The sequence below is a fragment of the Massilia oculi genome, from assembly GCF_003143515.1.
GTDB lineage: Bacteria > Pseudomonadota > Gammaproteobacteria > Burkholderiales > Burkholderiaceae_D > Telluria > Telluria oculi.
Genome location: NZ_CP029343.1, coordinates 4,440,232 through 4,553,238, shown reverse-complemented (window position 1 = coordinate 4,553,238; position 113,007 = coordinate 4,440,232). Strand labels below are relative to the sequence as shown.

Below are 113,007 nucleotides of genomic sequence, written 5' to 3'. Positions count from 1 at the left end.
CTCGCCGAAATGAACGACTACCACCAGGAGCTGGCGCGCGCCGGCGTCCTCCTCGACGGCAATGGCCTCAAGCCGACCAGCCAGGGCTGGCGCATCCGCTACGAAGGCGGCGAGCGGCGCGTCGTCGATGGCCCATTCGCAGAGACCAAGGAACTGATTGCCGGCTATACCCTGATCCAGGTCCGCTCGCGCGAGGAGGCGCTCGAATGGACGCGCCGTTTCCCCAATCCCCAGGGTCCGGGCCTGGAAGCCGAGATCGAGGTGCGCCAGGTGTTCGAACTGGACGACTTTCCGCCGAGCGAGACCATCGAACGCATGCGCGCGCAATAAGCCCGAGACCGGAGAACCTTCATGAGCAAGCAGCAAATCTACGTCAACCTGCCCGTCAAGAACCTCGAGGCAAGCCGCGCCTTCTTCGGCGCCCTCGGCTTCGGCTTCCATCCCCAGTTCAGCGACGACAACGCTGCCTGCATGATCGTCAGCAACGACCACATCTACGTGATGCTGCTGGCCGAGCCCTTCTTCCAGACCTTCATCAGCAAGAAGATCGCCGACGCCCGCACCAGCACCGAAGTGCTGCTGTGCCTGTCGCGCGACAGCCGCGCCGCGGTCGACGACATGGTGGCCAAAGCGGTGGCGGCCGGCGGCAGCATTGCGCGCGAGGCGCAGGACCATGGCTTCATGTACCAGCACGCCTTCGAGGACCTCGATGGCCACATCTGGGAGCTGGCCTTCATGGAAGAAATGCAGGAAAGCATGCCGCCGAGCGAAGGGCAATGACGGGCAAGGTCGAGGACACCCTCGCGGCGCTGTGGCGGATCGAATCCGGCCGCATCGTCGGCAGCGTCGCGCGCATCGTGCGCGATGTCGGGCTGGCCGAGGAGCTGGCCCAGGACGCCCTGGTGACGGCGCTGGAACGCTGGCCGCAAGACGGCATCCCTGACCGCCCCGGCGCCTGGCTGCTCACGACGGCGCGCAACGGCGCCTTCGACCTGCTGCGGCGCGACCGCAACCTGCGCCAGAAACTGGAACAGATCGGCCTCGACCTGCTGGCCCAGGAGGCAGGAAGAAAGGAACTGAGCGTGCCGGATTTCGTGGACGACCTCGACGCCAGGCGCAACGACGTACTCAGGGACGACCTGCTGCGCCTGATGTTCACCGCCTGCCACCCGGTGCTGTCGCTCGATGCGCGCCTGGCGCTGACGCTCAAGCTGCTCGGCGGATTGTCTACCGGTGAAGTCGCGCGCGCCTTCCTGGTCCCCGAGAGCACCATGGCCCAGCGCATCGTGCGCGCCAAGCGCACCCTGGGCGAGGCCAGGGTGCCGTTCGAGCTGCCGCCACCGGCCGAGCTGGGCGAACGCCTGGGGGCCGTGCTGGAGGCGGTCTACCTGATTTTCAACGAAGGCTACGCCGCAACGGCCGGCGCCGACTGGATGCGCCCGGCCCTGGTCGACGAGGCGTTGCGCCTGGGCCGCATCCTGGCCGAGCTGGCGCCGAACGAGCCCGAAGTCCATGGCCTGGCGGCGCTGATGGAGCTGCAGGCGTCGCGCATGGCGGCGCGCCTGGACGCGGCAAGGCGGCCGGTACTGCTGCTCGACCAGGACCGTGCGCGCTGGGACGGCGTGCTGGTCCGGCGCGGCCTGGCCGCCCTCGAGCGCGCCGCGCGCATCGCCGGCCCACGCGGTCCCTACCTGCTGCAAGCCGAGATCGCCGCCTGCCACGCGCGCGCCCACCGCGCCGAACTGACCGACTGGCGCCGCATTGCCGACCTCTACGGCGAACTGGCCGCGGTCCAACCCTCTCCGGTCGTCGAGCTCAACCGCGCGGTGGCGGTGGGCATGGCCGACGGCCCCGAGGCCGGCCTGGCGCTGGCCGACCGGCTGCTCGCCGACGGCCGGCTGGACGGCTATCACTGGCTGCCGAGCGTGCGCGGCGACCTGCTGTTCAAGCTCGGCCGCCGGCCCGAAGCCCGCGCCGAATTCGCGCGCGCCGCCACGCTCACCGCCAACGCCGCCGAGCGCGAATTGCTGCTGGCGCGGACGCGCGACGCGGCGGACGCATGAGCCTGCGCAAATACCTGGCGTTAATTGATGACTATGCCGGATGGATACATACCGCTATGATCGAGGCTGTATAGAATAATAAGCAAACGATTCGTGACGGGAGGCGTGCAATGAAATTCCGGTTCTGGGGAGTACGAGGATCGATCCCTTCGCCGGGTCCGCGCACCGCGCGCTACGGCGGCAACACCACCTGCATCGAGGTGCGCACCGACGCCGGCGCCCTCCTGGTCCTGGACGGCGGCACCGGGCTGTTTCCGCTGGCCCAGCACTTGGTCCAGCAGGGGCCGGTGGCGGCCAATATCTTCATCACGCACAGCCACTGGGACCACATCCACGGCCTGCCCTTCTTCGCGCCGCTGTTCGTCAAGGGCAACCGGGTGCGCCTGCACGGCGCCCTCGACCAAACCACGGGCCACGGCATCGAGCACGTGATGAACGTGCAGCTGCAGAACAGTTATTTCCCGGTCGGCGAGGCCGAGATGAGCGCCACCCTCGACTACCGCACGCTCGACATCGAAACGCCGATCGCGGTGGAAGACGCGGTGGTGTCGAACGTGGCCATGAACCACCCGGTGCTCAACCTCGGCTACCGCATCGACTGCAACGGCAAGTCGCTGTTCTTCACCGGCGACCACGAGCCATGGCCCAACCCGCACCCGGACGCAAGCGACGAACATGCCGCCTGCGAGGAACATCTGCGCGAGCGCGAGCGCCGCATGGACGCCGTCATGCGCGGCGTGGACGCCCTGATCGTCGACTGCTCGTATACGCGCGAGGAATACCCGTCCAAGCGGGGCTGGGGCCACGGCACCTTCGACGGCGCGCTCGAGATGGCGCTGCGCGTGGGCGCGAAGACACTGTATTGCACCCACCACGAACCGACGCGCGGGGACGATGAACTGGAAGCGGTATTCGCCGGAGTGATGGCGCGCTATGCAGAGCGGCTGGCGAATTTGCGGGTATTCCTGGCCTGGGAAGGGCTGGAAGTCGATCTCGGGTAGGCAGCACAAGGCACAAAGCAAAAGCGGAGCCACCGGCTCCGCTTTTGCTTTGTGCGATCCCGCGCTGCTTACAGGATCAGGGTCCCAACCCACCATGCCACCGCCGCGATGAACGCCGACGCCGGGATGGTGAAGACCCACGCCCACACGATGTTGCCGGCCACGCCCCAGCGCACGGCCGAGGCCTTTTGCGCGGCGCCCACGCCGACGATGGCGCCGGTGATGGTGTGGGTGGTCGACACCGGGATGCCGAACGCGCTCGACATCAGCAGGGTCATGGCGCCGCCGGTCTCGGCGCAGAAGCCGCCCACGGGCTTGAGCTTGGTGATCTTCTGGCCCATGGTCTTGACGATGCGCCAGCCGCCGAACAGCGTACCGAAGGCGATCGCGGCGTAGCACGAGATGATGACCCACGCCGGTGGATGCGCGTCGTTGGCGCTGACGTAGCCTGCCGCGATCAGGAGCATCCAGATGATGCCCATGGTTTTCTGCGCATCGTTGCCGCCGTGGCCCAGCGAATAGGCTGCGGCCGACAGCAGCTGCAGCTTGCGGAACAGCCCGTCGACCTTGCGCGGCGTCGCCTTGACGAACACCCAGGCCACGATCAGCATGATGATCGACCCCAGCGCGAAGCCCAGCAGCGGCGCCACCACGATGAAGGCGACGGTCTTGAGCAAGCCGCCGGAGATCAGGGAGCCGGTGCCGGCCTTGGCCACCGCCGCGCCCACCAGGCCGCCGATCAGGGCGTGCGAGGACGAGGACGGGATGCCGTAGTACCAGGTGATCAGGTTCCAGGAGATCGCCCCCACCAGCGCGCCGAAGATGACGTAGTGGTCGACGATCTGCGGGTCGATGGTCCCCTTGCCGATGGTCTGGGCCACCTTCATGTTGACCACGAAGATCGCGATGAAGTTGAAGAAGGCGGCCATCGCCACCGCGTGCTGCGGCTTCAGGACGCCGGTCGACACGACGGTGGCGATCGAGTTCGCCGAGTCGTGGAAGCCGTTCATGAAGTCGAAGATCAGCGCGAGGACGACCAGCATGCCCAGCACGTAAATGCTGATATGTAGAGTTTCCATAATCGTTACCGGTTCGAAGGCGCTTACGCGTTCTCGACGATGATGCCTTCGATGATGTTGGCCACGTCTTCGCAGCGGTCGGTAACGGTTTCCAGGATCTCGTAGATCGCCTTCATCTTGATCAGGTTGCGCACGTCCGGTTCGTCGCGGAACAGCTTGGACATGGCGGCGCGCATCACGTGGTCGGCATCCGATTCGAAGCGGTCGATTTCTTCGCAGATGGCGACGATCTTCGGCGCGTTGTCCATATCGTGCAGCATCGAGACCGCTTCCTGCACCTTCAGGCAGCACGACAGGCACAGCTCGGCCAGGCGTTTCGCCTCCGGCGTGACCGCATGCAGGTCATACAGCGACACGGTCTGGGCCGCGTCTTCCATCATGTCCAGGATGTCGTCCATGCGCGTGATCAGCTTGTGGATGTCGTCGCGGTCGAGCGGAGTGATGAAGGTCTTGTGCAGCAGGTCGACCGTGGCGTAGGTGATCTTGTCGGCCTGCTTTTCGATCGTTTCGACCGCATGGGTGCGGGTTTCCAGATCGTCGAAATTGGTCATCAGGCCGACCATTTCATGGGCACCCTTCACGCACAAGGCGGCGTGCTGGTTGAACAGTTCAAAGAAATTGCCTTCTTTAGGCAAAAAGCGTCCAAACATTGTTTCTTCTCCGTTTTTCTCTCGGGATTGCCGCCGCTCCGGGAAAAGCGACGGCATGGTGTGCGGCGTGAGGCGGGCCGCGGTATGCGGCTTAGTCGCCCTGATAGACGGCGAGGTTACCGCTGTAGTTGCCAAACTTGGTGTACTGGCCGATCCAGGTGAGGCGAATCGCGCCGATCGGACCGTTACGCTGCTTGCCGATGATGATCTCGGCGGTGCCCTTGTCGGGCGAATCCGGGTTGTAGACTTCGTCGCGGTACAGGAAGATGATCACGTCCGCATCCTGTTCGATAGCGCCGGATTCGCGCAAGTCGGACATCACGGGACGCTTGTTGGGGCGTTGTTCCAGCGAGCGGTTCAGCTGCGACAGCGCGATCACGGGGCACTGCAGCTCTTTCGCCAGGCCTTTCAGCGAGCGCGAGATCTCGGAGATCTCGGACGCGCGGTTGTCGCCCGGCTTGGAACCCTGCATCAGCTGCAGGTAGTCGACGATGATCAGCCCGAGCTTGCCGCACTGGCGCGCCAGGCGTCGTGCCCGCGCGCGCATCTCGATCGGGTTCAGGGCGGGCGTTTCGTCGATGTACAGCTGGGCGTCGTTCATCTTCTGGATGGCGTGCGTCAGGCGCGGCCAGTCCTCGTCGTTCAGGCGGCCGGTACGCAGGCGGTGCTGGTCGAGCTGGCCGACCGAGCCGAGCATACGCATGGCCAGCTGGGCGCCGCCCATCTCCATCGAGAACACGGCGACCGGCAGGCCGGCCTCGATCGCGACGTTCTCGCCGATATTCACCGAGAACGCGGTCTTGCCCATCGACGGACGGCCGGCGACGATGACGAGGTCGCCCGGCTGCAGGCCGGACGTCATGCGGTCGAGGTCGATGAAGCCGGTCGGCACGCCGGTGATCTCGCCCTGGTTCTCGCGCGAGTACAGTTCGTCGATGCGCTCGACCACCTGGGTCAGCAGCGGCTGCACCGCCAGCCAGCCCTGGGCGCCGCGGGCGCCCTGCTCGGCGATGGCGAAGATCCGCGACTCGGCCTCGTCGAGCATCTGCTTGACTTCCTTGCCCTGCGGATTGAAGGCATTGCCGGAAATCTCGTCGGCGACGGTGATCAGCTGGCGCAGGATGCCGCGGTCGCGCACGATCTCGGCGTAGCGGCGGATGTTGGCCGCCGACGGCGTGTTCTGCGCCATGGCGTTCAGGTATTGCAGGCCACCCACTTCCTCGGCCTTGCCGAGCTGGTTGCAGGCTTCATAGACCGTGATCACGTCGGCCGGCTTGCCGGCATTGATCAGGCGGACCATCTGTTCGAAGATGATGCGGTGATCGTAACGGTAGAAGTCTTCCGCGTGCATGAAGTCGGCGATGCGGTCCCAGGCGGCGTTATCGCGCAGCAGGCCGCCGATGACGGACTGCTCTGCTTCGATGGAATGCGGGGGGATGCGCAGGGCTTCGATCTGCGGGTCTGAGGGTGCTGCGTTCATGGGCGGCATTATACCTTCTCCTGTCACACGGCTGTCATAATTGGTGAGTTTCAAAAGCAAAAAAGCCGGGAGAACCCGGCTTTTTTGTGCACTGCTTTTACTTCAGTTCAGCATTCGCTCAGGCAGCTTCGCCCACGACAGCGATGGTGATTTCCGACACGACGTCGGTGTGCAGGGCGACTGCAACCGGGAATTCGCCGGTGGTCTTCAGCGGGCCGGTCGGCAGGCGAACGGCAGCTTTTTCGACCGGGAAGCCTTGCTTGGTCAGCGCTTCAGCGATGTCGGCGTTGGTGACCGAACCGAACAGACGGCCGTCGACGCCGGCCTTCTGGCCGATGGTGACGGTCAGGCCGCTCAGCTTGTCGCCTTGGGCTTGGGCGGCTGCCAGTTTCTCGGCGGCTGCTTTTTCCAGTTCGGCGCGCTTGGCTTCGAACTCGGCGACGGCGCCGGCGGTAGCGCGGCGGGCCATCTTTTGTGGGATCAGGAAGTTACGTGCGTAACCGTCCTTGACTTTGACGACGTCGCCCAGGTTGCCGACGTTGATGACTTTTTCCAACAGAATGATTTGCATGTTTTATCTCCAGGATAGCTGACGTAACCGATTAACCGTGGTGCAGGTCGGTGTACGGCAGCAGCGCCAGGTAGCGGGCGCGCTTGATGGCGGTGTCGACCTGACGCTGGTAGTGCGCCTTGGTGCCGGTCAGACGTGCTGGCATGATCTTGCCGTTTTCCTGGACGAAGTCCTTCAGGGTGTCGACGTCTTTGTAGTCAACCTGCTCAACGCCAGCGGCGGTGAAGCGGCAGAACTTCTTGCGCTTGAACAGCGGGTTCTGCTGTTTGCGCTTGAGTTTTTCTTTAGCTTTGTTTTTGTCGAACTTTTTACCGAATGCCATTTGAGGCTCCTGTATATCTAAATTGCCGAACTAGGCGGCACTGAAATCAATGATGTGAAACACCAGGGCTTTGCTGTTGCGATTTTTTCGTGCAAGGAATCCGTTGAAGCGGTAGCTGGCGCCGAGCTCGGCACTGCCGAACCTGCCCGAAATCTCGCCCGCGGCGAACGCGGGGACTTCGAACTCGACCAGGCGATCGATCCCCGCCTCCCGCTGATGCGAACTGTGCATCAGGACGGCTGAAACGATCGGCACGCCGGCCGGGGTGTAGCGCAGTACGTCACGCTCGGCGATGGTCGCCACGAGCTGGAGCTGATTTTCGCCCAACTTCTACCCGGTTCTTCTGCTACGGTGTCTACGAATTCCTGGAAAAAATCTTAGGCAGCGGCGGCCGGGGCAGCTGCAGGAGCGGCTGCTTCTGCACGGTGGCTCTTGGCTGCATCTTCGCGCTGCACCGATTTCATCATCGGCGACGGTGCGGTTTCTGCTTTCTTCATCTTGACGGTCAGATGACGCAGAACGGCATCATTGAACTTGAATGCGGTTTCCAGCTCGACCAGGGTCTCGTTGTCGCATTCGATGTTCAGGCAGATGTAGTGCGCTTTTGGCAGCTTCTGGATCTGGTAAGCCATCTGGCGGCGGCCCCAGTCTTCCACGCGATGGATGTTACCGCCGCGGCTGGTCACCGTGGTCTTGTAACGCTCGATCATCGCCGGGACTTGCTCGCTCTGGTCCGGATGGACGATAAAAACGATTTCATAATGACGCATGCATTACTCCTTGAGGACGTTTTACATAAATGCCCACCTCGGCGTCAAGACGAGTGTGGGAAGGGAACAGCCAGCTAGTATAGCGTGAAATGGGTAAAAAGGGAACTTGGCTGTCAAGAGGCTCACCCAGGCGCCTGGCTCACTCGACATTTACGCTTGCGAAAAGCGTATTTTTTGCGATACGCGCGCTTTTTTCGCGCTTTTTCGTGTATAGCCCTTGCGTATAGCAGAATACTGTACAAAAATACAGTCTATCTCTACCAACCCGTTTCGCAAGACATTTATGCTCAAGCTCACTGCAAGGCAAGAACAGATCCTCAACCTGATCAAGGAAGCGATCGAGAACACGGGTTTCCCTCCGACCCGGGCCGAAATCGCGGCCGAACTGGGCTTCCGCTCGGCCAATGCGGCCGAAGAACACCTGCAAGCCCTGGCGCGCAAGGGCGCGATCGAGATTTCGCCGGGCACCTCGCGCGGCATCCGCCTGGTCGGCGCCAGCGTCGAGCAGATTCCGCCGCAGTTGCCGATGATGCCACCGTCGATGATGTCGCTGCCGCTGGTCGGCCGCGTCGCCGCCGGCAATCCGATCCTGGCCCAGGAACACGTCGAAGCCACCTATAACGTCGACACCGCGATGTTCGCGGCGCGGCCCGACTTTTTGCTCAAGGTAAAAGGCTGGTCGATGCGCGACGCCGGCATCATGGATGGCGACTTTTTGGCGGTCAAGAAGATCGACAGCGCCAAGAACGGCCAGATCGTCGTCGCCCGCCTGGGCGAGGAAGTCACCGTCAAGCGCTACCGCAAGACGGGCGACCTGGTCGAACTGCTGCCCGAGAACCCCGACTTCAAGGTCATCGAAGTCACGCCCGACGAAGAGTTCGCGCTCGAGGGCCTGGCGGTCGGGCTGATGCGCAGCTGGAATTGATCCTCTGTAGAACTTAGCACCACTACCATGTCATCCCCGCGAAGGCGGGGACCCAAGTCCTCAGCGCTGCCAAGACGATCTGACGCAGCGTTAACGCGAGCAACTCAGGTTCCCGCCTGCGCGGGAACGACGTATCTTCCAGCAGATGTCGCCTTACTGCTTGGCCTTGTTGACCACCGCATTATGCTGGTCGACAAACGCTTCGGTCGCGCTGCGCCATGCGGCGAAATCGGCCAATACCATCTTCGAATTGACTTTCGCTCCCTCGGCGATGTTCTGGCGCACCCGCTCCAGATAGGCGGTCGAGGCCTCGGTTTCCTGCTTGTTCATCAGCTTGGCGATGTCGGGCGGGATGCGCCTGGTCAGCGGCGACTGTTCGTTGAGGTTGGTCACCATCTTGTTGTAGCAATCCTGCCAGCCGGTCACGGCCTTGTTCACGCGCTCGATCTCTTCATTGATCTTCGACACCGCCGGAATACGCGGCGACGGGCAGCGGTACTCGCCCGACTGCAGGTCGGCGCCATCGTAGCCCTTGATCCAGTAGTCGATCTCGGCGCGGCGATCGATGCGCTGCTGCATGATCACGAGCGAGTCGGCGGCGACCTTGTTGCCCTTGGCGGCCGACTTTTCAAACCATTCCTTCGCCTTCGCCTCATCGATCGCGCCGGCCTCGCCATACCAGTACATCTGGCCCAATTGCTGCTGGGCCTGTGGATTGCCGGCATTGGCCAGCTTGGTGTAAAGCTTGAGCGCGCCCGCATAGTCTTTTTTCTCGAACAGGGCGTTGGCATCCTCGAGTTCGCCGGCGAATGCGGCGCTACTGAACGCGACAGAGACCGAAAGGGACAGGCAGGACAGGAATCGTTTCATGGGCATACCGTAAGGCTGGCTGGTAAAAGTCCATGATAGCCGTGTTTTACGGCTGGGCTCAACCGCAAAAACGACAGGGCCGGCATTCGCCGGCCCTGTGATGACAGCTTTTACATCGCTTTACGCATCCAGCGCCTGGCGGAAGTCGCCGACCAGGTCATCGGTGTCCTCGATGCCCACCGACACCCGGATCAAGCCTTCGGCGATCCCCATGCTGGCGCGCCGCTCGGGGCCCATCTCGAAGAAGATCGTGTGCGCCACCGGAATCACCAGGGTGCGGTTGTCGCCCAGGTTCGAGGCCGGGATCGCCAGCTTGAGACGGTTGAGATAGTCGAACGGATCGATGTCGTCCTTCAGCTCGAAGCTCAGCAGCGAGCCGCCGGCGCGGAACAGCGCCTCGACGATCGCATGCTGCGGGTGCGAGGCCAGGCCCGGATAATGCACGGCGGCGACGCGCTCGTCGGCCTCCAGCATCGTCGCCAGCGCCAGCGCATTGGCGCAGGTGCGCTCCATGCGCAGGGCCAGCGTCTCGGCGCCGACCGCGATGTGGTGCGCCGCTTCCGGCCCCAGCGCGGCGCCGAAGTCGCGCAGCGCCTTGGCGCGCAGCTGGGCCATGCCTTGCGCACCTGGCGCTTGCTTTCTGAAGTTCTGGGCGATGTTCGGATATGCGGCCCAGTCGAACAGGCCGGTGTCGGTCAGCGCGCCGCCCAAGGCGATGCCGTGGCCGCCGATCGACTTGGTCAGCGAATTGACCACCAGCCCGGCGCCCACATGCTTCGGCCGGAACAGCCAGGGCGTGGTCATCGTGTTGTCGACCACGTACAGGATGCCGCGCGCGCGGCACAGTTCGCCGATGCGGGCCAGGTCCGCCACTTGCGTGCGCGGATTGGCGATGGTCTCCACGAACACCAGGCGGGTGTTCGGTCGCAAGGCCGCTTCCACCTGGGCCACGTCGGTAGCGTCGACGAAGTCGACGTCGACGCCCTGCCCCGCCACCGTCTGCCACAGGCTGTTGGTATTGCCGAACAGGAAGCTCGACGACACGATGTGGTCGCCGGCTTTCAGGAGCGCCTGGAACAGCGCGCCGATCGCCGCCATGCCGGTGCCGAAGCACAGGGTGGCGACGCCGTCTTCCATCTTGCTGATCTTGTCTTCCAGGGCCGACACCGTCGGGTTGCCCTGGCGGCCGTAGCGAAAGCCCGGCTCCCTCCCCTGGAATACCGACGCCAGCTGGCGTGCGTCGGCATAGCCGTAGGCGACCGAGGTATGCACCGGCTTGTGCAGCGAACCGTGCTCGATCGTCTTGCGGCGATCGTTGTGCAGGATGGTGGTGGTGAAGCCGTAGCTTTGCTTGTCCGACATGGTTTACTCGGCGGCCACCGGCGGGTTCAGGTTGAGCTGGGTGCGCACCTTGTCCTCGACGTCCTTCGCCTTCGGATTGTGGCGCGCCGATTCCTGGCGGTCCAGGTACTCGGGCGTCACGTCGCCGGTGATGTAGACGCCGTCGAAGCACGAGGCCTCGAAGTTCTTCAGCTCGGGATTGACGTCCGAGATCGCGCGCTTGAGCGCGTCGACGTCCTGGTACACCACGCGGTCGGCCGTGATCTCGCGGCACACCTCGTCGACGGTGCGGCCGTGGGCGATCAGCTCGTCGCGGGTCGGCATGTCGATGCCGTACACGTTCGGGTACAGCACCGGTGGCGCGGCCGAGGCGAAGAACACCTTGCGGGCGCCGGCTTCGCGCGCCATCTGCACGATCTCGCGGCTGGTGGTGCCGCGCACGATCGAATCGTCGACCAGCAGCACGTTCTTGTCCTTGAACTCGGAGCTGATGGCGTTCAGTTTCTGGCGCACCGATTTCTTGCGCATGCCCTGACCCGGCATGATGAACGTCCGGCCGATGTAGCGGTTCTTGATGAAGCCTTCGCGGTACTCGACGCCCAGTTTCATCGCCAGCTGGATCGCGGCCGGACGCGAGGAATCGGGGATCGGCATCACCACGTCGATCTCGTCGACCGGGATCTCCTTGCTCACCTTGTCGGCCAGGTATTCACCCATGCGCAGGCGGGTGGCGTACACCGAGGCGCCGTCGATCACGGAATCGGGTCGGGCCAAGTAGACGAATTCGAAGGCGCACGGGTTGAGCGACGGATTCTCGGCGCACTGGCGCTCGTGCAGCTTGTTGTTTTCGTCGATGAAGACCGCCTCGCCCGGCGCGATGTCGCGCACGAAACGGAAGCCCAGGCCTTCCAGCGCAACCGATTCGCTGGCCACCAGGTATTCGTTGCCCTGCTCGGTCTCGTTGATGCCCAGGCACAGCGGACGGATGCCGAACGGGTCGCGGAAGGCCAGCATGCCGTGGCCGGCGATCTGGGCGACGACGGCATAGGCGCCGCGCACGCGGCGGTGCACGGCGGCGACCGCCTTGAAGACGGCGTCGGCGTCGAGCGAGTAGCCGTCGGCCGCTTCCTGGATTTCGTGCGCCAGAACGTTGAGCAGCACTTCCGAGTCGGAATCGGTGTTGATGTGGCGGCGGTCGTTACGGAACAGCTCGTCCTTCAGCTGGGCCTGGTTGGTCAGGTTGCCGTTGTGGGCCAGCGTGATGCCGAACGGTGCGTTGACGTAGAACGGCTGCGCCTCTTCCTCGCTCGACGAGCCGGCGGTCGGGTAGCGGCAGTGGCCGATACCGGTATTGCCCTGCAGCGAACGCATATTACGGGTGCGGAACACGTCCCGGACCAGGCCGTTGGCCTTGAACATCGAGAACATGCTGCTGTGATTGGTCGCAATCCCCGCCGCATCCTGGCCGCGGTGCTGCAGCAGCAGCAATGCGTCATACAGCAACTGGTTGACGGGAGAGTGAGAGACGACGCCGACGATGCCACACATGGTGTGCTCCTAAAAGCTTGAGTGCTTGATTACAGAAAAAAGTTCTACGACTGAGGAATGCTGGTCAAAAGTTCACGTGCTGCGCCATGGCAGCCGGCAGGAAGGGCTTGACGGTACGGGCGCCGGTCTCGGCAATCGGCGACAACAGGGCCTGTTGCCAGAATGCCTGCTTCGGAATGTCCGTCATCCCACACAATATGACGCCGGCCAGCACGATTACAATGCCGCGCGCCAATCCAAACAAGCCGCCAAGGCCGCGGTCCGCGAGCGAGAGGCCAGTGGCTTCCACCAGGGCCCCGATCGCGAGCGACAGCAGGCCCATCAGGATACGCACGCCCAGGAACAGCACGATGAAGGCGACGATCAGGCGCGCCGTGTCGCCGGGAATCACTTCCGGCAGCAAGGGCGCGAGCCCGGCGCCATAGGCATTGGCCACCACGAAAGCGACAATCCAGCCCAGCAGCGACAGGATTTCCTTGACCAGGCCGCGCAAGGTGCTGATGACGACGGAGGCGATCAGCACGAACAGCACCAGGTAATCGAAAATCGTCACGCTTGTCGGACAGAATCAGAGGGGTACCATGGTGCCGGACAGGCCGATGCCGCCCAGCTTGGCGCGCGTTTTCTCGGCTTCTTCCTTGCTGAACGGACCGATCCGCACTCGGATCAGCTCGCCCGATTTCTGGGTGAACGACGCGATGCCGGCGCCGCGCAGGCGCGCCTGCAATTCCGTGACCTTTTCCTGGCTGGCCAGGGCGGCGACCTGCACCACGAAGCGCGGCGCCGGGCCTTGCGCCTTCTGTGGCTCGGCCGCCTTGCCTTCCAAGATGGCCATGGCGCGCGCGGCGTCGTCCTTCGACGCGGGCTTGACGACCTGCTCGGCCTTCGGATGCGTCTCGACAGGCTTCTTCGCCGGCTCGGGTTTCTTCTCGGGCGTCGGTTCCCGCTTGGGTTCCGGCTTTGGTTCGGGCTTCACCGGCTCGGGCTTCGGCTCGGGCTTCGGCTTGACCGGTTCGGACTTGGGTTCCGGTTTCGGCGGCTCGGCCTGCTCCAGCATGCGCATCGGCGGCGGATCGCTGGCCGCCGGGGCGGTCACGGGCGCGTTGCTGGCGGGGCTGGCGGCCGGTGGCGCCTCGACTGGCTCGACGATCTCTTCGTCGCTGTCGACGCTGGCCATTGGCGCCACCTGCTCGGACGGCACGGGCAGCGGGGCCGCCTTGTCTTTGTCCGGGATGTGGATGGCGATGTCGGTGGCCAGGGGCTTGGGTTCGGAATCGAGCAGCATCGGCAGCGCGACGACGGCGGCCAGGACCAGCGCGATGGCGCCGACCAGGCGGCGGCGGGCGCGCTTTTTCTCGGGCAGGATCGGATCGCCGCGGCTGGTGCGGCGGCCCGCCTCGCCTGAGGAGCTTGCGCGCTTGGAACGGGCGCGCTCGGTATAAGCGGCATCGTCGTCCTTGACGAAGTGCCCGCTGTCCCGGACAGTTTCTTGCTTGTTTTTATTGCCGAACGAGAACAAGCCCATGTGGTTCAGGTAATCAGGTGAAGAAGGTCAGTGAAGACTCGATTTACGGGCCGCCATGACGCCTGCAACCGTGTAGAAAGAGCCAAAGACCACAATTCTATCATTCTCCCCTGCCCGGCTCAGCGCATTCGCATAGGCCTCGGCCGGCGTTGCGAAATTACTCACAGAAAAATCGTCATCCTTGGCGCCGGTCGGCTTCAGTTCGCGCAGCTTGTCGGCCAGCGCTTCCGGCTGTGCCGAGCGCGGCGAATCGAGCCCCGTGACGCACCAGTGATCGATCACGCCGGCCATCGGCGCGATGACGGCGTCGATGTCCTTGTCTTCCATGATGCCGAACACGGCATACGTGAAACGGTGGAAGCCCATATTGCCCAGGTTCTGGGCCAGGGTGGCGGCGGCATGGGGATTGTGGGCGACGTCCAGCACCTGGGTCGGACGGCCCGGCAGCACCTGGAAACGGCCCGGCAGCTCGACCAGGGCCAGGCCGGCGCGGGTTTCCTGGGCGCCGCACGGCAGTTGCATTCGCAGCGCCTCGAGCGCGGCCAGCGCGGCCGAGGCGTTGAGCAGCTGGTTGGCGCCGCGCAGGGCCGGATAGGCCAGCGAGTTGCGGCGCTGGCTGCGACCGCCATAGCTCCACTGCTGCTGGTCGCCCTGGTAGTTGAAATCGCGGCCGAGCAGCCACAGGTCGGCGCCGATCTTCTCGGCGTGGTCGATCAGCGATTGCGGCGGCACCGGGTCGCTGCAGATCGCCGGCTTGCCCGTGCGGAAGATGCCGGCCTTTTCGAAGCCGATTTTTTCCCGCGTGTCGCCGAGGTAGGACGTGTGGTCGATGTCGATGCTGGTGACGATGGAGACGTCGGCGTCGATGACGTTGACCGCATCCAGCCGTCCGCCCAGGCCGACTTCGAGGATGGCGACGTCGACGCCGCTCTTCGAGATCAGGTGGGCGATGGCCAGGGTGGTGAACTCGAAATACGTCAGGTCGGTCGCGGCGCGGGCGGCTTCGACGGCGTTGAAGGCGTCCACGAGCGCCTCATCGGACGCCATCTCGCCATTGATGCGGGCGCGCTCGTTGAAGTCGAGGAAGTGCGGCTTGATGTAGAGGCCGACGCGGTAGCCCGACTGCAGCAGCACCGATTCGAGCATCGCGCACGTGGAACCCTTGCCATTGGTGCCGGCGACCATGATCACCGGGCAATCGAAGGCCAGCTGCAAGCGCTCCTTGACGGCGCGCACGCGGTCCAGGCCCATGTCGATATGGGTTTCGGCATGGCGCGACTCGAGCAGGGCCAGCCAATCGGGCAAGGTGGTGGGAAGTGGGGACATGGTGGATACAATCGATGTGCTCGGCTGCCCTGCGTGGGCGCACAAGCTGAAAGGGCGACCGAAGTCGCCCTTGTGTCTATCAGGCCAGGACTTCGGTCGCCTGGTTTTGCAGCAGGGCCAGCAGGCGCGCGATTTCTTCGCGCATCTTGCGGCGGTCGACGATCATGTCGACGGCGCCCTTGGTGACCAGGAACTCGGCGCGCTGGAAGCCTTCTGGCAATTTCTCGCGCACGGTGTTCTCGATCACGCGCGGGCCGGCGAAGCCGATCAGGGCCTTCGGTTCGGCGATGACGACGTCGCCCATGAAGGCGAACGAGGCCGAGACGCCGCCCATGGTCGGGTCGGTCAGCACGCTAATAAACGGCAGCTTCTTTTCGGACAGCTTGGTCAGCATGGCGGTGGTCTTGGCCATCTGCATCAGCGACAGCAAGCCTTCCTGCATGCGGGCGCCGCCGGTGGCGGTAATGCAAATGAACGGCACTTTCTGTTCGAGCGCCACCTGCGCGCCGCGCACGAAACGCTCACCGACGACGGAACCCATCGAGCCGCCCATGAATTCGAATTCGAAGGCGGCGACGACGACCGGCAGGCTCATGATCGAACCGCCCTGCACGATCAGCGCATCGGTTTCGCCGGTGGCCTCCATGGCCGCCTTCAGGCGGTCCGGATACTTCTTGCTATCTTTGAATTTCAACGTATCGACCGGCAGGGTCTCCTGGCCGATATCGTAGCGGCCGCCTTCATCGAGCAGCGCGTCGAGGCGGTCGCGGGCGCGGATGCGCATATGGTGGTCGCACTTCGGGCACACGTGCAGATTGGACTCGATGTCCGCACGGTACAGCACCGACTCGCACGACGGGCACTTGACCCAGAGGCCTTCCGGCATGGTCTTGCGGTTTGCGGCATCGGAGCGCTGGATCCGAGGGGGCAGCAGCTTTTCCAACCAACTCATGTTCTCTCCTTTGCGGCGAATCTTTTGAAGAGGCGTAGTGTAGCCGCTCGGCCGGCGCTTGTCGAATGATGGCTAGCCAACAATTATCATTTGAACATTACCCACTGCGGGTAAGCCTGACAGCGCCTGTCGAGCCGCTCGGCGCGATGCCGAACACTGCCGTCCGGCATGGATCAGACGTCGACAGTGATGTATTCGATGCCGCCGATGCGCGCCGCCACCAGGTTGTACAGCCAGGCGCCGATCACACCGCTCAGATAGCCCAGCAGCGGATAGAGCACGACCATGAAGATCGCGCCGCCGATGCCGAACGACGACGCCCCGTTGCTCATGCTCGTCCTCAGCAACATGAACGCCACCATGGGGATGGCGATGATGAGATAAATCCCCGCCATCACCTTGCCGCACTGCCCCACCGCCACATGCTTGATCTGCCTTTTCACCCATCCTCCTGTCGATAAATTGAAGTTTTCAATCTATCACAAGGCAGCGCCTACTAACTATTTAGAGCGGGTAATTACTTAGTAGATAGGGTCGGAGTCGAATTGTTTGACAACTTTCGAAGTTGCCCGATAAATCGCGTCCGACCCTCCTGTGAGTTTCTCTGGCTCTCGTTCCTTTCATTCATATTGGGGACAGAGTCGCCCCTGTGCATTTGGGTATCTATAGCCCAGCAATTAGGGTCAAAGTCGAATTATTGGGCAATAGGCACGGACATATATTCGAACGGCCAAACGCCTTAGTTTTCCGGTGCCTAGGATGCAACCTCGGCTGCTGTGTATGCGAACCCGCCGAGGCGTTGCGCGACGAGGTTATAGATCCAGAAACATAGCACCCCGCCGAGATAACTGACGAAGGCATACAGGAAGGGGAAGGCGATGACCGCGCCGAGGCCTGCCGGGGTCTGTCCCAGCAGGGGCGCCAGGAGCATGAACAGCAGAATGAGAGGTAGCGAGAATACGAAGTACAGCGCGGCAATCATCTTGGCGCACTGCGATACATCGACTTGCTTGATACGGATCTTCATCGGTGACCTCCTGAGGACGAGATTGGAGATCACAATTTACGTGAGACAACTCGATAGCGAACCGCTTCAGGGCAAAAGATCAATTGCGCCAAAGCAATAATTCGCAAAGTGCGTGTTTTTCAGTTGCGGCCGGACGAAAGTTATCAAACAATTCAACTCTGACCCCAATTGTTGGGTAATTGCTTGGCTACATGCAACCAGAGGGTCAGTGTCGAATTAAATGACAAAATTGAGCCAAGAAATTGCTCATTAATTCGACTCCGACCCTCATTGACGGCTTAGCGTGCGTCGAGGGCGGCGCGGATGCTGGAGGTGAAGCTGCGGACGGCCTCGACGGCCTCGCTGGCCGGGTGCGCTTCGATTTCCTGGATGATGCGGCTGCCGATCACGACTGCGTCCGCCACCTGCGCCACCGCTTTCGCGGTCGCGCCGTCGCGGATGCCGAAGCCGACGCCGATCGGCAGCTTCACGTGTTCGCGGATGGCGCTCACGCGGCGCGCCACGTCGTCGGTGTCGATCGCGCCGGAACCCGTCACCCCTTTCAGCGAGACGTAGTAGCTGAAGCCGCCGCCGTATTGGGCCACCTGCTTCACGCGCTCGGTGGTCGAGGTCGGGGCCAGCAGGAAGATCAGGTCGAGGCCGTTGTCGCGCATGGCGCTGGCGAAGTCCGCGCATTCTTCCGGCGGGTAGTCGACGACGATGGCGCCGTCGGCGCCCGCCTCTTTCGCGCAGCGGATGAATTCAGTCTGGCCGATGCGCTCGATCGGGTTGGCATAACCCATCAGGACGACCGGGGTCTGCCGGTCGGTCTTGCGGAATTCTCGCACGAAGGCGAAGACGTCCTTCAGGCCGATATTGAACTTGAGCGCGCGCTCGCAGGCGCGCTGGATCACCGGGCCTTCGGCCATCGGGTCCGAGAACGGCACGCCCAGCTCCAGGACGTCGGCGCCGCCCGCCACCAGGGCGTGCATCAGCGGGACGGTCAACTCAGGGCCGGGGTCGCCGGCGGTAATGAAGGTCACCAGGGCGGTCTTGTTCTGCGCCTTGAGCGCGGTAAACGTGGATTCGATACGGGACATGCTGTATTCCTTGAAATGGTTGGTGCTGCGCCCCGGCCGCCAGGGCGACCGGAGCCGGACAGGGTTGAACTACACAGGATCTCAGCCGAAATCCATCCCCATCCGCTGCGCCACCGTGTGCATGTCCTTGTCGCCGCGGCCCGACAGGTTGACCAGGATGATCTTGTCCTTCGGCAGGGTCGCCGCCAGCTTCACCGCATAGGCGATCGCATGCGACGATTCCAGCGCCGGAATGATCCCTTCGATGCGGCAGCAGTCGTGGAAGGTCTGCAGCGCCTCTTCGTCGGTGATCGACACATACTGCGCCCGCGCCGAATCCTTCAGCCAGGCGTGCTCCGGACCGACGCCCGGATAATCCAGGCCGGCCGACACTGAATGCGTCTCGATGATCTGCCCGTTCTCGTCCTGCAGCAGATACGTGCGGTTGCCGTGCAGGACGCCCGGCAGGCCGGCCGTCAGCGAGGCCGCATGCTTGCCCGATCCGAGTCCCTCGCCCGCCGCCTCGACGCCAACGAGCTGCACGCCCGGCTCGCCGATATACGGGTAAAAAATGCCCATCGCGTTCGAGCCGCCGCCGATGCAGGCGACCACGTAGTCGGGCTGGCGCCCCGCCATGGCCGGCATCTGCACGCGGCACTCCTCGCCGATCACCGACTGGAAGTCGCGCACCATCATCGGATACGGGTGCGGGCCCGCCACCGTGCCGATGATGTAGAAGGTGTTTTCGATATTCGTGACCCAGTCGCGCATCGCCTCGTTGAGCGCGTCCTTCAGGGTCTTGGAGCCCGACTCCACCGGCACCACGGTGGCACCCAGCAGCTTCATGCGGTACACATTCTGCGCCTGGCGCTTCACGTCTTCCGCGCCCATGTACACCACGCACTCCAGGCCGAAGCGCGCGCAGATGGTGGCGGTGGCCACGCCGTGCTGGCCGGCGCCGGTCTCGGCGATGATGCGCTGCTTGCCCATGCGCCGCGCCAGCAGGGCCTGGCCGATCACGTTGTTGATCTTGTGCGCGCCCGTGTGGTTCAGGTCTTCGCGCTTGAAATAGACCTGGCCGCCGCCGGCCAGCTCCGACCAGCGCCGCGCATGGTACACCGGCGACGGACGGCCGACGAAGTGGGCCAGCTCGTAGCGGAATTCTTCGAGAAATGCAGGATCCTGCGCATACTTCGCATAGGCCTCGTTCAGCTCGGCCAGGGCGAGCGACAGGGTTTCGGCGACGAAGCTGCCGCCATAGGGGCCGAAGTGCCCGACCGCGTCGGGCAGGGCGTAATCCGGGGTCTTGAACAGGGGCGCAGCCTTAAGCTGGGCCGTGATGGTGTCTTTGATGTTCATGGTGCGACTCGCTTTCGATGGTGGCATCGGCTGCCCGCACCGCCGCGACGAAGGCGGCGATCTTGCGGGCGTCCTTGATCCCCTTCGCTTCCTCGACACCACTGCTGATGTCGACGGCGAGGGGACGAACACGTTCGGTCGCCTCAAGGACGTTGTGTACGCTCAACCCACCACTCAAAACGACCCGAGGCGCGAGCTCTTTTGGAATAAGAGACCAATCGAAGACCTTTCCTGCGCCGCCGTAGGCATCCACCCAGGTGTCGAGCAAAAGGCCCGAGAACCACGGACTGGCGGCGCGGTATGCAGATTCACATTCTAGCAAAGCCGCAGGCGGCGTGTCAGGCTTGATGCGATAGGCGCGCACGAAAGGCCGCTCCACTTCCGCCGCGATGGCCGCGCACTGCTCGACCGTTTCGTCGCCATGGAACTGGATCAGCCCCAGCGGCATGCTGCCTGCCACCGCGCGCACCTCGTCGGGCGTCGGGTTCACGAACAGCGCCACGCCGCTCACGAACGGCGGCAGATGCGCGCACAGCTCGGCCGCGCGCGCCGGCGTGATGTAGCGCGGGCTCTTCGGATAGAAGACGAAGCCGAGCGCGTCGGCGCCCAGCTCGACCGCCGCGCGCAGGTCTTGTTCGCGGGTGATGCCGCAGATCTTGATACGGGTGCGTCGCATGGTTATTCCTGGAAAATCGCTCACAGCCACGGCAGGGGCGTCGAGTCCTCCTGCGGCAACTTCCATTTCGGATCGTACTCGATCTTCGCGAAATACAGGCCGTCCGGCATGAAGGTCGGCGCGGCGGCGTCGCGCGAACGGGCTTCGAGCACCTCGCGCATCCACCCCGGCTCGTTGCGTCCGGTGCCGATATAGATCAGCGAGCCGACGATATTGCGCACCATATGGTGCAGGAAGGCGCTGGCGCGCAGGGTGAACACGATGATGTCGCCATGGCGCGCGATGCTCACCTCGTGCATGTCCTTCACCGGCGTATTCGCCTGGCAGCCGCTGGCGCGGAAGCTCGAGAAATCGTGGGTGCCGATCAGGTGCCGCGCGCCTTCGCGCATGCGCTCGACGTCGAGCGGGCGGAACACCCACCCTGCCCGCTTCGCCAGCAGCGCCGAGGGATTCGGGTGGTTGTAGAGCACGTAGTGATAGGTGCGCGAGCGGGCCGAGAAGCGGGCGTGGAAATCCTGCCCCTCGTCGTCGGGCTCGACGACGGCGGCCCAGCGCACCACGATCGACTCGGGCAGGAAGGCATTCACGCCGCGCACCCAGGACTGGGCCGGGCGATTCAGATCGGTATCGAAGTGAACGACCTGCTCGATGGCGTGCACGCCGGCGTCGGTGCGGCCGGCGCACGTCGTGGGGAGCACAACGCAGGCGAACTTCTCCAGCGCGATCTCGAGACGGTCCTGGACGGTGTTTCGTTCCGGCTGTTTCTGGTAGCCGTTCCAACCGGTGCCGATGTACTGGACACCCAAAGCGATACGGGTCACGCCAGCAGTTCCCTCATCGCGCTGGCCTTGCCGACCTGCTCAGGATTACCGCCCTTGATGACTTCGTCCAGCAGCTCGCGCGCGCCTTCCCTGTCGCCGATCTCCTGGTAGGCGATGGCGAGATCGAGCTTGGTTTCCATCTCCATGTGCTCGGGCGACATCTGGCCCGGGGCCTCGGCGGTCGCACCAGGCGCATCCAGCGGTTGCGCCGCAGCCGGCTCGGGCGGCAGGTCGAGGTCGAAGTCGGCCAGGTCGAACGATGACGCGGCCTTGTCGTCGGCCGGCGTCGAGGCGGGTTCGAAGGCCTCACGCGCCGGGACTTCCTGCGGCGCCGGCACCGGGGCCGGGGTCTCGGGCAGGTCGAAGGCGTCGAACGGATCGTCCACGCGCGCACCGAAGTCCTTCGGCTCGGCGCCGCCAGCCGCACGGGGCTCGTCGGGGGTGCCGAAGTCCATGCTGTCCAGGTCGAACAGCGGATCTTCCGATGCGCTTGCCGCGGCGGCGGAACGTGCGGGCGTCTCGTCGACCGCCGGCATCACGGGTGTGGTGGGCGCCGAAAAATCCATCGCATCGAGGTCGTGCAGCGGATCGGCCTGCGCCACGGTCGGCTGCGGGGTGGTGCCCGGCAGCGGCGGCAAGCCTTCGAAGTCCCTGGCCAGGCCGGCCATGTCGACCGGGGTCGCCTGCACCTGCGCCCGCGGCGACAGGTCGAGCGTGAAGTCGTCGTCATCGTCGACCGTGGCCGCGGTCGCCGCCGGCTGGGCGGTCGCCGGGGTGTCGAAGTCCATGTCGAAATCGAGGTCGTTCGCGTTCGACGTGCTCTCGCCCTGCCCTGCCGCCGGCGCGCTGCCCGGTGGCGCGAATGGCGCCATATCGAATTCCAGGTCCGGCACGGCGGTCGCATCCGGATCCGGACGGCTGGCCGCCGGTGGCGCCGCGTCGGCATCCGCCACCGGCTCGAACGTCAGCCCGCCGAGGTCGAAGTCCAGCGTGTTGTCGTCGTTGCCGGTTTGACTGCGTTCATCTGGCGCGGGTTCGGCCTGCGGCGCGGCCGTGCGGTCCTCGTCGTCCCTGGACAGGGCCACCGCGGCAGCGCCGGCTGCAACGCCGGCCGCGGCGCCGGCGGCAGCGCCCGCGCCCATCGACGGGCCGCCACGGAAGGCGTCTTCGAACTGCTGCGACAGGATCGCCTGCTGGTTGCGTTCCTGCGGCGACGGCGTCGGGGTCGACGCCGCAGCGGCGTTCGCATACAGCGGATTGGCCGGGTCCAGGCTCAAGCCCAGCGCCGCGGCCTGGGCCCATTCGTCGCCCTGGCCGCCGGTGAAGGCATGCAGCTCGCGCGCCTGGGCTTCGAAGGCGCGCACATCCTTGCGGGTGGCGTAGATCTCGAGCAGTTTGAGGCGCACCGGATGGCGTTCCGGATGGACGCGCAGCGCTTCCTTCAGGATTTCCTCGGCCTGGGCGTCGCGGCCATAGGCGATGTAGACGTCGGCTTCGGCGACCGGGTCGACCTCGTTGGTGTCGAGCTGGCTGGCCGATGGCGCGAAACTGGAATTGAACACGCTGTTATTCGTGTCGACGCTCTGGCCGCCGGTTTCGGCGAACAGCGAGTGGGCGCTGGCGCCGGGCACGCCCAGCACCGACGGTTCGGAAGGCGGGGGCTTGACTGCTTGCGCATTGCGCTTGCGGCGCTGGGAGATGCCCAGCGCGGCCAGCAGCAGCACCAGCGCGCCGGCGCCGATGTAGAGCATATTGTCCAGGATGGTGTCGACGAAGCTTTTCTCCGGCGGCGGGGCCGGCCTTGCCGGACGCGGGCGCGGCGCCGGCTTGGCCACCGGCTTCTCAGCGGCTGCCGTCGCGGCTGCAGCGGCGGCGGCCTGCTCGGCTTCGGCGCCGGCGCGGCTCGGCACCGTCATCAGGTTTTCGAGTTCGTTGACGTTGCGTTCGAGTTCCTTCACGCGCGCCTCGGCCTGGGCCAGTTCGCGCTCCTTGGCCACCGTGTCCTCGACGCTGGCGGTGCCGTCGGCCGGCGCGCCGGCCGCGCCGGGCGTGGCCTTGGACAGTTGCAGCTTGTCCTGCGCTTCGCTGACGGCGGTCGGCTGCTGCTCGACGCGGGCGGTGACGCGGCCGCTGGCGCTCTGGCCGCCCTGCGGCGTGGCGCTCGGCGCGCTGCTGGCCACCTGGCCGCCGAGCTTGTTGCGGTAGGCGTCGAAGTCGGCCGCATGGGCCACGACCACGCCGCGCGCCTCGCCCTGGCTGGCGCCGCCGCGCACCGAATCGGCATCCGGGATGCTCAGGATCTGGCCCGACTTCAGGCGGTTCATATTGTTGCCGATGAAGGCGTCGGGATTGGCGCGGTACAGCGCGACCAGCATCATGTCGAGCGAGACGTCGGATGACTTGACGTCGAGCGCGATGCCGCTGAGCGTGTCGCCGCGGCGCACGCGGTAGCTGTCCTGCGCTTCGCGCGCCTGGGCTTCGCGCGCCTGGCGTTCGGCGCCACGGCGGGCGGCGGCGATCCTTGCTTCACTCGGCGCTTCACCCGGCGCGGCAACCGCAGGAGCCGGGCGTGACGCAGCGCCCGGCGCGGCCGCGCGGGTTTGCGGCGCCGCCGCCACCTGGGCCGGCTGGGTCGTGCGCAGCTCGGCCGGGTCGAGCAGGAAGGTGTATTCGCGCACCAGGCGACCGTTATTCCAGGTCAGCTCCAGCAGCATGTCGACGAAGGGCTCGTTGAGCGGCTGGGTCGAGCTGACCCGGATCACCTGGCGTCCGGCCCGCTCCTCGACCGCGAAGCGCAGCGACAGCAGGGCCGGGTTGAATTCGATGTTGGCGGCGCGGAAGGCTTCGGGCGAAGCCAGCTTGACCGCCATGCTTGCCGGGTCTTCGCCGGCGCCGGCCGTCAGCTCGATCTCGGCGCGCAGCGGCTGGCCAAGCGCCGACAGCACCGTCAATTTCCCCAGCCCGGCTGCGTTGGCGGCGGAAGTCAGGAACACTGCACTGGCCACGGCGGCGGTGATCGATTTCAGCGCGGTTGCCACGAGCGGAGATTGGTGCGAAGAATGCATAGTTAGCAGCGAAATGAGTTGGCCGAGGGAAAGGCGGTTTCCCGGAGTCTCAACATAACATCATGCTCTGGAGCACGCAAGGTCTCGACGCGCCCGGACTACGGGAGTATGCACCTTCTTCAAAGCGAATGCCCCGTAGACGGGGCATTCGATATTCGGATTGCATGGCAGTTGCCTTGAAGGCAACGAGCGGAATCAGCGTTCGAGCACGATGCGCAGCATGCGGCGCAGCGGCTCGGCCGCGCCCCACAGCAGCTGGTCGCCGACCGTGAACGCCGACAGGTAGTCGTCGCCCATCGACATCTTGCGCAGGCGGCCGACCGGGATGCCCAGGCCGCCCGTCACCGCTGCCGGCGACAGGTCCCGCATCGACGCTTCGCGGGTGTTCGGCACCACCTTCACCCACTGGTTGTGCTTGGCGATGATGTCGTGGATCTCGTCCAGCGGCACGTCGCGGGTGAGCTTGATGGTCAGCGCCTGCGAGTGGCAGCGCATGGCGCCGATGCGCACGCACAGGCCGTCCACGGGAATCGCCCGGCCCGCGCCAGGGTTGCTGTCGAAGCCCGCGCCGCGGCCCAGGATCTTGTTGGTCTCGGCGCCGGCCTTCCATTCCTCTTTCGACTGGCCGTTGCCCAGGTCCTTGTCGATCCACGGGATCAGGTTGCCGGCCAGCGGCACGCCGAACTGCCTGGTCTCGTCGGCGGACAGGCCGTGCTGGGTCGCCAGCACGGTGCGGTCGATCTCGAGGATGGCCGATGCCGGATCGTCGAGCAGCGATTTCACCGCGCCGTTGATGGTGCCGAACTGGGTCAGCAGTTCGCGCATGTGCTGGGCGCCGCCGCCCGATGCCGCCTGATAGGTCATGGAGGTCATCCACTCGACCAGGCCGGCTTCGAACAGGCCGCCCAGGCCGATCAGCATGCACGACACGGTGCAGTTGCCGCCGATGTAGTTCTTCACGCCTTTCGACAGCGCGGCGTCGATCACCGAACGGTTGACCGGATCCAGCACGATGACGGCGTCATCGTTCATGCGCAGGGTCGACGCGGCGTCGATCCAGTAGCCGTTCCAGCCGGCCGCGCGCAGCTGCGGGAACACCTCGCTGGTGTAGTCGCCGCCCTGGCAGGAGATGATGATCTCGCATTTCGACAGTTCAGTAATGTCCGTAGCGCTTTTCAGCGTGGTTTCGTTTTTCGCCATCTTCGGCGCGGCGCCGCCAGGATTCGAGGTGGTGAAGAACACCGGCTCGATGTGGTCGAAATCGCCTTCCTCTTGCATGCGCTGCATGAGGACCGAGCCGACCATGCCGCGCCAACCTACCAGACCTACTAATTTCATCATCTTCTCTCAGGGTTGACTAAATTTTATGCGAGCGCCGCGACCACCGCGTTGCCCATCTCTTCGGTGCCCACTTTGGTGGACCCTGCTTCGTGGATATCGGGCGTGCGCAGCCCTTGCGCCAGCACGCGCTTGACTGCCGTCTCGATGCGGTCCGCCTGTTCGGTCAAGCCCAGCGAGAAGCGCAGCATCATCGCGCTTGAGAGGATCGTCGCCAATGGATTGGCCACGCCCTGCCCCGCGATGTCGGGCGCCGAACCGTGCGACGGTTCGTACAGGCCTTTGTTGTCGGCGTCGAGCGAGGCCGAGGGCAGCATGCCGATCGAACCGGTCAGCATCGCGGCGGCATCCGACAGGATATCGCCGAACATATTACCAGTAACGATCACGTCGAACTTCTTGGGCGCGCGAACCAGCTGCATGGCCGCGTTATCGACATACATGTGTTCGAGCGCGACGTCCTGGTATTCCTTGTGCACGTCGATGACGACGTCGCGCCAGAACTGGAAGGTTTCCAGCACATTGGCCTTGTCGACGCTGGTCACGCGCCTGTCGCGCTTGCGCGCCGCCTGGAAGGCGACGTGGGCGATGCGGCGGATCTCGCCTTCGGCGTAGCGCATGGTGTCGAAGCCCTCGCGCTGGCCCTTGAACGGGCCGTCCGGGCATTCGCGCACGCCGCGCGGCTTGCCGAAATAGATGTCGCCCGTCAGTTCGCGGATGATCAGGATGTCCAGGCCAGAGACGACCTCGGGCTTGAGGGTCGAGGCGCCCGCCAGTTCCGGGTACAGGATCGCCGGACGCAGGTTGGCGAACAGGTTTAACTCGCGGCGCAGGCCGAGGATGGCCTGTTCCGGACGCAGCGCGCGCTCGAGCGTGTCGTACTTGTAGTCGCCGACGGCGCCGAACAGCACCGCGTCGGCTTCCTTCGCCAGTTTCAGGGTGCCTTCCGGCAGCGGATGGCCGTGGGCCGCGTAGCCGGCGCCGCCGACTTCCGCGCTTTCCATCTCGAACGATTCGCCGAGGGCGTTCAATACCTTCACTGCTTGCGCGGTGATCTCCGGGCCGATGCCGTCACCCGGCAGGATCGCGATTTTCATTCAGCTGCTTTCTTCAGATGGTGTTGGCGAGCCACGGCTGGGCCGCGACGTGGCGTTGCTCGAAGGCGCGGATCGCGTCCGCATGGCGCAGGGTCAGGCCGATGTCGTCCAGGCCGTTCAGCAGGCAATATTTGCGGAACTCGTCGATGGCGAATTTGAACGACAGGCTGCCATCCTGCGTGCCGATACGCTGCTGCTCGAGGTCGATCACGAGCTGGAAGCCTTCATTGGCTTCGACCGCCTGGAACAGCGCTTCGACTTCTTCTTCCGAAAGCGCGATCGGCAGCAGGCCGATCTTGAAGCAGTTGTTGAAGAAGATGTCGGCGAAGCTCGGCGCGACCACGGCGCGGAAACCATACTGTTGCAGCGCCCACGGCGCGTGCTCGCGCGAGGAACCGCAGCCGAAGTTCTTGCGCGCCAGGAGGATCGAGGCGCCGGCGTAGCGCGGCTGGTTCAGCACGAAATCCGGATTGACCGGGCGCGTACTGCAATCCTGGCCCGGCTCGCCGTGATCCAGGTAACGCCACTCGTCGAACAGGTTCGGACCGAAGCCGGTGCGGCGGATCGATTTCAGGAACTGCTTCGGGATGATGGCGTCGGTATCGACATTGGCGCGGTCGAGCGGCGCCACCACTCCCTGGTGTACGGTGAATTTATCCATTTAACGTCATCCCCGCGCAGGCGGGGACCCAAGGTTGTTTATTTACCGCCGGCGCTGGTGACGACCTGGCCCACTTTCGACACATCGCGGCCGATGCCCGAGATGGTGTTGCAGCCGGCCAGCAGAATAGTAATGAGGGACAGTGCGAGTACTTTTTTCATGATCTTCCTGTTACTTGATATACGGTCGTGTCCGGTTAACGCATCAGAGCGCGCGTACGTCGACAAAGCGCCCGGCAATGCCCGCCGCCGCCGCCATCGCCGGCGACACCAGGTGGGTGCGTCCGCCCTGGCCCTGGCGGCCTTCGAAGTTGCGGTTCGAAGTCGAGGCGCAGCGCTCGCCCGGCTCCAGGCGGTCGGCATTCATCGCCAGGCACATCGAGCAGCCCGGCTCGCGCCATTCGAAACCGGCATCGACGAAGATGCGGTCCAGCCCTTCGCGCTCGGCCTGTTCCTTGACCAGGCCCGAACCCGGCACCACCATGGCCAGCTTGACGTTGGCGGCGCGATGCCGTCCGCGCACCACCTCGGCGGCGGCGCGCAGGTCTTCGATGCGCGAATTGGTGCACGAGCCGATGAACACCTTGTCGATCGCGATGGCGTCGATCGGGGTATTCGGCGCCAGGTCCATATAGGCCAGCGCCTTCTCGATCGCGCCGCGGCGCACCGGGTCGGCTTCGTTTTGCGGGTCGGGCACGCGGCCGTCGATCGCGGTGACCATTTCGGGCGACGTGCCCCAGGTGACTTGCGGCTGGATGTCTTTCGCGTCGAGTTCGACCACGGTGTCGAAGGCCGCGCCTTCATCCGTGTGCAGGGTGCGCCAGTAGGCGACGGCTTGCTCCCACTGCTCGCCCTTGGGCGAGAGCGGACGGTCCTTGACGTAGGCGATCGTGGTGTCGTCGACCGCCACCATGCCGGCGCGGGCGCCCGCTTCGATCGCCATATTACAGACCGTCATGCGGCCCTCCATCGACAGTGCGCGGATGGTCGAGCCGCCGAATTCGATCGCGTAGCCGGTGCCGCCGGCGGTGCCGATCTTGCCGATCACGGCCAGCACGATGTCCTTGGCGGTGACGCCGGGGTTCAGCGCGCCCTCGACCTTGACCAGCATCGATTTCGATTTCTTGGCCAGCAGCGTTTGCGTGGCCAGCACGTGCTCGACTTCCGAGGTGCCGATGCCGTGCGCCAGGCAGCCGAAGGCGCCGTGGGTCGAGGTGTGCGAATCGCCGCAGACGACGGTCATGCCCGGCAGGGTCGCGCCCTGCTCCGGCCCGATCACGTGCACGATGCCCTGGCGCTTGTCGTTCATGTCGAAATAGGTCAGGCCGAAGGCCTTGGTGTTGGCGTCGAGCGTCTCGACCTGCAGGCGCGAGGTCGGGTCGGCAATGCCTTGCGCGCGGTCGGTGGTCGGCACGTTGTGGTCGGCCACGGCCAGGTTCGCGGACACGCGCCATAGTCCACGGCCCGCTTCGCGCAGGCCGTCGAAGGCTTGCGGGCTGGTGACTTCGTGCACCAGGTGGCGGTCGATATAGAGGACGGTGGTGCCATCGGCGTCGGCACGCACGACATGGGAATCCCAGAGTTTGTCGTAGAGCGTTTTTTGCATGGTCGATCCAGTGTTGCGGTGAGATGGTGCACGGCCTGTCGAGACCGGGTTTTCGATTATGCCATAATTGTGCAGTGCCGCACCAAGCCGGGGCGACGCACGTTTATGCCAACGACCTTACCACGTGGCAAATAATATTTGCAAGGATTTTGGTATATGCAAATAAAAAAAGCCTGTGTCACAAACACAGGCTTTTGTCTGCGCTTTTGGCGCAAGCGGCGAACAGCGTTGCTTTTTATGCAGCCAGACGCACGCTGCTGCGGCAACCATCCATCAGGAACGACAGGCCCACCACCAGCACCAGCTCGCCCTCGGCCGAGCGCGCCGTACCGGTGATGCCTTCGACCGTCAGCGCGGTCATCGGCTTGATCACCAGGTCGGCCGTGCCGTCCACCGCTTCCATCGCCAGGATGTACGGTTGCGGCGCGTTGATGACGATGCCGACCTTCTCGGAAGCGGCCTCGTAGCCCAGCGCCAGCGCCAGCGAACGCACCGGTAGCGGGCGGCCCTGGTCCTTCAGCACCGGGGCGCCGCCGACACAGGCGAAATCGTCCGGCAGCTCGACCACGCGCTCGACGACGGCCATCGGCAGCGCCAGTTGCGCGCCCGAGGTCGACACCAGCATGGTCGGCACGATCGACAGCTCGATCGGCAGGCGGATCGCGAAGCGCGTGCCCTTGCCCAGCGAGGATTCGATGCGGATTGCGCCGCGGTTCTTCTCGACCGCCGTCTTCACGACGTCCATGCCGACGCCGCGGCCCGACACCGAGGAAGCCACTTCCTTGGTCGAGAAGCCCGGCAGGAACACGAGCTGATACGCGTCTTCGTCGCTCTGGGCGCCGTTCTCGCCGATCAGGCCCTTGTCGACCGCCTTCTTGCGCAGCTTGACCGGGTCCATGCCCTTGCCGTCGTCCTGCAGCACGATCATGACGCTGTTGGCCTCTTGCCAGGCTTTCAGCAGGATGAAGGCCTTGGCCGGCTTGCCATTGGCGACGCGTTCTTCGGGCGATTCGACACCGTGGTCCAGCGCGTTACGCAGCATGTGCACCAGCGGATCGTACAGGCTGTCCACCACCACGCGGTCGACTTCGGTCTCGGCGCCTTCGATGGTCAGTTCGACGTCCTTGCCGAGGTCTTTCGCCAGTTCGCGCACCAGGCGCGGGAATTTCTGGAACAGACGGCCGACCGGCTGCATGCGGGTCGCGAGCGTGGCGCGCTGCAGCTCGGCCGAGTAGCGCGAGGCGCGCTCCAGGGTCTCGGTGAGCGTGGCGATCAGCACCGCGGCCTGGCCTTCGAACTTGAACTGCTGCAGGCGCTCCAGCAGCACCGCGGCCTGGTTGGCGGCCTGCACCGACTCGCCGGCCACTTCGAGCAGCGCGTCGAGCTTGACCGCGTCGATACGGATGCTTTCGTCCTTGGCCGGTGCGGCGGCGGCAGGCTTGTTCTCGGTACGGCGCTCGACGCCGTCCCAGTTCCTGGCGGCGGGCGCTGCGGCGGCAGGGGCGGCTGCGGCGACCGGCGCGGCGGCGGCACCCGGATCGGCGGCCGGGGCCACGGCAGGAGCGGCCGCGGTCGCGGCGATCGCGTTCGCGGCCGGGACCACGGCGTTGTACATGCCGGTCCAGTCCAGGCCGTCCTCGCCGGCGGCGGCAGGCGCGGCCTCGGGGACAACTGCAGCCACCGCCGCGGCGGCCGGCGCCGGCGCAGCAGCGGGCGCGGGTGCGGCAACAGCCGCAGCAGGGGCGCTGTCCTTGCCTTCGATCGCGTCCATCAGGATGCGCTCGAGGTCGCCAGGCATCTGCGCCAGGCCTTCCGGCGGCGTGCCGTTGTTCAGGTCGCCGAGCTGGTCGGCCACGAAACCGGACGCCTGCAGCGCCGCCTCGATCGCGAGCGGCGTCACCGGCGCGGCGCCGGTGCGCAGCGCATCGAACAGGTTCTCGGTCAGGTGACAGGCCGCCACCAGCGCAGGCAGGCCCATGAAACCGGCGCCGCCCTTGATCGTGTGGAAAGACCGGAACACCGCGTTCAGCGTTTCCTTGTTATCGGGGTCGCGTTCGAGGCGCAGCAGGTGCTCTTCTACGTTTACCGCCAGATCCATCGCCTCGACGACGAAATCCTTCAGCATATCGTCCATTAGAATCCCAGATCGGCAAGAAGATCGTCAACATTGTCCTGGTTCAGCGCCGCTTCCGGCACCGACGGGCCTTGCATCAGCGGCGCGGGAGCCGCTGGCTGTTCCTTCTTGGCCAGCTTTTCCTTGATGTCCGGAGGCGCATTGTCGCGCAGCAGCTGGGCCAGCTCGCTCTCGACGGTCTGCGTGATCTTGACAACCTTCTTGATCAGCTGGCCGGTGATGTCCTGGAAGTCCTGGGCCATCATGATCTCGAGCAGACGTGCGCGTTCGGCTTCGGTTGCTTCGTTGACGAGCGCAGCGAACTGGCGCGAATCGCCGGCCAGGGCCTTGAATTCGTCCAGGCTCAGCTTGCCTTCAAACAGGTCGGCCCAGCGGGTTTCCATGTCCTTGGCCTGCTTTTGCAGCAGGTCCTGCGCCGGCATGCCCTCGTCCAGGGTGTTGAGCACCTTGTTGGCGGCCTGTTCGGTCAGGGTGGCGACGTATTCCAGGCGATCCTGGGCGTCGACGATCTGCGACGAAGCCTCGGTCAGCGCCCTGTCGTAGCCCAGCTCGCGCAGCGAGTCGTGCAGCAGGCGGACGATGCCGCCCAGGCGTTCGAACATGCCGCCTTCGTGGCCTTCCTCGGCCTGCGCACCCGCGGCTGGCGCGGCAGCGGCCGGCGCCACGGTGGCGACGGCGGCGGTGGCAGCCACGGCGGCGACCGCCGGGGCGGCGGTGGAAGACACCTGGTCGAACAGGGATTCCAGGTCGTCCTCGTCGTTGCTCGCGGCCGGGGCTGGCTCGTCCGCGGCGGCAGGGCCAGGCGGTGCGCTGGTGCGCTGCGCCGCCACTTCCTCGAATAGTGCGTCGAAATCGTCAGCGGCGTCGGTCATAATCCCTGCTTCTCCATAATGTATAAATGAGCAATCAGCTCTGCAATCCGGGGGTTCTGGTGCGTCCACCAGGCCGTTTCGGCCGTTTAAGTTTCGGTGGAGTAATTGAAGCGAGTGTAGCAGTGTGGTTGCCGTAGGTAAATCTCAGAGAAGGCAATGCAACAAAATGGACAGGGAAACTTAATTCCGCGACAATTAAAACAGGGTGTTCCTGATGCTTTTTATAAGCTCGGTGTTGTATTTTGTAATCGCAGGTCAGTTTTCCAAGGTTAGTGTCGCATCGCAGCCGGTTGCGTTCATTTGATGGAACTCAACTGTTTGCGTCTCAGAAATCGCCATCCTGCACTGAATCATCTGAATGTGCATGGCCACCCAAGAGGAACCATCATGTACCGCAAGATCCTGATCACCACCGACGGTTCGGCCGTATCGCAGCACACCGCCTGCGCGGGCGTCAAATTCGCGCAACAGATGGGCGCCGAGGTACTGGCCCTGTTCGTCGCCCCCGAGTACCAGTACCCAGTCTACGTCGAAATCATCCCGCCCTCCTACCCCAGCGAAGAAGAATACGTCGCCCAGATGCGGCGCATGGGCGAGGAATACATGGGCAAGATCACGCGCTCCTGCGCCGGCGCGAATCTCCGGTACCAATGCATGACGGCGTTTTCCGATTCGGCGGCGCTCAAGATCGTCGACGTCGCCGAGCGGGAAGGCTGCGACCTGATCTTCATGGGCTCGCACGGCCGCAGTGGCTGGAACCAGCTGCTGCTGGGCAGCGTCACCAACAAGGTGTTGTCGCACACGACCAAGCCGGTGCTGGTGCACCGCCTGATCGCCGAACCGGCGGCTGCTTGACCCCGCCCCTCCCTACGCCCATGTATTTACAGTTACAATGGTTTTTTGACTGATCCTGCGTAGGAAACCGCTTCAGGTTCGAGGAATCGATAATGGTAAGAATCGTCATCGCCGATGACCACACGATCATGCGCGAGGGCCTCAAGCGCATCCTGGACGGCGCCGAGGAAGTCGACATCGTGGGCGAGGCCACCAATGGCTTCGAAGTATTGTCGCTGGTACGCCAGGGCGGCTTCGACCTGCTGCTGCTCGACCTGTCCATGCCCGGCCGCAGCGGCGTCGACCTGATCCGGCAGGTGCGCAGCGAAGCGCCCAAGCTGGCCATCCTGATCCTGACCATGCACGAGGAAGAGCAGTACGCGGTGCGCGCGATCCGGGCTGGCGCCCAGGGCTATCTCACCAAGGAGAGCGCGGGCACCCAGCTGGTGGGGGCGATCCGCAAGGTGGCCTCGGGGCGTCCCTACATCAGCACCGAAGTGGCCGAACAATTGGCGCTGAACATCATGGCGCCGAGCGAGCAATTGTTGCACAAGCAGTTGTCAGACCGCGAATTCGAGGTGTTTTCGCTCCTGGTCAGCGGCAAGTCGATCACCGAGATCGCCAACGGCCTGCACCTGTCGGTGAAAACCGTCAGCACCCACAAGACCCGCATCATGCAGAAAATGGGCATGAGCTCGCTGTCCGAGATGGTGCAGTATGCCGTCGCACACCGCCTGTTGTCGCCACTGAAGGCGTGATGCGCTGATTTCATTTGACCGCCGCGCGTGGTTTTCGTGCGGCGCACCTCTCTTTTCCGCGGCTGGCGCCGCCACGCTGCCACACCCCGTCTGTTTCCGTCCTGCCACCTTCCGCCATTCGGGCGGCATTCTTGGTGGTAGGAGTATTCTTACGCCTGCACCATCTCTCCTACCTACATATTCAGGCAACGCTGATATTCGTGCCGGACTCGTGTTGGCATACTGAATTCAGCGTTTCGACTTGCTTGCGATCCAAGTCACGGCGTCAGCCATATAAAACCATGGCATGGCAGACGCGCTACCGCACGCTGCCGTGCCGCCGGGGTCGCGTGAAACCTGAGTTCCTTACCGGAGATGAGCATGCAGTCCCAGCCACCGTCAGATCAACGCAACGTTACCCAGCCTACCCTGCATTCCCCGATGGAAGCGGGACGCCAGCGCCAGGGTCGCCTCTGGTCCAACCTGAAAGAAGTGTGCGACCTGCTCCGTATTCCGGCCAGCGTGTCGGTGAGCTCCGAAGAACTGCTGTTCCAACACGTGCAGTTCAAGACGGGCCAGCGCGTGCACACGATCGGCCAGGCCTTCGACACCCTGTACATCGTCAACTCGGGCTTCCTCAAGACGGTGCTGATCGACGAATTCGGCAACGAACAGGTGCTGAGCTTCCCCATGAAGGGCGATATGCTCGGCGTCGACGGCATCCACACCCGCCACTACGCCTCCGAGGCCGTGGCGCTGTCCGACTGCGACCTGATCCTGCTGCCGTTCAAGAAACTGACCGCGCTGGGTCGCGTCCACAGCGAACTCGAGAACATGATGTACGGCGTGATGAGCCGCGAGCTGGTGCGCGAGCAGACCATGATCGGCATGCTCGGCGCCCTGTCGGCCGAGGCGCGCGTGGCCCGCTTCCTGGTCTCGCTGGCCGACCGCTTCGCCGCGATGGGTTATTCCAGCAAGCTGTTCAACCTGCGCATGACGCGCCACGAGATCGGCAGCTACCTCGGCCTCACGCTCGAGACCGTCAGCCGCACCTTGTCGGCCTTCAACGAAATCGGCCTGATCACCGTCGACCAGCGCACCATCGGCATCAAGGATGCCGAAGCGCTCAAGACCTTGCGCCGCCTGCCGCCGTCGCGTTCGCGCACCAAGGCCAGCGCCAAGCAGAAGGCTGAGCTCGATCAGCCTGGCGATGACCAGGTGCTGGCCACCGTCTGACGCCTCCGACATCACGCCAACGACGATGCCCGCGTGCGAAAGCGGGCATCGTCGTTGGAATTTCAGTTATTCCTTATCGAGCGACAACACACCATCGTTAACCCGTACCCGATCACCCTTGCGGTATCCGGGGTTGTTGTCATAGTCGATCGCCTGGGTCGCTTCGGTCGTATCGAAGCGCACCGTCACCCGATACCGCTGGGCGGCCTGCACGTCGCTGGCCAGTGGCCGCGCTCCCCCCGTCGCCTCGCGCACGATCTCGACCTTTTCGACCACCGCACAACTGGTGCAGTAGCGCGCCACGCGTGGACGCTCGGTCGCGCGCGGCGGCGGCGGGGCGGCGCCCGGGGCCGCGCTGGCGACGCCGGCGTCCTTCGAGGCCAACTGGCGCACGGGCTCCTGCCCCTGCGCCGATGCCGCCGCGCCGCTCACCAGGCCGTCGCGCAGCACGGTGGTCGCGACCTGGCTGCCCAGCCGCATTTCGGCGGTCACCGGGCTGTTTGGCTGGAAGCGGTCGTGGTTGCCGATCACATAGCTGCCGCTGTAGCGGCCGGGGTCGGTTTCCTGCATCTGGACGCCGCGGGTGGCCCCTTCGATGCTCACGTTCACCGTGGCGTTCCGGGTCCCGTACACATGGAAGTGCAAGGCCGCGCCCTGCTCCAGGCGCTGCACTTTTTCGACATGGAAGCCTTCGATGGCGGGCGTGACCGTGCGGCTGAGCGGCAGGGTCTGCGCCAGGGCCGTGCTGCTCGTCGCCAGCAGCATGCCGGCCGGCGCCAGGGCCACCACCAGGGAACACATCAGAATGCGTTTTTTCATGGCAATCTCCGAATATTCTAGAAACAAGCGGACGGCAAGACACCGCCTTCGATCCAAGCAGACAATACCCCAGTGCAAAAACGAGGTCCGTACGGTTACGAACCAACGGCCGGCGGGCGCTAACGGATGGCGTGGACGGCGTCGCCCGAGGTGACGTAGATGTGATCGCCCGGCCCGGGCTTGACCGCATGGCCGCCGGTAAACGCACCGAAGGATGGCAGGATCAATCCCTGCTCGCCGACGACGAAGCAAGGCAGGCGCAGCGCATCGAAGCGCGTCGCCAGCACATAGACCGGGTGCACATGGCCGGCCAGGCCATAGCCTGGCGCGTCGACACCTGGATGGTGGCAAAAGGCAAATGGTCCGATCGCATGCGGCTCGTCCACCAGCGTCATCCCCAGCGCCGCCGCCGGGTCGCCCGCGTGCAGGTCGTGGTTGCCGCGCACCAGCGTCAAGGCCAGGTCGGGATGACGCTGGCGCCAGGCCAGCATCGCCAGCTGGGTCGAGCTGGCGTGGGCGGCGCGCGCATGCAGGAAGTCTCCCAGGAACACCACCTGGCGCGCGCCGTGCGCCGCCACCAGGGCGTCCAGGCCGGCCAGGTTTTCCGAGGTCGTGCCGCGCGGTACCGGCACGCCCAGTGCGCGGAAGGCGGCCGCCTTGCCGAAGTGGATGTCGGCGATGATCAGCATCCGTTCGCGCGGCCAATGGATGGCCTTTTCCGGCAGCAGCAGGAGCGATTCGCCGGCCACCTCCACCATGACGCCGCTCACGCCGCCGCCTTCTCGAGTTCGCGCAGCATGCGCGCCACGCGGTCGTTGAGTTTCTCGGTGCTGACCTTTTCACGGAAGCGTTCGACCATCAGCGCAAACCCGAACGGCGTCGCACGTTTCACTTCGCAATAGGCGATCCTGCGCGCGTGCAGCTCGGTGAGCGTGTCGCGCAGACGGGTCAGCTCGAGCTCCTGCTCCATCACCTCGCGCTCGGCCTGGGTGAGCAGCAGGTTGCCGGCATCGTGCTTGCGAAACACCTCGAAGAACAGCGACGACGAGGCCTGCAGCTGGCGGTTCGACTTCGGCTGGCCCGGGTAGCCCGAGAACACCAGGCCGGCGATGCGCGCCACTTCGCGGAAACGCTGCTGCGACAGCTGGGTCGCGTTCAGGCTGTCGACCACGTCTTCCAGCAGGCGCGCCGTGTCGAACAGGTCCACGCCGGCGCCGGTCGGCGCGTCGAACATGCGCGCCCAGTCGACGGGCTCGGGTGCCATCAGCTCGAAACCGTAGTCGTTGATGGCGATCGAAAACGTGATCGGCTGCACCCGGCCGACGCGAAAAGCGATCAGCGACGCCAAGCCCATGTGCACCGAGCGGCCCGCAAACGGATACACGAACAGGTGATAACCCTCACGGCTCTTCATCGACTCGAGCACCAGTACCTCGCTCGTCGGCAGCGCCGACCAGCGCTGCTGGATCTCGATCAGCGGCTCGATGGCGCGCATCTCGGGGCCGTCGAACACGCCCCCGTCGGCCAGGCGCAGCTCTTCCAGCGCGGCGTGGGCCAGCTCGTTCGACATCGGCATCTTGGCGCCCTGCCAGCGCGCGATCGCGCCGCGGGTGCCGCTGGCGCGCTTCACGAAGGCGGTCAGCTCGTGCACGCGCACGAATTCCAGGATGCGCCCGCCGAACAGGAAGCGGTCCCCGGGCTTCAGGCGCGAGATGAAGGATTCCTCCACGCTACCGATCCGGCCGCCAGTCATGAATTTCACCTGGATCGTGGCGTCCGACATGATGGTGCCGATACCCATCCGATGGCGGCGGCCGATGGCGCTGTCGGGCACGCGGTAGACGCCCTCGTCGTCCGGCAGCACGCGCCGGTATTCGGGATACACGGTCAGGCTCTGGCCGCCGCGCGCGACGAAGTCGAGCGCCCACTGCCATTCTTCCTCGGTCAGGTGGCGGTAGGACCAGGCCTGGCGCACCTCTTCATACAACTCCGCGGAGCGAAAGCCGCCGCCCAGCGCCACCGTCACCAGGTGCTGCACCAGCACGTCGAACGGCTTGTTCGGCACGTAGCGGCCTTCGATGCGGCGCGCCGCCACCGCCTTCTTGGCGCCGGCCGCTTCGAGCAGCTCGAGGCTGTTGGTCGGCACCAGGGTCACCCGCGAGACACGGCCCGGCGCATGGCCGCTGCGGCCGGCGCGCTGCAGCAGGCGCGCCACGCCCTTGGCGCTGCCGATCTGCAGCACGCGCTCGACCGGCAGGAAGTCCACGCCAAGATCGAGGCTGGCGGTGCAGATCACCGCCTTTAATATGCCGTTCTTGAGGCCCAGCTCGACCCACTCGCGCACCTCGCGGTCGAGCGAGCCGTGGTGCAGCGCGATCACGCCGGCCCAGTCGGGCCGCGCCTCCAGGATGTTCTGGTACCAGATCTCGGCCTGCGAGCGGGTATTGGTGAACACCAGGGTCGCCTCGTGCCCCTCGATTTCATGGATCACCGGCTGCAGCATCTGCAAGCCCAGGTGGCCCCCCAGGGGAAGCGCGAAACGTTCGCGGGGATCAGGCTGTCGACCACGATTTTCTTACGCGTATCGCCTTCGACCAGGACACCGGAATCGCTACCCAGCAGCACCTGCCGCGCCAGGTCGAGATTGCCCATCGTGGCCGACACGCCCCATACCAGCAGTTCGGGACGCCAGCGCCGCAACCTGGCCAACGCCAGCTGCACCTGCACGCCGCGCTTGCTGCCCATCAGTTCATGCCACTCATCGACGATGATCATGTCGAGGTGGCGAAACTGTTCATGGGCGGCGGCATTGCTGATCATGAGCGTCAGGCTTTCGGGCGTCGTCACCAGTGCGGCCGGCATGCTGCGCGTCTGGCGCGCCCGCTCGGCCGGCTTGGTGTCGCCGGTGCGCGCACCGATGCGCCATTCGGGCAGCAGCTCGGCGGCGGAATCTTCCAGTGCGCGCTGGGTGTCGGCAGCCAGGGCGCGCATCGGCGTGATCCACAGCACGCGCAAGCCCGCCTTGGCGCGGCCCTTGTCGAGCCCCGCGCGTTGCAGCGCTGCGAACCAGACGGCGAAGGTCTTGCCGGCGCCGGTGTTCGCGTGCAGCAGGCCGGATTCACCCTTGAGCGCTGCCTTCCATACGGCGCGCTGGAACGGGAACGCGGTCCAGCCGCGCGTCTCGTACCACTCGCTCAAGCGTTGGGCTACCTCGTTGCGACTCATGCGGTGGCCGCCTCCAGCAAGCCCTTGAGCGTATCGAGCGTGTCCGCTTCGTCCACCGGCTTATCGAGACGCCGGCGCAGGATGCGCGGAAAGCGCACCGCGATCCCCGCCTTGTGGCGCGGCGACAGCGCGATGCCCTCGAATCCGATCTCGAACACCATGGTCGGCTTGACCGAACGCACCGGCCCGAATTTCTCGATGGTCGTGCGCCGGATGGCGTTGTCGACCTGGGCGATCTCGGCGTCGGTCAGGCCCGAATAGGCTTTCGCGAACGGCACCAGCCTGCGCTCGGCGCCTTCGCCATCCCATACGGCGAAAGTGTAGTCGGTGTAGAGCGAGGCGCGCCGGCCGCTGCCCGGCTGGGCGTACAGCAGCACGGCGTCGATGGCGTAAGGGTCGATCTTCCACTTCCACCAGGTGCCGACGTCCTTGGTGCGGCCGACGCCGTAGTGGGCGGTGCGGCTCTTGAGCATCATGCCCTCCACGCCGCGGGCGCGCGAGCCGGCGCGCAGGGTCGCCAGCGCTTCCCAGCTGTCGGCGTGGACCAGCGGCGACAGGCGCAGCTGCGGCTGGTCGAGCTTCTCGATCTCCACTTCGAGCAGCGCGCGCCGCTCATGCTGCGGCAAGCCGCGCAGGTCGACGCCGTCAAGCTCCAGCAGGTCGTAGCAGCACAATACGGCCGGCAGTTCGCCCAGCAGCCTGGCGGACAGGGTCTTGCGGCCGATGCGCTTCTGCAGATCGGCGAAAGGAGAAGGCAGGTCGGAATCCGGCTGCCAGATCAGCACCTCGCCGTCGAGCACCATCCCGTCGGGCAGGCGCGCCGCCGCCAGCTCGGGAAAGCGTTCGGTGATCAGGTCCTCGCCGCGCGACCACAAAAAGCTCTGGCCGTCGCGCCGCACCAGTTGCGCGCGGATGCCGTCGTACTTCCATTCGACCAGCCAGTCGTCCAGTTCGCCCAGGCTCGCCGGGTCGCCATTCAGTTGGTGTGACAGGAAGAAGGGATATGGCTGGCCGCCGCGCAGCTTGTGCTCCTCGTCGGACTGCTCGGCGATCAGTTGCAGAAAGCCGCTGGCCGTCGGTTTCACGCGGCCGTCGGTCCAGCCCATCAGGCGCTGGGCAACGAGCTTGCTGTCGACCGCCGCGATCGCCGCCAGCGCGCGCGTCACCAGGAGCTTCGATACCCCGACCCGGAAGCCCCCGCCGATCAGTTTCACCAGCAGGAAGCGCTCGCGCCAATCCAGCTCGTTCCAGTAGACGAACAACGCCTCGCGGATGCGGCCAGGATCGGCGCCGCGCAGGGGACCGATGCGCTGCTCCATCCATTCGGCCAGGCCGACGTCCGAACGTTCGGCAGGCGGCGGCAGGATGTGGGCGATGGTCTCGGCGAAGTCGCCCACCGCGTGATAGGACTCGTCGAACAGCCATTCGTCCAGGCCCGCGTATTCGATGGCGAACTGGCGCAGCAGCTTGGTCGGCACCGCCTGGCGCGGCTTGCCGCCAGCCAGGAAGTACACAGCCCAGGCGGCGTTCTCGGGCGCGGCATTGGCGAAGTAACCCTGCAGCGCGTCGAGCTTGCGGGTGGTCGACGTGGTTTCGTCGAGGTCGGCGTACAGGCGCGCGAATTCACGCATTGGCCGCTCCAGCCGCGGCGTCCGCTGCCGGCGCCTCGTCCTCCTCTTCGTCCCCATACTCGGTGTCGAAGCCCGACGCATCCAGCCCGTTCTGGCACAGCCAGCGCACCAGGATCGTGATCGAGCCGTGGGTGACGATGACCCGTTCCGCCTCCGTCGACTTGATGGCGCTCATCAGGCCGGGCCAGTCCGCGTGGTCGGACAGCACGAAGCCGCGGTCGACGCCGCGCCGGCGCCGCGCGCCGCGCAGCAGCATCCAGCCGCTGGCGAACGAGTCGCTGTAGTCGCCGAAGCGCTTCATCCAGGGCGAGCCGCTGGCGGACGGCGGCGCCACCACCAGCGCGCGGCGCAAGGCCGCCTTCTCGATATCGGTGACCAGGACCGTTGGCGGGATGTCGACGCCTTCCGCCCGGTAGGCGCGGTTCAGCGGCTCGACCGAGCCATGGCAGACGATGGGACCAATCGATGGATCGAGCCCGGCCAGGATGCGCTGCGCCTTGCCGAAGGAATAGGCGAACACCACGCTGCAGCGTCCTTCCTCGGCATTCTTGCGCCACCAGGTGTTGATCTCTTCCATCAACTGGGCTTCCGGCTGCCAGCGGTAGATCGGCAGGCCGAACGTCGATTCGGTGATGAAGGTGTCGCAGCGCACCGGCTCGAACGGCGCGCAGGTCTTGTCCGGTTCGACCTTGTAGTCGCCCGACGCTACCCAGACTTCGCCGCCGCATTCCATGCGCACCTGGGCCGAGCCGAGGACATGGCCGGCCGGGTGCAGTGAGATCGTCACGCCGTTGTGGGTGACCTTTTCGCCATACTGGAGCGCATCGACCGAGATATCGCCCAGGCGCGACTTGAGCACGCCGATGCCGGGCGCCGCCGCCAGATAGTGGCCGTGGCCGACGCGCGCGTGGTCGCCGTGGGCATGCGTGATGACGGCGCGCGCCACCGGCCGCCACGGGTCGATGTAGAAATCCCCCGGCACGCAGTACAGCCCCTCCTTGCGGACGACGACCATGTCTCCCATCGGCATCCTTTACGTGGCTACCTGATCGAGGAAATCGGCCATGAAGCTGCGGCGTTCTCCATCCGGGAAGTCGACCGTCACCTGATCGCCGGCGATGGCGACCACCACCCCTTCGCCATACCTGGCCGACCTGGCGCGCGCGCCTGCCTCGAACTTCGGCTTTGTCGCTTCCTCCAGCGGCTCGCGGTCGAATTCGTCGTCGCGGATCACGATGTCTTCGGACAGGCTCAGCGCCGGAGGATTCAGGCAGTTGTCGCACTTGCAGCAGTGTTCAAATCCAGGCGCCCGGTCGCCGAAGTAATCGAGCAGCAGCTTCCAGCGGCAAAAGCCGCTGACGGCGTAGCCGACCATCTGGTTCAGGGCTTCCTTGTCGTGTTCCTGCTTCTGCACGTACACCTGGGCCAGGCGCGCGAATACGCCGGGCCGCGGCTCGGTTGCACTGGGGATGTACTCCAGCTTGCGGTTCTGGCGCAGCAGCTTGGCGTCCTTGAGCAACTTGAGGCAGACCTTGATATTCGAATCGGCGACGTCTTCCAGCGCCGCATCGAGGCGCTTGAGCGCCACCGGCCCCTCGCCGCCCAGGCTGCGCACGCTGGCGTGCACCAGTTGCAGTTCCTCGGCATCCGGATAATGCTTCATCAGGAAGAACTGCTGCAGGCGCTTGTCGTCCTGCAGGAACAGCAAGGTGCATTCGGCATCGAGTCCATCACGTCCGGCGCGACCCGATTCCTGGTAATAGGATTCGAGATTGGCCGGGATCTGCAGGTGGATCACGAAGCGTGTATCGCTCTTGTCGATGCCCATGCCGAAGGCATTGGTCGCCACCATCACGCGGCGCTCGCCTTCCATGAACAGGTCCTGGTTCATTTTTCGCTCGGCCGCCGACAGCTTGCCGTGATAGAGCGTGACCGACTCGCCGGCCTCCTCAAGCACGGCCAGCATCTCCTCGGCCACCTTGACGGTGGCGGCGTACACGATGCCGACGCCTTGTGTTTCCTGCACCAGGCGCAACGCCTCCCGGTATTTCTCCCTGGGGCTGGTGACCTGCCGCACGCGGTAATGCAGGTTGGGCCGGTAGATGCCGGTATTGATCACATTCAGCTTGCGGCCCAGCTGCTTGCCGATGTCGGCGATTACCTCGTCGGTGGCGGTGGCCGTGAGCGCCAGCACCGGCGGGCGGCCGATCGCTTCGATCGCGGCGGCCAGGCCGATATAGGCCGGGCGGAAGTCGTGTCCCCATTGCGAGATGCAGTGCGCCTCGTCGATCACGACGATGTCGAGCGTGACCTGGCGCAGCACGGCGATGAATTCGGGCGAGACCAGGCGTTCCGGGGTGCAGAACACGATTTCGCAGGACTCGGTGGCGATCGCCTCGAGCGCGGCGTGTTCTTCGTCGGACGACAGGCTGCTGTTGACCTGGACCGATCGGATGCCGATCTCTTCCAGCTTCTCGAGCTGGTCCTTCATGAGCGAGATGAGCGGAGAAACGACGACCGTGATCCCCTCCAGCATCTTGGCCGGGATCTGGTAGCACAGCGACTTTCCGCCGCCGGTGGGCATGATGGCCAGGGTGTCCTTGCCGTCGAGTACGCTGTCGATCACGCGCTGCTGGCCTTCGCGCAGCTGCGCGATGCCGAACACGGCGCTCAGGAGGCGTCGGATGGTATTACGGCGCACGGCGAGCAGGCCGCGGTGCATGAGGGTGGGGTCGTGTCGGGTCATGATGAAGTCGACTTTATTAGCACGGCGACAACTCGACTATAGGACGCCACCTACTTCATGCGTAGGAGGTCAACTTTTGGCGGGGTCGTCACGTTAAAGGCGTAGTGCTAAGCTGATTGTGTCAATTGTGCGACACAAATTCTCGACAAGGTTTAGTCCTACAACTAGACGGATATTTGACCGATGCCGGGTGTCCAGCTAGACATTTACTATGTGACCATCATTCACAGCCCCGCCATCTTCAGGAGAACCATCATGTCGCGCCGCCCTATGACCTGGACCGCAGTCCACCTGGCCCTTGCCAGCGCGGCCACCTGGTTCTTGCTGGAGTCCGGCGCGCTGTCGTCGGCGTTGCTGTTCTCGTTCCACTGAGTCCCACCATATCAGAAGGCTCTGTCATCGTTATCTGTTGATGACCTTGGCTGCGATACGCAGCAATTGCTCGACAGAAGTGACCCTCCCACCATCGATCGCCCAATGCCAGCCAAGGTAATCGGGTAGCCAGCGCGACACCGCGTTTGCGTGGAGGGCGATCACTCTGTCGAGCCCGGCTGCCGGATGCAGGACGGCGAGCACCTGCTGGCGCTGCGGCTGGTTCAGCAGCGGCAACCCGTCGAACAGCTTCGCAGACTCCGGCGCTTTCATTGCGCGCTCCCGATCGCTGACGACCGGGGCTGGACCGCGGCTCAGCTCAGCAGTTCAATGCTCATCCATATCCAACGGGTACAGCGCCAAAAAAAACGCCGCCTTCCCAAGGGAAGACGGCGTTCCTTTCCTCGACCTGGCGGGCCGCGTGGCCCGCTCGGTCATCAAGCAGCTTTCTGCTCTTCCTCTTCCACCGGCAGGCGGATCAGGTGGTCAAAAGCGGCCAGCGAAGCCTTGGCGCCCTCGCCCACGGCGATCACGATCTGCTTGAACGGCACCGTGGTCACGTCGCCGGCAGCGAACACGCCCGGCAGCGAAGTGTGGCCGCGGGCATCGACTTCGATCTCGCCGTGCGCCGACAGGTCGATCGTGCCCTTGAGCCATTCGGCGTTCGGCACCAGGCCGATCTGCACGAACACGCCTTCCAGGTCCAGCTTGTGCAGCTCGCCGGTAGTGCGATCCTTGTAGCTCAGGCCGTTGACGATCTTGCCGTCGCCGTGGATCTCGGTGGTCTGGGCCGACTTGATCACCTTGACGTTCGGCAGCGAATACAGCTTGCGTTGCAGGACCGCATCGGCGCGCAGCTCATTGCCGTATTCGATCAGGGTCACTTCCTTGACGATGCCCGCCAGGTCGATCGCCGCTTCGACACCGGAGTTGCCGCCGCCGATCACCGACACGCGCTTGCCCTTGAACAGCGGGCCATCGCAGTGCGGGCAGTACGCCACGCCGTGGTTCTTGTACTCTTTCTCGCCCGGCACGTTGATCTCGCGCCAGCGGGCGCCGGTCGCCACGATCACGGTCTTCGACCTGAGCACCGCGCCGCTCTCGGTATGCACTTCGATCATGCTGCCGCCCACCAGCTTGCTGGCGCGCTGGGTGTTCATGATGTCGACGTCGTAATCCTTGACGTGTTCTTCCAGGGCGACGGCGAACTTCGGACCGTCGGTCGCCTTGAGCGACACGAAGTTCTCGATCGCGAGGGTGTCCAGCACCTGGCCGCCGAAGCGGTCGGCCAGCACGCCGGTACGGATGCCCTTGCGGGCGGCGTAGATCGCGGCTGCCGCGCCGGCGGGGCCGCCGCCGACGATCAGCACGTCGAACGGGTCTTTCTGGCTCAGTTCGGCAGCCTTGCGCTCACCGCCCTTGACGTCGATCTTCGACAGGATCTCTTCGACGTTGGTGCGGCCCTGGCCGAAATGCTGGCCGTTCAGGAACATCATCGGCACGGCCAGGATCTGCTTGTCTTCCACTTCCTTCTTGAAGACGCCGCCATCGATCGTCACGACCTTGATGCGCGGGTTGATGACCGACATCGTGTTCAGTGCCTGCACGACTTCCGGGCAGTTATGGCACGACAGCGAGATGTAGGTCTCGAAGACGTAGTCGCCGTCCAGGGCTGCGATCTGGTCGATGACGGATTGTTCCAGCTTGATGGTGTGGCCGCCGACGTGCAGCAGGGCCAGCGCCAGCGAGGTGAATTCGTGGCCCAGCGGGATGCCGGCGAAACGCACGCCGATATCGGTGCCGACGCGGTTGATCGCGAACGACGGGGTGCGCTCGTTGGCTTCCTGGCGCACGGTGATCTTGTCGGACAGGGCTGCGATCTCGTTGAGCAGCTCGTCCATTTCGCGCGATTTCGGCGAATCATCCAGCGATGCAACCAGCTCAATCGGCTGCACCACTTTTTCCAGATAGGCTTGCAACTGTTTCTTGAGGGTTGCGTCCAGCATGATGTTTTCCTTTTATCTATTCACTTGACTTGTACAGGCCGGGCGTGAAACGGGCCGCCGCAGCGGCCCGTTACGGGTGCTACTTGACTACTGCCTTACTGCTTAGATCTTGCCGACCAGGTCCAGCGACGGGGTCAGGGTTTCTGCGCCTTCGGTCCACTTGGCCGGGCAGACTTCGCCTGGGTGCGAAGCGACGTACTGGGCTGCCTTGACTTTGCGCATCAGTTCCGACGCGTCGCGGCCGATGCCGTTGTCGTGCACTTCCATGATCTTGATCTGGCCTTCCGGATTGATCACGAAGGTGCCGCGCAGTGCCATGCCTTCTTCTTCGATCATGACTTCGAAGTTACGCGACAGGACGCCGGTCGGGTCGCCGATCAGTGGGTAGTTCACTTTCTTGATCGCGTCCGAGGTGTCGTGCCACGCCTTGTGGGCGAAGTGGCTGTCGGTCGAGACGCCGTACACATTGACGCCCAGCTTTTCGAATTCCGGCTGGAATGCGGCCAGATCTTCCAGTTCGGTCGGGCAGACGAAGGTGAAGTCTGCCGGGTAGAACATCACCACCGACCAGGTACCCTTGAAGTTCTCTTCGGTCAGGTCGATGAACTTGCCGTTGTGGTAAGCGGTTGCTTTGAACGGCTTGATCTGGGTGTTAATGAGGGACATGTAATCTCCTGTTTGGGGTTGATGAAACGTATGACAAGCAGTTTACCGCCCCACTCGTCGTTTGTGAAATTGATTGATTCGATATTCTTGATTGATTTTAGCTATCAGTCAAGTACACCTTTGCCGTCCTGGGCCAAGGAGGGTCTCGAACAAACCCGGACAGTGTGTCGCAAATGGCAAGCGGGTGCAACCGGCGTCTTGTTTGGACACCGCCCACACCCGCCTGTATATCGGTCAGAGCTCGGCTTCGGCGCAGACGAGGACGTCGGTACAGGGCAGGACCAGGCTGAACACCGAGCCCTCGCCGGGCTTGCTCGTCACGCGCAGTTCGCCGCCATGCGAGATGGCCAGCTGGCGCGAGATATACAGGCCCAGCCCCAGGCCCTTCGGCTCGCCGTTGCGGGCGCCCCGCTCGTAGGGCTCGAAGATGCGCTCCAGGTCGGACGAGGCGATGCCCTTGCCCTGGTCGCGCACGTCGATCCGCACCATCTCCCCCAGGCGCTCGACGCTGACCTCGACCGGCTGGCCGCAGCCGTAGCGCAGCGCGTTGGTCAGGAGGTTGACGATGACCTGCTCGACGCGGAATTCGTCCCAGCAGCCGGTCACGCCGTCGTGCGGGCGCAGGGTCAGCGAGCTGCCGGTGGTGGCGGCCTGCAGCGACAGGTCGCTCACCACCCGTTCCAGCAGGTTCATCAGCTCGACCTGGGCCGGGCGGATCGACAGCTTGCCGCTACGCATGCGCGAGACGTCGAGCATGTCGTCGATCAAGCGGATCATCGACTTGATCTGGCGCTCGTCGCGCTGGATCATCGCTTCCATCGGCTGCGGCGCGAAGGCCGCCGTGTTGCCGCGCTTGAGCTGCAGGCTGCGCATCTGTGTTTCCAGGAACAGCGTGTTGAGCGGCGTGCGCAGCTCGTGCGCCACCAGCGACATGAACTCGTCGCGCATCTTCAGCGAGCGCTGCAGCTCCTGCTGGGTCTGGTTCAGCTCGCGCAGCAGCACCTCCTGCTCCTGCCGGCTCTGTTCCAGCGCCAGCATCTGGCGCCGCGTCTCGCGGCGCTGCTGGTCGAGGGCCACGAAGACGTTGACCTTGCTGCGTACCGCGTCGGCGTCGAGCGGCTTGTACATGAAGTCGACCGCCCCGCTCTCGTAGCCCTTGAAGGCGTAGTCGAGTTCGCGCCCGGCGGCCGAGACGAACACGATCGGAATGTGGCGGGTGCGGGTGGTCGAGCGCATCACCTCGGCCAGCTCGAAGCCGTCCATGCCCGGCATCTGCACGTCGAGGATCGCCAGCGCGAACTCGTGCTCGAGCAGCAGGGCCAGCGCCTGCTCGCCAGACGCAGCCTGGTAGATGGTGCGCTGGTCATGGCGCAGCAGCGCCTCGAGCGCCTGCAGGTTTTCCGGCAGGTCGTCGACGATCAGAATCTTGCTTGGGTCCTGGTTCATGGGGTCTCCAACAGGGGCAGCACGGTACGGATGCCGGCCAGCGGCAACACCAGGTGCGGAGCGCAGCGCCGGATAGCCTCTTCGGGCATGGACCGGGCTTGTGCTTCATCAGGGTCTTGGACGATGGTCAGGCCGCCGCATTCGCGGATGCGGCACATGCCTTCGGCGCCATCGAAGTTGGCGCCAGTCAGCAGTATACCCGCCAGCGCCGGGCCATACACGTCGGCGGCGGACTCCATCAGTATATCGATCGCCGGCCGGGCGAACTGCACCGGCGGCTCGCAGCTGAGCGAAAAACTGCGGTCCTGTTCTATCGACAGGTGGTAGCCGGAACCGGCGAAATACACGGTGCCCGGCTGGATCGGCTCCTTGTCCTGCGCTTCGCGCACCGGCAGCGCCGTGCGCGTGGCGAACAGCTCGGCCAGGCGGCTCTCGCGATCCGGCGGCACGTGCAGGATGCAGGTCACGGCCGGCGTGAATCCGGCCGGCAGCACCGGCACCAGGCCGACCAGGGCGTCGACCCCGCCGGCCGAGCCGCCGATGACGACCATCTCGATCCGGCGCGCGCCCATGGCCGCGGCCAGTTGCTGGTCCAGGTTCATGGCGACACCTTGCGGAACAGGCGCTCGCGCTTGGCCAGCGCCTCGAAGCGCCCGGCGTAGCTGGAAAAGTCGATGCTTTCCTTGCTGCCCAGGCCCAGGAAGCCACGATGGCACAGCGAGTCGTGGAACAGGCCGAGCACGCGGTCCTGCAGGCGCCGGTTGAAGTAGATCAGCACGTTGCGGCAGCTGACGAAGTGGGTTTCCGAGAACACGCTGTCGGTCGACAGGCTATGGTCGGCGAAGGTCACGTTCTCCATCAGGCTGCGCTCGAACAGCGCGCCGCCATAGGCCGCCGTGTAATAGTCCGAGAACGCGGCCTTGCCGCCGGACTTCTGGTAGTTCTCGGTATACAGGCGCATGCGCTCGAGCGGAAACACGCCGCGCCGCGCCGCCTCCAGCGACTCGGGATTGATATCGGTCGCATAGATGATGCTGCGCTCGAGCAGCCCCTCTTCCTTGAGCAGGATGGCCAGCGAATACACTTCTTCGCCGGTGCTGCAGCCGGCCACCCAGATCTTGAGCGACGGGTAGGTCTTGAGGAAAGGCGCCACCTGCTCGCGCACCGCCAGGAAGTACTCCGGGTCGCGGAACATCTCGGTGACGGGAATCGTCAGGTATTGCAGCAGCTGGGCGAAACCGTTCGGCTCGTGCAGTACTTTCGACTGCAGTTCCGACACCGTGTCGCATTCCATTTCGCGCATGGCGACCAGCACCCGGCGCTTTTGCGAAGCGCCGGTGTAGTCGCGGAAATCGTAGTTATATTTCAGGTAGACGGCTTCGACGAGCATCCGCAGCTCGATGTCGAAGTCGCTCGGGGGTTGGCTCAAATTCGCTCCAGGGTGGGCATCCAGACCCGCAACAGCGAGTACAGGCGGGAGAGGTCAATCGGTTTGGCCAGGTAATCGTTGGCGCCGGCGGCCAGGCACTGCTCCTGGTCGTCCTTCATGGCCTTGGCGGTGATGGCGATGATCGGCAGGCGGTCGAAGCGGCCGTCGGCGCGAATGCGGCGCGTCGCTTCCAACCCATCCATGCCCGGCATCATGATGTCCATCAGCACCAGGTCGATCCCCGGCACTTCATCCAGTTTTGCAATCGCTTCGAAGCCGTTACGGCCGACTTCGATCTTCGCGCCGCGCTGCTCCAGCGCCGACGTCAATGCGAACACATTGCGCACGTCGTCGTCGACCAGCAGGATGGTGCGGCCCTCGAACACGCGGTCGCGTCCGCGCACCGCCTTGAGCATGCTCTGGCGCTCGGTCGAGAGCTCGGATTCCACCTTGTGCAGGAACAGCGTCACTTCGTCCAGCAGGCGCTCCGGCGAGCGCGCGCCCTTGATGATGATCGAGCGCGAATAGCGCAGCAGCTGCGCTTCTTCGTCGCGCGTCAGGTTGCGGCCGGTGTACACGATCACCGGCGGGAAGGAGCACAGCTCTTCTTGCGACATGCGCTCGAGCAGCTCGCCGCCCTGCATGTCGGGCAGCTTGAGGTCGATGATCATGCAATCGAAGATCTCGTTCTTCAGATGGGCCAGGGCCTCGCTGGCGGTGCCTACAGCCGCGATCTCGACGTCGTCGTCGGCGATCAGGGCCACCACGCTCTCGCGCTGGCGCTCGTCGTCCTCGACCAGCAGCACGCGCTTGATCTTCTGGCTCGATTTTTCCTGCAGCTTGCGGAACACCTCTTCCAGCTCTTCGCGGCTGGCCGGCTTCAATGCATAGCCGATCGCGCCCAGGTGCAGGGCTTCGCCGCCGTTCTCGATACTCGAGATGACGTGCACCGGGATGTGGCGGGTCGACGGATTGTCCTTCAGTTGCTGCAGCACGGTCAGGCCCGAGCGGTCCGGCAGGCGCACGTCGAGCAGCACGGCGTCCGGACGCTGGCTGACGGCCAGCGCCAGGCCCTCGTCGGCGCTCATCGCCACCAGGCAGCGGTAATCGAGTTCGCGCGCCAGGTCGTACAGGATGCGCGCGAACGGCGCCTCGTCCTCCACCACCAGCACCGTGCGGCGGCCGTCGGCGGGTTTGTCGCGGTCATCCGGGAAGCTGTTGATCGGTTCGGCGCTGGCCGCGGGTGCGCTGGCCGCAGCCGGCGCGGCTGGAGCAGCAGGCGCCGGCGTGTAATGCGGCAGCGGAGCCGACGCGACCGGCAGCTCGGCCGGCGCCGGCACCGCCGGAATCCCGCGCGGCAGCACCAGGGTGAACACGCTGCCCTCGTTCGGCGCACTCGACACGGCCACGCTGCCGCCCAGCAGGCGGGTCAGGTCGCGCGTGATCGACAGGCCCAGCCCGGTGCCGCCGAAGCGGCGGCTGGTGGTGCCGTCGGCCTGGTGGAAGGCGTCGAAGATCTTGTCCTGCTGGTCGGCTGCGATGCCGATGCCGGTGTCCTGGACGCGGAAGGCGATGTCGCCCTCGGGCGTGGTCGACACCGACAGGCTGACCGCGCCGACCTCGGTGAACTTCACGGCATTCGACAACAGGTTCTTAAGGATCTGCTCCATGCGCTGGCGGTCGGTGTGCAGGCTGGCCGGCACGCCCGGCTCGACGGCGATCCTGAACTCGAGCTGCTTCTGGCGCGCCAGCGGCTCGAAGGTGCGCGCCAGTCCCTCGACCACGCGCCGCACCGGCACGTCTTCCGGCACCAGCTCCAGCTTGCCCGCTTCCACCTTCGAGATGTCGAGGATGTCGTTGATCAGCTGCAGCAGGTCGTTGCCGGCCGAGTAGATCGTCTGGGCGAAGCGCACCTGTTCGTCGGAGAGGTTGCCGTTGGTGTTGTCGGCCAACAGCTTGGCCAGGATCAGGGAGCTGTTCAGCGGCGTGCGCAGCTCGTGCGACATATTGGCCAGGAATTCGGACTTGTAGCGGCTCGCGCTTTCGAGTTCGACCGCGCGCTGGTGCAACTGTTCCTGGGACGATTGCAGGGCCGAGTTCTTCATGTCCAGGTTCAGCGCCTGCTCGGCCAGCTGGTCGTTGGTGGTGCGCAGCTCGGCCTGCTGGTTTTCCAGCGCCGACTGCGATTCTTCCAGCGCGCGCGACTGTTCTTCCAGCTCTTCGTTGGCGGTGCGCAGCTCTTCCTGCTGCACCTGCAGTTCCTCGTTCAGGGTCTGGCTTTCTTCCAGCGCGTCCTGCAGGCGCTGGCGGTACAGCACCGACGCCATGGCGGCGCCGACCGATTGCGCGATGAAGCCCAGGAACTCGCGGTCGCGCTGCTCCACCGGACGCAGGAAGGCGATCTCGAACACGCCCTTGACCTTGCCGTGGTTGTGGAACGGGGCGATGATCACGGCGCGCGGCGCGGTCTCGCCCAGGCTCGAACTGACCTTGACGTAGTCCGCCGGCAGCTGGTCGAGGACCATCAGGCGATTCTCTTCGGCGGCCTTGCTGGCCAGCGTGCTGCCCGGCGCGATGATCTCGGCCCGCTCGGTGTCCGTGTGCTTGAAACCATAGGCGCCGATGCGGCGCATCGCGCCGTCGTCGCTGCGCACGTACATGGCGCCGATCACGCCGTCGAGGTACTTGACCACGTAGGGCAGCACGGCCTCGGCCAGCGGCTCCAGGTTGATCTGGCCGGCGCTGCGCACATTGAGCTCGTTCTGGCCGGAGCGCAGCCAGTCCTGGTGGCGCAGCTTTTCGTTGTGCTCGGCCTCATGGCCCAGCACCTCGTTATAGGTGTCGGACAGGCGCACCAGCTGGCGCCGGCCGAAGGCGGCCAGGCTGCCGCCGACGATCGCGGACAGGATCAGGAAGGCGGCCACCGACCAGAAGGTGGTGCTGCGCGCCGACTCGCTGCGCTCCTGCAGCAGGCGCATCTCGGAAGCCAGCACCAGGTCGAAGTTGCGGCGCATCTCGTCGCTCAGGGCTTTGCCGCGGCCGCTTCTCACGGCATCGAGATAGCTCACGTCGTTGGCCCTGCGCCGGTCGATCATTTCCTGGGCAAAGTTTTCCCACTGCTGCTGGATCTGGGTGATGCGGGTCAGGCGCTCGGCCTGGGCAATATTGTCCTTGACCAGGTCGCTCAGCGATTCCAGGCTGGACGACATGCGTTCCCTGGACAGGACATACGGCGACAGGAATTCCTCGTCGCCCGCCAGCAGATACCCCCGCATGCCCGATTCCATCTCGGCCGCCAGCTTGCGGATTTCATGCGCGCCGCCAATCACCTTCTGGGAATGCTCGACCCAGGTCAGGCTGTTGATCAGGTACGCGATGATGCCCACAAACACAATCGCGCTAACAATACTCATGCTCAGCGGCAGCGCGACATTGCGGGTAAGAATGCGGCGAAACTCGCTGTTTTCGATAGTTGGACCGGCCATGCCTGTTGTTCTGTTAGAAAAAAAATATCCCAAGTGTAACGCAAACGTGAAATGTCGCGCACACGAAAGCGGCACGGTCGTGCACAAAGCGTGTCCTGCCGGCGAAGGAACGATCTTATCAAAGTGAACACAAATCCGGCGCACCGCTCGGCTCGCCGGATTTGCTCACTTTCATTGTGTCATCTGGGCTGCGAGGTAGCGCGCAGTGCGACTTTCCTTGTTGCGCGCGACTTCCTGGGGTGGGCCGGAAGCCACCACCGCACCGCCGTCGTCGCCGGCGCCGGGGCCGACGTCGATCACCCAATCGCTGCCGGCCACGACCCGCATCGTGTGCTCGACCACGATCACGGTATTGCCGGCATCGACCAGGCGGTTCAGCTGCACCATCAGGCGGTCGGCGTCGACCGGGTGCAGGCCGGTGGTCGGCTCGTCCAGTACATACAGCGCATTGCCGCGCGTGGCGCGTTGCAGTTCGGACGCCAGCTTGATGCGCTGCGCCTCGCCGCCGGAAAGTTCGGTGGCCGGCTGCCCCAGGCGCAGGTAGTCGAGGCCCACCTCGTTCAATACTTCCAGCGAGCGCTCGACCAGCGCTTCGCCCTTGAAGAAGTCGATCGCCTCGCCCACCGTCATGCCCAGCACCTCGGCGATGTTCCTGTCGCGATAGCGAACCTGGAGGGTCTCGGCGTTGTAGCGCGCCCCCTCGCAGGTCGGGCAAGGCGCATAGACGCTGGGCAGGAACAGCAGCTCGACTATCACGAAGCCCTCGCCGGCGCAATGCTCGCAGCGGCCCTTGGCGACGTTGAACGAAAAGCGGCCGGCGTCGTAGCGGCGCTTCTTCGCATCCTCCGTAGCTGCGAACAGCTTTCTCACCTGGTCGAACAGGCCGGTGTAAGTCGCCAGGTTCGAGCGCGGCGTGCGGCCGATCGGTTTCTGGTCGACCCGCACCAGGCGCCGCACGCCCTCCATGCCGGAGACGATGCGGCCCTCCAGCGGCAACTCCTCGTCGCGTTCCAGGTCCGGCTCGTCCGGCGCCTCTTCCTGCGCCGCGCCGCCCTGCCCCAGGGCCTGGCCCACCAGTTCGACCAGCACCTGGCTCACGAGGCTCGACTTGCCGGAGCCCGACACGCCGGTCACGCTCGTCAGCACGCCGAGCGGGAAATCGACTTCCAGGTCGTTCAGGTTGTTGCGGTGGACGCCCGCAAGCTTCAGCCAGCCGGTGGGCTCGCGTGGCGTGCGCTGCGGCGGCGGCGCTTCGCCGAACAGGTAGCGCCGGGTCTGCGACGCCTCGATCTTGCGCAGCCCTTCGGGCACGCCGCTATATAACACCTGGCCGCCACGCTCGCCGGCAAGCGGACCGACGTCGACCAGCCAGTCGGCCTGCCGGATCACGTCCAGCGCATGCTCGACCACGAACAGCGAGTTGCCGGCCGCCTTCAGCTGGGCCAGCGCGTCGAGCAGCGCTTCGGTGTCGGCCGGATGCAGGCCGCTCGAAGGCTCGTCAAGCACGTAGACCACCCCGAACAGGCTCGATCGCACTTGCGTCGCCAGGCGCAGGCGCTGCAATTCGCCGGGCGACAGGGTCGGCGTGCTGCGTTCCAGCGCCAGGTAGCCCAGGCCCAGCGCCAGCAGCACCTCCAGGCGCGCGGCCAGGTCGGCGGCGATGCGGCGGCGCACGATCAGCTGCTCCTTGTGCAGGCGGGCGCCGTCCTTGTCCTTGCCCTGGGCGTAGGGCTGGAGCAGTTCGGCCAGGCGCGCCAGCGGCAGGCGCGAGATCTCGGCGATGTCATGGCCGGCAAAGGTGACCGACAGCGATTCGCGCCGCAGGCGCTTGCCTTCGCATTCCGGGCAGGCATTGCTGACCATGTAGCGCGCCACGCGCTTCTTCATCGAGGCGCTTTCGGTATTGGCGAAGGTCTGCATCACGTAGCGCCGCACGCCGGTGAAGGTGCCCTGGTAGCTGGGCGTGTCCTTGCGCCGCAAGGCCGCCTTCGTCTCCTTGGGCGTGAGGCCGGCATACACCGGCACCGTCGGGCTCTCGTCGGTGTACAGGATCCAGTCGCGGTCCTTTTTCGGCAAATCGCGCCATGGGGTATCGACATCGTAGCCGAGGGTGACCAGGATGTCGCGCAGGTTCTGGCCATGCCAGGCCGGTGGCCAGGCGGCGATCGCCCGCTCGCGGATCGTCAGGCTGTCGTCCGGCACCATCGAGTGTTCGGTCACGTCGTAGATGCGGCCCAGTCCCGAGCAGCGCGGGCAGGCGCCTTGCGGAGTGTTGGGCGAGAACGATTCGGCATACAGCAGCTCCTGCCCTTTCGGATAATCGCCGGCCCGCGAGTACAGCATGCGCAGGGAATTGCTCAAGGTGCTGACGCTGCCGACCGAGGAGCGCGCGGTGGGCGTGCCGCGCTGCTGCTGCAGGGCGACCGCCGGCGGCAAGCCCTCGATCTCGTCGACCTCGGGCACCGGCATCTGGTGGAACAGGCGGCGCGCATAGGGCGACACCGATTCCAGATAGCGCCGCTGGGCTTCCGCATACAGGGTGCCGAAGGCCAGCGACGATTTACCCGAGCCCGAGACGCCGGTGAAGACCACCAGCTGCCCGCGCGGGATGTCGAGGTCGACGTTCTTCAGATTGTGCTCGCGCGCACCGCGCACGTGGACGTAGCCGTCCTCGGCCCTGCTTTTGTCGATACTTTTCCTGTTAGAAGTTTTGCTGGGCATCCGCCCTCCGGCAACGTCGTAAAAACCTCATTGGACGCCTGCGGGCGCGCGACGTCGGTGCGCTTGCCAACAATGCGGTCAAGCCAGGGTTTCCAGGCGCGCACACAGCCCATCGACGCCACCCTGCCCCGCGAACCGCTCGGCAAGTCCGGCGCTCCGCGCCGCGACCCGCGTGTTCCCCACCACCTTTTGCAACGCCTTCGCCATGCGCGCCGGCGTGACGCGGGTGGCATGCAGGCTCGCGCCGGCCCCCATCGCCACCACCCGCGCCGCATTGTCGAACTGGTCGTGCGCCAGCGGCACGATCAGTTGCGGCGTGCCGGCCCGCAGGGCTTCGGCCGTGGTGCCGATGCCGCCGTGGTGGACCAGGGCCGCGACGTGGGGCAGCAAGGCCTTCAGCGGGACGTAGTCCTGCCAGCAGACGCTTGGCGGCAGCGTGGCCGGCAACTGCTCGAAGTGCGGCGTCAGGAACACCGCACGCAGGCCGAGTTCAGTCACGGCCTGCGTCGCCGCCTCGAAATAAGCGCGGGCCTGGCGGTTGCCGGTGCCGGGCGTGAACACGACCGGCTGCACGCCGCCGTCGAGAAAGGCGCGCAGCTCCGCGCTCGGCGCGGCGTTCGGATCGGGGTCGTAGAGCGGGAAGCCGGCTTGGCAGAGCGGCCTGGGCCAATCCGGGGCCGGCGCCGCGAACCAGTCGGGGAACAGCGCCAGCGACAGGTCGGGAATGGACGGGATGAAATCGACCATGCTGTCGACCTGCGGCAAGCCGCGTTCCACGCGCGCCGCGTTCAGGCCGGGCAGCGCCACCGGGTCGAGGAAGCGCGCCGCCAATCCACGCCACAGCCAGCGGCGCGCACCATGCGGCACCCAGGCAGGCACCGGCCATGGGCCGAGCAGCAGCGGATCGTGCACGGTCGGCAGGTTGGACGGCGCCAGCCAGGCCGCCGCGATCTTGAGGCCGGGACAGGCGTGGCGGCACAGGTCGGCCTCGGGCAGGGCCAGCGGATGGACCAGCAGCACGCGCCGCTCGTCCGGCTGTTTGCGGGCAAGCGCTTCGACCACCCGCGGCAGCTGCGCCATGGCCGGCCGCGTCGCGTCCCACACCACGGCCAGGCCGCGGGTGGCGTGCCACAGGTCGGGATGGTCGAGCACCGCCATGTCGGCCGGCAAGCCGTGGAAGGCGAGTCCGGCCGCCTCGACATAGAGCGCATGCTGCTGCGGGCCGAGGAAATCGACCCGGTTGCCGCGCTCGCGCAGCGCGCGGCCGATCCAGAGGAAGGGAAACAGGTCGCCGGCCGAGCCGATCGTCGCCAGGATGAAATGCACCCGCCCGCCTCCCTCTTCCTATCTTTATCAGAAGGACAGTGTACCTTCGATCGAATCGTCGAGCGTCTTGCCGATCATCGCGCCGACCGCGACCTTGACGCCGGCCACCGCGTCGCCATGCTTGTTGTCCCAGTAATAGCCGGTCCTGGGCGTGATCTTGATGACGGTGATGCGCGGATCGTCCTCGCCTTCGGTGAACCAGGTCTTGAGCATCGGGTTCCACAACTGCTTGATGCGCGCCTTGTCTTGCGATATCTCGGCGTGGCCGTCCAGTTCCAGGAAGCCGGAATGCTTGCCCGACTGGAAGAACAATTTGACGGTTGGATTGGACTGCAATTCCTGGTTCTTGTGGCTGTCGATGCTGCTCAAGAACCAGATGGCGCCGGCATCGTCGGTCTCGCGCACGCTCATCGGACGCACGCCGCGGCTCGGGCCCTGGCCGTTGCCGGTGCAAAAGAAGCACGAGTCGGCGTCGTCGATCATGTCCTTGGTGCGCTCGATGGCGTCCATGCCGGCCAGGTCGCGGCGGTTTTCTTCGGGTTGGTTGCGGTTGATGGAATCCATAGTCTTCTCCTCTGAGGATGGCCATGTGGCCGATGAGAAGACTGTAGCCGGATCGCTACCGTTGGTATGTGGGTGGCCGAACGCTGGACAATCGAAGTGCCCCGCGTTCGGTTCAATGCAGGTTCACAGCGGTTTTACAAGAAGCGATCGAGGATCTTGCGGCTGTGCTTGTCGATCTTGAACATATCGCGCACCAGGAAGTTGATGCCGTGGCTGTCCGCCACCAGCAGCGAGGCTTCGCCGATGCGGCGGATGTCCTCGTCCACTTTCAGCACGAACTCGGTGTCGCCGCGGTCGGTCCTGACGAACCAGGTGCAGGGCGTGGCAAAGCTCGACACGTCCTTGATGGCCAGGATTTCGGGGATGAACTCCCGGCCCTCGATTTCCTCGCGGATCAGGGTGCGGATCGTGTCCGGCATCTCGGCCAGGTCGTCGATCCAGGCGACTTCCTTGCCGCCGTCGCGCACCAGCGAGATGCCCTTGGTCGGCGCCTGGATCGGGAAGGCGCGCACCGGCATCACGCCGACCCACTCTTCGCCGTTTTCCAGGGTAATCACCAGTTTTCCAAAACTGTCGCGGCGCAGCTGGAAGGGAATAGTCGAAATGCTCGTCATTGATTATGCGTCCTTGTCGTCCAGATCCTGGTCCACGTTGCGCGCCTGCGCTTCGTAGAGGCGGTGGTAAGCGCCTTCGCGCGCCATCAGCTCGTCATGGCTGCCTTCTTCGACCACCACGCCGCGGTCCAGCACCACCAGGCGGTCGGCCCGGTGCAGGGTCGACAGGCGGTGCGCGATGGCGATCGTGGTGCGGCCCTGCACCAGATTGTCGAGCGCCTTCTGGATTTCTTTCTCGGTTTCCGAGTCCACCGACGAGGTCGCTTCGTCCAGGATCAGGATCGGCGGATCGATCAGCAGCGCGCGCGCGATCGAGATGCGCTGGCGCTCGCCGCCCGACAGGCCCTGGCCGCGCTCGCCGACCATCGAATCGTAGCCCTGCGGCAGGCGCAGGATGAATTCGTGGGCATGGGCGGCGCGCGCCGACGCGATGATCTCTTCGCGGGTGGCGTTCGGCTTGCCGTAGGCGATGTTGTCGGCAATGGTGCCGAAGAACAGGAACGGCTCCTGCAGCACCAGGCCGATATGGCGGCGGTAGTCGGCCACGGCGAACGAGCGGATGTCCTGGCCGTCGAGCAGGATCGCGCCTTCGGCCACGTCGTAGAAGCGGCAGATCAGGTTGACCAGCGTGCTCTTGCCCGAACCGCTGTGGCCGACCAGGCCCACCATCTCGCCGGCCTTGATCTTGAGCGAGATGCCGCGATTCACCGCGCGGTTGCCGTAACGGAAACCAACCTCGCGCAGCTCGATATTGCCCTCGATCTTGTCGACTTTCACCGGGTTGACCGGGTCCGGCACGCTCGAGACGTGGTCGAGGATGTCGAAGATGCGCTTGGCGGCCGAGGCCGATTTCTGCGTCACCGACACGATGCGGCTCATCGAATCCAGGCGCACGTAGAAGCGGCCGCTGTAGGCGATGAAGGCCGACAGCGTGCCGACCGTGATGTCGCCCCGCGACACCTGCCAGATGCCGAAGCACCAGATCACGAGCAAGCCCAGTTCGGTCAGGAACGACACGGTGGGCGAGAACAGCGACCACACCCGGTTCAGCTTGTCATTGACCGCGAGGTTGTGCTTGTTGGCTTCGCGGAAGCGGGCTGCTTCTCGCTTTTCCTGGGCGAAGGCCTTCACCACCCGGATGCCGGGGATGGTGTCGGCCAGCACATTGGTCACCTCGCCCCAGACGCGGTCGATTTTCTCGAAGCCGGTGCGCAGCTTGTCGCGCACGATGTGGATCATCCAGGCAATGAATGGCAGCGGCAGCAGGGTCACCACGGCCAGCCAGGGATTAATCGTGAACAAAATAATGCCCGTCATCACGATCATCAGCACGTCCGACAGGAAGTCGAGCAAGTGCAGCGACAGGAAGACGCAAATCCGGTCCGAACCGCTGCCGATCCGCGCCATCAGGTCGCCGGTGCGCTTGCCGCCGAAGAATTCCAGCGACAGGCGCATCAGGTGTTCATAGGTGGTCGAGCGCAGGTCGGCGCCGATGCGCTCGGAGGCCAGCGCCAGCACATAGGTCTTGGCCCAGCCCAGCAGCCAGGCCAGCAGCGCGGCCGCGAACAGGCCGCCCATATACATATAGACCAGATTGGTATCGATTTGCTGCCCGTTCTGGTACGGGATCAGCACATTGTCCAGCAGCGGCATCGTCAGGTAGGGCGGAATCATGTGCGCGCCGGTCGAGCCCAGCATCAGCAAGAATCCCAGTAATAATTGCCCTTTATAGGGCTGGGCGAAGCGCCACAGGCGGAACAGGGTCCAGGTCGACGGCGGCGTGTGCAGCACTTTCTCGCAGATCGGGCAGTCTTCCTGGTCCGGCTCGAGCGGAGCCTTGCAACTTGGACAAGTGTGCTGGTCGGGTGGCTGCACGGGCACGCCCGTGGCCACGCTGTGGACCTGGTCGCGGAATCCGTCGGCGACACGGATCGCGTGCAGGTTCTGGCCCAGCGTGAAGCGCCAGGCGGCCAGCAGCCCGCCTTCGTCGACCAGCTCGAGATGGCCGACGCCGGCGTGGTCATGGTGGCGCAGCATGGTGCCCGCGCGGTGCGGCCAGTCGCGCCAGACGGTCTCGCCCGGCGCGCGCGCCAGCAGGCGGCGATTCGTCACCAGCACCAGGCCTTTCGAGAAATGTAATTTCGCGTCGAGGTCAACCTCCACGCTGCTTAAAACGTTTTCCCCTGGTGCAAGCTGTTTCGCGACGTCACTTTGCCACTGTTCAGGAACAGAACTGGCGGCTATCGCAAGCGACGATGGAATAGCAGGTTGTTGAGTTGTCATGTATTGCGCCCGATAACAGGCTTTTGTTCTCTAAGGGTGGACATGGCGCCGGACCGGCGTTGCACGAGGACCGTCGTTACGCCGTTGCGTGAAACGCTCCACAGAGCGCTAGAACGTTTGTGCGTATCGTTTGGATGACACGAGAAACGTGTTAGTAGGAATGTTGCGGCGCAGCAGGCCGGCAAGTGTACATGAGTTGGTGTGTACATGGCCGCTTTCGGCACCGTTTTGAAAGTCGGGCAGACAAGGACAAGTCGCCAGCGCGAGAGAGGCGTCAGGCGGCAAAAGTGATTACATGACCAAGAAGAATGACATCAAATTCCTGCGCGTGAGCTATCTGCGCGGACCGAATATCTGGACCTACCGTCCGGTACTCGAGGCCTGGCTCGACATCGGCGAGCTGGAAGACTATCCCTCGAACCTTCTTCCCGGCTTCACCGAGCGCCTGACCGCCTGGCTGCCCGGGCTGGTCGAGCACCATTGCGGCGTCGGCTACCGCGGCGGCTTCCTGGAGCGCCTGCGTGACGGCACCTGGGCCGGCCACATCCTCGAACACGTCGTGCTCGAGGTGCAGAACCTGGCCGGCATGAAGACCGGCTTCGGCAAGACCCGTTCGACCGGCGAGCACGCCATCTACAAGATGGCCTTCCGCACCCGCGACGAGACCGTCGGCCGCGCCGCGCTCGACGTCGCCCACCGCCTGATGATGGCCGCGATCAACGACGAGCCGTTCGACCTGCCGGCCGAAGTCGTGCGCCTGACCGACATGGTCGATCGCCATTGCCTGGGCCCGTCCACCGCCCACATCGTGGATGCCGCCACGGATCGCCGCATCCCCTCGATCCGCCTGACCGACGGTAACCTGGTGCAGCTCGGCTATGGCGCAGCCCAGCGCCGCATCTGGACCGCCGAAACCGACCGCACCAGCGCGATCGCCGAAGGCATCGCCAGCGACAAGGACATGACCAAGTCCCTGCTCTCCTCCTGCGGCGTGCCGGTGCCGGAAGGCGCGATCGCGCGCAGTCCCGAGGACGCGTGGGACGAAGCCCAGGACATCGGCCTGCCGGTGGTCGTGAAACCGATCGACGCCAACCATGGTCGCGGCGTGTCGCTCAACCTGATGACCGAGGCCGAAGTCAAGGCCGCCTATACCATCGCTTCCGAAGAAGGCGAAAGCAAGTCGGTCCTCGTCGAGCGCTACGTCACGGGCAACGAACACCGCCTGCTGGTGGTCGGCCGCAAGGTGGTGGCTGCCGCGCGCGGCGAGTCGGTCTGGGTCACGGGCGACGGCCGCAGCAACGTGGCCGAGCTGTGCGACACCCAGATCAATATCGACCCGCGCCGCGGCGAGAGCGAGGAATTCCCGCTCAGCCCCGTCAAGCCGCGCGAGAGCGAAGAGAACCAGCTGCAACTGCAGCGCCAGGGCCTGACTCCCGAGTCGATTCCATCCAAAGGCCAGAAAGTGCTGATCCAGGTGAACGGCAACGTCGCCGACGACGTGACCGACCTGGTGCACCCGGACGTCGCCCACGCCGCCGCCCTGGCCGCGCGCATCGTCGGCCTGGACATCGCCGGCATCGACCTGGTATGCGAAGACATCTCGCGCCCCCTGGAAGAGCAGCGCGGCGCCATCATCGAAGTCAATGCCAGCCCGGGCCTGCTGGCCCACATGAAGCCGGCCAGCGGCACGCCGCGCAACGTCGGCAAGGACATCGTCGACCACCTGTTCGGGCAAGAGCAGACGGCGCGCATCCCGGTGGTCGGCGTGACCGGCTCGAAGGGCTGCAGCCTGATCACGCGCCTGGTCGGCTGCCTGGTCAACATCACGCGCAAGGAAGTCGGCGTCGCCAACGGCGAAGGCCTGTACCTGAACGCGCGCGCCATCTCGACCCGTGATTCGACCGGCGTCGAAGCGGCCCAGCGCATCCTGATCAACCGCAACGTGGAGACCGCCGTGTTCGAATCGAACGCGCGCTCGATCCTGCAGGACGGCCTGCCCTACGACCGCTGCACGGTGGGCGTGGTGACCGACATGAACGGCATCGAGGACGTCGCCGAGTTCTACGTGCGCGACGAGGATGCGATGTACAACGTGATCCGCAGCCAGGTCGATGTGATCCTGCCGGACGGCGTGGCGGTGCTGAACGCGGCCGACGAACGAGTCGCCGGCCTGGCCGAGCTGTGCGACGGCGGCGTAATCTATTACGCGGCCGACGAAACCAACCCGATCCTGGCCGCCCACCGCCAGAGCGGTGAACGCGTGGTGTTCGCGCGCGACGGCCGCATCGTGCTGGCGGCTGGCGAGCAGGAAACCCCGCTGATCGCGCTGGCGGCGATGAAGCCGTCGACCGTGAAGTATCCGGAGAACGTGCTGGCCGCTGTGGCCGCCGCGTGGGCGCTCGGCGTGCCGAGCGACCTGCTGTGCGGCGGCCTGCGCGCCTTCGACGCGACGCCGAAGAAGTAATCCATCAATAAAGGAAGACGGTTTATGGAAGTATCTCGCGTACGGGCCCTGCGTGGCCCCAATCTCTGGAGCCACCACACCTCGGTCGAGGCCATCGTGGCGTGCACGCCGGAGGAAGCATCGATCGACGCTCTGGACGGTTTTGAATCGCGCCTGCGCGTGCGCTTCCCGCAGATGGGCGCCCTGCAGCCCTATGGCCATCACGACACGGTGCCGCTGGCGCAGGTGCTCGAGCTGGTGGCGCTGACGCTGCAGGCCGAAGCCGGCTGCCCGGTGACTTTCAGCCGCACCACCGCCACCCTGGAAACCGGCATCTACCAGGTCGTGGTCGAATACAGCGAGGAAGACGTCGGCCGCCTGGCGCTCGAGCTGGCGCGGCAGCTGATACAGTCCGCACGCGAAGACACTCCGTTCGACCTGGCCGCCGCGCTCAAGCAGCTGCGCGACCTGGATGAAGACGTGCGCCTGGGCCCCTCGACCGGCTCGATCGTGCAGGCCGCCGTGGCCCGCAACATCCCGTTCCGCCGCATGACCGAAGGCAGCATGGTGATGTTCGGCTGGGGCAGCCGCCAGCGGCGCATCCAGGCGGCCGAGATCGACGCCACCGGCGCCATCGCCGAATCGATCGCCCAGGACAAGGAACTGACCAAGAAGCTGCTGGACGCGGCTGGCGTCCCGGTGCCGCAGGGCCGCAGCGTGGTCGATCCTGACGACGCCTGGGCCGCGGCCATGGAAATCGGCCTGCCGGTCGTGATCAAGCCGAAGGACGGCAACCAGGGCAAGGGCGTGACGGTCAACGTCACCACCCGTGAACAGCTCGACGCCGGCTTCAAGGCGGCCAGCGAATTCCGCGACGACATCCTGGTCGAGCGCTACCTGCCGGGCCACGACTACCGCCTGCTGGTGGTCGGCGACAAGATGGTGGCCGCCGCGCGCCGCGAACCGCCGCAAGTGATCGGCGACGGCAAGCACACCGTGCGCGAGCTGGTCGATGAAGTCAACCGCGACCCGCGCCGCGGCGACGGCCATGCGACCTCGCTGACCAAGATCCGCTTCGACGACATCGCCCTGGGCACGCTGGTGCAGCAAGGGATGAACGCCGACTCGGTACCGGCCCTGGGCCAGCGCGTGGTCCTGCGCAACAACGCCAACCTGTCGACCGGCGGCACCGCCACCGACGTGACGGACGACGTCCACCCAGAAGTGGCCGAGCGCGCGATCGCCGCCGCCCACATGATCGGCCTGGACATCTGCGGCGTCGACCTGGTGGCCGACAGCGTCCTGAAGCCGATGGAAGACGTGGGCGGCGGCATCGTCGAAGTCAATGCCGCGCCGGGCCTGCGCATGCACCTGGCGCCGTCGTTCGGCAAGCCGCGCGCGATCGGCGAAGCGATCATCGACACCCTGTACGCGCCCGGCGACGACGGCCGCATCCCGGTGGTGGCCGTCACCGGCACCAACGGCAAGACCACCACCGTGCGCCTGATCGCGCACCTGCTCACCGCGTCGGGCCTGCGCACCGGCATGACCAATACCGATGGCGTCTACATCGAAGGCCGCCGCATCGACAGCGGCGACTGCAGCGGCCCGCGCAGCGCGCGCAACGTGCTGCTGCACCCGGACGTCGACGCCGCCGTGTTCGAGACGGCGCGCGGCGGCCTGCTGCGCGAAGGCCTGGCCTTCGACAAATGCCAGGTCGCGGTGGTGACCAATATCGGCGCCGGCGACCACCTGGGCCTGAACTACATCACCACGCTGGAAGACCTGGCGGTACTGAAACGCGTGATCGTGCAGAACGTGGCCGTGGGCGGCATGGCGGTGCTCAACGCCGCCGACCCGACCGTGGCGGCGATGGCCGAGAAGACCCGCGGCGAAGTCACCTTCTTCGCCCAGGACGTGGGCAATCCGATCATGGCGATGCACCGCGCCCAGGGCCGCCGCGTCGTGTTCGTCGAGGAAGGCCACCTGGTGGCGGCGCAAGGCAGTTTTGTGGAGCGCATCGACATGAAGGAAGTGCCGATCACGCGCGGTGGCGTGGTGGGCTTCCAGGTCGAGAACGTGATGGCGTCGGTGGCCGCCGCCTGGGGCGTCGGCACGTCGTGGGATGCGATCCGCCTGGGCCTGAAAACCTTCGTGGGCGAGAGCGACAATGCGCCGGGCCGTTTCAATGTGTTCGACTACCGCGGCGCGACCGTGATCGCCGACTATGGCCACAATCCGGACGCGATCGCCGCGCTGGTCAATGCGGTCGAAGGCATGCCGGCCAAGCGCCGTTCGGTGGTGATCAGCGGCGCCGGCGACCGCCGCGACCAGGACATCCGCCAGCAGACCGAAATCCTGGGCAAGTCCTTCGACGACGTGCTGCTGTACCAGGACCAGTGCCAGCGTGGCCGCGCCGACGGCGAGGTGATCGCGCTGCTGCGCGCGGGCCTGGCCGGCGCCACCCGCACCACGCACGTGGAAGAGATCGATGGCGAGTTCGTCGCCATCGACCGCGCGCTCGACCGCCTGGACGAGGGCGACCTGTGCCTGGTCCTGATCGACCAGGTCGATGCGGCGCTGGCGCACATCACGCGGCGCGTGACCCAGGCCAAGGCCGCCTGAGTTCCTGCTGCGCGGGGCGGCCAGTCGCTGGCCGTCCCGCGCACTGCGGTCGGACCTAGGATTTGGCGCGGGGTGCAGTGAGCAGCTGGGTTTCCCACGACAGGGCCACCGAGGCGGCGCCGCCGTTTTCGTGGATGATGTTGGTGACGCCTTCGAGCGTGCTCTCGCGCGCATAGTCGCGCTGCCACTCGGACATGATGGCAAACCAGGTGATCGGCGTGCAGCCGGCTGCGACCATGCGGCGCACGGCCATGTCGTGCGCTTCCTCGCTCACGCCGCCGGATGCGTCGGTGACGACGAAGACGTCGTAGCCCTCGCCCGCGGCCTGGATCGCCGGCATCGCCAGGCAGATCTCGGTGTACAGGCCGGCGAGCACCAGCTGCTTGCGGCCGCTCTTCTTGACGATGTCGGTCACCTTCGCATCTTCCCAGGTATTGATGAAGGTGCGATCGATCGGCTTCTGCTCAGGGAAGACTGCCTGCAGTTCCTTGATGAGATAACCGCCGCGCTCTTCCAGCACGGTCGTCAGGATCGTCGGCACATCGAAGACTTTTGCCGCCTTCGCCAGGCCGACCACATTATTCATGATCATGGTCGGCTCATGGCTTTTCAGGCAGGCGAACTGAAATGGCTGGTGATCGATGAGAACGACGATGCTGTCTTCCGGACGCAGGAGCGCGTTCAGTCCATTCTTGCTCATAATATCTATTCCTCACATTGACGGAGCGCCGGGGCGCGCTTCGGAATCGGTAAGGTAGCAATGCGTTGATCGGGCGACAATGACGGTTCCTGCGGTTTGCAGGCTAATCTTGCTGCGTTAGAACCGGAACATCATGATCCACATGGTCGAGCGGTAGAGGTATGGCGACGATGTTATCCTGCAAGGATGAGCACTGCGCACCTCGCTTCACTCCCCTCTCTTCCCCCATTCGGAGCGGCCATGCTGCTGCGGGCGCTGCTCAAGCAGCCGGCGCGCTCGTCGACCGGCCAGGTCGACGCCACCTGGCGCCTCGACCGGATCGACGCCGATCACGTGCGCCGCTATCAGGCCGCCTTTGGATTCAGGGGCGATGCGGTTCCGCTCACATTTCTCTACCTGCTGGCGCAGCGCGCGCAGCTGGCGACCATGCTGGCCTGCCCGATCCCGTTTCGCATTCCGGGCCTGATCCATGTCGAGAACCGGCTGGCGATGCACGCCCCGGTCGTGCTCGATGCGCCGCTGGCGCTGACGACCGTCTTGCAACTGCCGCCCCCTGCGCCGAACGGCGCCTTGCACGCCGTGCTGGAGACGCACGCCTTCGATGGCGAACGGCTGGCCTTTTCCTGCGACAGCACTTATCTGATCCGGCGTGGCGACCGCACGGGCCGCAATGCGCCGCCGCCCGAAGCGCCGCATGGTGAGGCGCTCGGCGGATGGACGGTCGCGCATGAAGCCGGACGGCACTATGCGGCCTTGTCGGGCGACTGGAACCCGATCCACCTGTGGCGGTGGTCGGCGCGCCTGATGGGAATGCGTACGCCGATCGTCCACGGGGCGCACACGCTGGCGAAAGCCTGTTCGCTGCTGCAAACGGCTTGCGGCCAGGAGATCACATCGGTCTGGTCCCGCTTCCGTCAGCCGGTCCCCCTGGGTTCGAGCGTTGCACTGTTCCAGCGCGATACCGAGGGTCGATTCGCGGCCGTGTGCGACGACCGTATCGTCATCGAGGGACGCTACGCCGTGCCTCTTGCGGATCGAACATCGCCACGCCTCCAGCAGTCCTGAGCGGCACTTCATCCTGCAACACGTCCCAGTGTTCGGCCAACCTGCCATCCTCGATGCGGAACAGGTCGACCACCACCTGCGGCGCCCCGGACCAGCCGCGGATGCGTCCATGAATGGCAACCAGGTCGGCTTCGGCAACCATCATGCCCGGTTCGTAGTAAACGTCTTTCGACATGCCGGCCACCAGCGTCCGCAGGGCGTCTCTCCCCTGCGGGATGTCGGGATTGTGCTGGATATATTCCGCGGAATAGAGGCGGTCGACCGCCGACGCATCGCGCGCCTGGAACAATGAGGTCATCGCCTCGAGCACCAGCGCCTTGTTGCGCCGCGGGCGGTCGTCCGACGCCGCTGGCGCAGGCCGCGTGACGGCGATGGCGCCTTCCATGCGCAGGAACCGGCCGCCGGGCAGCGTCGCGTACGAGTGGACCACGCCACGATCGTAGTCCTGGACATTGACGACGCTGGCGCCGTCATTTTCCTGCCAGCTCACGGCAAACATGCCGTTGCCCAGCGGGGCGACCTGGATGGCGACGATTTCGGATCGGGCGAACGGCCCGTCCCTGATCTCGAATTTCAGCTGTGTCGACGACAGCAGCGTCAGGCTGACCTGGAATTCGGGATAGGCGACATCCATCTCGAGGCCGATGGGGAAGCGGTCGATCGACACGGCAGTACCTTTCATAAAGGCGATGCACGATCGACGGCGGCGCCATCGCCCGCCACCGGAGGCGGCGGCGCATCCGGCAGCGGCGTGAATTCCTTGTCGTCCGCATCCGGCAGCTTCATCCTGCCCGCCTGCCAGTCGGCCGCCGCCTGCGCCAGCCGGTCCTTGGAAGACGACACGAAATTCCAGTACAGATGGCGCTCGCCGACCGGTTCCCCGCCCAGCACCATCACGGTCGCGTGCTCCAGCGCCTTGACGCGCGAGGCCGCCGCGCCCAGCACCAGCATCCGGCCGCTCTCGTGGCGCATGCCGTCGAGTTCCACCGCGCCGGTGGCGATGTACAGGGCGCGTTCCTTGTAGCCGCCGGGGATCTCGGCGGTCGATCCCGGCTGCATGTCGAGGTGGGCATAGAACAGCGGCGAACAGGTTTTCGCGGCGGCGGAGAGGCCATAGGCGCTGCCGGCGATGAGCTGGCCGGTGACGCCGCCATCCTGCCACTGCGGCAGGTCGGCGCCGGAATGGTGCGAGAACGACGGCGCGATTTCCTCCATGCCATTCGGCAGCGCGACCCAGGCCTGGATGCCGTGCAGATGGTCGCCGTGCGCCCGCGCGTGCTCGAAGCGCTCGCTGTGCGTGATGCCGCTGCCCGCGGTCATCCAGTTGACTTCGTGCGGATGGATCTCCTGTTCGACGCCCAGGCTGTCGCGGTGCATGATCCGGCCCGAGAACAGATAGGTCACCGTCGACAGGCCGATATGGGGATGTGCGCGCACGTCGACGCTGCGGTCGATGCCCGGCGCCAGGTCGAGCGGACCGATATGGTCGAAGAAAATGAACGGCCCGACCATGCGCCGCTTGGCGAACGGCAGCACGCGGCCGACCTCGAAACTGCCGCCCAGGTTGCGGCGCCGCTGCTCGATGATCATGTCAATCATGGTTTTTCATAGCTCCATAGTGAATTGAAGAATTGCTAGGCACGGGGCCAGGCGCGGGCGATCGGCGGTTTCGTGTCGAAATACGCCACCAGCAGATCGGTGAGGATGCGAATCTTGCGCGCCGGATGCTGGCCCGGCGGGCGGACGACGTAGGCGCCGGCCGGCGGCGGCGGGTAGCGCGTCATGACCGGAACCAGCGCGCCGGAATCCAGGTACTCATGCATCAGGCCATAGGGAAGATAGGCGACGCCCAGTCCCGCCAGCGCGGCCGCGACCAGCGCCGTGCCGTTGTCCGCCTTGAAGCGCCCCTGGGGCCGGACCGATACGATCCTTTCGCCATCCACGAACTGCCAGGTTTCGGTGCCCTGCATGAGGGCCTGGTGAGACAGCAGCTGGTCCGGCGTTTCGGGCGCCCCGTGGGCGGCGATATAGGCGGGACTTGCGACGGTGAGCCCATAGATCGGCCCGATCCGCCGCGCCACCATATTGGAATCCTGCAGGTAGCCGAGCCGTATCGCGCAGTCGTAACCGTCCGCGATCAGGTCCACGTTGTTGTCGCTGTAGCAGGTGTGGACGTGCAGCCGCGGGTGAAGCCGCGCCATCTCCGCCAGCACCGGCGCGAAGTGGGTCGGTCCGAACGACAGCGGCGCGGCAATGCGCAGGCGGCCGCGCAGTTCGCCGGCGGGCAGGATCGTCTCGCGCGCCAGGGCGATCTCGGCGCAGACCCTGGCCGCATAGTCGCGGAAGGCCGTGCCGGCTTCGGTGAGCGCCGCGCCGCGGGTGGTGCGCGACAGCAGCTGGATGCCCAGCTCCTCTTCGAGCCGGGCGAGGCGCCGGCTGACGATCGACTTCGATACGCCAAGCCGCAGCGCCGCCGCCGAAATGCCCCCGGCATCGGCGACTTCCACGAATGTCTGCAACTCTTCGATATCCACTACGCTGCTCCCGGTTTCGCCACACGGCGTCGCTGAATGATACTGCCGTTGGCGGCTAGACCGACGGCTTTCCCAGCGGCTGCGGCATGACGGGCAGGTGCAGGCGATCGCGGCCCGACAGCTCGTCGCCATGGATTTGTTCGGCCAGCCGCTCGGCGTCGCGCCGGCGGATGTCGAGCGCCGCCTCCTGGACGTCGGCTTCGGCGAAGCCCAGCGCGCGCAGGCCCTCGGCGCCCATCAGGTAGGCCGACTCGACGGTTTCGCGAATCTGGACATCGACGCCGGCGCGGAGCAGGGTGATGGCATGGCCGCGATCGTAGCTGCGTACCAGCAGCCGGGCCTGCGGGAACTCGTGCCTGGCCAGCGTCACGATGTCGTTCGCGGACTTGGGCTCGTCGACGCACACCATGATCGCGTCGGCTTCGGCGGCGCCGGAATGGCGCAGGGTATCGAGGCGCGTGCCTTCGCCGAAGAACACCTTGAAACCGAAGCGCTGCGCATCGCGGATGCGGTCGGGATCCTTGTCGATCACCGTCAGCTTGACGCCGCTGGACAGCAGCACCTGCGAGGCGATCTGGCCGAAGCGGCCGAAGCCGATGACGAGCACCCGCCCCTTCAGGTTGCGCGCATGCTCGACCCCGTCCATCGATTTTTCATGCCGTAGGAGGCGGTCGGCCACGAGCGTCAGGAGCGGCGAGAGCGACATCGAGAGGATCACGACGGTGGCGAACAAGGCATTTTCTCGTTCGTCGAGCACGCCGGCCGAGCGTGCGGCGGCATACAGCACGAAGGCGAACTCGCCGCCCTGCAGGAACATCGAGGTGCGGTGCAGGGCCTGGTGGTTGCTGGCGCCGAACAGGCGCGCGACCACGTGCACCACGATGCCTTTCGCGACCATGAAGCAGAACAGCATGGCCAGCAGCAGCCGCCATTCTGCCGCGACGATGGCCAGGTCGAGCGACATGCCCACCGCCAGGAAGAACAGGCCCATGAGCAGGCCGCGAAACGGCTCGATATCGCTCTCGACCTGGTGCCGGTAGCTCGAACTCGACAGCATCACGCCGGCCAGGAAGGCGCCCATCGCCATCGACAGGCCGGCGTATTCCATCAGCAGCGCCGCGCACAGGACGACCAGCAGCGCCCCCGCGGTCAGGACTTCGCGCGTACGCGACCTGGCCAGCAGGGCGAAGAACGGATCGAGCCCCCAGCGCGCCACCGCCAGCAGCCCCACCAGCGCGGCGATCGCCAGCAGCAGGTCGGACCAGCCCTGCCCCTGCTGCCCGGGAAGCTGCGGCGCCATGAAGGCGACCACCGCCAGCAGCGGCACGATCATCAAATCCTCGAACAGCAGGATGGCGACCGAGTTCTGCCCCTGCTCGCTCGCGATCTCGCCCCGGTCCTGCAGCACCGTCATGATGACGGCGGTCGAGGACAGGACGAAGCCGGCGCCGGCGACGAAGGCGGCCGGCCCGGACAGGCCGAACATGACGTAAGCGGTCAGCGCCAGCGCGGCGGTCGCGGCGAACACCTGGGCCAGGCCCAGGCCGAAGATCTGGCCGCGCATCGCCCACAGCTTGTGCGGTCGCAGTTCCAGCCCGATCACGAACAGGAACATCACCACGCCCAGCTCGGAGATATGCAGGATCGAGCGCGCATCGGTGACCAGGGCCAGCACCGACGGTCCCACCAGGATGCCCGCTCCAAAATAACCGAGGACCGCTCCCAGGCCCAGCCGCCGGAACAACGGCACGGCGATCACGGCCGCCCCCATCAGGACGACCACCGGGCCGATCGTCTGCCCCAGGCTTGCTCCAGCCATCAACTCTCCTCGCTCATCGCATTCAATCGACCCAACCATCGTTAACGCAACCCGCGCCACGGCAGGCACTCGCGTTCCCGGATGCGCAACACAGCTCGTCCGGAAACGGCACTAGCGCGGGCGACGGACGGCCAGCAGAATCGTCCTGGCGACCATGCGTCAGAGATAGAACGATACCAACATGATATCGGCGCGACAATGTTCAATCCTGCTCTCGATAGTTCATTCCTGCTGCGCCGGCGCGACGATGCCAATCCAAGGAGAACGTTATTAGCGCCCCAATGGTCATGCCCCCACCGCTTCCCCACAACATCGTCGGCCTGTCGCAGGCGGGGCGCGCATGGAGCGGCGTCCAGCTCGTCGTCACCGGCTACGACTGTGACGGTGAAGGCACGAGCATCCTGCCACACCGCGACCATCCGCGCCTGAGCGTGGTGCTGGAAGAGCACGGCGGCGCGTGCGAGCCCCGTTTTCATCCGGATCGTCCCTGCCCCGTCGAGCATGTGCCGCGGCATATGTATTTCGCGCCGGCCGGCATGGAAATATGGGGCCACTCGAAACATGCGCGGCGCGTCGTCGACGCCGTGCTCGTGTTCGACACCGATATCCTGAGCGAACGCCTGCAAACGCCATTGGATCCGGACCGGATCGGCGTCCCGCGGCTGCGCTTTTCCAACGACCGGATCTGGAGCCTGGTCAAGCTGCTATCCGAGGCAGTCCATCATCCCGACCCGTCGATGCATTTGTATGGCGACGGCATCATCACCGCCGTGTCGTCCCAGCTGTTCGCGGCGCCGCGCATCACGGAAATCAAGACCGGCGGGCTCGTGCCATGGCAGCTGCGGCGGGTGATCGACTACATGGAAGCGAACCTCCCGCACCGGGTCGAGCTGGAAACCCTGGCAGGGCTGGTCAACCTGTCGCAAGCCCATTTCAGCCGCGCGTTCAAGGTATCGACCGGGCTGGCGCCCTATCGATGGCAGCTCGACGCCCGTATCCGACGCGCGCAGCAGTTGCTGTCCGCTTCCGACGCGCCCCTGGACGAGATCGCGCACGCCATGGGGTTTGCCGATGCCGTCCACTTCGGCAGGACATTCCGAAAAATGATCGGCGTGTCGCCGGGCGCATGGCGCACCGAGCACAAACGATAGCAGCTGCGGCATGGCACATCCGGAATAAATAAATCAAATTGACTTATAATTCAATTTGCACTATAATTCATGCCCACTAAGCAATAGTTACTCTCTGCAACACCCCTGCTGCACCGTATTTGCCATCCACCGGGTGGGAAATCGCTCTCAGGCCAAGCGCCTGCATCCTGTAATCGCCGACGCAATTCACGTCCGCGTCCGTCCCGTCGGCGAAGCGTCCGCCCTTTCCGCCGCCTGCGCGCTTGCCGCGCTTTTCGCACTGCCGACGGTTTGGGCCCATCGAATCCCATGAATGCCGATGGCTGCAGGGTTTCATTCCATTCGCCAAATCGAAGGAGAACAACAACGTGGCAAAACAAATCATTATCGACCATGTCTTCAAGGTGTACGGCGACCGGCCCGACGACGCGCTGGCGCTGGTTCGCCAGGGCGCCGGCAAGCAAGACATCCTGGCCAAGACCGGCTGCACGATCGGCGTGTTCGACGCCACCTTCACCATCGAAGCGGGCGAGATCTTCGTCATCATGGGCTTGTCCGGTTCCGGCAAGTCGACGCTGGTGCGCATGCTGAACCGCCTGGTCGAGCCGACGGACGGCCGCATCCTGGTCGACGGCAACGACATCAACACGCTGCCGGACGCCGAGTTGCGCGCCCTGCGCCGCAAGGACATCAGCATGGTGTTCCAGTCGTTCGCGCTGCTGCCGCATATCACCGTGCTCGACAACACCGCCTTCGGCATGGAGCTGGCCGGCATTCCCAGGGCCGAGCGCCATGAGCAGGCGCGGCAGGCACTGGAACAAGTCGGGCTCGCGGCCTATGCCGCCAGCTATCCCGACGAGCTGTCCGGCGGCATGCAGCAGCGCGTGGGCCTGGCGCGCGCGCTGGCCAGCGATCCATCGATCCTGCTGATGGACGAGGCGTTCTCGGCGCTCGACCCGATCATGCGCACCGAGATGCAATCCGAGCTGCTGCGCCTGCAGCAGATCAAGCGCCGCACCATCGTCTTCATTTCGCACGACCTCGACGAAGCGATGCGCATCGGCGACCGGATCGCCATCATGAAGGATGGCCACGTGGTGCAGGTCGGCACGCCCGAGGAGATCCTGCGCAAGCCCGCCAACGACTACGTGCGCAACTTCGTGCGCGGCGTCGATGCGGCGGCGGTCTTCAAGGCCGGCGACATCGCCCGCAAGAGCCAGATCGTGGTCTCGGAATCGCCGACCCGCGGCTCGCGCGCGGCGCTCTCCATGCTGGAGGAGCAGGACCGGACCTATGCCTACGTCGTCAATCCCCAGCGCGAATTCCTCGGCCTGGTGTCGGTCGATTCGCTGCGCGGCGCCCTCGACGGCCATACCGGCCCGCTGGGCCTGGCGCATGCCTTCCTGCCGGACGTGCAGACCATCAAGGCGGACGAGCCCGTCGCCGGCCTGTTCGGCCAGGTGGCGCAACTGCCGTACGCGGTGCCGGTGGTAGGCGACGACGGACGCCTGTGCGGCGCGATCAGCAAGACCACCTTGCTGAAATTCCTCGACCCCGACACGCCCGCCATTCCCGAGGCCCAGATTCAGAAAGGACAAGCATGAGCACGACAGAGAACAGCATCACGGCGGTACAGCCGGCCGCAGCGCAGACTGCGGACGCGGCTGTCCAGGCCAACCCCTGGCTGCCAACGCCGCCGAGCGACACCTCCTGGCTCGACGCGGCGGGGCCAGCCGTCACACCCGAACACGCCAGCAGTTTCGACCTGGCGCAGGCCCTCGATGGCGCCCTGCCGCTGCAATCCTGGATCAACGATGGCCTCGGCTGGGTGGTCGCGCATTTCCGCCCCTTCTTCCAGGCCGTGCGCGCACCGATCGACGCCACGCTGACCGGTTCCAGCCAGCTATTGCTGGCCGTGCCGTCCCTGGTCCTGATCGCCATCATCGGCCTGCTGGCATGGCAGTTCACCAGCCGTGCGCTGGCCGTCGGCACCGTGCTGGCGCTGGTGGCGGTCGCCATGCTGGGCGTGTGGCCGGAAGCGATGATCACGCTGTCGCTGGTGCTCACCTCGCTGGTATTCTGCCTGGTGATCGGTCTACCGCTGGGGATCTTCCTGGCCAGCAGCGACCGCGCGCAGAACATCCTGCGCCCCGTGCTTGACGCCATGCAGACGACGCCCGCCTTCGTCTACCTGGTGCCGGTGGTCATGCTGTTTGGTATCGGCAATGCGCCGGGCGTGATCGTCACCATCATCTTCGCCCTGCCGCCGCTGGTGCGCCTGACCAACCTCGGCATTCGCCAGGTGCGTCCCGACCTGATCGAAGCGGCGCGCGCCTATGGCGCCTCGCCCTGGCAGCTCTTGAGCCGCGTGCAACTGCCGCTGGCGATGCCGTCGATCATGGCCGGCATCAACCAGGCGCTGATGCTGTCGCTGTCGATGGTGGTGATCGCCTCGATGATCGCGGTTGGCGGCCTCGGCCAGATGGTGCTGCGCGGTATCGGCCGCCTGGACATGGGCCTGGCCACCGTGGGCGGCCTCGGCATCGTCCTGCTGGCCATCATGCTGGATCGCCTGACCCAGGCGATGGGGCAACCGCGCCGCGGCGTGCGTCACTGGTACCAGACCGGTCCGGTCGGCTTCGTCCTGCGCCGGGTCGGCCGCTCCGCCCGCACCGATGCGGCGCCAGCCACCAAGCCCGCCACCGCACAATAAGACAAGAAAGGATACCGATGCGTCAAACCGAACACTTCAACGCCACTTACAAAACGCGGCGCACTTTCCGCTGGATCTCGGCCCTGGCGCTTGCCAGCCTGGCCTTGACCACCGGCATCGCGACGGCGCAAACACCAGGCGCCGACCTGCCCGGCAAGGGCATCAAGGTGCAGGCCCTGCAAGGCCCGCTGGCCGAGGAAACCTTCCAGACCATGCTGGCCAATCGCGCCCTGGAGCAGCTTGGCTACGAGACGCAGCCGATCAAGGAAATCGCCTACCCGACCGCGCACATCGCCATCGGCAACGGCGACGCGACCTTCCTCGCGGTGCACTGGGACCCGCTGCACAAGGACTATTACGACAATGCCGGCGGCGACGCCAAGCTGCTGCGTGTCGGTGCGTATGCCGGCCCGGCCGCCCAGGGCTACCTGATCGACAAGGCCACAGCCGAGAAGCACAACATCACCAATATCGACCAATTGCGCGACCCGGCCATCGCCAGGCTGTTCGACCATGACGGCGACGGCAAGGCCGACCTGACCGGCTGCGATCCGGGCTGGGGCTGCGAGAAGATGATCGAGCACCATATGGACGGCTACAAGCTGCGTCCGACCGTCAAGCACGTGCAGGGCAGCTATTCGGCGCTGATCGCCGATACCATCGGCCGCTACCAGCGCGGCGAATCGATCCTGTACTACACCTGGACGCCCTACTGGGTGAGCAGCGTGCTCATTCCCGGCAGGGACGTCGTGTGGCTGCAGGTGCCCCATTCGTCGAACCCGGAGAAGGCCGACACCCGCATGGCCGATGGCAGCAACTATGGCTTTTCCGTCAACACCACGCGCTTCGTCGTGAACCGTGCATGGGCCGAGAAGAATCCGGCGGCGGTCAAGCTGTTCGAGGTCATGCGCTTGCCGATTGCGGACATCAATGCGCAGAACGACCGTGTACGCAATGGGCAGGGTTCGCAGGAAGATATCGCGCGCCATACGGCGGGCTGGATCAAGTTCCACCAAGAACTATTCGATAGCTGGATCGCACAGGCAAAGGCTGCGGCGAAACCGCGCTAACGGGACAGGTGGCCGGCTTTTGCCGGCCATCGCTTTTCTAGACGAAAAACTCTTCAGCAACAACGATCTTTGCAGCGGGCTGCCGGGTCGATCGGGTTAAAATGCCAAGTCCTGGCCTTCCACGCGCCAAGCCGTACCCGATTCAGACGACATGACCACCGCTCCCAAAGAAATCAACGCCGCCGCCATCAAGAACAGCGCGACGGAAAAGCACACACCAATGATGCAGCAATATCTGCGCATCAAGGCCGACTACCCCACCATGCTGGTGTTCTACCGCATGGGCGACTTCTACGAGCTGTTCTTCGACGACGCCGAAAAAGCCTCGCGCGTGCTTGGCATCACCCTCACCGCGCGCGGCAAGTCGGGCGACCAGCCGATCAAGATGGCGGGCGTGCCCTTCCACTCGCTGGACGGCTACCTGGCCAAGCTGGTCAAGCTGGGCGAATCGTGCGCCATCTGCGAGCAGATCGGCGACCCGGCCCTGTCGAAAGGTCCGGTCGAACGCAAGGTGGTGCGCGTGGTCACCCCCGGCACCCTCACCGATTCCGACCTGCTGCCCGAGAAGGCCGAACGGCCGCTGCTGGCGCTGTGCCTGATCAATCAACGCAAGACCGTCACCGCCGGCCTGGCCTGGCTGTCGCTCGCCAGCGGCAACCTGCGCCTGATGGAATTCTCGGGCGATGCGCGCACCGTCGAACAGCGCCTGGCGCACGAACTCGAACGCATCGCGCCGGCCGAGATCCTGCGCGCCGATTGCGCCGACATGTTCGAGACCGATGCTTCGAATGCTCACATCCAGCGCGTCCCCGAGTGGCATTTCGATGTCGTCAAGGGCCACGGCGCCCTGCTCGAGCAGCTGGGCGTGGCCACCCTGACCGGCTTCGGCGCCGACGGTCTGGGCGCGGCGTTCGGCGCAGCCGGCGCGCTGCTGCGCTATGCGCAATCGACGCAAGGCCGCGGCCTGCAGCACGTGCGCGGCCTCGCCTGCGAAACCGAGAATGAATACATCGGCCTGGACGCCGCCACCCGCCGCAACCTGGAACTGACCGAGACCATTCGCGGCCAGGAGTCGCCGACCCTGTTCTCGCTGCTCGACGGCTGCCGCACCGCGATGGGCTCGCGCCTGCTGCGTCACTGGCTGCACCATGCGCGTCGCGACCAGACCATCGCGCGCAGCCGCCATCAGTCGATCGCCGCGCTGATCCAGGCCGACGCCATCGATGCGCTGTCGTCGACCCTGGCCCAGGTGCCGGACATCGAACGCATCACCACCCGCGTGGCCCTGCTCACCGCGCGGCCACGCGACCTGGCCGCCCTGCGTGACGGGCTGAAAGCCCTGCCGGTGGTGCGCGAGCAGGTGGCGCGCTGCTTCATCCCGGGCGATACTTCCCTGCTGCGCGAGATTCACCACGATCTGGCCACGCCGGGCGAGTGCGTCGACCTGCTCACCCGGGCCGTGATGGAAGAACCCGCCGCCATGGTACGCGACGGCGGCGTGTTCGCGCGCGGCTTCGACGCCGAGCTGGACGAGCTGCGCGCGCTGTCCGAGAACGCCGGCCAGTTCCTGGTCGACCTCGAGACGCGCGAGCGCGCCCGCACCGGCATTGCCAACCTGCGGGTCGAGTACAACAAGGTGCACGGCTTCTACATCGAGGTCACCAACGGCCAGGCCGACAAGGTGCCGGACGACTACCGCCGCCGCCAGACCCTCAAGAACTGCGAGCGCTACATCACGCCCGAGCTGAAGGCCTTCGAAGACAAGGCCCTGTCGGCGCAAGACCGCGCGCTGGCCCGCGAAAAAATCCTGTACGACCAGTTACTTGGCGACCTGGCGCCGCACATCGGCGTTCTACAGACCATCGCGCGCGCGCTGGCCCAGGTCGACGTGCTGGTGGCCCTGTCCAGCCACGCGCTGCGCCACAACTGGTGCGCGCCGACCCTGGGCGACGCGCCATGCCTCACCATCGTCGAAGGCCGCCATCCGGTGGTGGAAAACCAGATCGAGCGCTTCATCGCCAACGACTGCAAGCTGTCCAACGACCGGCGCCTGCTGCTCATCACCGGCCCGAACATGGGCGGTAAATCGACCTTCATGCGCCAGGTGGCCCTGATCACCCTGCTCGCCTACGTCGGCAGCTACGTGCCGGCCACCCAAGCCACGATCGGCCCGATCGACCGCATCTTCACCCGCATCGGCGCCAGCGACGACCTGGCCAACGGCCGTTCGACCTTCATGGTCGAGATGACCGAATCGGCCGCGATCCTGAACGGCGCCACCGAGCACTCGCTGGTGCTGATGGACGAAGTCGGCCGCGGCACCTCGACCTTCGACGGCCTGGCGCTGGCCTGGGCGATCGCGCGCCACCTGATCGACACCAGCCGCAGCTTCACGCTGTTCGCGACCCATTACTTCGAACTGACCCAGCTGCCGGAGACTTACCCGAGCGCGTCCAACGTGCACCTGTCGGCGGTCGAGCACAAGGACAGCATCGTGTTCCTGCACGCGGTGCAGGATGGTCCCGCCTCGCAGAGCTACGGCCTGCAGGTGGCGCAGCTGGCAGGCGTGCCGCAACCGGTGATCAAGGCCGCGCGCAAGCACCTGGCGCGCCTGGAAGCGCAGGCGCTGGATGCGACGCCGCAGCGCGACCTGTTCGCTGCGCCGCTCGTCGAGGAAGAGATCGGCGAGGCGCCGGCGCAGACGCTTGCTGCGGCGCCCCAGGACGACGGCCTGCGCGACGCGCTCGACGCGATCGACCCGGACGCGTTGACGCCACGCGAAGCGCTCGAACGTCTCTACGAGCTCAAGCGCCTCGCCGCCTGATGCAAGCACGGCGCCGATCACTGCTGCTGGCCGCCCTGCTGTCCTTGACGCCGCTTGCCGGCGCGAAGGACAAGGCGGACGGCGCACACCGGTTCGCGGTCATCGGCAACGACTCGCGCGACGACGGCGAGGCGCGCCTGAAACAGGCGCTGGCCGATTCGTCCGAAAAGTCGCTGGCCTTCGTCGTCATCAACGGCATCAAGGGCGAGAAGGAAAGCTGCGGCGACCGGCTGTACCAGCAGCGGCGCGACATCATCGAGCGCGCCCGGCGGCCGACCGTCGTGTCGCTGGCAGGCAGCGACTGGACCGCCTGCCGCAACTCGGCCAACCGCACCAATGCGATCGAGCGCCTCAACCGCCTGCGCGAACTATTCCACGCCGAGCCCGAATCGCTGGGCCGCGAGAAAATCCACCTCACCCAGCTGTCGGCCAGCCCGCGTTTTCGCAGCTATGCCGAGAATGCGCACTGGAAGGTCGGCAAGGTGCTGTACGCCACCATCAATCTCCCGGCCAACAATAACCACTACCTGGAGGCGGCCGGCCGCAACAGCGAATATGAAGATCGCACGGTCGCCAACCGCTTCTGGCTGAACCGCCTGTTCACGATCGCGCGCAGCGACAAGGCCGAGGCGCTGGTACTGTTTTCGGAAGGCGCGGTGCGTCCGTTCCACCTGGACCAGCCGGCGGGACTACGGGGCCTGCTGCGGCGCGATCCGGTGGAGAAGGACGGGTTCGAGGCGGTGCGACGCCAGATCCAGGGCCAGGCGGTCAAGTTCGATGGCAAGGTGCTGCTGGTCGACGGCGGCACGCCGCATGGGAAGAAGCCCGGGATCGAGTGGAACGGCAACCTGGGACAGCTGTCGGTGGGGACCAAGGCGGTCGAGGTGAATGTGAAGCTCGGAAGAGAAGCGACGTTCGCGGTCGAAGACGCGAAGCAATGAGGCATCCGCGGCCCTGCGCTGCAGGGACCGCGGACGGTTCGATGATTACTGCAGCGGCTGGCTACGGAAGTGGTCGCCCTCTTCGCTGTCGTCCATCTCATGGTGATGGCCGCCCGCGCCATGCACGTGGCCGTGCTGGATTTCCTCGGCGGTGGCCGCGCGCACGTCGACCACCGACAGCTCGAAGCGCAGCGCCATGCCGGCCAGCGGGTGGTTGCCGTCCAGGACCACTTTATCTTCAGCAATCTCGGTCACGGTGAAGACCACCGGCTCATCGTCGCCGCCTTCGGCCACGCCTTCGAACTGCATGCCGACTTCGATCGGCTCCGGCAGGCGCGCGCGCTCTTCGACCTTGACCAACTCTGGCTCGTAGTCGCCAAACGCATCGTCCGGTTCCACCTGGATCGTCGACGAATAACCGACTTCCTTGCCGTCGAGTTCTTCTTCGATCTTCGGCAGGGTATTCTCGTAGCCGCCGTGCAGGTAGACCATCGGCTGCACGCCTTCTTCGATCAGGTTGTTCTGGGCATCCGACAGCTTGTAGTTAACCGTCACGACCGTGTCTTTGGCAATCTTCATCGCACATCCTTTCGTTGTAAGGGGCCGATTATACCCCCGATGGGTTCCCCACCTTGTCCGGCTGGTTATAATGACGCATGAAAAAATTACCGCTTCTCGGGAATCTCACTCCCGCCGAGTTTCTGCGCGATTACTGGCACAAGAAACCGCTCCTGATCCGTGGCGCGATCCCCGGCTTCAAGCCCCTGCTCAAGTTCGAAAAACTGGCCGAGATGGCGCGCCAGAATCACGTCGAATCGCGCCTGGTCACCCAGCGCGAAGGCAACTGGGACATGCAGCACGGCCCGCTGACCGAACTGCCTCCGCGCACCGAGCCCAATTGGACGATGCTGGTCCAGGGCGTGAACCTGTACGACGAGCGCGCCGACGAGCTGCTGCGCCAGTTCCGCTTCGTGCCCGATGCCCGCCTGGACGACCTGATGATCAGCTTCGCCACCGATGGCGCCGGCGTCGGTCCCCACTACGATTCCTACGACGTGTTCCTGCTGCAGGCCCACGGCAAGCGCCGCTGGAAGATCGGCTCGCAGCAAGACCTGACCCTGGTCAAAGGCTTGCCGCTCAAGATCCTGGCCAATTTCAAGCCCGAAGAAGAATTCGTGCTCGAACCAGGCGATATGCTGTACCTGCCGCCGCATTACGCCCACGACGGTATTGCCGAAGGCGAATGCATGACCTATTCGATCGGGTTCCGCTCGCCTTCGTTCCAGGAATTGGGCGAAGCCTTCCTGCAATTCATGGCCGACTCCATCGATTTGCCTGGCCGTTATGGCGACCCGGAATTGAAGCCAGCCAAGAACCCGGCCGAGATTCCGCGCGATATGCTGGACACCGTCACCGAAGAATTGAACAAGGTGCGCTGGGACGAGGAAGACGTGACCGTGTTTCTGGGCGAACACATGTCCGAGCCCAAGCACAACGTGTTCTTCACCGGTCCGGCGAAACCGCTGACCGTGGGCCGCTTCATGGAAACCGCCGCCAGGCGCGGCATCAAGCTGTCGAGCAAGACGCTGATGCTATACCGCGGCAAGCACGTCTTCATCAACGGCGAATCGTTCGCCGTCGGCCGCGCCGACAAGGCGGTGCTGGACGTGCTGGCCAATGAGCGCCGCATCGATGGCGCCGTGCTGGACAAGGCGACCGACGACGTGCTCGAAGCCCTGTACACCTGGTATCAGGACGGCTGGGTCGAGCTGGGCTGAAGGACGAGGTGTCGATGAGCGAACCACGCACGATTGCCTTCGACACCCGCCTCGACTGCGAGACGCACTTTCTCGCCTGCATCGAAGCGGCCCAGGCCACCCTCGCCGTCTTCGATCCGGATGTCGCGGTTTTTCCACTCGGCAGCACCAGCTTCGACACCGCGCTGCGGGCCTTTCTTGCCCGCGGCGGCCGGCTGCGCCTGGCGCTGCACGATCCGTCCCACATCGAACGCCATTATCCGCGCTTCTTGCGCCTGCTGCGCGACTACGGTCACCTGTGCGAGTGCCGGCAGACGCCACGCAGCCTGCGCCAGCTCACCGATTCCTTCGGTATCGGCGACGACCGGCACATCGTGCGTCGCTTCCACAGCGACCATCTGCGTGGCGAGGCGCGCTTCGACGATCCTCCCGCCTGCGAACTGTCGCTGCACCGCTTCGAGGCCATCTGGCAAGAGTCACATCCGGCATTGCAAATGTCCAGAACCGGCTTATGATCGCGCTCGATAATTGCACTGGAAACGCCGGATAGTTACCGATCGCCGTGTTTCTTAGCCAGGTTGCATCTTGTAACAATATGAAGCTTATTCATCCTCAAATTTCTTTCGCTGCGGCATGTGTTCGCTATTGCGAAACTGTAAAATTGTCTATAATATCAATCAGGAAGGTTCCGTTGCGTCTATGGCGTTAACGCTATTTTTGAAAGCACGAGAATTCCACCGAGAAATAATTACCGATAATTATTAATCGCAACAAGTGTTCGACTCTTGTAAATACTAAGGAAAATCATGAAAAAATCCCTGCTGATCGCCTCCCTGTTCGCTGTTACCCTGGCTGCTTGCGCTAAGAAAGAAGAAGCTCCAGTCGCACCAGCTGCTACCGAAACCCCAGCAGCTGTCGCACCAGCTGACGCAACCGCTACCCCAGCTGCTGACGCAACCGCACCAGCTGCTGCTGCTGACGCTGCTGCCGCTGACGCTGCTGCTGCTGCCAACACCGCAACCGACGCAGCTGCTGCTGCTCAAGGTTCGGCTGAGCAAGCTGCTGACGCTGCTGCCACCACCAAGTAATTCGTTACTTCGGTAAGAAAGACCGGCCTGCGGGCCGGTTTTTTTACGCCTGTGGATATCATTGAATCGACGTAGGGTGGACGGCGGGCCGTCCACCCTACAAAAAACCGGCCACGCGGGCCGGTTTTTTTGCACGAGGCGAAGATTACTTCAGCTCGGTATGCAGCAGGTTCAGGATCTTGCCCGCGGTCGGCGAAGTATCCGCCTGGCCTTCGTTGTTCTGCACGGTGACCTTGCTGACGTTGGCGCCCTGCTCGGTCTTGACCAGCACGCGGTAGCGCTGGGCTTCCTTGAGTTCGTCTTCCGACTTGCCGCCCCACGAGAACAGGCGCTTGAAGAAGCCGTCCTTCTGCTCGGCCGCGTCCGGATCGACGTAGCGCACGAAGTAGATGCCCTGCACGCGGTCGCGGTCCTCGACGGTGAAGCCGACGCGGTCCAGCGCCAGGCCGACGCGGCGCCAGGCGCGGTCGAAGCCTTCGTCGACCTCGACCGTGTCGCCCACCAGCTTGGCGTGCTGCGGCGCCACCGGTGCGTTGGCGACCGTCGCTTCGGCCGTCGCCACTTCCTTGGTGCCGGTCAGCATCGCGACCATGCGGCCCAGGAATTGCGATTCCAGGCCAGGATCGTTGGGGCGCGAGGTCCAGGTGGTGGTTTCGTTCTGCGGGCCGGTCAGCACTTCCTCGGCGCCGCGGTGGCTGACCCAGATCTCGGTCGAGCCGTCCGGCAGGCGCTCGAGGCGGGTGCGGAACTTGTCGCGCTCGCCGGTCGAGTAGGCGCGGTCGAACACGCGGCCGATCGCGTTGCGGATGAAGTCTTGCGGGATCTTCGAACGGTTCTCGACCCAGGCGGTTTCCATGGTGCCGGTCGTGGCCGACTCGGTCTCGATGGCGAAGCCCTGCTCTTCCCAGAACTGGCGCAGCTGCGGCCACAGCTGTTCCGGGGTCTGCTTGACCACCAGCCAGCGCTGGTCGCCGTTGCGCTGCACGCTGACCGCATCGGTCGAGATCGGTCCGATCTGCTGGTTGCTCGCCACGGCGCCGGGGACGAAGCCGCCGCCCGTGCCGGCGGCAGCCGCCGCCGCCTGGCCCGACGCGGTGGCGACGCCACGGCCGTCGGGGATGGCATAGCGGTTATCGCGCTGCAGCTTGGTCAGATCGGGCGGCACGTCCAGCGGCGCCGCTTTCTTGGCGCCCTTGTAATCGACCTTGTCGCCTTCGAAGATGGTGGTGCAGGCCGCCAGGCTGAAAGCGAGCGCGGTCAGCGTCAGCACGCGCGCGGCAGCAGGAGCGGAAACCAGGGGCGAGAAATTGGAACGCGCGGAGTTGAATCCCGAGTACTTGCTTTTAGTCATGTCGTTCGATATCAGGTCAGGAACCCGAACCCTCGCGGGCCCGGGATTAGGAATGGACGCCGGCTTCCACCAGGGCGGCGCGCACGGTTTCGTGGTACTGGGCGGACAGCGGCGCGAGCGGCAGGCGCAGGCCGGACGGCATCATGCCCATGTCGGCCAGCGCCCACTTCACCGGCACCGGGTTCGGTTCGACGAACAGCTTGGCGTGCAGGCCCAGCACGCGGTTGTTGATCTCGACCGCACGGGCGACGTCGCCGGCCATCGCGGCCACGCACAGTTCGTGCATCGCGCGCGGGGCGACGTTGGCCGTCACCGAGATATTGCCGGCGCCGCCGCAGAACATCAGGGTCATCGCGCTCGGATCGTCGCCCGAATAGACGGCGAACGATTTGTCGACCATCTTGAGCAGCTCGATGCCACGGCCGATGTTACCGGTGGCGTCCTTGATGCCGACGATATTGTCGATCGGCGCCAGGCGCGCGACGGTCTCGTTGGCCATGTCGGCCACGGTGCGGCCCGGCACGTTGTACAGGATGATCGGCAGGTCGACGCTTTCCGCGATGGTGCGGAAATGGCGGTACATGCCCTCTTGCGTCGGGCGGTTGTAATAAGGAACGACCTGCAGCGAGGCATCGGCGCCGCATTCCTTCGCGTGGCGGGTGAGCGCAATCGCTTCCGCGGTCGAGTTGCCGCCGGTGCCGGCGATGACCGGGATGCGGCCGGCGACGTGATCGACGGCCAGCTTGACGAGTTCGCAATGCTCTTCAGGCGACACGGTGGCGGATTCGCCCGTCGTGCCCACGATGACGATCGCGTCGGTGCCTTCCGCGACGTGCCAGTCGATCAGCTTGCGCAAGGAATCGCGGTCAAGACTGCCGTCTTCGAACATCGGAGTGACGAGTGCTACGATACTGCCCTTAATCATAATCTTGGCCGTGCCATTCATTAAAAAATCTGATTGTAGCGGATAGCCCGCCCCTATGGTTCATTCCTGACCACAATATGGTCGAGCCGAGCCTCGGTTTTGGCAAATGCCGGGCCGGCCGCGCACAGGCGCTGTACCTGGGCCGGATGCGGCCGCTCCACATGGCCGTCCTCGTAGGCCAGCACCTGCAAGCCACCGTCGTGCGCCAGCCCCAGCAGCTCGCCGGGCGCCAGCAGGAAGGCAGGATTGGACGGTTTCCCGTAGATCTGGTTCCCCTGTGCGAACGTTTCGTAGATCAGGATGCCGTCCGGCCGCAGGCTGGCCGCCAATGCGGCGAACAGGGGCCGGTGCAGGTAATTGGTGACGACGATCGCCGCAAAACGTGCCGTCCCGAAGGGCCAGGGCGCACCCTCGGCCTCGAGGTCGTAGGCCATCGTCGTGACGTTGTCCCCCGCGCTGGCGGCCAGCGCCTCGGGCTTGAGGTCCAGCGCCAGCACTTGCAGGCCGCGCGCCGCCAGCAGGCGCGTGTGGCGGCCATTGCCGCAAGCCAGGTCGAGCGCCTCGCCCGGCGGCGCCAGCGAAACGAAGCGCTGCACCCATGGCGAAGGCGGCAGCGTCTGCATGTTTACGCGTGGGGCGCCGGCTTGCATCGGTTCAGAACAGCACGAAGGTGAACGGCAGGACCATCAGGTCCACGATCCAGCGGCCCAGTTGCATCACCGGCACCACCCAGTAGCCCACCAGTTGCAGGAACACCAGGCCCAGCACGATGAAGAAGCCGTAGGGCTCGATGCGGGCGAATTTCCAGGCCAGGCTGTTGGGCAGCATGCTGGTCAGCACCCGGCCGCCGTCCAGCGGCGGGATCGGCAGCAGGTTGAAGGCCATGATCAACAGGTTCGTCAGGATGCCGGCCTCGGCCATGCGGCGCGGGAAGGCTTCGCTGACGCCGAAGAACACCAGCAGCGCCGCGAACAGCAGCCACAGCGCGGCCATGATCAGGTTGGCAATGGGACCGGCCAGCGCGACCCAGGCCATGTCGCGCTTCGGATTGCGCAGGCGGCCGAACTCGACCGGCACCGGCTTGGCATAGCCGAACACGAAAGGCGTGAACAGATACATCATGATCGGAATCACGATGGTGCCCCAGATGTCGACGTGCACCAGCGGGTTCAGGCTCATGCGGCCCTGGGAATAGGCGGTGTTGTCACCGAAAAATTTGGCGGCGTAGGCGTGGGCGGCTTCGTGCAGGGTAATCGCAAAAAGGACGGGCAGCGCGTAGACGGCGATGTTGCGTATCGTTTCATCCATAAGGGGGATTCTATCAGAGCCCGGTACGCACTTGTCCTGTGGAATTCTTAAGCCCGCTTATCGACCCTGCATCACAGGCCGAATGCCGCCGGGTCGCCCCTGCCCTCGCGCACCAGCTCCGGCTCGGGGCCGGTCAGGTCGATGACGGTGGTCGCCTCCAGCATGCCGGCGCCGCCGTCGATGATCAGCTCGATCTGCTTTTCCAGGCGCTCGCGCACTTCTTCCGGGTCGGACAGCATGTGGTCGTCGCCCGGCAGTTGCAGGGTGGTGCCGATCAGCGGCTCGCCCAGTTCTTCGAGCAGCGCCAGCGTGATGCGGTTCTCGGGCACGCGCAGGCCGATGGTCTTGCGCGACGGGTGAGACAGGCGGCGCGGCAGTTCGCGCGTCGCCTCCAGGATCACCGTGTAAGGACCCGGCATCGTGGCCTTGAGCAGGCGATATTGTGAATTGTCCACGCGCGCATATTGCGCGACCTCGGACAGGTCGCGCACCAGCAGGGTCAGGTGATGCTTGTCGTCGACGCCGCGGATGCGGCGCAGCTTGTCCACCGCCGCCTTGTCGTCCAGGCGGCACACCAGCGCATACGCGGAATCGGTCGGCAGCGCGACGATGCCGCCGCTGCTGACGATCTGGGCCGCCTGCTTGATCAGGCGGGCCTGGGGATTTTCGGGGTGGATCTGGAAATATTGGCCCATCTGGACGTCCTTGATTGATTAACGCAGTTGCTGGAGCGCGGCGATGCGCTGCTCCATCGGCGGGTGGGTCGAGAACAGCGCGCCCCAGCCGCCGCCGCCGCCGGAAATGCCCGACGCGGCCATCGACTGCGGCAGCGCGCCCGGCGCGAGGCCGCCCAAGCGGGCCAGCGCATGCTGCATCGGCACCGGGCTGCCCATCAGTTTTGCAGCGCCGGCGTCGGCGCGGAATTCGCGCTGGCGCGAGAACCAGGCGACGATGATCGAGGCCAGCAGGCCGAACACGATTTCGAGCACGAACACGCTCGCGTAGTAACCGATGCCGGGGCCCTCGCCCTCCTTGCGGAACAATACCTTGTCGACAAAGAAACCGACCACACGCGCCAGGAACACGACGAAGGTATTCACCACGCCCTGGATCAGGGTCAGGGTGACCATGTCGCCATTGGCGATGTGCGCCACCTCGTGGCCGAGGACGGCTTCGACCTCGTCCTGGTTCATGCTCTGCAGCAGACCGGTGGAGACGGCGACCAGCGCCGAGTTCTTGAATGCGCCCGTGGCGAAGGCGTTCGGCTCGCCGTCATACACGGCGACTTCGGGCATGCCGATGCCGGCGCGCTCGGACAGGCGGCGCACGGTCTGCACCAGCCACTGCTCGGTCGCATTCGTCGGCTGCTCGATGACGCGCGCGCCGGTCGACCACTTGGCCATCGGCTTGCTCATCAGGAGCGAGATAAAGGCACCCGTGAAGCCGATCACGATGGACATGACGGCCAGGGCGGGAATGTTGAGCCCTTGCGCGGACACGACACGCCCCAAGCCGAGCAGGTTCATGACCAGCGTCAGCACCAGCACGACGGCAAGGTTGGTGGCAAGGAACAGCACAACGCGCTTCATGGCGGACATCTCCTGAAAATTGATGACAGGATGCCAATGTTGGGCTGGGCTGCGGAAAATTCAAGGCCCATCCATTGGCGGGCCGCGCCGGACTTCCTATCGCTGCAGGAAAAAACGCAATATCTCGCGCGAGGCATTCGGGCCAAGCGCATCGGTATGCGAACCGGCCGCATCGCCGCCTGCCCAGGTATGGCCGGCGCCGTGCACGACCCAGTGCTCCGCCATCGCCCGCCCTTCTTCGTCGCGCCAGGTGCGGTGGGTAGCGCGGCGCCCGCCCTGCGTCGTCTCCGTTTCGCTCGCCTGCAGCGGCGTGGCGCGCAGGCCGGCGTGGGCGCCGACGAATTGCTTCAGCACCGCTTCGCCATTGCCCTGATTGACCACGTGGTCGGCGTCGCCATGGAAGACGATCACCGGCACCGCCTCGCGCAGGCTGCGCGCGCGGCCCGGCTTTTTCATCGCTTGCAGGCCCGTGATCATGTCGCGCGCGCTGCCCGCCGGCAAACCGGAATGGACGCCGATCGCGGCGAACAGCTCCGGATACTCGGCCCCGAGCACCGCCGCCATCGCGCCGCCGGCCGACATGCCGGCCACGAACACCTGCGACGGCTCGGCATCGAATTCGCGCATCACGTCACGCGTCATGCCGGCCAGGATGCCGGGTTCGCCGGCATCGCGCGCCTGGTGGCCCGGCTCGAACCAGTTCCAGCAACGGTTATGGTTGGCGCGGCCATCCTGCTCGGGATACAGCACCAGGAAGCCGAACTCTTCGGCAAGCGCGTTCATGCCGGTGCCGACCGCGAAATCGTCCGGGTTCTGGGTGCAGCCATGCAGCATGACGACCAGCGGACGGCGTGCCTCGGCCGGTTTCGCGGGAATGTACAGCTTGTAGCGGCGGCTGCCCGCCTCGCCGCCGTGACTGCCCGCGATGAAGCGGCCCGGCAGCCGGGACGGCGACTTTGTCGCCGGGCGGGGCCGTGACTTCGGCAGGCTCCAGGCCGGCGGTGGATTGAGGTCGACGAAGTCCGGTTCTTGCGATGGCGTCGCGGTTTCCTGCTGGGGCGTGAGAAGGCCGGCCTGGGCCAGCGCCTGCTGGATGATGTCGGTGGCGGCCTGCGGATCGCGCGCCTGCACGCGGCGCGCCGATTCCATCATCTTGCCGATGAACTGTTCATAAGGTTTCATGTTGGTCTTCCTGGGTCAGGATTGAATGCGGTCAGCCAGTGCTTCGCGCACGGCTGGCGGTGCGATGAAGGCGCCAAGGACCTGGATCGAGGCGATGGCCTCCTGGGCCAGTGCGGCCGGTACGTCGTCCTCGATGAGCGCCAGGCCCAGCACGTGAATTTCGAGCCGCTGCCCCGATGCCACGAGTTCAGTCAGCTCGCGGCGGGAATAGCGATACATGCCCATCACATAGCGCTTGCGGGTCACGGTCTGGCGAATTGCGTCAGCGTGGACCTGCAGCTGATTGCGAATCGCCGTCCGTACGAAGTCGGTCCGATTGGAATAAAAGCCCTCTTCCACCAGCAGGTCGAGCTGGGCCAGATCCACCAGGCCCACATTCACCGTAACCTTGTCGCTGTCGGGAAGTCGTTGGGATTGGCTGACAGTCTTCATCGCGATTTATACTCCTCATATACTCTGATTGGAGTATAGGACGTATTGCTCACCTGTGCCGGATCATCAGAACTTTATTCTTCGACGTTGCCAATAAGACAAAACCCGCCATCGGCGGGTCGATCGAAAGGACTGGTTTTTCAGAACCAGTCGTGCCAGACCGGCGTCACGCCGGACGGCAGCGGCGGCAATTCGGCGAACTCGACCCGCGCCTCGCCCGGCGCATGGAAATCGGTGCCGCGCGAGGCCAGGAAGCCGTAGCGCCGCGCCACTTCGGCATAGGTCTGGTACTGGTCCGGCGTATGGCTGCCGGTGACCACTTCGATGGTCCTGCCGCCCAGCTGGCGGAACTCGTCGAACAGGATGCCTTCGGCGGTGGGGCTGAAACGGTAACGCCCTGGATGCGCGATCACGGGAATGCCGCCGGCGTCGCGGATCCAGCCCATCGCCTCGGCCAGCGTGGCCCAGCGGTGCGGCACATAGCCGGGCCGGCCTTCGGTCAGGAAGCGGCGGAACACCTCGGAGGTGGTTTCGCACACGCCGATCTCGCACAGGAAGCGGGCGAAATGGGTACGCGACATCAGGTCGGGATTGGCGACGTAGCGCAGCGCGCCTTCGTAGGCGCCGGGAATGCCGGCCTGCTCCAGCTGGGCCGCCATCTCGCGCGCGCGCTGCTCGCGGCCGTTGCGGGTCGCGGCCAGGCCGGCGACCAGGGCCGGATTGTCTTCGTCGACCTGCAGGCCGACCACGTGCACGGTCTGGTTGGCCCAGGTGACCGAGATCTCGACCCCGGCCACGAAGCGCATGCCCAGATCGCCCGCCGCCTTGCGCGCGGCCTTGATGCCGCCCAGCTCGTCGTGGTCAGTGAGCGCCCACACGTCGACCCCGCCCTTGCGCGCATAAGCCGCCACGTCGGAAGGAGCGAGCACGCCGTCGGAGACGGTGGAATGGCAGTGGAGGTCGACTGTGAGCATGGGCGCAATGTGGTATCTGGAACGACACATTGTACGCGCATTTGTCTGCCCGCTATCGCGGTTCCAGCCGCACGCCCAGCCGCGCGGCGAACGCACGAAACGCCGGCGTCGCGAAGCCGTCACGCCACACCAGGCAGGTATCGAGGCGCCCCAGCGGCAGGGTCGTCAACGAAGCCGGCGCCCCGCCCAGCGCCAGCACGCTGACCGGCAGGACCGTCACGCAGGCGCCGGCGGCGACGCAGGCGATCATCGCGTGGTAGGAGCTCATCTCGTGCACTCGCCAGGCCGGGTCGCGGGCGACGCCCAGCCGGTCTTCGGCCAGGCTGCGATAGGTGCAGCCCTGCGGGAAGGCGGCCAGCGACCGCGCCGTCACCTTGCGGGCGTCATCGACGCCGGCTTCGCCGGGCGACATCAGCAACAGCAAGTCCTCGACCCAGACCGGCGTCGCGCGCAGGCCCGTCTCGGCCAGGTCGGCCAGGTCGGCGCCGCCATCCGCCAGGGCGGCGAAGGCGCAATCCAGCGCACCGGTCTCCACCTGCTCGATGAGCTGGCGCGACGGGCCGGTGCGCAGCGACAGCCGTGTGGGCGGATGGTCGACGTGGAAAGCGGCCAGCACGTCCGGCAAGCGGCTGGCCGCCGTGCTTTCCATGCTGCCAATGCGCAGGACGCCGCCCGAAGCGCCGTTCGACACGACCTGCCGCGCCTCGTCTTCCAGCGCCAGCAGGCGTTCGGCATAGACGCGGAACTGCTGGCCCGCCGCCGACAGCGCGATGCGCTTGCCGGTGCGCACGAACAGTCCGGCGCCGAGGTCGGCTTCCAGTTGCTGGATCCGGGTCGTCACATTCGATGGCGCCCGCCCGAGCCGCGCCGCGGCCTGCGTAATGCTCAGTTCCGCAGCCACCATGCAAAAAATGCGTAAAGATTCAGTTTCCATATCTCTTTTCTCAAAACAGAATGATACCATCACTTCATTCTCCAATTGAGAATAACACCCGAACGAAAGAAGCCGCCATGCAACCGTCCCGTCCATTCTTTTCCCGCCTGTCCGTCGCGCATCCGATCATCCAGGCGCCGATGGCCGGCGTGAGCACGCCGCGACTGGCGGCGGCGGTGTCCAATGCCGGCGCGCTGGGATCCCTGGGGATCGGCGCGAGCACGGCCGCGCAGGCGCGCGCGATGATCGAGGAAACGCGGGCGCTGACAGGGAAAGCAATCCATGTGAACGTGTTCTGCCACGCGCCGGCCCACCGGGATGCCGCGCTCGAGTCGGCCTGGCTGGCCCACCTGGCGCCGCTGTTCGCCGACGCCGGCGCCGCGCCGCCCTCCTCGCTCGATGAAATCTACCGCAGCTTCAACGATGACGAAGCGTCGTTCCGGATGCTGCTCGACCTGCGCCCGCAAGTCGTCAGCTTCCATTTCGGCCTGCCGTCGGGCGAACGCCTGGCGGCGCTGCGCGCGGCCGGCATTCGCACCATGGCCACCGCCACCAACCTGATCGAGGCGCTGACCCTGGAACGGGCGGGAGTCGATGCGATCGTGGCGCAAGGCATCGAAGCCGGCGGCCACCGCGGCATGTTCGACCTGGATGCGACCGACGAACGGCTGAGCATGGCGGTGCTGGTGCGCCTGCTGGTCAGGCGCACGGGGCTGCCGGTGATCGCCGCCGGCGGCATCATGGATGGCGCCGGCATCAGGGCCGCGCTGGCCCTGGGCGCGGCGGGCGCACAGCTCGGCACCGCCTTCATCCTGAGTCCGGAATCGGCAGCGCACGAAGCCTACCGCGCCAACCTGCAAAGCGCACGCGCCGCCACCACCGTCCTGACCGCGGCGATCTCGGGACGGCCGGCGCGCGGCATCGTCAACCGCTTGACCGCGCATGGCGCGTCCGGCGTCCCGCCCGCCTACCCGGTCGCCTATGACGCGGCCAAGCAGCTGCACGCGGCGGCGGCGAAGTCGGGCAACCATGAATATGCGGCGCACTGGGCCGGGCAAGGCGCGCCGCTCGCGCGCGCCATGCCGGCGGCCGAACTGGTGGAGACGCTGGTGCGTGAACTGCATGCCGCCGGCAACGCCGCCTGATGCGGGCCAGCCTGCCCTCGCCCTTTACCTGATGGGCGAGTTGCAGCGCAACCGCGCGCAAGGCGGGCCGGTCGGCGCGGTGGCGCGGCGCTTCGTGCTGGCGATCGATGCGGCGGACGACGTCGGGATCGCGCCGGACGTCATGCACCGGCTCGCCATGCTGGCGCAGGCGCCGGAAGCGCTGGACGACGCCGAACTGCGCTGGGCGCGCAATCAGCTGCCGGAAATCGTGCGCCAGGTCGCCCTGATCAGTCCGGCACCAGCATGGAACGGATCGTCCCCTGCTTTGCCAGCACGTAGTCATGCCCCGCCAGCACCAGATTCGTGGTCGGCTGGATCACCTTGACGTTGATGAAGATGGTGTCGCGCGTCTCGGCATACGAACCCACGACCACCGCCTGCGCGTTGTGCGTGCCCGCCACTTCGCCCAGCTCGCGGGTGAGCATCAATTCTCCCTGGTTGCGCTTCAGGTAGACACTGTTGCGCAGCTTCATTTCCAGCACCGGCAGGCCGCCCTGGGCCAGGCGGGTGGCGATCTGCTCCGACACCACGCGGCCCAGCATCGAAGAATGCTCGAGGGCGTCGATGTTGACGAGGGTGGCCATGATCAGGGGCTGGTCGCCGGCCAGCTTGCCCTTGAGCTGGGCCTGCAGGGCATCGGCCGCACGGTAGTTGGCGGCGACGAAATCGTTCGCGCTCACCGAGGTGTAGTTGGGCTGCTCGACCAGCGCGCAGCCGCCCAGCAGCAGGCTCAGGCCCAGCACGGCCGCCGATGTTTTCAATGTGCGCATGTTCAGCTCAATGGTCCTTGACCGCGAAGGTCTTCGATGCCGGCGCCGGCGCCGGCGCCGGCGCGGCCAGCTTCTTCGCCAGGGCGGCGTCGTACAGCGCCAGATCCTCGTCGCTGGTGTAGTAGACCGAGGTGTTGCGCGCGTAATAGCGTTGTTCGTCCGCGACCGAGACGGTCACGATCATTTCGGTCTTCGGCGTATCGCCCGGCGCGAACTGGGCGGTGAACCAGCGGTGCGCGTCGTAGCCGTAGGCGCCGGCCGTGACCAGCCACTCCGGGCTGTGCTGGATGCTGGTCAGGACCCAGGCGCCGCTGGCCAGCGCGGTCGGCAGGCCGGCGTAGCGGTATTGAGGACGGTCGGCCGAGAAGGCGACCACTTGCGTGTCGAGCTCGATCTTGAGCGCACCCGGCACCGGATTCTTGACGACCACGAAACCATCGTTGACCAGGGCCGTGACCAGGTGCGACTTCATGCCCGTGCTGAAGGTCGACGGTTGCAGCGGCTCCACGTACAGGGAGCGGCTGGGCGCCGTCTTCAGGGTCGGCCCCAGCTCGGTCGCCATATGGCGCGCGATCACGCCCCAATGGGCCGCCGCCTGCACCTTGGGCTGGTGCGTGCTGGGGAAATTGGTGGCCACGGGGGCCGGGCTGTAGGGCATGGCGCAGCCTGCGAGCAGCAGGCCGGCGGCGAGTGCGCAGGCGCCTCGGTAAGCCATCGTGAATCCTGTCGGTCTGTGGTGCGACCGGACTGGCGCACGCTCGGGGGCGACTGTAGCACAGAGGTTTCCCGTAGGCAATTTATGTGTCGGCGATGAGGTATCGATGCAACGACTACACGACGCCACTTCACCAGCGCCTTGCCTCGATGCCCCACACGAAAAGGTGGAAGCGCAGCAGCACTTTTGCATCGGGAAAAGCGCGGCAATGCGCCCGATAATGCGGCGGCCGGCATTGGCCGGCGCACCCACGATCCCGACACAGCCGCACTCCCGCGGCACGACGCCACCGAAAGGACATCACCATGAGCAAGGCTCGCACCATCGACACCGTCACCGCCCGCGACGGCACCATCATCCACTTCACCGATTGGGGGCACGGCACGCCGGTGGTATTCAGCCATGGCTGGCCGCTGTCGGCAAGCGCCTGGGAAGACCAGATGCTGTTCCTGGCCGAGCACGGTTACCGCGTGATCGCCCACGACCGCCGCGGCCACGGCCGCTCGACCAAGGCCTGGCACGGCAACGACATGGACACCTATGCGGACGACCTGGCGACGCTGCTCGATACGCTCGACATCACCGGCGCCACGCTGGTCGGCCACTCGACCGGCGGCGGCGAGGTGGCGCGCTACATCGGGCGGCACGGTACGCAGCGCGTGGCCAGGGCGGTGCTGGTCGGGGCCGTGACGCCGCAGATGGTCGTGTCGCCCGCGAATCCGGACGGCGTGCCGATGTCGGTGTTCGACGGCATTCGCGAGGGCGTGCGCAAGGACCGCGCCCAGTTCTTCCTCGACCTCACCATCCCGTTCTTCGGCTTCAACCGTCCCGGCGCCGCGGTCTCGGAAGGCATGCGCCAGTCCTTCCTCATCCAGGGCCTCCAATGCAGCATCAAGAGCGCCCATGCCTGCATCAAGCAGTTTTCGGAGACCGACTTCAGCGCCGATCTCGCCAGGATGACGATCCCCACCCTCGTGATCCACGGCGACGACGATCAGATCGTGCCGATCGCCACCACCGCGCGCCGCGCCGTGGAGATGCTGCCTCAGGGGCGCATCTCCGTCTACGAAGGCGCCGGCCACGGCCTGCCATCGACCCACAAGGACCGGCTCAACGAGGAGCTGCTGGCTTTCCTGCGCAGCTGACGTTCGGCGCGTCCTGCAACGGCCGGGGGGGCACGGTCTGCCGATGTGCCGCGGCTGGCGTCACATGCTACGGACAATCCCCGAGGAATTCCTCGGCCATGCTCGCCAGCAACTCCGGCTGGTCGTGATGCAGCATATGGCCGGCCTGCGGCACCATGCGCGGCGTCACATCCTTCAGGTAGGCCATCCGCCGGTCGACCTCGGCGCGCGCCTGTTCCTTGGCGCCCATCCAGCGCCACATATCGGTGTCCTCGGCCTCGACCCACAGCACCGGCGCCGTGATCGCGCTCCAGCAAGCCATGATTTCGTCGACGTGGTACAACAATGGCGAACTCATTTTATGCGCCGGGTCGCCCAGGATCTTCCACAGGCCGTCGCGGTCCTGTTCCGCCCAGTGGGCGGCCAGGAAGGCGGCGCGCTCCGGGGCCAGGCGCGGATTGGTCTTGCGCAGGCGCGCCGCCACTTCGTCAAGGCTGGCATAGCCGCGCATCTCGGGCGGCGCGCGCAACTCGTCGAGCCACTTGGCCACGCGCCCCGGATACTGTGTCGGGTGCGTGGTCGGCAGGCCGAAGCCCTCCAGGTTGATCAATCTGGCGATGCGCTGCGGCCGCACGCCGGCGTAGATGCCGGCGATATTGCCCCCCATGCTGTGGCCGAGCAGGTTCACCGCCTCGCCCGGGGCATAGTGGTCGAGCAGCATATCGAGGTCGGCCACGTAGTCGGGGAACCAGTAGGTGTCGAAGCCCGAACGCTGGCTTTGGCCGAAGCCGCGCCAGTCGGGCGCGATCACGTGCCAGTTCCCCTGCAGGCAGTCGACCATGAACTGGAACGAGGCCGACACGTCCATCCAGCCGTGCAGCATGAACAGCTTGGGCGCGCCGGGCGAGCCCCAGTGGCGCACGTGCATGCGCAGGCCGCGCACGGTGAGGAATTCGGAGCGTGAAGCTTTCATGGTTCTCTCAAATTAGTACGGTCGTTCGGATGATTATACGGGCCGGCGGTTGAATTCGCGCACTGCGGCCCCATCTGCCGCACTTCGGGACAGGACGGGGGCGGTAAAATAGCGCCATTTCCACCTCCGCGAGCACATCCATGGCGATTTACCAGCTGGGCGAGCATGCGCCCGAGATCGATCCGTCGGCTTATGTTGCCGATACGGCCACCCTGGTGGGCAAGGTCACGCTCGAGGCCAACGCCTCCGTGTGGTTCGGCGCGACGCTGCGCGGCGACAACGAGCCCATCACGATTGGCGAGAACAGCAATGTTCAGGAAGGCACCGTGATGCATACCGATCCGGGCTACCCGCTCGACATCGGCAAGAACGTGACGATCGGCCATCAAGCCATGCTGCACGGCTGCACGGTGGGCGACGGTACGCTGATCGGGATCCAGGCGGTGGTGCTCAACGGCGCGCGGATCGGCAAGGGTTGCCTGGTCGGCGCGGGCGCCCTGGTCACGGAAGGCAAGGAATTTCCCGACCACTCGCTGATCCTGGGTTCGCCCGCGAAGGTGGTGCGGACACTGACACAAGAAGACCTGCTGCGCCTGGAAGGCACGGCTGCGGGCTATGTCGCGCGCGGCCAGTTGTACAAGACGCAGCTCAAGAAAATCGGATAAAGAATGACGACTACGGATACTGGCACCACCAACAGGGACACCCTGCAAAAATTCATCTTCGACAATGCTGCCGTGCGCGGCGAGCTGGTCGAGATTTCGGACACCTGGCGCGAGATCCAGGCCCGTCACGCTTACCCGAAGGCGGTGCGTGCGGTGCTGGGCGAGATGGTGGCGGCCGGCGCCCTGCTGTCGGCCAACCTCAAGTTCAACGGCGCGCTCGTGATGCAGATCCACGGCGACGGCCCGGTACGCCTGCTGGTGGTCGAATGCGACGCCGACCTGCGCATGCGCGCCACGGCGAAACTGGCGCCCGACGTCGAGATCGCTGACGACGCCACCTTGAACCAGCTGTTCAATGTGAACGGCAAGGGCCGTTTCGTGATCACGCTCGACCCGGCCGACAAGGTCCCGGGCCAACAGCCCTACCAGGGCGTGGTGCCGCTCGACGGCGACGACGTGGCGACCGTGATCGAGAACTACATGCTGCGTTCGGAGCAGATGGACACGCGCCTGTGGCTGGCGGCCGACGACCAGGTCGCGCGCGGCCTGCTGCTGCAAAAGCTGCCGCGCCACAGCGGCAAGGAAGACCAGACCAAGCAGGCCACCGAGGCCGAAGACCTGGAAACCTGGAACCGCGCCGCCATGCTGGGCCAGACGGTCAAGCGCGAAGAGCTGCTGTCGACCGACATCTCGACCCTGCTGCACCGCCTGTTCTGGGAAGAGACCATCCGCGTGTTCGACCCGGTGCATCCGCAGTTCCACTGCAGCTGCAACCGCGAGAAGGTCGGCAATATGCTCAAGATGCTGGGCCAGGAAGAAGTCGCATCGGCGCTGGCCGAGCTGGGCGAACTGGGCATCAACTGCGATTTCTGCGGCAAGCACTACGCCTTCGACAAGGTCGACTGCGCGCAGCTGTTCGCCAGCGACAGCCCGGTGCAGACCATGATGCCGCCGAGCGGCAGCACGCACTAAGCCATTGCTTGCGCCGGCCGTGTGCCGGCGCCCGGCTTCCACCAGGGCGCCGCGGCGTCCTCGCCGTTTGCTGGCGCGGCCGCAGCCGCGCCTCTCCAATCGGGTCAGCGGACTACAGGGTTTCGTCCAAGATGATAAGCTGATGCTGTTATGACACTGTTGTATTTTCGAACATCAGCACCACGTACCCATTACTGACTGACGGAGGAAGCACATGAATATCGATATTGGCATCAGCACCGAAGACCGCGCAAAAATCGTCGACTCGCTGTCGCACGTCCTGGCTGACAGCTACATGCTGTACCTGAAGACCCACAACTTCCACTGGAACGTGACCGGCCCGATGTTCCAGACCCTGCACGTGATGTTCCAGGAACAGTACACCGAGCTGTGGAACGCGCTGGACGACATCGCCGAGCGCATCCGCGCCCTGGGCCACTTCGCACCGGGCACCTACCAGCGCTACGCCGAGCTGTCGACCATCAAGGAAGAAGCGAATGTGCCGGGCGCGCAAGAAATGATCCGCCAGCTGGTCGCAGGCCAGGAAGCGGTGGCGCGCACCGCCCGTGCAGCCTTCCGCATTGCCGACGCCGCCGACGACCAGCCGACCGCCGGCATGCTGGCGACCCGCATGGAAATCCATGAAAAGAATGCGTGGATGCTGCGCGCCTTCCTGGAACAGGGCGCGGGCCATACCCAGGGTGAAGCGTCGTCGGATTCGAAGAACTGATGATGTGAGGTTGCGGTCCCGATGGGCCGCATGATCGGCGCTGGAATCGTCAGCGCCAGCACGTCGTTCCCGCGAAGGCGGGAACGACGCTGTTCAAGGGCGGTGGCGACACCGCTGCCGCGGCTCAATCGCCGCTACGCCCACCGCTCATGTGCAAATCGACCACCTTCATGATCTCGAGCGTGAGATCGAGGTCGAACTCGCCTGACGCCAACGCAGCGCCCAGCTGCTCGCGCGGCACGCCGACCGCGGCGGCCAGCGCGCCCAGTCCCGGCGCCTGCGATACCGCCTTCAGCGCGGCGCCAACGATGGCGCCATCGCCGTCTTCGAAAGCATCGGCCAGGCAGTCCGCAATCGCATCGAGCGAATCGAGGCTGGCGGGGTCGATCGGGGAATTCTGTTTACTCATGAGGATGGATCAGTGGGTCGGGGTCGCTTCTGGCTTGGCGCCGTTCTTCGACGGTGGCGGCGGAGGTGGTACGGTCATCGACTCGACCGGCTGCTCGTTCTTGCGCAGCACCTGCACGAAGATCTCGCCCTGCTTGATCATGCCCAGGTCGTAGCGCGCGCGCTCTTCGACCGCCCCCAGGCCGTCCCTCAGGTCGATGACCTCCGAGGCCAGCTTGGCGTTGCGCGCGGTGAGCTGTTCGGTCTTGAGCCGCGTGGCCTCGACCTGGCCCTGCATGTCGGCCACGGACAGCCAGCCCCCTTTACCGAGCCAGAGTGGGTACTGGATCAGCACGAGCAGGACGGCAAGGGCGATCGTGATCAGGCGCATGGCGGCAAAGAGAGGAATGAAAACGGCCGGTGGACCGGCGATGGGTGGCTACGCCCACCATCGCCGGTCCACCGGCCTGATGGATTACTTCAGGTTGTAGAACGCGTCGCGGCCAGGATAGCTGGCGATGTCGCCCAGGTCTTCCTCGATGCGCAGCAGCTGGTTGTACTTGGCCATGCGGTCCGAACGCGACAGCGAGCCGGTCTTGATCTGCAGGGCGTTGGTGCCGACCGCGATGTCGGCGATGGTCGAGTCTTCGGTTTCGCCCGAACGGTGCGAGATCACGGCGGTGTAGCCGGCGCGCTTGGCCATCTCGATGGCGGCGAAGGTCTCGGTCAGGGTGCCGATCTGGTTGATCTTGATGAGGATCGAGTTGGCGACGCCCTTCTGGATGCCCTCTTTCAGGATCTTGGTGTTGGTGACGAACAGGTCGTCGCCCACCAGCTGCACCTTCTTGCCCAGCGCGGCGGTCAGCGTTGCCCAGCCTTCCCAGTCACCTTCGGCCATCGCGTCCTCGATCGAGATGATCGGGTACTTGTCGCACCAGGTGGCCAGCATGTTCGTGAAATCGGCTGCCGACAGGGACAGGCCGCCTTCGCCTTCCAGTACGTACTTGCCGTCCTTGAAGAATTCGCTGGCCGCGCAGTCCAGGCCCAGGGCGATGTCCTGGCCCGCCACGTAGCCGGCCTGCTCGATCGCCTGCATGATCAGCTTGATGGCTTCTTCATGGTTCGCGACCGATGGGGCGAAGCCGCCCTCGTCGCCGACGGCGGTGTTCAGGCCCTTCGAGTGCAGGATCTTTTTCAGGGTGTGGAACACCTCGGCGCCGTAGCGGATGGCTTCCTTGAACGAAGGCGCGCCCACCGGGATGATCATGAATTCCTGGATGTCCAGGTTGTTGTCGGCGTGCGCGCCGCCGTTGATGACGTTCATCATCGGCACCGGCATCTGCATCGCGCCCGAACCGCCGAAGTAGCGGTACAGCGGCAGGCCGGCTTCTTCGGCCGCGGCTTTTGCAACAGCCATCGACACCGCCAGCATGGCGTTGGCGCCCAGGCGGCTCTTGTTTTCGGTGCCGTCGAGATCGATCAGGGTGCGGTCCAGGAAGGCTTGCTCATTGGCGTCCAGGCCCATGATCGCTTCGGAGATCTCGGTGTTGATATTCTCGCAGGCCTGCAGCACGCCCTTGCCGAAGTAGCGCTTCGGATCGCCGTCGCGCAGTTCGATCGCTTCGCGCGAACCGGTCGAGGCGCCCGACGGCACCGCGGCGCGGCCCATCACGCCCGATTCCAGCAGCACGTCGCATTCGACGGTCGGGTTACCACGCGAATCAATGACTTCGCGGCCGATAATATCAACGATAGCACTCATGTTTCTCAGTCTCCAGGGGTGGGGAAATCGGGTGGGGGCATCCAGCCGCAGGACGCCTCCAGGATGCTTTTTACTTGAACTTGGTTTCCATGAAACCGGTCTTCTTGACGATGCGGTCGATCTCGACGAGCGTGGTCAGGAGTTCCTTCATGTGGCCCAGCGGCACGGCGTTCGGACCGTCCGACATCGCATTGGCCGGATCGGGGTGCGTCTCCATGAACAGTCCGGCGATGCCCGCCGCCACGGCGGCGCGCGACAGGACCGGGACGTGCTCGCGCTGTCCGCCGGACGAAGTGCCCTGGCCGCCCGGCAGTTGCACCGAGTGGGTCGCGTCGAACACCACCGGGCAGTTCGATTCGCGCATGATGGCCAGGCCGCGCATGTCCGACACCAGGTTGTTGTAGCCGAACGAGGCGCCGCGTTCGCAGGCCATGAAATTGTCCTCGTTCAGGCCGGCTTCGCGCGCGGCGGCGCGGGCCTTGTCGATCACGTTCTTCATGTCGCCAGGCGCCAGGAACTGGCCCTTCTTGATGTTGACCGGCTTGCCCGAACGCGCGCAGGCGTTGATGAAGTCGGTCTGGCGGCACAGGAAGGCCGGGGTCTGCAGCACGTCGACGACGCTCGCCACTTCGGGGATCATCTCTTCGTCGTGCACGTCGGTCAGGACCGGCACGCCGATTTCGCGGCGCACGTCGGCCAGGATCTCCAGGCCCTTCTCGCGGCCAGGGCCGCGGAACGACTTGCCCGACGAGCGGTTGGCCTTGTCGAACGACGATTTATAGATGAACGGGATGCCCAGCGCCGAGGTGATCTCTTTCAGCGTGCCTGCGGTGTCCATCGCCATCTGGCGCGATTCGATCACGCAGGTGCCGGCGATCAGGAAGATCGGGTGCTCGAGGCCGACGTCGAATCCAGCGAGTTTCATGCTGCATCTCCTTGCAGTGCGGGCGCCGCATTGGCTGCGCCTGCCGCGGTATTGGTGTTGGAAGCCTGGTGCGCCAGCGCCGCCCGGATGAACGAGGTGAACAGCGGATGGCCGTTGCGCGGCGTCGACTTGAACTCCGGGTGGAACTGCACGCCCATGTACCACGGGTGCGCGTTTTCACCCGTACGCGGCAGTTCCATGATCTCGCACAGGTCTTCGTTTGGAGTGCGCGCCGACACCGTCAGGCCAGCCGCTTCGATTTTCGGCAGGTAGAAGTTGTTGCCTTCGTAGCGGTGACGGTGGCGCTCGGTCACGACATTGCCGTAGATCTCGGCCGCCAGCGTGCCCGGATTGACGGCGCAGGTCTGGGCGCCCAGGCGCATGGTGCCGCCCAGGTCCGAGCTCACGTCGCGCTTCTCGACCTTGCCGTCGTGGTTCTGCCACTCGGTGATCAGGGCGACGACCGGCTGGTCGGTTTCCGGGTCGAACTCGGTCGAATTCGCGTTCGGCAGGCCGGCCATATTGCGGGCGTACTCGATCAGCGCGACCTGCATGCCCAGGCAGATGCCCAGGTAAGGGATCTTGTTCTCGCGGGCGTAGCGCGCGGCCATGATCTTGCCTTCCACGCCGCGCTTGCCGAAGCCGCCCGGCACCAGGATGGCGTCGTACTTGGCCAGGTGCTCGCAGCCGCGGGTCTCGATTTCCTCGGAGTCCAGGTACTCGATGTTGACCCGGCTCTCGGTGTGGATGCCGGCGTGGCGCAGCGCCTCGGTCAGCGATTTGTACGATTCGATCAGGTCGACGTACTTGCCGACCATGCCGATGGTGATCTCGTGCTTCGGATTTTCCAGCGTGTGAATCAGGCGGGTCCACATCGACAGGTCGGCCTTTGGCGCTTCGAGGCCGAGGGCTTCGAGGATGATGTCGTCCAGGCCCTGGTCGCACAGCACCTGCGGCACCTTGTAGATGGTGTCGACGTCCCACACCGAGATCACGGCCTGCTCTTCGACGTTGGCGAACAGCGAGATCTTGGCGCGCTCGTCGTCCGGAATGCGGCGGTCGGCGCGGCACAGCAGCGCGTTCGGCGAGATGCCGATCTCGCGCAGCTTCTGCACGCTGTGCTGGGTCGGCTTGGTCTTGAGTTCGCCGGCCGAGGCGATGAACGGCACCAGGGTCAGGTGCACGAACGCGGCGCCCTTGCGGCCCGAGCGCAGCGACAGCTGGCGCGCGGCTTCCAGGAACGGCAGCGATTCGATGTCGCCCACGGTGCCGCCGATCTCGACCAGCGCGACGTCGACGCCTTCGGCGCCGCGGCGGATGTAGTCCTGGATCTCGTTGGTGATGTGCGGAATGACCTGCACGGTCTTGCCGAGGTATTCGCCGCGGCGTTCCTTGCGGATCACCGATTCATAGATCTGGCCGGTGGTGAAGTTGTTCACCTTCTTCATGCGGGTGCTGATGAAGCGCTCGTAGTGGCCGAGGTCCAGGTCGGTCTCGGCGCCGTCGTCGGTGACGAATACCTCGCCGTGCTGGGTTGGACTCATGGTGCCCGGATCGACGTTGATGTACGGATCGAGCTTGAGCATGGTGACTTTGAGGCCACGGCTCTCGAGGATCGCGGCGAGGGAGGCGGCCGCGATCCCTTTGCCCAGGGAAGACACGACGCCGCCAGTGACGAATACGAATTTGGTCATTGTGCTGATGGTGCCGAACGGCACGCGCGGGAAATTGAAATTATACCGCAAAGCTGCAAATACTTCTTGATATCAAGGCGCCAATATCCTGGAAGACACTGTCGTGGACCGTTCACAAAACCACTATTCTGAGTGCATTTTCGTTTACGTTGGGCAATAATTGTAACCAGTCGGACGAGACAATAATTTACCGACAACATTTGTACAGACAGTTCTGGTGTCATAAACACAAACGCCGCAAGAATGCCGCCAATCCAGCGGAAACCCCTATCTCAAATTACATAAACATGGGCAATTTCATCAAACTTAACATAGGTACGCGCCTGGCCGCCGGCTTCGCCCTGACGCTACTGATGACTGTCATCATCGCCACCGTCGGCGTCTGGCGCCTGAACCAGGTTGCCCAGGAGACGTCGTCGATTCTGGCAGAACCGCTGGCGAAGGAGCGCATGATCGCCGAGTGGTACACCCAGATCTTCGCCGCCGTGCGCCGCACCGCCGCCATCGTCAAGAGCAGCGACCCGTCGCTGACCGACTACTTCAAGGAAGACTCGGCCGCCACCGGCAAGCTGTCGGCCGACCTGGTCAAGCGAATCGAACCCTTGATCAGCGGCGACGACGAGACCGCCCTGTTCAAGTCGGTGATGGAACACCGCACCGCCTACAGCAAGGCCCGCGATGGCGCGGTCAAGGCCAAGGCCGACGGCAATGTCGAGCTGGCGGAACAGATCCTGAACCAGCAATTCACCCCGGCCGCCAAGGCCTACCAGGAACGCGTCAAGGAACTGGTCGACCTGCAGCACAAGCGCGTCGCCGCCAGCGCCGAGCTGATCGCCAGCACCGCCAGCCGCGGCAACTTCGTGATCGGCTCGCTGGCCGCCGGCGCCCTGCTGCTGGGCGGCGTGTTCGCCTGGCTGCTGACCCGCTCGATCACCCGTCCGCTGCGCCAGGCGGTGCATGCGGCCGAGCAGGTGGCGTCAGGCGACCTGACGGTGGAAATCGACAGCAAGGCCACCGACGAAACCGGCGCCCTGCTGCGCGCCCTGGGCCATATGAATACCTCGCTGTCGAAGATCGTCGACGAGGTGCGCAGCGGCACGCAAACCATCAGCGGCGCCTCGAGCGAGATCGCGGCCGGCAGTTTCGACCTGTCCAGCCGCACCGAACAGCAAGCCGCGGCGCTGGAAGAAACCGCCGCCTCGATGGAAGAACTGACCGGCACCGTGCGCCAGAACGCCGACAACGCGCGCCAGGCCAACCAGCTGGCGATCGCCGCCTCGAGCGTCGCCACCCAGGCCGGCCAGGCGGTCGACCAGGTGGTCGCCACCATGGGCTCGATCAACGATTCGTCGCGCAAGATCGTCGACATCATTTCGGTCATCGACGGCATCGCCTTCCAGACCAATATCCTGGCGCTGAACGCGGCCGTCGAAGCGGCGCGCGCCGGCGAACAGGGCCGCGGCTTCGCGGTCGTGGCCTCGGAAGTACGCACGCTGGCGCAGCGCTCGGCCGCCGCCGCCAAGGAAATCAAGCAGCTGATCGGCGACTCGGTCGAGAAGGTCGACACCGGCACCAAGCTGGTCGACCACACCGGCGCGACGATGCGCGAAGTGGTCGACTCGATCCAGCGCGTGACCGACATCATGGGAGAAATCTCGTCGGCCAGCCAGGAACAGATCACCGGCATCGACCAGGTCAACCAGGCCATGGGCCAGATGGATAACGCGACCCAGCAGAACGCGGCGCTGGTCGAGGAAGCCACCGCCGCCACCGCGGCGCTGCAGGATCAGGCGCAGCGCCTGGCGCAGGTGGTCGATGTGTTCAAGCTCGATGCGCGCCATGTGACGCCAGCGGCGCCAGTGACGCCGGTGAAGCGGCCGCCGGCACGGCCGGCGCTGGCCAAGCCGGCGGCGCAAGCGGCGGCCAAGCCAGCGCCCGCGGCCAGGCCGGCTTCGAAGCCGGCAGCTGCCAAGGCGGCCGGCAAGCCTGCCGCACCAGCGAAGGTGAATGAGTCGGAGTGGGAAGAGTTCTGATTCCTTCACCCCGCGCATGACAAGACCGCCGTCCCCGCACCGGGCACGGCTGTCTTTTTCATGCACGGCCCTGCCCGGCACGAAGGCCGGGCGTGCGCCCCTCAGGCGTGGTAATCGGCGACATCGCGCGGATCGGTCAGCGTGATCCATCCTTTCGCGATGTAGAGGACGACCAGGATGCCCAGGATATCGCCGCTCATCATCGCCGCGACCGCGGTCCAGTCGACGAGGCCTGTCTGCACCCAGGTCAGGGCGTGATGGGCGGCTGGACTTGCGACACCGCACAGCACGCCGGTGCACAGCAGCCGCCGCGGCGTCAGGTTCTCGAGGCGTGGGCCCAGGTTATACCAGTGCTTGGCGAACAGGTAAGCCAGGTAGGGGCCGCCCGCCGCGGCCAGCGCGCCGCCCACCGCGCGCACGTTGTCGGTGAACGCGAAGTGCGAGAGATTCAGAAAGAGGCTCACCAACAGCAGCCCGATGAATCCGGAAAAACCGAACAGCAGCGTGGCCAGCAGCCGTATCCCGGCTGGGAGGAACATCCAGTTGATGCCCTGGCTGTATTCCATCCCGATGAAAAACAGCTCGTTGAGCGCGTTCATCGCGAGGAATGCCGCCACCGTGATACCGATATGGGCGACATGTCTCGCCACGCGCGCAGCGGTCATTTGCTTCCTTCTTGCCATAAAATTGCAAAAATGAAATTATAGCCTTGAAGCGGGCGCCACTGGTCGAGTGGACGCGGCGGGCGAACCATTCATTGTTTGACAGGCTGTGCGGCTGACGGCATACTTGGCAGCATGTTAGCGCTCACATAACAAATCACAAGATCTGGAGACAAGCATGTTCAAGCGCGGGCCCGAGACACCTGCAGCAGCGAACGCCCCCCTCGGCTGGCGCGAAAAGCTCAGCTATGGCGTGGCCGATATGGGCTTCAATTTTTATTGGGCCAATATCGCGACCTTCCTGCTGATCTTCTATACCGACACCTTCGGCATCTCGGCGGCGCAAGCCGCCACCCTGCTCGCCTCGATCAAGCTGGTCAATGCCTTCACCGATCCGCTGATCGGCGCCGCCGCCGACCGTACGAGCACCCGCTTCGGCAAGTTCCGCCCCTACCTGGTCTGGATGTCGATTCCGCTCGGCGCTGCCGCGGTACTCACCTACACCACGCCCGACCTCGACGCCGGCGGCAAACTGATCTGGGCCTACGCCAGCTACCTGGCGATGATGGTGTTCTATACCTGCGTCAACATCCCCTACAACGCGCTGTCCGGCGTGATGTCGGCCGATCCGCAGGAACGCTCGACCATCAATGGCCTGCGCTTCATCTTCGCCTTCGCCGGTGGCACACTGGTCACGGCGGCCACGCCGGCCATGGTGGGATGGCTCGGCAACGGCGACAACGAGCGCGGCTGGCAGCTGACCATGGTCGCCTGGAGCATCGCCGCCGCACTGATGTTCCTGATCACGTTTGCCAACACCCGCGAGCGCATTGCGCCGCCGCCCGGCCAGAAGAGCGACGTGCTGCGCGACATCCGCGACCTGGCCGCCAACCGTCCCTGGGTCGTGCTGTTCGTGCTGGCCCTGGTGATCATGGTGACCATCACCCTGCGCACCACCACCTCGGCCTATTACTTCAAGTACGTGGTCGAACGCCCCGAGCTGATGGCCAGCTTCGTGCCGACCTATATGATCTTCGCCGCCATCGGCGCGGCCTGCACGCCGCTGATGACCCGCTACGTCGACAAGAAGCTGCTGATGATCGTCCTGATGAGCGCGACCGCCGTATTCTCCGCCGCCTTCTTCCTGATCCCCGTCGACCGCATCGACCTGATGTTCGTGCTGCAGGCGGCCACCGGCTTCGTGCTCGGCCCCAAGTCGCCGCTGGCGTTCTCGATGTACGCGGACACCGCCGACTACAACGAATGGACCACCGGCCGCCGCGCCACCGCCATGACTTTCGCCGCCGCCACCTTCTCGCAGAAGCTCGGCACCGCGGTCGCGGTGAGCGTGATCGGCGCCGTGTTCACGGCCCTGGGCTACGTGCCGAATGCCGCGCAGACCACCGGCTCGCAGGCCGGCATCGTGTGGCTGATGTCCTTCGTGCCGGCCTCGTTCGCCCTGCTGGCGGTGCTGGTCATGTGCTTCTATAACCTCGACGGCAAGCTGCTGGCCCGCATCCAGCTCGATCTGGCGGCGCGCAAGGCGGCGCCATGAAAACACGGGAGATCCCATCCATGCTGCACCCGCAAGACGACCGCTACGTGCTCACCAGCCCCACCGCGATGCCGCAGGCCGGCGGCTTCCTGTGGAACCGCAGGATGATGATCCAGTCGACCTGCCGCGGCTATGCCACCGCCCAGTTCATGCAGCCGGAACCGAGCAAGTATTCGCACGCGCCGAACATGCAGGCGAAATCCTTCATGCAGCCGGAGCAGCATTACTACGCCCACCATCCGGGCCGCTTCTTCTACGTCAAGGACGAAGACACGGGCGAGCTGTTCTCGGCGCCCTACGAACCGGTGCGCGCCAGCGTCGACCGCTTCGAATTCTCGGTCGGCCGCCACGACCTGCGCTGGACCGTCGAGAAATCCGGCATCCGCATCGAACTCGTGCTCGGCCTGCCGGTGGACGACGTCGCCGAGCTGTGGTCGATGGAAGTGACGAACCTGTGGGACCGCCCGCGCCGCATCAGCGTCTACCCCTATTTCACGATCGGCTACATGTCGTGGATGAACCAGTCGGCCGAGTACCGCCACGACCTGGGTGGCATCGTCGCTTCCAGCGTCACGCCCTACCAGAAGCTCGAAGACTATTTCAAGAACCGCCTCTTCAAGGACCGCACGGTGCTGCTGTGCGAGCAGGCACCGGACGCCTGGGAGGTTGGCCAGATCGCCTTCGAAGGCGAAGGCGGCCTGCATGCGCCGTCCGCGCTGGCGGGCGAACGCCTGGGCTGCGGCGACGCGCGCTACGAGACGCCGGCCGCCGTGGTCCAGTACCGCCTGGCGCTGGCGCCGAGCGAAGCCACCACGCGCCGCTTCCTGTTCGGCCCCGCCTTCGACGATGCCGAGATCGCGTCCCTGCGCGCGAAATACCTGAGCGAAGAAGGCTTCGCCGCCGCGGCGCGCGACTACGCGGCCTATATCCTCGAGGGCGAAGGCGTGCTCCGGATCGCGACCCCGGACCGTGAACTCGACAACTTCGTCAACACCTGGCTCGCGCGCCAGGTCTACTACCACGGCGACGTCAACCGCCTGAGCACCGATCCGCAGACCCGCAACTACCTGCAGGACAATATGGGCATGGCCTTCGTCAAGCCGGCGGCGGCGCGCGCCGCCTTCCTGCATGCGCTCTCCCAGCAGGAAGCCAATGGCGCGATGCCGGACGGGATCCTGCTGTTCGAAGGCGCCGAACTGAAATACATCAACCAGATCCCCCACACCGACCACTGCGTGTGGCTGCCGGTATGCCTGCGCGCCTATCTCGACGAGACGGGCGACGCCGGCATACTCGACGTACCGGTCGCCACCCACGACGGCGCAGTGAAAACCGCGTTCGAACGCATCTCGCTGGCGATGGACTGGCTGTTGCAGCGGCGCGATGCGCGCGGCCTGTCCTATATCGAGCAGGGAGACTGGTGCGATCCGATGAATATGGTCGGCTACAAGGGCCGCGGCGTTTCGGGCTGGCTGACGGTGGCGGCGGCCCATGCGCTGAACCTGTGGGCCGACGTGTGCGCGGCGCGCGGCGACGCCGCTTCGCTGACGCGCTACCGCGCCGGCGCCGAGGCGATGAACGGCGCCGCCGAAGCCCACCTGTGGGACGGCGCCTGGTTCGCACGCGGCATCACCGACGACAACGTCAAGTTCGGTGTCGCCAGCGATACCGAGGGCCGCATCTACCTGAACCCGCAAAGCTGGGCCTTTCTATCGGGCGCCGCCAGCGCCAGGCAGCGCGCACTGATGCTGGAGGCGATCGACGAGCAGTTGCGCACGCCCTACGGCGTGCAGATGTTCGCGCCGCCCTACAGCGGCATGCGCGAGGACGTCGGCCGCGTCACGCAGAAGCATCCCGGCTCGGCCGAGAACGGCGCCGTGTACAACCACGCTTCGGTGTTCTACATCTACAGCCTGTACAAGATCGGCGAAGCCGACCGCGCCTTCGACGCGCTGCGCAAGATGATCCCCGGCCCCGGCCTGGACGACTACCTGCAGCGCGGCCAGCTGCCGGTGTTCATCCCCAATTACTACCGCGGCGCCTACAAGGAGTATCCGCGCACCGCCGGCCGGTCGAGCCAGCTGTTCAACACCGGCACCGTGGCCTGGGTCTATCGCTGCCTGATCGAGGGCCTGTGCGGCCTGAAAGGCGACCTGAAAGGCCTGACGGTGGCGCCGCAACTGCCGTCCGGCTGGGACGGCATGAAGGTGACGCGGCGCTTCCGCGGTGCGACCTTCGAGGTCGACATCCAGCGCGGCGCGGTCGACCGGGTCGAGGTAACCTGCGATGGCGTCCCCCTGCCCGCGGCCCGCATCGACAACATCGACGCGGGCCGCACCTACCGCCTGGAGGTCACGGTTCCATGACCGGCGCCGTCACTGCATCGTATGCGTCTGCTGCTGGGTATCCACCGCAAACCCGCGCTGCGCGTCCCAGTAGGTGAACCAGTAGCGCACCACGTCCCCGATCTTCAGCCCGCCCGCCGTGTACGTGTTGTTGGCGCCGCTGAGCTGCATCCGCACGTTCTGCTGCGGCCCGTTGTTGACGGTGTAGTGCACGTCGGCCCAGCTGCCGGTGGTGGTCCGGAACTGCAGCATCGTCGACGAGGTCTGGCTGACCGAGGTCGGGCCGCTCGGCTCCGGCTGCGGCGTGGCGCCGCCGCCGCCCGACTCCCACACGATGTCGTCGATCGCGAACTGGAAGCTCGATGACGGCAGCGCGCCGTCGATGCTCGAGATCATGAAGATGTCGTGGAGCGACTGCGCCGCGACTAGTGGCCCGAGCAGGGTCGAGACGGGAATCGACGCCTGGCCCCACTGGCCGTTGCGCGTCAATCCAAATGCCGTGGTGTTGGCCGGGAAGTTCACCCAGTTCTGGTTCGTGTAGGTGTCGCCGATGCCGATCCTGAAGCCGACATTGGCCGGGATCCGGATGCGGAACTTGACGGTGCCGTTGGCGCGGTAGTTGCTCAGGTTGCGCGCCTGGCGCGCCTGGATGCCGCCGCCGAACCACTGTCCGGGCGTCGTGTAGTTCCAGGCGATGACGTTGCTGCCCTCGAACGGCGCGGTGTTGCCGGCGCCGGTGGAGGCGGCGTTCCACAGGAAGATGTCGGAACTCGTCCCCGCCACCAGCTTGTTGTTGACCGCCGTGGTGTCGGTGAACACGCCGAACTTGCCGGCGACTTCCGGCACGGTCTGGTCGCCCAGCTTCACCTGTCCCTTGCCGTCCATCTGGTAGACGCGCACGTAGTCGACGTACATGGTGCCGGGCAGCGGCGCCGTGACCTGGCCCGGGTTGGCGGCGTCGGTGAAGTTGCCGCCCACGGCCATGTTCAGCAACAGGTAGAACGGCGCCTGCAATGCTGACGAATTGACCGGCAGCGGCGCGTTGTACATATTGTGCTCGACGCCGTTGTCGACCGTCGTGAAGCGCATCTGGCTCTCGTCCCAATAGAAGCGGTAGGTGACGAAGCGGTTCGCGAGCGAGTTCTGGGGCACGTACCAGTTCTTGGTCTGCCACGCGGTCGAGGCGGCGCAGCTTTCGTTGCCGGGCACGCAGGCGGCCTGCTGCCAGGTGATCACGTTCGAGCCGACGAAGTGGTTCGACGACGGCGCCCCGCCCTCGGCGCGGCCGGACGCCTTGTGGCCCATCTCCATGATGTCGATCTCGCCGTTGCGCGGCCAGGTCTGCGGACTGACGCCCAGCAGCCACGCGGCCGGCCACAGGCCGGTGCCGAGGTTCGGCGTGGCCATGCGCACCTCGATCATCCCGTACTGCACCTGCACCTTGTTCCTGGTGTCGAGCCGGGCCGAGGTGAAGACATTGCCGCCGATCGTCTGGCTACGCGCCTGGATCGCCAGCGCGCGCGTGCCCGATTCGAAGGGCACGTTGACGATGCTGGCGTTATTGGGGCTGTAGTACTGCAGCTCGGCGTTGCCGTAGCCGCACAGGCCGATCTGGCAGCCGTTACCGTCCTGCAGATTCCACACACCGGTGTTCACGCTGTTGCCATTGAACTCCTCCGACCACAGCAGCTGACCGATCACCGGATTGGTGACGCTGGCCCCGGCCTGCGCTCCACAGGCCAGCAGGATGCCTGCGGCAAGCGCGTGGAAAGGTTTCCATCTCGAGCCATATTTCTGGTTCTGGTAGTTCACGTCGACTCCTCTTATCTCACTACAAGAAAATGCGGCCGTACCGGCTGGCCGTGCCGCGGCTTGCCAACTTGTGCGTTGGTCTCGAATGATGTCGTGCGGATTCGTGTGGAATATGGAATTGGAAACCTTTCCAAACAGGAAAGGAAAATATAGTCTGTTTTTCGGACCGTGTCCATCCGAAGCGCATGGTGCGCGCACGATTACCCCGCCGGCATAGGCATGCGGCGGGGAACCGGGTAGCGCCGGGTCACGAGCGGACGCTGGCGAGGATTTGCGCGACCAGTTGTTCCTGGCTGTCGCGGATGTCGAGGGTAATGCCGGCTTCGTCCGGCTGGAGGGGTTCGAGTGTGCTCAGCTGGCTGTCGAGCAGCGACGGCGGCATGTAGTGGCCAGGGCGATTGCTGACGCGCTCGAGGAGCAGGCTGCGCTCGCCGGCCAGGTGCGCGAAGCGCACGTCGCCGCCCGCGCTGCGCAGCAGGTCGCGATAGGCGCGCTTGAGCGAGGAACACGACAGTACCGCCCCGCCCTCGCGTGCGGCGAGCTTGTCGCGCAGGTTCAGGAGCCAGTCGCGACGGTCGTCGTCGGTCAGCGGGATACCGGCCGACATCTTGGCGACATTGGCCTCTGAATGAAAGGCGTCGCCCTCGATGAACGGCACGCCGAGCGCGGCGGCCAGCTTCGCGCCGATGCTGCTCTTGCCGCAGCCGCTCACGCCCATGACTACCCAGGCCGTCCCCTTGTCATCGTCTCGCGCTTGTGTCGTCATTTCTTTATGTTAACGCTAACATCAAAGAAGCGATTGTAGCCGCGATCGCGCGCCAGTGTAAAGCTGCCATGTGCAGGGCATGACGTTGCATCGGAAATCGTAACGCGCTGCTGCGCCGCGTAGGCTCAGGCGCTCTCGCGCTCGCGCAGGGCAAATCCCAGGTCGATGCGCTTGCGTTCGGGCTCCTGGCCCTTGATCACCTGCAGCAGCAGGCTGGCCGCCTCGAAGCCGACCTGGTAGCGCGGCGTGTCGATGGTGGTCAGCGACGGCA

The 113,007-nt window shown here is 65.4% G+C and carries 101 protein-coding genes and 2 pseudogenes (2 of these 103 cut by a window edge); 29 read left to right on the top strand and 74 right to left on the bottom strand.

Features of this window, described 5'->3' with window-relative positions; all coding sequences use genetic code 11:
- The 4 genes from DIR46_RS20530 to DIR46_RS20515 form a co-directional block, all read left to right on the top strand.
- A protein-coding gene (locus DIR46_RS20530) for a YciI family protein (protein WP_109346899.1) crosses the window boundary here: on the top strand, positions 1-330 show its 3' portion. It extends 69 nt beyond the left edge of the window; the window shows 330 of its 399 coding nt (coding positions 70-399); its start codon lies off the left edge, out of view; it ends in the stop codon at positions 328-330.
- A 21-nt stretch (positions 331-351) separates the two neighbouring features.
- Positions 352-780, top strand: coding sequence for a VOC family protein (locus DIR46_RS20525; RefSeq protein ID WP_109346898.1), 429 nt, complete (start codon positions 352-354; stop codon positions 778-780).
- Entirely contained in the window at positions 777-2,063 is a 1,287-nt protein-coding gene (locus DIR46_RS20520) for an RNA polymerase sigma factor (protein WP_109346897.1), read from the top strand. Before DIR46_RS20525 ends, DIR46_RS20520 begins: the two co-directional genes overlap by 4 nt.
- A gap of 110 nt (positions 2,064-2,173) precedes the next feature.
- A complete protein-coding gene (locus tag DIR46_RS20515) occupies positions 2,174-3,064 on the top strand; it encodes an MBL fold metallo-hydrolase (protein WP_109346896.1) in 891 nt (296 codons plus the stop codon).
- Positions 3,065-3,132: 68 nt separating this feature from the next.
- Here DIR46_RS20515 and DIR46_RS20510 read toward each other — a convergent pair whose 3' ends face one another.
- The 7 genes from DIR46_RS20510 to rpsF all read right to left on the bottom strand — a co-directional run bounded on the left by DIR46_RS20510 (position 3,133) and on the right by rpsF (position 7,936).
- Entirely contained in the window at positions 3,133-4,143 is a 1,011-nt protein-coding gene (locus DIR46_RS20510) for an inorganic phosphate transporter (protein WP_109346895.1), read from the bottom strand.
- 23 nt (positions 4,144-4,166) lie between these two features.
- The gene (locus DIR46_RS20505; RefSeq protein ID WP_005666076.1) at positions 4,167-4,793 is read right to left on the bottom strand and encodes a DUF47 domain-containing protein; all 627 of its coding nucleotides are present in this window, start codon (positions 4,791-4,793) and stop codon (positions 4,167-4,169) included.
- A 91-nt stretch (positions 4,794-4,884) separates the two neighbouring features.
- Complete coding sequence (locus DIR46_RS20500; RefSeq protein WP_370659947.1) at positions 4,885-6,282, bottom strand: replicative DNA helicase; 1,398 nt, start codon at positions 6,280-6,282, stop codon at positions 4,885-4,887.
- Between the two features lie 109 nt (positions 6,283-6,391).
- Positions 6,392-6,844: a 50S ribosomal protein L9 gene (gene rplI, locus DIR46_RS20495; protein ID WP_109346893.1), complete on the bottom strand. Its 453-nt coding sequence runs from the start codon at positions 6,842-6,844 to the stop codon at positions 6,392-6,394.
- A 31-nt stretch (positions 6,845-6,875) separates the two neighbouring features.
- Complete coding sequence (gene rpsR / locus DIR46_RS20490; protein WP_005666071.1) at positions 6,876-7,166, bottom strand: 30S ribosomal protein S18; 291 nt, start codon at positions 7,164-7,166, stop codon at positions 6,876-6,878.
- A 30-nt stretch (positions 7,167-7,196) separates the two neighbouring features.
- Positions 7,197-7,493 carry a primosomal replication protein N gene (gene priB, locus DIR46_RS20485; protein WP_109346892.1) on the bottom strand — a complete coding sequence of 99 codons (297 nt, stop codon included), beginning with the start codon at positions 7,491-7,493 and terminating at the stop codon, positions 7,197-7,199.
- 50 nt (positions 7,494-7,543) lie between these two features.
- On the bottom strand, positions 7,544-7,936 hold the full coding sequence (rpsF, locus tag DIR46_RS20480; RefSeq protein WP_005666068.1) for a 30S ribosomal protein S6: 393 nt from the start codon (positions 7,934-7,936) through the stop codon (positions 7,544-7,546).
- A gap of 283 nt (positions 7,937-8,219) precedes the next feature.
- Here rpsF and lexA point away from each other — a divergent pair, with 283 nt between their 5' ends.
- Positions 8,220-8,861 (top strand): transcriptional repressor LexA, encoded by a 642-nt coding sequence (lexA, locus tag DIR46_RS20475; protein ID WP_109346891.1) that lies wholly within the window; start codon positions 8,220-8,222, stop codon positions 8,859-8,861.
- Between the two features lie 153 nt (positions 8,862-9,014).
- On the opposite strand, the gene DIR46_RS20470 is transcribed toward lexA, so the two are convergent.
- From DIR46_RS20470 to DIR46_RS20375, 21 genes are all read right to left on the bottom strand, one after another.
- The gene (locus DIR46_RS20470; RefSeq protein WP_109346890.1) at positions 9,015-9,731 is read right to left on the bottom strand and encodes a tetratricopeptide repeat protein; all 717 of its coding nucleotides are present in this window, start codon (positions 9,729-9,731) and stop codon (positions 9,015-9,017) included.
- Between the two features lie 120 nt (positions 9,732-9,851).
- On the bottom strand, positions 9,852-11,093 hold the full coding sequence (locus DIR46_RS20465; RefSeq protein ID WP_109346889.1) for a cystathionine gamma-synthase family protein: 1,242 nt from the start codon (positions 11,091-11,093) through the stop codon (positions 9,852-9,854).
- Positions 11,094-11,096: 3 nt separating this feature from the next.
- Positions 11,097-12,620 carry an amidophosphoribosyltransferase gene (gene purF, locus DIR46_RS20460; RefSeq protein WP_109346888.1) on the bottom strand — a complete coding sequence of 508 codons (1,524 nt, stop codon included), beginning with the start codon at positions 12,618-12,620 and terminating at the stop codon, positions 11,097-11,099.
- Between the two features lie 64 nt (positions 12,621-12,684).
- Positions 12,685-13,173: a CvpA family protein gene (locus DIR46_RS20455; RefSeq protein ID WP_109346887.1), complete on the bottom strand. Its 489-nt coding sequence runs from the start codon at positions 13,171-13,173 to the stop codon at positions 12,685-12,687.
- A 15-nt stretch (positions 13,174-13,188) separates the two neighbouring features.
- Positions 13,189-14,145, bottom strand: a complete 957-nt coding sequence (locus DIR46_RS20450) for an SPOR domain-containing protein (protein WP_109346886.1) — start codon at positions 14,143-14,145, stop codon at positions 13,189-13,191.
- A gap of 27 nt (positions 14,146-14,172) precedes the next feature.
- The gene (gene folC, locus DIR46_RS20445; RefSeq protein WP_205289014.1) at positions 14,173-15,471 is read right to left on the bottom strand and encodes a bifunctional tetrahydrofolate synthase/dihydrofolate synthase; all 1,299 of its coding nucleotides are present in this window, start codon (positions 15,469-15,471) and stop codon (positions 14,173-14,175) included.
- Between the two features lie 79 nt (positions 15,472-15,550).
- A complete protein-coding gene (gene accD, locus DIR46_RS20440) occupies positions 15,551-16,423 on the bottom strand; it encodes an acetyl-CoA carboxylase, carboxyltransferase subunit beta (protein ID WP_109346885.1) in 873 nt (290 codons plus the stop codon).
- 173 nt (positions 16,424-16,596) lie between these two features.
- The gene (locus tag DIR46_RS20435) at positions 16,597-16,866 is read right to left on the bottom strand and encodes a hypothetical protein (protein WP_109346884.1); all 270 of its coding nucleotides are present in this window, start codon (positions 16,864-16,866) and stop codon (positions 16,597-16,599) included.
- 311 nt (positions 16,867-17,177) lie between these two features.
- On the bottom strand, positions 17,178-17,450 hold the full coding sequence (locus DIR46_RS20430) for a hypothetical protein (protein ID WP_109346883.1): 273 nt from the start codon (positions 17,448-17,450) through the stop codon (positions 17,178-17,180).
- Between the two features lie 278 nt (positions 17,451-17,728).
- Entirely contained in the window at positions 17,729-18,529 is an 801-nt protein-coding gene (gene trpA / locus DIR46_RS20425) for a tryptophan synthase subunit alpha (RefSeq protein WP_109346882.1), read from the bottom strand.
- Between the two features lie 81 nt (positions 18,530-18,610).
- The gene (gene trpB / locus DIR46_RS20420) at positions 18,611-19,867 is read right to left on the bottom strand and encodes a tryptophan synthase subunit beta (RefSeq protein WP_109346881.1); all 1,257 of its coding nucleotides are present in this window, start codon (positions 19,865-19,867) and stop codon (positions 18,611-18,613) included.
- Positions 19,833-20,543: a phosphoribosylanthranilate isomerase gene (locus DIR46_RS20415; RefSeq protein WP_109346880.1), complete on the bottom strand. Its 711-nt coding sequence runs from the start codon at positions 20,541-20,543 to the stop codon at positions 19,833-19,835. The genes trpB and DIR46_RS20415 overlap by 35 nt, the downstream gene beginning before the upstream one ends.
- A gap of 20 nt (positions 20,544-20,563) precedes the next feature.
- Positions 20,564-21,364, bottom strand: coding sequence for a tRNA pseudouridine(38-40) synthase TruA (gene truA / locus DIR46_RS20410; RefSeq protein WP_109346879.1), 801 nt, complete (start codon positions 21,362-21,364; stop codon positions 20,564-20,566).
- Positions 21,361-24,402: a motility hub landmark protein FimV gene (locus DIR46_RS20405; RefSeq protein WP_229446331.1), complete on the bottom strand. Its 3,042-nt coding sequence runs from the start codon at positions 24,400-24,402 to the stop codon at positions 21,361-21,363. The genes truA and DIR46_RS20405 overlap by 4 nt, the downstream gene beginning before the upstream one ends.
- A 222-nt stretch (positions 24,403-24,624) precedes the next feature.
- Positions 24,625-25,767, bottom strand: coding sequence for an aspartate-semialdehyde dehydrogenase (asd, locus tag DIR46_RS20400; protein ID WP_109348093.1), 1,143 nt, complete (start codon positions 25,765-25,767; stop codon positions 24,625-24,627).
- Positions 25,768-25,793: 26 nt separating this feature from the next.
- Positions 25,794-26,864: a 3-isopropylmalate dehydrogenase gene (gene leuB / locus DIR46_RS20395; RefSeq protein ID WP_109346877.1), complete on the bottom strand. Its 1,071-nt coding sequence runs from the start codon at positions 26,862-26,864 to the stop codon at positions 25,794-25,796.
- 13 nt (positions 26,865-26,877) lie between these two features.
- Complete coding sequence (gene leuD, locus DIR46_RS20390; RefSeq protein ID WP_109346876.1) at positions 26,878-27,525, bottom strand: 3-isopropylmalate dehydratase small subunit; 648 nt, start codon at positions 27,523-27,525, stop codon at positions 26,878-26,880.
- A 38-nt stretch (positions 27,526-27,563) separates the two neighbouring features.
- The gene (locus tag DIR46_RS26155) at positions 27,564-27,686 is read right to left on the bottom strand and encodes a lipoprotein (RefSeq protein ID WP_115766706.1); all 123 of its coding nucleotides are present in this window, start codon (positions 27,684-27,686) and stop codon (positions 27,564-27,566) included.
- Between the two features lie 43 nt (positions 27,687-27,729).
- Positions 27,730-29,130 (bottom strand): 3-isopropylmalate dehydratase large subunit, encoded by a 1,401-nt coding sequence (leuC, locus tag DIR46_RS20385; RefSeq protein WP_109346875.1) that lies wholly within the window; start codon positions 29,128-29,130, stop codon positions 27,730-27,732.
- A gap of 235 nt (positions 29,131-29,365) precedes the next feature.
- Positions 29,366-31,264 carry a chemotaxis protein CheA gene (locus tag DIR46_RS20380; protein WP_109346874.1) on the bottom strand — a complete coding sequence of 633 codons (1,899 nt, stop codon included), beginning with the start codon at positions 31,262-31,264 and terminating at the stop codon, positions 29,366-29,368.
- On the bottom strand, positions 31,264-32,136 hold the full coding sequence (locus tag DIR46_RS20375; RefSeq protein ID WP_109346873.1) for a protein phosphatase CheZ: 873 nt from the start codon (positions 32,134-32,136) through the stop codon (positions 31,264-31,266). Before DIR46_RS20375 ends, DIR46_RS20380 begins: the two co-directional genes overlap by 1 nt.
- A gap of 387 nt (positions 32,137-32,523) precedes the next feature.
- Here DIR46_RS20375 and DIR46_RS20370 point away from each other — a divergent pair, with 387 nt between their 5' ends.
- From DIR46_RS20370 to DIR46_RS20360, 3 genes are all read left to right on the top strand, one after another.
- Complete coding sequence (locus tag DIR46_RS20370; RefSeq protein ID WP_109346872.1) at positions 32,524-32,991, top strand: universal stress protein; 468 nt, start codon at positions 32,524-32,526, stop codon at positions 32,989-32,991.
- A 92-nt stretch (positions 32,992-33,083) separates the two neighbouring features.
- Complete coding sequence (locus DIR46_RS20365; RefSeq protein ID WP_005662702.1) at positions 33,084-33,728, top strand: response regulator; 645 nt, start codon at positions 33,084-33,086, stop codon at positions 33,726-33,728.
- 420 nt (positions 33,729-34,148) lie between these two features.
- Positions 34,149-34,943: a Crp/Fnr family transcriptional regulator gene (locus tag DIR46_RS20360; RefSeq protein ID WP_109346871.1), complete on the top strand. Its 795-nt coding sequence runs from the start codon at positions 34,149-34,151 to the stop codon at positions 34,941-34,943.
- 66 nt (positions 34,944-35,009) lie between these two features.
- Here the strand turns inward: DIR46_RS20360 and DIR46_RS20355 are convergent, their stop codons facing one another.
- From DIR46_RS20355 to DIR46_RS20260, 18 genes and pseudogenes are all read right to left on the bottom strand, one after another.
- Positions 35,010-35,762, bottom strand: coding sequence for a hypothetical protein (locus DIR46_RS20355; RefSeq protein WP_109346870.1), 753 nt, complete (start codon positions 35,760-35,762; stop codon positions 35,010-35,012).
- Positions 35,763-35,881: 119 nt separating this feature from the next.
- Entirely contained in the window at positions 35,882-36,532 is a 651-nt protein-coding gene (pdeM, locus tag DIR46_RS20350; RefSeq protein WP_109346869.1) for a ligase-associated DNA damage response endonuclease PdeM, read from the bottom strand.
- Positions 36,529-38,987: pseudogene (locus DIR46_RS20345) on the bottom strand (ligase-associated DNA damage response DEXH box helicase). The gene pdeM and the pseudogene DIR46_RS20345 overlap by 4 nt, the downstream one beginning before the upstream one ends.
- Entirely contained in the window at positions 38,984-40,618 is a 1,635-nt protein-coding gene (locus DIR46_RS20340) for an ATP-dependent DNA ligase (protein ID WP_109346868.1), read from the bottom strand. Before DIR46_RS20340 ends, DIR46_RS20345 begins: the two are co-directional and overlap by 4 nt.
- Positions 40,611-41,642, bottom strand: a complete 1,032-nt coding sequence (locus tag DIR46_RS20335) for a ligase-associated DNA damage response exonuclease (protein WP_109346867.1) — start codon at positions 41,640-41,642, stop codon at positions 40,611-40,613. Before DIR46_RS20335 ends, DIR46_RS20340 begins: the two co-directional genes overlap by 8 nt.
- A gap of 9 nt (positions 41,643-41,651) precedes the next feature.
- Positions 41,652-43,364 (bottom strand): RecQ family ATP-dependent DNA helicase, encoded by a 1,713-nt coding sequence (locus tag DIR46_RS20330; protein WP_109346866.1) that lies wholly within the window; start codon positions 43,362-43,364, stop codon positions 41,652-41,654.
- 402 nt (positions 43,365-43,766) lie between these two features.
- Positions 43,767-43,874: pseudogene (locus DIR46_RS28060) on the bottom strand (IS1595 family transposase); the annotation flags it as partial.
- 299 nt (positions 43,875-44,173) lie between these two features.
- Positions 44,174-45,742 carry an alkyl hydroperoxide reductase subunit F gene (ahpF, locus tag DIR46_RS20310; protein WP_109346864.1) on the bottom strand — a complete coding sequence of 523 codons (1,569 nt, stop codon included), beginning with the start codon at positions 45,740-45,742 and terminating at the stop codon, positions 44,174-44,176.
- A 102-nt stretch (positions 45,743-45,844) separates the two neighbouring features.
- The gene (ahpC, locus tag DIR46_RS20305) at positions 45,845-46,408 is read right to left on the bottom strand and encodes an alkyl hydroperoxide reductase subunit C (RefSeq protein WP_005662712.1); all 564 of its coding nucleotides are present in this window, start codon (positions 46,406-46,408) and stop codon (positions 45,845-45,847) included.
- A gap of 234 nt (positions 46,409-46,642) precedes the next feature.
- Positions 46,643-47,854 carry a hybrid sensor histidine kinase/response regulator gene (locus DIR46_RS20300; protein ID WP_109346863.1) on the bottom strand — a complete coding sequence of 404 codons (1,212 nt, stop codon included), beginning with the start codon at positions 47,852-47,854 and terminating at the stop codon, positions 46,643-46,645.
- Positions 47,851-48,456 carry a chemotaxis protein CheB gene (locus DIR46_RS20295; protein WP_109346862.1) on the bottom strand — a complete coding sequence of 202 codons (606 nt, stop codon included), beginning with the start codon at positions 48,454-48,456 and terminating at the stop codon, positions 47,851-47,853. The genes DIR46_RS20300 and DIR46_RS20295 overlap by 4 nt, the downstream gene beginning before the upstream one ends.
- Positions 48,453-49,244: a CheR family methyltransferase gene (locus DIR46_RS20290; RefSeq protein ID WP_109348092.1), complete on the bottom strand. Its 792-nt coding sequence runs from the start codon at positions 49,242-49,244 to the stop codon at positions 48,453-48,455. The genes DIR46_RS20295 and DIR46_RS20290 overlap by 4 nt, the downstream gene beginning before the upstream one ends.
- A 35-nt stretch (positions 49,245-49,279) precedes the next feature.
- On the bottom strand, positions 49,280-52,768 hold the full coding sequence (locus DIR46_RS20285) for a response regulator (protein WP_109346861.1): 3,489 nt from the start codon (positions 52,766-52,768) through the stop codon (positions 49,280-49,282).
- Between the two features lie 171 nt (positions 52,769-52,939).
- Positions 52,940-55,489 carry an excinuclease ABC subunit UvrA gene (uvrA, locus tag DIR46_RS20280; protein ID WP_109346860.1) on the bottom strand — a complete coding sequence of 850 codons (2,550 nt, stop codon included), beginning with the start codon at positions 55,487-55,489 and terminating at the stop codon, positions 52,940-52,942.
- Between the two features lie 78 nt (positions 55,490-55,567).
- A complete protein-coding gene (locus tag DIR46_RS20275; protein ID WP_109346859.1) occupies positions 55,568-56,815 on the bottom strand; it encodes a glycosyltransferase in 1,248 nt (415 codons plus the stop codon).
- A 27-nt stretch (positions 56,816-56,842) separates the two neighbouring features.
- Positions 56,843-57,379 (bottom strand): pyridoxamine 5'-phosphate oxidase family protein, encoded by a 537-nt coding sequence (locus tag DIR46_RS20270; protein ID WP_109346858.1) that lies wholly within the window; start codon positions 57,377-57,379, stop codon positions 56,843-56,845.
- A 134-nt stretch (positions 57,380-57,513) separates the two neighbouring features.
- On the bottom strand, positions 57,514-57,993 hold the full coding sequence (locus tag DIR46_RS20265) for a cyanophycin metabolism-associated DUF1854 family protein (RefSeq protein ID WP_109346857.1): 480 nt from the start codon (positions 57,991-57,993) through the stop codon (positions 57,514-57,516).
- 3 nt (positions 57,994-57,996) lie between these two features.
- A complete protein-coding gene (locus DIR46_RS20260) occupies positions 57,997-60,276 on the bottom strand; it encodes a cyanophycin metabolism-associated ABC transporter (RefSeq protein ID WP_109346856.1) in 2,280 nt (759 codons plus the stop codon).
- 295 nt (positions 60,277-60,571) lie between these two features.
- Here DIR46_RS20260 and DIR46_RS20255 point away from each other — a divergent pair, with 295 nt between their 5' ends.
- Positions 60,572-62,740 carry a cyanophycin synthetase gene (locus tag DIR46_RS20255; RefSeq protein WP_109346855.1) on the top strand — a complete coding sequence of 723 codons (2,169 nt, stop codon included), beginning with the start codon at positions 60,572-60,574 and terminating at the stop codon, positions 62,738-62,740.
- Between the two features lie 24 nt (positions 62,741-62,764).
- On the top strand, positions 62,765-65,344 hold the full coding sequence (gene cphA, locus DIR46_RS20250; RefSeq protein ID WP_109346854.1) for a cyanophycin synthetase: 2,580 nt from the start codon (positions 62,765-62,767) through the stop codon (positions 65,342-65,344).
- Positions 65,345-65,399: 55 nt separating this feature from the next.
- On the opposite strand, the gene DIR46_RS20245 is transcribed toward cphA, so the two are convergent.
- Positions 65,400-66,044, bottom strand: coding sequence for a hydrolase (locus DIR46_RS20245; RefSeq protein WP_205289013.1), 645 nt, complete (start codon positions 66,042-66,044; stop codon positions 65,400-65,402).
- Positions 66,045-66,284: 240 nt separating this feature from the next.
- On the opposite strand from DIR46_RS20245, the gene DIR46_RS20240 reads away from it, so the two are divergent.
- Positions 66,285-67,109 carry a MaoC family dehydratase gene (locus DIR46_RS20240; protein ID WP_109346852.1) on the top strand — a complete coding sequence of 275 codons (825 nt, stop codon included), beginning with the start codon at positions 66,285-66,287 and terminating at the stop codon, positions 67,107-67,109.
- Here DIR46_RS20240 and DIR46_RS27385 read toward each other — a convergent pair.
- From DIR46_RS27385 to DIR46_RS20220, 4 genes are all read right to left on the bottom strand, one after another.
- Complete coding sequence (locus DIR46_RS27385) at positions 67,045-67,791, bottom strand: nuclear transport factor 2 family protein (protein WP_229446329.1); 747 nt, start codon at positions 67,789-67,791, stop codon at positions 67,045-67,047. The two genes, DIR46_RS20240 and DIR46_RS27385, sit on opposite strands and share 65 nt — an antisense overlap.
- Entirely contained in the window at positions 67,788-68,708 is a 921-nt protein-coding gene (locus DIR46_RS20230) for a pirin family protein (RefSeq protein WP_109346851.1), read from the bottom strand. Before DIR46_RS20230 ends, DIR46_RS27385 begins: the two co-directional genes overlap by 4 nt.
- Positions 68,709-68,743: 35 nt before the next feature.
- Positions 68,744-69,628: a LysR family transcriptional regulator gene (locus DIR46_RS20225; protein WP_229446328.1), complete on the bottom strand. Its 885-nt coding sequence runs from the start codon at positions 69,626-69,628 to the stop codon at positions 68,744-68,746.
- A gap of 70 nt (positions 69,629-69,698) precedes the next feature.
- Positions 69,699-71,462 (bottom strand): monovalent cation:proton antiporter-2 (CPA2) family protein, encoded by a 1,764-nt coding sequence (locus DIR46_RS20220; protein WP_109346849.1) that lies wholly within the window; start codon positions 71,460-71,462, stop codon positions 69,699-69,701.
- 287 nt (positions 71,463-71,749) lie between these two features.
- Between DIR46_RS20220 and DIR46_RS20215 the strand changes: the two genes are divergently transcribed.
- The 6 genes from DIR46_RS20215 to DIR46_RS20190 all read left to right on the top strand — a co-directional run bounded on the left by DIR46_RS20215 (position 71,750) and on the right by DIR46_RS20190 (position 80,140).
- Complete coding sequence (locus DIR46_RS20215) at positions 71,750-72,613, top strand: AraC family transcriptional regulator (protein ID WP_229446327.1); 864 nt, start codon at positions 71,750-71,752, stop codon at positions 72,611-72,613.
- A gap of 347 nt (positions 72,614-72,960) precedes the next feature.
- Positions 72,961-74,196 carry a glycine betaine/L-proline ABC transporter ATP-binding protein ProV gene (gene proV, locus DIR46_RS20210; RefSeq protein WP_109346847.1) on the top strand — a complete coding sequence of 412 codons (1,236 nt, stop codon included), beginning with the start codon at positions 72,961-72,963 and terminating at the stop codon, positions 74,194-74,196.
- Positions 74,193-75,305, top strand: coding sequence for a glycine betaine/L-proline ABC transporter permease ProW (gene proW / locus DIR46_RS20205; protein WP_109346846.1), 1,113 nt, complete (start codon positions 74,193-74,195; stop codon positions 75,303-75,305). Before proV ends, proW begins: the two co-directional genes overlap by 4 nt.
- Before the next feature lie 17 nt (positions 75,306-75,322).
- Positions 75,323-76,375, top strand: coding sequence for a glycine betaine/L-proline ABC transporter substrate-binding protein ProX (proX, locus tag DIR46_RS20200; protein WP_109346845.1), 1,053 nt, complete (start codon positions 75,323-75,325; stop codon positions 76,373-76,375).
- A 151-nt stretch (positions 76,376-76,526) separates the two neighbouring features.
- Positions 76,527-79,199 (top strand): DNA mismatch repair protein MutS, encoded by a 2,673-nt coding sequence (mutS, locus tag DIR46_RS20195; protein ID WP_109346844.1) that lies wholly within the window; start codon positions 76,527-76,529, stop codon positions 79,197-79,199.
- Positions 79,199-80,140, top strand: coding sequence for a hypothetical protein (locus tag DIR46_RS20190; protein ID WP_109346843.1), 942 nt, complete (start codon positions 79,199-79,201; stop codon positions 80,138-80,140). Before mutS ends, DIR46_RS20190 begins: the two co-directional genes overlap by 1 nt.
- A gap of 45 nt (positions 80,141-80,185) precedes the next feature.
- On the opposite strand, the gene DIR46_RS20185 is transcribed toward DIR46_RS20190, so the two are convergent.
- Positions 80,186-80,719, bottom strand: a complete 534-nt coding sequence (locus tag DIR46_RS20185) for an FKBP-type peptidyl-prolyl cis-trans isomerase (RefSeq protein WP_109346842.1) — start codon at positions 80,717-80,719, stop codon at positions 80,186-80,188.
- Positions 80,720-80,796: 77 nt separating this feature from the next.
- On the opposite strand from DIR46_RS20185, the gene DIR46_RS20180 reads away from it, so the two are divergent.
- From DIR46_RS20180 to DIR46_RS20170, 3 genes are all read left to right on the top strand, one after another.
- Positions 80,797-81,918, top strand: coding sequence for a cupin domain-containing protein (locus DIR46_RS20180; protein WP_109346841.1), 1,122 nt, complete (start codon positions 80,797-80,799; stop codon positions 81,916-81,918).
- Between the two features lie 14 nt (positions 81,919-81,932).
- Positions 81,933-82,412, top strand: coding sequence for a DUF7931 domain-containing protein (locus tag DIR46_RS20175; protein ID WP_109346840.1), 480 nt, complete (start codon positions 81,933-81,935; stop codon positions 82,410-82,412).
- Positions 82,413-82,703: 291 nt separating this feature from the next.
- Positions 82,704-82,985 (top strand): hypothetical protein, encoded by a 282-nt coding sequence (locus DIR46_RS20170; protein WP_109346839.1) that lies wholly within the window; start codon positions 82,704-82,706, stop codon positions 82,983-82,985.
- 145 nt (positions 82,986-83,130) lie between these two features.
- Here the strand turns inward: DIR46_RS20170 and bamC are convergent, their stop codons facing one another.
- The 10 genes from bamC to DIR46_RS20120 all read right to left on the bottom strand — a co-directional run bounded on the left by bamC (position 83,131) and on the right by DIR46_RS20120 (position 91,680).
- On the bottom strand, positions 83,131-84,336 hold the full coding sequence (gene bamC, locus DIR46_RS20165) for an NlpB/DapX family lipoprotein (protein WP_109346838.1): 1,206 nt from the start codon (positions 84,334-84,336) through the stop codon (positions 83,131-83,133).
- A 46-nt stretch (positions 84,337-84,382) separates the two neighbouring features.
- On the bottom strand, positions 84,383-85,261 hold the full coding sequence (dapA, locus tag DIR46_RS20160) for a 4-hydroxy-tetrahydrodipicolinate synthase (protein ID WP_109348090.1): 879 nt from the start codon (positions 85,259-85,261) through the stop codon (positions 84,383-84,385).
- A gap of 53 nt (positions 85,262-85,314) precedes the next feature.
- Complete coding sequence (locus DIR46_RS20155; protein WP_229446326.1) at positions 85,315-85,884, bottom strand: class I SAM-dependent methyltransferase; 570 nt, start codon at positions 85,882-85,884, stop codon at positions 85,315-85,317.
- A 31-nt stretch (positions 85,885-85,915) separates the two neighbouring features.
- The gene (locus DIR46_RS20150) at positions 85,916-86,569 is read right to left on the bottom strand and encodes a site-2 protease family protein (protein WP_109346836.1); all 654 of its coding nucleotides are present in this window, start codon (positions 86,567-86,569) and stop codon (positions 85,916-85,918) included.
- Positions 86,570-86,640: 71 nt separating this feature from the next.
- Entirely contained in the window at positions 86,641-87,264 is a 624-nt protein-coding gene (locus DIR46_RS20145; RefSeq protein WP_109346835.1) for an L-threonylcarbamoyladenylate synthase, read from the bottom strand.
- A gap of 18 nt (positions 87,265-87,282) precedes the next feature.
- The gene (gene htpX, locus DIR46_RS20140) at positions 87,283-88,158 is read right to left on the bottom strand and encodes a protease HtpX (RefSeq protein ID WP_109346834.1); all 876 of its coding nucleotides are present in this window, start codon (positions 88,156-88,158) and stop codon (positions 87,283-87,285) included.
- 96 nt (positions 88,159-88,254) lie between these two features.
- A complete protein-coding gene (locus DIR46_RS20135) occupies positions 88,255-89,340 on the bottom strand; it encodes an extracellular catalytic domain type 1 short-chain-length polyhydroxyalkanoate depolymerase (RefSeq protein WP_109346833.1) in 1,086 nt (361 codons plus the stop codon).
- A 15-nt stretch (positions 89,341-89,355) separates the two neighbouring features.
- On the bottom strand, positions 89,356-89,772 hold the full coding sequence (locus DIR46_RS20130; RefSeq protein WP_109346832.1) for a ribbon-helix-helix domain-containing protein: 417 nt from the start codon (positions 89,770-89,772) through the stop codon (positions 89,356-89,358).
- A 140-nt stretch (positions 89,773-89,912) separates the two neighbouring features.
- Entirely contained in the window at positions 89,913-90,746 is an 834-nt protein-coding gene (locus tag DIR46_RS20125; RefSeq protein WP_109346831.1) for a 3',5'-nucleoside bisphosphate phosphatase, read from the bottom strand.
- Between the two features lie 52 nt (positions 90,747-90,798).
- Complete coding sequence (locus tag DIR46_RS20120) at positions 90,799-91,680, bottom strand: LysR substrate-binding domain-containing protein (RefSeq protein WP_205289012.1); 882 nt, start codon at positions 91,678-91,680, stop codon at positions 90,799-90,801.
- Between the two features lie 77 nt (positions 91,681-91,757).
- Here DIR46_RS20120 and DIR46_RS20115 point away from each other — a divergent pair, with 77 nt between their 5' ends.
- Together DIR46_RS20115 and DIR46_RS26755 are read left to right on the top strand one after the other, a co-directional pair.
- Positions 91,758-92,825 (top strand): NAD(P)H-dependent flavin oxidoreductase, encoded by a 1,068-nt coding sequence (locus tag DIR46_RS20115; protein ID WP_109346829.1) that lies wholly within the window; start codon positions 91,758-91,760, stop codon positions 92,823-92,825.
- Positions 92,794-93,171 carry a hypothetical protein gene (locus DIR46_RS26755; protein WP_162819582.1) on the top strand — a complete coding sequence of 126 codons (378 nt, stop codon included), beginning with the start codon at positions 92,794-92,796 and terminating at the stop codon, positions 93,169-93,171. The genes DIR46_RS20115 and DIR46_RS26755 overlap by 32 nt, the downstream gene beginning before the upstream one ends.
- Here DIR46_RS26755 and DIR46_RS20110 read toward each other — a convergent pair.
- Complete coding sequence (locus tag DIR46_RS20110) at positions 93,074-93,616, bottom strand: FlgO family outer membrane protein (RefSeq protein WP_109346828.1); 543 nt, start codon at positions 93,614-93,616, stop codon at positions 93,074-93,076. The genes DIR46_RS26755 and DIR46_RS20110 overlap by 98 nt on opposite strands.
- Positions 93,617-93,623: 7 nt before the next feature.
- On the bottom strand, positions 93,624-94,331 hold the full coding sequence (locus DIR46_RS20105) for a hypothetical protein (RefSeq protein ID WP_109346827.1): 708 nt from the start codon (positions 94,329-94,331) through the stop codon (positions 93,624-93,626).
- Between the two features lie 305 nt (positions 94,332-94,636).
- On the opposite strand from DIR46_RS20105, the gene DIR46_RS20100 reads away from it, so the two are divergent.
- Positions 94,637-95,476 carry an alpha/beta fold hydrolase gene (locus DIR46_RS20100; protein ID WP_109346826.1) on the top strand — a complete coding sequence of 280 codons (840 nt, stop codon included), beginning with the start codon at positions 94,637-94,639 and terminating at the stop codon, positions 95,474-95,476.
- A gap of 67 nt (positions 95,477-95,543) precedes the next feature.
- Here DIR46_RS20100 and DIR46_RS20095 read toward each other — a convergent pair whose 3' ends face one another.
- A complete protein-coding gene (locus tag DIR46_RS20095; protein WP_109346825.1) occupies positions 95,544-96,428 on the bottom strand; it encodes an alpha/beta fold hydrolase in 885 nt (294 codons plus the stop codon).
- A 140-nt stretch (positions 96,429-96,568) separates the two neighbouring features.
- Between DIR46_RS20095 and DIR46_RS20090 the strand changes: the two genes are divergently transcribed.
- The 3 genes from DIR46_RS20090 to DIR46_RS20080 all read left to right on the top strand — a co-directional run bounded on the left by DIR46_RS20090 (position 96,569) and on the right by DIR46_RS20080 (position 98,795).
- Positions 96,569-97,093 (top strand): gamma carbonic anhydrase family protein, encoded by a 525-nt coding sequence (locus DIR46_RS20090; RefSeq protein ID WP_109346824.1) that lies wholly within the window; start codon positions 96,569-96,571, stop codon positions 97,091-97,093.
- 3 nt (positions 97,094-97,096) lie between these two features.
- Complete coding sequence (gene hslO / locus DIR46_RS20085; RefSeq protein ID WP_109346823.1) at positions 97,097-98,065, top strand: Hsp33 family molecular chaperone HslO; 969 nt, start codon at positions 97,097-97,099, stop codon at positions 98,063-98,065.
- 214 nt (positions 98,066-98,279) lie between these two features.
- Positions 98,280-98,795: a Dps family protein gene (locus DIR46_RS20080; RefSeq protein ID WP_109346822.1), complete on the top strand. Its 516-nt coding sequence runs from the start codon at positions 98,280-98,282 to the stop codon at positions 98,793-98,795.
- Between the two features lie 124 nt (positions 98,796-98,919).
- Here the strand turns inward: DIR46_RS20080 and DIR46_RS20075 are convergent, their stop codons facing one another.
- The 5 genes from DIR46_RS20075 to pyrG all read right to left on the bottom strand — a co-directional run bounded on the left by DIR46_RS20075 (position 98,920) and on the right by pyrG (position 103,563).
- Positions 98,920-99,204 carry a helix-turn-helix domain-containing protein gene (locus DIR46_RS20075; RefSeq protein ID WP_109346821.1) on the bottom strand — a complete coding sequence of 95 codons (285 nt, stop codon included), beginning with the start codon at positions 99,202-99,204 and terminating at the stop codon, positions 98,920-98,922.
- Between the two features lie 9 nt (positions 99,205-99,213).
- Positions 99,214-99,573 (bottom strand): cell division protein FtsB, encoded by a 360-nt coding sequence (ftsB, locus tag DIR46_RS20070; protein ID WP_109346820.1) that lies wholly within the window; start codon positions 99,571-99,573, stop codon positions 99,214-99,216.
- A gap of 84 nt (positions 99,574-99,657) precedes the next feature.
- Positions 99,658-100,944, bottom strand: coding sequence for a phosphopyruvate hydratase (gene eno / locus DIR46_RS20065; protein ID WP_109346819.1), 1,287 nt, complete (start codon positions 100,942-100,944; stop codon positions 99,658-99,660).
- A gap of 70 nt (positions 100,945-101,014) precedes the next feature.
- Entirely contained in the window at positions 101,015-101,869 is an 855-nt protein-coding gene (gene kdsA, locus DIR46_RS20060) for a 3-deoxy-8-phosphooctulonate synthase (RefSeq protein ID WP_109346818.1), read from the bottom strand.
- On the bottom strand, positions 101,866-103,563 hold the full coding sequence (gene pyrG, locus DIR46_RS20055; protein WP_109348089.1) for a CTP synthase: 1,698 nt from the start codon (positions 103,561-103,563) through the stop codon (positions 101,866-101,868). Before pyrG ends, kdsA begins: the two co-directional genes overlap by 4 nt.
- 287 nt (positions 103,564-103,850) lie before the next feature.
- Between pyrG and DIR46_RS20050 the strand changes: the two genes are divergently transcribed.
- Positions 103,851-105,596, top strand: a complete 1,746-nt coding sequence (locus tag DIR46_RS20050; RefSeq protein WP_109346817.1) for a methyl-accepting chemotaxis protein — start codon at positions 103,851-103,853, stop codon at positions 105,594-105,596.
- Between the two features lie 101 nt (positions 105,597-105,697).
- Here the strand turns inward: DIR46_RS20050 and DIR46_RS20045 are convergent, their stop codons facing one another.
- Positions 105,698-106,261 (bottom strand): hypothetical protein, encoded by a 564-nt coding sequence (locus DIR46_RS20045; protein WP_109346816.1) that lies wholly within the window; start codon positions 106,259-106,261, stop codon positions 105,698-105,700.
- Positions 106,262-106,436: 175 nt separating this feature from the next.
- On the opposite strand from DIR46_RS20045, the gene DIR46_RS20040 reads away from it, so the two are divergent.
- Together DIR46_RS20040 and DIR46_RS20035 are read left to right on the top strand one after the other, a co-directional pair.
- The gene (locus tag DIR46_RS20040; protein WP_109346815.1) at positions 106,437-107,813 is read left to right on the top strand and encodes an MFS transporter; all 1,377 of its coding nucleotides are present in this window, start codon (positions 106,437-106,439) and stop codon (positions 107,811-107,813) included.
- Positions 107,810-110,179, top strand: coding sequence for a GH36-type glycosyl hydrolase domain-containing protein (locus tag DIR46_RS20035; protein ID WP_229446325.1), 2,370 nt, complete (start codon positions 107,810-107,812; stop codon positions 110,177-110,179). The genes DIR46_RS20040 and DIR46_RS20035 overlap by 4 nt, the downstream gene beginning before the upstream one ends.
- Positions 110,180-110,188: 9 nt before the next feature.
- On the opposite strand, the gene DIR46_RS20030 is transcribed toward DIR46_RS20035, so the two are convergent.
- From DIR46_RS20030 to gntR, 3 genes are all read right to left on the bottom strand, one after another.
- Positions 110,189-111,970 (bottom strand): glycoside hydrolase family 16 protein, encoded by a 1,782-nt coding sequence (locus DIR46_RS20030; protein ID WP_109346813.1) that lies wholly within the window; start codon positions 111,968-111,970, stop codon positions 110,189-110,191.
- Between the two features lie 247 nt (positions 111,971-112,217).
- A complete protein-coding gene (locus DIR46_RS20025) occupies positions 112,218-112,736 on the bottom strand; it encodes a gluconokinase (RefSeq protein WP_109346812.1) in 519 nt (172 codons plus the stop codon).
- Between the two features lie 125 nt (positions 112,737-112,861).
- Positions 112,862-113,007: the 3' end of an HTH-type transcriptional regulator GntR gene (gene gntR, locus DIR46_RS20020; protein WP_109348088.1), read on the bottom strand. Its footprint extends 883 nt past the window's final position; only the last 146 of its 1,029 coding nucleotides appear in the window; its start codon lies off the right edge, out of view; it ends in the stop codon at positions 112,862-112,864.

What these genes read in the sequence shown, in the direction of transcription:
- DIR46_RS20525 (WP_109346898.1), top strand. Translation starts at nt 352, where the DNA reads ATGAGCAAGCAGCAAATCTACGTCAACCTGCCCGTCAAGAACCTCGAG.
- DIR46_RS20520 (WP_109346897.1), top strand. Translation starts at nt 777, where the DNA reads ATGACGGGCAAGGTCGAGGACACCCTCGCGGCGCTGTGGCGGATCGAA.
- DIR46_RS20515 (WP_109346896.1), top strand. Translation starts at nt 2,174, where the DNA reads ATGAAATTCCGGTTCTGGGGAGTACGAGGATCGATCCCTTCGCCGGGT.
- DIR46_RS20510 (WP_109346895.1), bottom strand. Translation starts at nt 4,143, where the DNA reads ATGGAAACTCTACATATCAGCATTTACGTGCTGGGCATGCTGGTCGTC.
- DIR46_RS20505 (WP_005666076.1), bottom strand. Translation starts at nt 4,793, where the DNA reads ATGTTTGGACGCTTTTTGCCTAAAGAAGGCAATTTCTTTGAACTGTTC.
- DIR46_RS20500 (WP_370659947.1), bottom strand. Translation starts at nt 6,282, where the DNA reads ATGCCGCCCATGAACGCAGCACCCTCAGACCCGCAGATCGAAGCCCTG.
- rplI (WP_109346893.1), bottom strand. Translation starts at nt 6,844, where the DNA reads ATGCAAATCATTCTGTTGGAAAAAGTCATCAACGTCGGCAACCTGGGC.
- rpsR (WP_005666071.1), bottom strand. Translation starts at nt 7,166, where the DNA reads ATGGCATTCGGTAAAAAGTTCGACAAAAACAAAGCTAAAGAAAAACTC.
- rpsF (WP_005666068.1), bottom strand. Translation starts at nt 7,936, where the DNA reads ATGCGTCATTATGAAATCGTTTTTATCGTCCATCCGGACCAGAGCGAG.
- lexA (WP_109346891.1), top strand. Translation starts at nt 8,220, where the DNA reads ATGCTCAAGCTCACTGCAAGGCAAGAACAGATCCTCAACCTGATCAAG.
- DIR46_RS20470 (WP_109346890.1), bottom strand. Translation starts at nt 9,731, where the DNA reads ATGAAACGATTCCTGTCCTGCCTGTCCCTTTCGGTCTCTGTCGCGTTC.
- DIR46_RS20465 (WP_109346889.1), bottom strand. Translation starts at nt 11,093, where the DNA reads ATGTCGGACAAGCAAAGCTACGGCTTCACCACCACCATCCTGCACAAC.
- purF (WP_109346888.1), bottom strand. Translation starts at nt 12,620, where the DNA reads ATGTGTGGCATCGTCGGCGTCGTCTCTCACTCTCCCGTCAACCAGTTG.
- DIR46_RS20450 (WP_109346886.1), bottom strand. Translation starts at nt 14,145, where the DNA reads ATGGGCTTGTTCTCGTTCGGCAATAAAAACAAGCAAGAAACTGTCCGG.
- folC (WP_205289014.1), bottom strand. Translation starts at nt 15,471, where the DNA reads ATGTCCCCACTTCCCACCACCTTGCCCGATTGGCTGGCCCTGCTCGAG.
- accD (WP_109346885.1), bottom strand. Translation starts at nt 16,423, where the DNA reads ATGAGTTGGTTGGAAAAGCTGCTGCCCCCTCGGATCCAGCGCTCCGAT.
- DIR46_RS20430 (WP_109346883.1), bottom strand. Translation starts at nt 17,450, where the DNA reads ATGAAGATCCGTATCAAGCAAGTCGATGTATCGCAGTGCGCCAAGATG.
- trpA (WP_109346882.1), bottom strand. Translation starts at nt 18,529, where the DNA reads ATGTCCCGTATCGAATCCACGTTTACCGCGCTCAAGGCGCAGAACAAG.
- trpB (WP_109346881.1), bottom strand. Translation starts at nt 19,867, where the DNA reads ATGAACATCAAAGACACCATCACGGCCCAGCTTAAGGCTGCGCCCCTG.
- DIR46_RS20415 (WP_109346880.1), bottom strand. Translation starts at nt 20,543, where the DNA reads ATGCGACGCACCCGTATCAAGATCTGCGGCATCACCCGCGAACAAGAC.
- asd (WP_109348093.1), bottom strand. Translation starts at nt 25,767, where the DNA reads ATGAAATTAGTAGGTCTGGTAGGTTGGCGCGGCATGGTCGGCTCGGTC.
- leuB (WP_109346877.1), bottom strand. Translation starts at nt 26,864, where the DNA reads ATGAAAATCGCGATCCTGCCGGGTGACGGCATCGGCCCGGAGATCACC.
- leuD (WP_109346876.1), bottom strand. Translation starts at nt 27,525, where the DNA reads ATGGATAAATTCACCGTACACCAGGGAGTGGTGGCGCCGCTCGACCGC.
- DIR46_RS26155 (WP_115766706.1), bottom strand. Translation starts at nt 27,686, where the DNA reads ATGAAAAAAGTACTCGCACTGTCCCTCATTACTATTCTGCTGGCCGGC.
- leuC (WP_109346875.1), bottom strand. Translation starts at nt 29,130, where the DNA reads ATGCAAAAAACGCTCTACGACAAACTCTGGGATTCCCATGTCGTGCGT.
- DIR46_RS20380 (WP_109346874.1), bottom strand. Translation starts at nt 31,264, where the DNA reads ATGGACGATATGCTGAAGGATTTCGTCGTCGAGGCGATGGATCTGGCG.
- DIR46_RS20375 (WP_109346873.1), bottom strand. Translation starts at nt 32,136, where the DNA reads ATGACCGACGCCGCTGACGATTTCGACGCACTATTCGAGGAAGTGGCG.
- DIR46_RS20370 (WP_109346872.1), top strand. Translation starts at nt 32,524, where the DNA reads ATGTACCGCAAGATCCTGATCACCACCGACGGTTCGGCCGTATCGCAG.
- DIR46_RS20365 (WP_005662702.1), top strand. Translation starts at nt 33,084, where the DNA reads ATGGTAAGAATCGTCATCGCCGATGACCACACGATCATGCGCGAGGGC.
- DIR46_RS20360 (WP_109346871.1), top strand. Translation starts at nt 34,149, where the DNA reads ATGGAAGCGGGACGCCAGCGCCAGGGTCGCCTCTGGTCCAACCTGAAA.
- DIR46_RS20355 (WP_109346870.1), bottom strand. Translation starts at nt 35,762, where the DNA reads ATGAAAAAACGCATTCTGATGTGTTCCCTGGTGGTGGCCCTGGCGCCG.
- DIR46_RS20340 (WP_109346868.1), bottom strand. Translation starts at nt 40,618, where the DNA reads ATGCGTGAATTCGCGCGCCTGTACGCCGACCTCGACGAAACCACGTCG.
- DIR46_RS20335 (WP_109346867.1), bottom strand. Translation starts at nt 41,642, where the DNA reads ATGGGAGACATGGTCGTCGTCCGCAAGGAGGGGCTGTACTGCGTGCCG.
- DIR46_RS20330 (WP_109346866.1), bottom strand. Translation starts at nt 43,364, where the DNA reads ATGACCCGACACGACCCCACCCTCATGCACCGCGGCCTGCTCGCCGTG.
- ahpF (WP_109346864.1), bottom strand. Translation starts at nt 45,742, where the DNA reads ATGCTGGACGCAACCCTCAAGAAACAGTTGCAAGCCTATCTGGAAAAA.
- ahpC (WP_005662712.1), bottom strand. Translation starts at nt 46,408, where the DNA reads ATGTCCCTCATTAACACCCAGATCAAGCCGTTCAAAGCAACCGCTTAC.
- DIR46_RS20300 (WP_109346863.1), bottom strand. Translation starts at nt 47,854, where the DNA reads ATGAACCAGGACCCAAGCAAGATTCTGATCGTCGACGACCTGCCGGAA.
- DIR46_RS20295 (WP_109346862.1), bottom strand. Translation starts at nt 48,456, where the DNA reads ATGAACCTGGACCAGCAACTGGCCGCGGCCATGGGCGCGCGCCGGATC.
- DIR46_RS20290 (WP_109348092.1), bottom strand. Translation starts at nt 49,244, where the DNA reads ATGCTCGTCGAAGCCGTCTACCTGAAATATAACTACGATTTCCGCGAC.
- DIR46_RS20285 (WP_109346861.1), bottom strand. Translation starts at nt 52,768, where the DNA reads ATGGCCGGTCCAACTATCGAAAACAGCGAGTTTCGCCGCATTCTTACC.
- uvrA (WP_109346860.1), bottom strand. Translation starts at nt 55,489, where the DNA reads ATGCCCAGCAAAACTTCTAACAGGAAAAGTATCGACAAAAGCAGGGCC.
- DIR46_RS20270 (WP_109346858.1), bottom strand. Translation starts at nt 57,379, where the DNA reads ATGGATTCCATCAACCGCAACCAACCCGAAGAAAACCGCCGCGACCTG.
- DIR46_RS20265 (WP_109346857.1), bottom strand. Translation starts at nt 57,993, where the DNA reads ATGACGAGCATTTCGACTATTCCCTTCCAGCTGCGCCGCGACAGTTTT.
- DIR46_RS20260 (WP_109346856.1), bottom strand. Translation starts at nt 60,276, where the DNA reads ATGACAACTCAACAACCTGCTATTCCATCGTCGCTTGCGATAGCCGCC.
- DIR46_RS20255 (WP_109346855.1), top strand. Translation starts at nt 60,572, where the DNA reads ATGACCAAGAAGAATGACATCAAATTCCTGCGCGTGAGCTATCTGCGC.
- cphA (WP_109346854.1), top strand. Translation starts at nt 62,765, where the DNA reads ATGGAAGTATCTCGCGTACGGGCCCTGCGTGGCCCCAATCTCTGGAGC.
- DIR46_RS20245 (WP_205289013.1), bottom strand. Translation starts at nt 66,044, where the DNA reads ATGAGCAAGAATGGACTGAACGCGCTCCTGCGTCCGGAAGACAGCATC.
- DIR46_RS20240 (WP_109346852.1), top strand. Translation starts at nt 66,285, where the DNA reads ATGCTGCTGCGGGCGCTGCTCAAGCAGCCGGCGCGCTCGTCGACCGGC.
- DIR46_RS27385 (WP_229446329.1), bottom strand. Translation starts at nt 67,791, where the DNA reads ATGAAAGGTACTGCCGTGTCGATCGACCGCTTCCCCATCGGCCTCGAG.
- DIR46_RS20230 (WP_109346851.1), bottom strand. Translation starts at nt 68,708, where the DNA reads ATGATTGACATGATCATCGAGCAGCGGCGCCGCAACCTGGGCGGCAGT.
- DIR46_RS20220 (WP_109346849.1), bottom strand. Translation starts at nt 71,462, where the DNA reads ATGGCTGGAGCAAGCCTGGGGCAGACGATCGGCCCGGTGGTCGTCCTG.
- DIR46_RS20215 (WP_229446327.1), top strand. Translation starts at nt 71,750, where the DNA reads ATGCCCCCACCGCTTCCCCACAACATCGTCGGCCTGTCGCAGGCGGGG.
- proW (WP_109346846.1), top strand. Translation starts at nt 74,193, where the DNA reads ATGAGCACGACAGAGAACAGCATCACGGCGGTACAGCCGGCCGCAGCG.
- proX (WP_109346845.1), top strand. Translation starts at nt 75,323, where the DNA reads ATGCGTCAAACCGAACACTTCAACGCCACTTACAAAACGCGGCGCACT.
- mutS (WP_109346844.1), top strand. Translation starts at nt 76,527, where the DNA reads ATGACCACCGCTCCCAAAGAAATCAACGCCGCCGCCATCAAGAACAGC.
- DIR46_RS20190 (WP_109346843.1), top strand. Translation starts at nt 79,199, where the DNA reads ATGCAAGCACGGCGCCGATCACTGCTGCTGGCCGCCCTGCTGTCCTTG.
- DIR46_RS20185 (WP_109346842.1), bottom strand. Translation starts at nt 80,719, where the DNA reads ATGAAGATTGCCAAAGACACGGTCGTGACGGTTAACTACAAGCTGTCG.
- DIR46_RS20180 (WP_109346841.1), top strand. Translation starts at nt 80,797, where the DNA reads ATGAAAAAATTACCGCTTCTCGGGAATCTCACTCCCGCCGAGTTTCTG.
- DIR46_RS20175 (WP_109346840.1), top strand. Translation starts at nt 81,933, where the DNA reads ATGAGCGAACCACGCACGATTGCCTTCGACACCCGCCTCGACTGCGAG.
- DIR46_RS20170 (WP_109346839.1), top strand. Translation starts at nt 82,704, where the DNA reads ATGAAAAAATCCCTGCTGATCGCCTCCCTGTTCGCTGTTACCCTGGCT.
- bamC (WP_109346838.1), bottom strand. Translation starts at nt 84,336, where the DNA reads ATGACTAAAAGCAAGTACTCGGGATTCAACTCCGCGCGTTCCAATTTC.
- dapA (WP_109348090.1), bottom strand. Translation starts at nt 85,261, where the DNA reads ATGATTAAGGGCAGTATCGTAGCACTCGTCACTCCGATGTTCGAAGAC.
- DIR46_RS20155 (WP_229446326.1), bottom strand. Translation starts at nt 85,884, where the DNA reads ATGCAGACGCTGCCGCCTTCGCCATGGGTGCAGCGCTTCGTTTCGCTG.
- DIR46_RS20150 (WP_109346836.1), bottom strand. Translation starts at nt 86,569, where the DNA reads ATGGATGAAACGATACGCAACATCGCCGTCTACGCGCTGCCCGTCCTT.
- DIR46_RS20145 (WP_109346835.1), bottom strand. Translation starts at nt 87,264, where the DNA reads ATGGGCCAATATTTCCAGATCCACCCCGAAAATCCCCAGGCCCGCCTG.
- htpX (WP_109346834.1), bottom strand. Translation starts at nt 88,158, where the DNA reads ATGAAGCGCGTTGTGCTGTTCCTTGCCACCAACCTTGCCGTCGTGCTG.
- DIR46_RS20135 (WP_109346833.1), bottom strand. Translation starts at nt 89,340, where the DNA reads ATGAAACCTTATGAACAGTTCATCGGCAAGATGATGGAATCGGCGCGC.
- DIR46_RS20130 (WP_109346832.1), bottom strand. Translation starts at nt 89,772, where the DNA reads ATGAAGACTGTCAGCCAATCCCAACGACTTCCCGACAGCGACAAGGTT.
- DIR46_RS20125 (WP_109346831.1), bottom strand. Translation starts at nt 90,746, where the DNA reads ATGCTCACAGTCGACCTCCACTGCCATTCCACCGTCTCCGACGGCGTG.
- DIR46_RS20120 (WP_205289012.1), bottom strand. Translation starts at nt 91,680, where the DNA reads ATGGAAACTGAATCTTTACGCATTTTTTGCATGGTGGCTGCGGAACTG.
- DIR46_RS20115 (WP_109346829.1), top strand. Translation starts at nt 91,758, where the DNA reads ATGCAACCGTCCCGTCCATTCTTTTCCCGCCTGTCCGTCGCGCATCCG.
- DIR46_RS20110 (WP_109346828.1), bottom strand. Translation starts at nt 93,616, where the DNA reads ATGCGCACATTGAAAACATCGGCGGCCGTGCTGGGCCTGAGCCTGCTG.
- DIR46_RS20105 (WP_109346827.1), bottom strand. Translation starts at nt 94,331, where the DNA reads ATGGCTTACCGAGGCGCCTGCGCACTCGCCGCCGGCCTGCTGCTCGCA.
- DIR46_RS20100 (WP_109346826.1), top strand. Translation starts at nt 94,637, where the DNA reads ATGAGCAAGGCTCGCACCATCGACACCGTCACCGCCCGCGACGGCACC.
- DIR46_RS20095 (WP_109346825.1), bottom strand. Translation starts at nt 96,428, where the DNA reads ATGAAAGCTTCACGCTCCGAATTCCTCACCGTGCGCGGCCTGCGCATG.
- DIR46_RS20090 (WP_109346824.1), top strand. Translation starts at nt 96,569, where the DNA reads ATGGCGATTTACCAGCTGGGCGAGCATGCGCCCGAGATCGATCCGTCG.
- hslO (WP_109346823.1), top strand. Translation starts at nt 97,097, where the DNA reads ATGACGACTACGGATACTGGCACCACCAACAGGGACACCCTGCAAAAA.
- DIR46_RS20080 (WP_109346822.1), top strand. Translation starts at nt 98,280, where the DNA reads ATGAATATCGATATTGGCATCAGCACCGAAGACCGCGCAAAAATCGTC.
- DIR46_RS20075 (WP_109346821.1), bottom strand. Translation starts at nt 99,204, where the DNA reads ATGAGTAAACAGAATTCCCCGATCGACCCCGCCAGCCTCGATTCGCTC.
- ftsB (WP_109346820.1), bottom strand. Translation starts at nt 99,573, where the DNA reads ATGCGCCTGATCACGATCGCCCTTGCCGTCCTGCTCGTGCTGATCCAG.
- eno (WP_109346819.1), bottom strand. Translation starts at nt 100,944, where the DNA reads ATGAGTGCTATCGTTGATATTATCGGCCGCGAAGTCATTGATTCGCGT.
- kdsA (WP_109346818.1), bottom strand. Translation starts at nt 101,869, where the DNA reads ATGAAACTCGCTGGATTCGACGTCGGCCTCGAGCACCCGATCTTCCTG.
- pyrG (WP_109348089.1), bottom strand. Translation starts at nt 103,563, where the DNA reads ATGACCAAATTCGTATTCGTCACTGGCGGCGTCGTGTCTTCCCTGGGC.
- DIR46_RS20050 (WP_109346817.1), top strand. Translation starts at nt 103,851, where the DNA reads ATGGGCAATTTCATCAAACTTAACATAGGTACGCGCCTGGCCGCCGGC.
- DIR46_RS20045 (WP_109346816.1), bottom strand. Translation starts at nt 106,261, where the DNA reads ATGACCGCTGCGCGCGTGGCGAGACATGTCGCCCATATCGGTATCACG.
- DIR46_RS20040 (WP_109346815.1), top strand. Translation starts at nt 106,437, where the DNA reads ATGTTCAAGCGCGGGCCCGAGACACCTGCAGCAGCGAACGCCCCCCTC.
- DIR46_RS20035 (WP_229446325.1), top strand. Translation starts at nt 107,810, where the DNA reads ATGAAAACACGGGAGATCCCATCCATGCTGCACCCGCAAGACGACCGC.
- DIR46_RS20025 (WP_109346812.1), bottom strand. Translation starts at nt 112,736, where the DNA reads ATGACGACACAAGCGCGAGACGATGACAAGGGGACGGCCTGGGTAGTC.